The organism is Cupriavidus sp. DB3 (assembly GCF_020418465.1).
Lineage (GTDB): Bacteria > Pseudomonadota > Gammaproteobacteria > Burkholderiales > Burkholderiaceae > Cupriavidus > Cupriavidus cauae.
Genome location: NZ_JAIZPL010000004.1, coordinates 284,153 through 396,786, shown reverse-complemented (window position 1 = coordinate 396,786; position 112,634 = coordinate 284,153). Strand labels below are relative to the sequence as shown.

Annotated in this window: 101 protein-coding genes and 2 pseudogenes (2 of these 103 running past the window's edge); 54 read left to right on the top strand and 49 right to left on the bottom strand. The window is 68.6% G+C overall.

Going from position 1 to position 112,634, the window contains the following annotated elements; all coding sequences use genetic code 11:
- On the top strand, positions 1 to 457 hold the final stretch of the coding sequence (locus tag K7G19_RS15260) for a CHASE3 domain-containing protein (RefSeq protein WP_150082718.1). It extends 1,184 nt beyond the left edge of the window; the window shows 457 of its 1,641 coding nt (coding positions 1,185-1,641); its start codon lies off the left edge, out of view; its stop codon occupies positions 455 to 457.
- A gap of 51 nt (positions 458 to 508) precedes the next feature.
- Here K7G19_RS15260 and K7G19_RS15255 read toward each other — a convergent pair whose 3' ends face one another.
- The 3 genes from K7G19_RS15255 to K7G19_RS15245 all read right to left on the bottom strand — a co-directional run bounded on the left by K7G19_RS15255 (position 509) and on the right by K7G19_RS15245 (position 1,927).
- Positions 509 to 652 (bottom strand): entericidin A/B family lipoprotein, encoded by a 144-nt coding sequence (locus K7G19_RS15255; RefSeq protein WP_149317310.1) that lies wholly within the window; start codon positions 650 to 652, stop codon positions 509 to 511.
- A gap of 137 nt (positions 653 to 789) precedes the next feature.
- Positions 790 to 1,197: a response regulator gene (locus K7G19_RS15250; protein WP_023263511.1), complete on the bottom strand. Its 408-nt coding sequence runs from the start codon at positions 1,195 to 1,197 to the stop codon at positions 790 to 792.
- 97 nt (positions 1,198 to 1,294) lie between these two features.
- Positions 1,295 to 1,927: a response regulator transcription factor gene (locus K7G19_RS15245; RefSeq protein ID WP_006579377.1), complete on the bottom strand. Its 633-nt coding sequence runs from the start codon at positions 1,925 to 1,927 to the stop codon at positions 1,295 to 1,297.
- Between the two features lie 117 nt (positions 1,928 to 2,044).
- Here K7G19_RS15245 and K7G19_RS15240 point away from each other — a divergent pair, with 117 nt between their 5' ends.
- Positions 2,045 to 2,452, top strand: coding sequence for a hypothetical protein (locus K7G19_RS15240; RefSeq protein WP_226107968.1), 408 nt, complete (start codon positions 2,045 to 2,047; stop codon positions 2,450 to 2,452).
- Between the two features lie 115 nt (positions 2,453 to 2,567).
- Here the strand turns inward: K7G19_RS15240 and K7G19_RS15235 are convergent, their stop codons facing one another.
- The 3 genes from K7G19_RS15235 to K7G19_RS15225 form a co-directional block, all read right to left on the bottom strand.
- A complete protein-coding gene (locus K7G19_RS15235) occupies positions 2,568 to 3,071 on the bottom strand; it encodes a hypothetical protein (protein WP_149317312.1) in 504 nt (167 codons plus the stop codon).
- Between the two features lie 251 nt (positions 3,072 to 3,322).
- Complete coding sequence (metH, locus tag K7G19_RS15230; protein ID WP_226107966.1) at positions 3,323 to 6,070, bottom strand: methionine synthase; 2,748 nt, start codon at positions 6,068 to 6,070, stop codon at positions 3,323 to 3,325.
- Between the two features lie 103 nt (positions 6,071 to 6,173).
- Complete coding sequence (locus K7G19_RS15225; protein WP_226107963.1) at positions 6,174 to 7,322, bottom strand: homocysteine S-methyltransferase family protein; 1,149 nt, start codon at positions 7,320 to 7,322, stop codon at positions 6,174 to 6,176.
- A gap of 126 nt (positions 7,323 to 7,448) precedes the next feature.
- On the opposite strand from K7G19_RS15225, the gene K7G19_RS15220 reads away from it, so the two are divergent.
- Positions 7,449 to 7,841, top strand: a complete 393-nt coding sequence (locus K7G19_RS15220; protein ID WP_149317314.1) for a rhodanese-like domain-containing protein — start codon at positions 7,449 to 7,451, stop codon at positions 7,839 to 7,841.
- 51 nt (positions 7,842 to 7,892) lie between these two features.
- Here the strand turns inward: K7G19_RS15220 and K7G19_RS15215 are convergent, their stop codons facing one another.
- The 4 genes from K7G19_RS15215 to K7G19_RS15200 all read right to left on the bottom strand — a co-directional run bounded on the left by K7G19_RS15215 (position 7,893) and on the right by K7G19_RS15200 (position 11,312).
- Positions 7,893 to 8,150 carry a DUF3567 domain-containing protein gene (locus K7G19_RS15215; RefSeq protein ID WP_149317315.1) on the bottom strand — a complete coding sequence of 86 codons (258 nt, stop codon included), beginning with the start codon at positions 8,148 to 8,150 and terminating at the stop codon, positions 7,893 to 7,895.
- Between the two features lie 275 nt (positions 8,151 to 8,425).
- Positions 8,426 to 9,232 carry a 3-oxoadipate enol-lactonase gene (gene pcaD, locus K7G19_RS15210; RefSeq protein ID WP_226108180.1) on the bottom strand — a complete coding sequence of 269 codons (807 nt, stop codon included), beginning with the start codon at positions 9,230 to 9,232 and terminating at the stop codon, positions 8,426 to 8,428.
- 201 nt (positions 9,233 to 9,433) lie between these two features.
- On the bottom strand, positions 9,434 to 10,519 hold the full coding sequence (locus K7G19_RS15205; RefSeq protein WP_322784901.1) for a DUF3108 domain-containing protein: 1,086 nt from the start codon (positions 10,517 to 10,519) through the stop codon (positions 9,434 to 9,436).
- Positions 10,479 to 11,312 (bottom strand): IclR family transcriptional regulator, encoded by an 834-nt coding sequence (locus tag K7G19_RS15200; RefSeq protein ID WP_149317317.1) that lies wholly within the window; start codon positions 11,310 to 11,312, stop codon positions 10,479 to 10,481. Before K7G19_RS15200 ends, K7G19_RS15205 begins: the two co-directional genes overlap by 41 nt.
- A gap of 372 nt (positions 11,313 to 11,684) precedes the next feature.
- On the opposite strand from K7G19_RS15200, the gene K7G19_RS15195 reads away from it, so the two are divergent.
- From K7G19_RS15195 to rfaE2, 7 genes are all read left to right on the top strand, one after another.
- Entirely contained in the window at positions 11,685 to 12,725 is a 1,041-nt protein-coding gene (locus tag K7G19_RS15195) for a tripartite tricarboxylate transporter substrate binding protein (protein WP_226107961.1), read from the top strand.
- 90 nt (positions 12,726 to 12,815) lie between these two features.
- Positions 12,816 to 13,799: a fumarylacetoacetate hydrolase family protein gene (locus K7G19_RS15190; RefSeq protein ID WP_149317319.1), complete on the top strand. Its 984-nt coding sequence runs from the start codon at positions 12,816 to 12,818 to the stop codon at positions 13,797 to 13,799.
- A 306-nt stretch (positions 13,800 to 14,105) separates the two neighbouring features.
- Positions 14,106 to 14,981 carry an enoyl-CoA hydratase/isomerase family protein gene (locus K7G19_RS15185; RefSeq protein ID WP_226107959.1) on the top strand — a complete coding sequence of 292 codons (876 nt, stop codon included), beginning with the start codon at positions 14,106 to 14,108 and terminating at the stop codon, positions 14,979 to 14,981.
- 189 nt (positions 14,982 to 15,170) lie between these two features.
- Positions 15,171 to 16,289 (top strand): PhaM family polyhydroxyalkanoate granule multifunctional regulatory protein, encoded by a 1,119-nt coding sequence (locus K7G19_RS15180; protein ID WP_370639551.1) that lies wholly within the window; start codon positions 15,171 to 15,173, stop codon positions 16,287 to 16,289.
- A 46-nt stretch (positions 16,290 to 16,335) separates the two neighbouring features.
- The gene (locus K7G19_RS15175; RefSeq protein ID WP_226108178.1) at positions 16,336 to 17,538 is read left to right on the top strand and encodes a patatin-like phospholipase family protein; all 1,203 of its coding nucleotides are present in this window, start codon (positions 16,336 to 16,338) and stop codon (positions 17,536 to 17,538) included.
- Between the two features lie 174 nt (positions 17,539 to 17,712).
- Positions 17,713 to 18,576, top strand: coding sequence for an acyl-ACP desaturase (locus K7G19_RS15170; RefSeq protein WP_149317322.1), 864 nt, complete (start codon positions 17,713 to 17,715; stop codon positions 18,574 to 18,576).
- 25 nt (positions 18,577 to 18,601) lie between these two features.
- Entirely contained in the window at positions 18,602 to 19,096 is a 495-nt protein-coding gene (gene rfaE2 / locus K7G19_RS15165; protein ID WP_149317603.1) for a D-glycero-beta-D-manno-heptose 1-phosphate adenylyltransferase, read from the top strand.
- 91 nt (positions 19,097 to 19,187) lie between these two features.
- Here the strand turns inward: rfaE2 and K7G19_RS15160 are convergent, their stop codons facing one another.
- Both K7G19_RS15160 and K7G19_RS15155 read right to left on the bottom strand, forming a co-directional pair.
- Positions 19,188 to 20,135 (bottom strand): type III pantothenate kinase, encoded by a 948-nt coding sequence (locus K7G19_RS15160; RefSeq protein ID WP_226108177.1) that lies wholly within the window; start codon positions 20,133 to 20,135, stop codon positions 19,188 to 19,190.
- Positions 20,136 to 20,335: 200 nt separating this feature from the next.
- Complete coding sequence (locus tag K7G19_RS15155) at positions 20,336 to 21,211, bottom strand: biotin--[acetyl-CoA-carboxylase] ligase (protein WP_226108176.1); 876 nt, start codon at positions 21,209 to 21,211, stop codon at positions 20,336 to 20,338.
- 131 nt (positions 21,212 to 21,342) lie between these two features.
- Between K7G19_RS15155 and K7G19_RS15150 the strand changes: the two genes are divergently transcribed.
- The 5 genes from K7G19_RS15150 to K7G19_RS15130 are packed head-to-tail and all read left to right on the top strand — an operon-like array spanning position 21,343 to position 26,320.
- Complete coding sequence (locus K7G19_RS15150) at positions 21,343 to 22,467, top strand: ABC transporter permease (protein ID WP_150083253.1); 1,125 nt, start codon at positions 21,343 to 21,345, stop codon at positions 22,465 to 22,467.
- The gene (locus K7G19_RS15145; RefSeq protein WP_226107955.1) at positions 22,464 to 23,363 is read left to right on the top strand and encodes an ABC transporter ATP-binding protein; all 900 of its coding nucleotides are present in this window, start codon (positions 22,464 to 22,466) and stop codon (positions 23,361 to 23,363) included. Before K7G19_RS15150 ends, K7G19_RS15145 begins: the two co-directional genes overlap by 4 nt.
- A complete protein-coding gene (locus K7G19_RS15140) occupies positions 23,363 to 24,322 on the top strand; it encodes an MlaD family protein (RefSeq protein WP_187829131.1) in 960 nt (319 codons plus the stop codon). The genes K7G19_RS15145 and K7G19_RS15140 overlap by 1 nt, the downstream gene beginning before the upstream one ends.
- Before the next feature lie 29 nt (positions 24,323 to 24,351).
- Positions 24,352 to 25,029, top strand: a complete 678-nt coding sequence (locus tag K7G19_RS15135) for an ABC-type transport auxiliary lipoprotein family protein (RefSeq protein WP_370639550.1) — start codon at positions 24,352 to 24,354, stop codon at positions 25,027 to 25,029.
- Between the two features lie 25 nt (positions 25,030 to 25,054).
- On the top strand, positions 25,055 to 26,320 hold the full coding sequence (locus tag K7G19_RS15130; RefSeq protein ID WP_226107953.1) for a VanZ family protein: 1,266 nt from the start codon (positions 25,055 to 25,057) through the stop codon (positions 26,318 to 26,320).
- Here K7G19_RS15130 and pxpA read toward each other — a convergent pair.
- The 4 genes and pseudogenes from pxpA to K7G19_RS15105 all read right to left on the bottom strand — a co-directional run.
- Positions 26,317 to 27,051, bottom strand: coding sequence for a 5-oxoprolinase subunit PxpA (pxpA, locus tag K7G19_RS15125; RefSeq protein ID WP_149317328.1), 735 nt, complete (start codon positions 27,049 to 27,051; stop codon positions 26,317 to 26,319). The genes K7G19_RS15130 and pxpA overlap by 4 nt on opposite strands.
- A gap of 283 nt (positions 27,052 to 27,334) precedes the next feature.
- Complete coding sequence (locus tag K7G19_RS15120) at positions 27,335 to 28,555, bottom strand: biotin-dependent carboxyltransferase family protein (protein ID WP_226107951.1); 1,221 nt, start codon at positions 28,553 to 28,555, stop codon at positions 27,335 to 27,337.
- 221 nt (positions 28,556 to 28,776) lie between these two features.
- Positions 28,777 to 29,172, bottom strand: a pseudogene (gene pxpB / locus K7G19_RS15115) (5-oxoprolinase subunit PxpB); the annotation flags it as partial.
- A gap of 213 nt (positions 29,173 to 29,385) precedes the next feature.
- Positions 29,386 to 29,628 (bottom strand): annotated as a pseudogene (locus tag K7G19_RS15105) (carboxyltransferase domain-containing protein); the annotation flags it as partial.
- A 305-nt stretch (positions 29,629 to 29,933) separates the two neighbouring features.
- Between K7G19_RS15105 and K7G19_RS15100 the strand changes: the two are divergent.
- Both K7G19_RS15100 and K7G19_RS15095 read left to right on the top strand, forming a co-directional pair.
- Entirely contained in the window at positions 29,934 to 30,932 is a 999-nt protein-coding gene (locus K7G19_RS15100; protein ID WP_226107949.1) for a tripartite tricarboxylate transporter substrate-binding protein, read from the top strand.
- 36 nt (positions 30,933 to 30,968) lie between these two features.
- Complete coding sequence (locus tag K7G19_RS15095; protein ID WP_226107947.1) at positions 30,969 to 32,615, top strand: alkaline phosphatase family protein; 1,647 nt, start codon at positions 30,969 to 30,971, stop codon at positions 32,613 to 32,615.
- 95 nt (positions 32,616 to 32,710) lie between these two features.
- Here K7G19_RS15095 and K7G19_RS15090 read toward each other — a convergent pair whose 3' ends face one another.
- The 4 genes from K7G19_RS15090 to K7G19_RS15075 form a co-directional block, all read right to left on the bottom strand.
- A complete protein-coding gene (locus tag K7G19_RS15090) occupies positions 32,711 to 33,397 on the bottom strand; it encodes a MarR family winged helix-turn-helix transcriptional regulator (protein ID WP_226107946.1) in 687 nt (228 codons plus the stop codon).
- Between the two features lie 37 nt (positions 33,398 to 33,434).
- The gene (gene lipA, locus K7G19_RS15085) at positions 33,435 to 34,433 is read right to left on the bottom strand and encodes a lipoyl synthase (RefSeq protein WP_006577815.1); all 999 of its coding nucleotides are present in this window, start codon (positions 34,431 to 34,433) and stop codon (positions 33,435 to 33,437) included.
- Between the two features lie 36 nt (positions 34,434 to 34,469).
- Positions 34,470 to 35,273, bottom strand: coding sequence for a lipoyl(octanoyl) transferase LipB (gene lipB, locus K7G19_RS15080; RefSeq protein WP_149317333.1), 804 nt, complete (start codon positions 35,271 to 35,273; stop codon positions 34,470 to 34,472).
- Between the two features lie 189 nt (positions 35,274 to 35,462).
- Positions 35,463 to 35,825, bottom strand: coding sequence for a DUF2917 domain-containing protein (locus tag K7G19_RS15075; RefSeq protein WP_226107945.1), 363 nt, complete (start codon positions 35,823 to 35,825; stop codon positions 35,463 to 35,465).
- 219 nt (positions 35,826 to 36,044) lie between these two features.
- On the opposite strand from K7G19_RS15075, the gene K7G19_RS15070 reads away from it, so the two are divergent.
- On the top strand, positions 36,045 to 36,998 hold the full coding sequence (locus tag K7G19_RS15070) for a transcriptional regulator GcvA (RefSeq protein WP_149317335.1): 954 nt from the start codon (positions 36,045 to 36,047) through the stop codon (positions 36,996 to 36,998).
- A gap of 52 nt (positions 36,999 to 37,050) precedes the next feature.
- Here K7G19_RS15070 and K7G19_RS15065 read toward each other — a convergent pair whose 3' ends face one another.
- The 6 genes from K7G19_RS15065 to gatC form a co-directional block, all read right to left on the bottom strand.
- Positions 37,051 to 38,142: a tyrosine recombinase XerC gene (locus tag K7G19_RS15065; protein ID WP_226107944.1), complete on the bottom strand. Its 1,092-nt coding sequence runs from the start codon at positions 38,140 to 38,142 to the stop codon at positions 37,051 to 37,053.
- 23 nt (positions 38,143 to 38,165) lie between these two features.
- Positions 38,166 to 38,936, bottom strand: a complete 771-nt coding sequence (locus tag K7G19_RS15060) for a DUF484 family protein (RefSeq protein WP_226107943.1) — start codon at positions 38,934 to 38,936, stop codon at positions 38,166 to 38,168.
- 256 nt (positions 38,937 to 39,192) lie between these two features.
- The gene (gatB, locus tag K7G19_RS15055; protein ID WP_226107942.1) at positions 39,193 to 40,650 is read right to left on the bottom strand and encodes an Asp-tRNA(Asn)/Glu-tRNA(Gln) amidotransferase subunit GatB; all 1,458 of its coding nucleotides are present in this window, start codon (positions 40,648 to 40,650) and stop codon (positions 39,193 to 39,195) included.
- A gap of 149 nt (positions 40,651 to 40,799) precedes the next feature.
- Entirely contained in the window at positions 40,800 to 41,300 is a 501-nt protein-coding gene (locus tag K7G19_RS15050) for a hypothetical protein (protein ID WP_370639549.1), read from the bottom strand.
- Between the two features lie 2 nt (positions 41,301 to 41,302).
- Positions 41,303 to 42,826 carry an Asp-tRNA(Asn)/Glu-tRNA(Gln) amidotransferase subunit GatA gene (gatA, locus tag K7G19_RS15045; protein WP_226107940.1) on the bottom strand — a complete coding sequence of 508 codons (1,524 nt, stop codon included), beginning with the start codon at positions 42,824 to 42,826 and terminating at the stop codon, positions 41,303 to 41,305.
- Positions 42,827 to 43,011: 185 nt separating this feature from the next.
- Complete coding sequence (gene gatC / locus K7G19_RS15040; protein ID WP_149317339.1) at positions 43,012 to 43,311, bottom strand: Asp-tRNA(Asn)/Glu-tRNA(Gln) amidotransferase subunit GatC; 300 nt, start codon at positions 43,309 to 43,311, stop codon at positions 43,012 to 43,014.
- Positions 43,312 to 44,044: 733 nt separating this feature from the next.
- On the opposite strand from gatC, the gene K7G19_RS15035 reads away from it, so the two are divergent.
- The 5 genes from K7G19_RS15035 (at position 44,045) to rodA (ending at position 50,506) form a co-directional block, all read left to right on the top strand.
- Positions 44,045 to 45,088: a rod shape-determining protein gene (locus tag K7G19_RS15035; protein WP_023264573.1), complete on the top strand. Its 1,044-nt coding sequence runs from the start codon at positions 44,045 to 44,047 to the stop codon at positions 45,086 to 45,088.
- A 215-nt stretch (positions 45,089 to 45,303) separates the two neighbouring features.
- On the top strand, positions 45,304 to 46,368 hold the full coding sequence (gene mreC / locus K7G19_RS15030) for a rod shape-determining protein MreC (RefSeq protein WP_226107938.1): 1,065 nt from the start codon (positions 45,304 to 45,306) through the stop codon (positions 46,366 to 46,368).
- Positions 46,365 to 46,877, top strand: a complete 513-nt coding sequence (gene mreD / locus K7G19_RS15025; protein ID WP_006579990.1) for a rod shape-determining protein MreD — start codon at positions 46,365 to 46,367, stop codon at positions 46,875 to 46,877. The genes mreC and mreD overlap by 4 nt, the downstream gene beginning before the upstream one ends.
- Positions 46,878 to 46,937: 60 nt before the next feature.
- Positions 46,938 to 49,352: a penicillin-binding protein 2 gene (gene mrdA / locus K7G19_RS15020; protein ID WP_226107936.1), complete on the top strand. Its 2,415-nt coding sequence runs from the start codon at positions 46,938 to 46,940 to the stop codon at positions 49,350 to 49,352.
- A gap of 11 nt (positions 49,353 to 49,363) precedes the next feature.
- Complete coding sequence (gene rodA / locus K7G19_RS15015; protein ID WP_226107934.1) at positions 49,364 to 50,506, top strand: rod shape-determining protein RodA; 1,143 nt, start codon at positions 49,364 to 49,366, stop codon at positions 50,504 to 50,506.
- A 33-nt stretch (positions 50,507 to 50,539) separates the two neighbouring features.
- On the opposite strand, the gene K7G19_RS15010 is transcribed toward rodA, so the two are convergent.
- Positions 50,540 to 51,169 (bottom strand): tetratricopeptide repeat protein, encoded by a 630-nt coding sequence (locus K7G19_RS15010; protein ID WP_223819604.1) that lies wholly within the window; start codon positions 51,167 to 51,169, stop codon positions 50,540 to 50,542.
- Between the two features lie 400 nt (positions 51,170 to 51,569).
- On the opposite strand from K7G19_RS15010, the gene K7G19_RS15005 reads away from it, so the two are divergent.
- From K7G19_RS15005 to K7G19_RS14995, 3 genes are all read left to right on the top strand, one after another.
- A complete protein-coding gene (locus tag K7G19_RS15005; RefSeq protein WP_226107933.1) occupies positions 51,570 to 52,556 on the top strand; it encodes a LysR family transcriptional regulator in 987 nt (328 codons plus the stop codon).
- A 231-nt stretch (positions 52,557 to 52,787) separates the two neighbouring features.
- Entirely contained in the window at positions 52,788 to 53,783 is a 996-nt protein-coding gene (locus K7G19_RS15000) for a tripartite tricarboxylate transporter substrate binding protein (RefSeq protein ID WP_226107932.1), read from the top strand.
- Positions 53,784 to 53,793: 10 nt separating this feature from the next.
- On the top strand, positions 53,794 to 54,765 hold the full coding sequence (locus K7G19_RS14995) for a M14 family metallopeptidase (protein WP_226107931.1): 972 nt from the start codon (positions 53,794 to 53,796) through the stop codon (positions 54,763 to 54,765).
- A gap of 42 nt (positions 54,766 to 54,807) precedes the next feature.
- On the opposite strand, the gene K7G19_RS14990 is transcribed toward K7G19_RS14995, so the two are convergent.
- The gene (locus tag K7G19_RS14990) at positions 54,808 to 55,731 is read right to left on the bottom strand and encodes an Rpn family recombination-promoting nuclease/putative transposase (protein WP_370639561.1); all 924 of its coding nucleotides are present in this window, start codon (positions 55,729 to 55,731) and stop codon (positions 54,808 to 54,810) included.
- A 384-nt stretch (positions 55,732 to 56,115) separates the two neighbouring features.
- Between K7G19_RS14990 and K7G19_RS14985 the strand changes: the two genes are divergently transcribed.
- Positions 56,116 to 58,119, top strand: coding sequence for a methyl-accepting chemotaxis protein (locus K7G19_RS14985; protein WP_226107930.1), 2,004 nt, complete (start codon positions 56,116 to 56,118; stop codon positions 58,117 to 58,119).
- A gap of 84 nt (positions 58,120 to 58,203) precedes the next feature.
- Here K7G19_RS14985 and K7G19_RS14980 read toward each other — a convergent pair whose 3' ends face one another.
- On the bottom strand, positions 58,204 to 58,845 hold the full coding sequence (locus K7G19_RS14980; RefSeq protein WP_226107929.1) for an Sbal_3080 family lipoprotein: 642 nt from the start codon (positions 58,843 to 58,845) through the stop codon (positions 58,204 to 58,206).
- Between the two features lie 360 nt (positions 58,846 to 59,205).
- Between K7G19_RS14980 and K7G19_RS14975 the strand changes: the two genes are divergently transcribed.
- The 9 genes from K7G19_RS14975 to K7G19_RS14935 all read left to right on the top strand — a co-directional run bounded on the left by K7G19_RS14975 (position 59,206) and on the right by K7G19_RS14935 (position 72,306).
- Positions 59,206 to 62,562, top strand: coding sequence for a carboxyl transferase domain-containing protein (locus K7G19_RS14975; protein WP_226107928.1), 3,357 nt, complete (start codon positions 59,206 to 59,208; stop codon positions 62,560 to 62,562).
- A 58-nt stretch (positions 62,563 to 62,620) separates the two neighbouring features.
- Positions 62,621 to 64,402: an AMP-binding protein gene (locus K7G19_RS14970; protein ID WP_226107926.1), complete on the top strand. Its 1,782-nt coding sequence runs from the start codon at positions 62,621 to 62,623 to the stop codon at positions 64,400 to 64,402.
- A 118-nt stretch (positions 64,403 to 64,520) separates the two neighbouring features.
- A complete protein-coding gene (locus K7G19_RS14965) occupies positions 64,521 to 65,534 on the top strand; it encodes a tripartite tricarboxylate transporter substrate binding protein (RefSeq protein ID WP_226107924.1) in 1,014 nt (337 codons plus the stop codon).
- A gap of 83 nt (positions 65,535 to 65,617) precedes the next feature.
- Entirely contained in the window at positions 65,618 to 66,451 is an 834-nt protein-coding gene (locus K7G19_RS14960; RefSeq protein ID WP_226107922.1) for an IclR family transcriptional regulator, read from the top strand.
- Positions 66,452 to 66,601: 150 nt separating this feature from the next.
- Positions 66,602 to 68,209, top strand: coding sequence for an ABC transporter substrate-binding protein (locus K7G19_RS14955; RefSeq protein ID WP_226107920.1), 1,608 nt, complete (start codon positions 66,602 to 66,604; stop codon positions 68,207 to 68,209).
- A gap of 90 nt (positions 68,210 to 68,299) precedes the next feature.
- The gene (locus K7G19_RS14950) at positions 68,300 to 69,211 is read left to right on the top strand and encodes an ABC transporter permease (protein WP_226107918.1); all 912 of its coding nucleotides are present in this window, start codon (positions 68,300 to 68,302) and stop codon (positions 69,209 to 69,211) included.
- Positions 69,204 to 70,115, top strand: coding sequence for an ABC transporter permease (locus K7G19_RS14945; protein WP_223819588.1), 912 nt, complete (start codon positions 69,204 to 69,206; stop codon positions 70,113 to 70,115). Before K7G19_RS14950 ends, K7G19_RS14945 begins: the two co-directional genes overlap by 8 nt.
- Positions 70,112 to 71,137 carry an ABC transporter ATP-binding protein gene (locus K7G19_RS14940; RefSeq protein WP_226107916.1) on the top strand — a complete coding sequence of 342 codons (1,026 nt, stop codon included), beginning with the start codon at positions 70,112 to 70,114 and terminating at the stop codon, positions 71,135 to 71,137. Before K7G19_RS14945 ends, K7G19_RS14940 begins: the two co-directional genes overlap by 4 nt.
- Positions 71,138 to 71,274: 137 nt before the next feature.
- Positions 71,275 to 72,306, top strand: a complete 1,032-nt coding sequence (locus K7G19_RS14935; protein ID WP_226107914.1) for an ABC transporter ATP-binding protein — start codon at positions 71,275 to 71,277, stop codon at positions 72,304 to 72,306.
- A 301-nt stretch (positions 72,307 to 72,607) separates the two neighbouring features.
- On the opposite strand, the gene K7G19_RS14930 is transcribed toward K7G19_RS14935, so the two are convergent.
- The 3 genes from K7G19_RS14930 to gcvA all read right to left on the bottom strand — a co-directional run bounded on the left by K7G19_RS14930 (position 72,608) and on the right by gcvA (position 74,762).
- Positions 72,608 to 72,892, bottom strand: coding sequence for a hypothetical protein (locus tag K7G19_RS14930; protein WP_226107912.1), 285 nt, complete (start codon positions 72,890 to 72,892; stop codon positions 72,608 to 72,610).
- 169 nt (positions 72,893 to 73,061) lie between these two features.
- The gene (locus K7G19_RS14925) at positions 73,062 to 73,775 is read right to left on the bottom strand and encodes an MgtC/SapB family protein (RefSeq protein WP_226107910.1); all 714 of its coding nucleotides are present in this window, start codon (positions 73,773 to 73,775) and stop codon (positions 73,062 to 73,064) included.
- Between the two features lie 87 nt (positions 73,776 to 73,862).
- Positions 73,863 to 74,762 (bottom strand): transcriptional regulator GcvA, encoded by a 900-nt coding sequence (gcvA, locus tag K7G19_RS14920; RefSeq protein ID WP_150083229.1) that lies wholly within the window; start codon positions 74,760 to 74,762, stop codon positions 73,863 to 73,865.
- Positions 74,763 to 74,923: 161 nt separating this feature from the next.
- Here gcvA and K7G19_RS14915 point away from each other — a divergent pair, with 161 nt between their 5' ends.
- A complete protein-coding gene (locus tag K7G19_RS14915) occupies positions 74,924 to 76,333 on the top strand; it encodes an amidase (RefSeq protein ID WP_150083228.1) in 1,410 nt (469 codons plus the stop codon).
- A 1-nt stretch (position 76,334) separates the two neighbouring features.
- The gene (locus K7G19_RS14910; RefSeq protein WP_226107908.1) at positions 76,335 to 77,579 is read left to right on the top strand and encodes an MFS transporter; all 1,245 of its coding nucleotides are present in this window, start codon (positions 76,335 to 76,337) and stop codon (positions 77,577 to 77,579) included.
- 82 nt (positions 77,580 to 77,661) lie between these two features.
- Here the strand turns inward: K7G19_RS14910 and mnmE are convergent, their stop codons facing one another.
- The 6 genes from mnmE to rpmH all read right to left on the bottom strand — a co-directional run bounded on the left by mnmE (position 77,662) and on the right by rpmH (position 83,052).
- Positions 77,662 to 79,095, bottom strand: a complete 1,434-nt coding sequence (gene mnmE, locus K7G19_RS14905) for a tRNA uridine-5-carboxymethylaminomethyl(34) synthesis GTPase MnmE (protein WP_149317362.1) — start codon at positions 79,093 to 79,095, stop codon at positions 77,662 to 77,664.
- A gap of 19 nt (positions 79,096 to 79,114) precedes the next feature.
- Positions 79,115 to 80,200: a CHAD domain-containing protein gene (locus K7G19_RS14900; protein ID WP_226107906.1), complete on the bottom strand. Its 1,086-nt coding sequence runs from the start codon at positions 80,198 to 80,200 to the stop codon at positions 79,115 to 79,117.
- Between the two features lie 182 nt (positions 80,201 to 80,382).
- On the bottom strand, positions 80,383 to 82,044 hold the full coding sequence (yidC, locus tag K7G19_RS14895; RefSeq protein ID WP_149317363.1) for a membrane protein insertase YidC: 1,662 nt from the start codon (positions 82,042 to 82,044) through the stop codon (positions 80,383 to 80,385).
- 20 nt (positions 82,045 to 82,064) lie between these two features.
- On the bottom strand, positions 82,065 to 82,325 hold the full coding sequence (yidD, locus tag K7G19_RS14890; protein ID WP_149317364.1) for a membrane protein insertion efficiency factor YidD: 261 nt from the start codon (positions 82,323 to 82,325) through the stop codon (positions 82,065 to 82,067).
- A gap of 14 nt (positions 82,326 to 82,339) precedes the next feature.
- The gene (rnpA, locus tag K7G19_RS14885; protein WP_149317610.1) at positions 82,340 to 82,753 is read right to left on the bottom strand and encodes a ribonuclease P protein component; all 414 of its coding nucleotides are present in this window, start codon (positions 82,751 to 82,753) and stop codon (positions 82,340 to 82,342) included.
- Positions 82,754 to 82,917: 164 nt separating this feature from the next.
- Positions 82,918 to 83,052, bottom strand: a complete 135-nt coding sequence (gene rpmH, locus K7G19_RS14880; RefSeq protein ID WP_006578231.1) for a 50S ribosomal protein L34 — start codon at positions 83,050 to 83,052, stop codon at positions 82,918 to 82,920.
- Positions 83,053 to 83,865: 813 nt separating this feature from the next.
- On the opposite strand from rpmH, the gene dnaA reads away from it, so the two are divergent.
- The 3 genes from dnaA (at position 83,866) to gyrB (ending at position 89,762) form a co-directional block, all read left to right on the top strand.
- Positions 83,866 to 85,575: a chromosomal replication initiator protein DnaA gene (gene dnaA / locus K7G19_RS14875; RefSeq protein ID WP_226107904.1), complete on the top strand. Its 1,710-nt coding sequence runs from the start codon at positions 83,866 to 83,868 to the stop codon at positions 85,573 to 85,575.
- Positions 85,576 to 85,896: 321 nt separating this feature from the next.
- Positions 85,897 to 87,012, top strand: coding sequence for a DNA polymerase III subunit beta (gene dnaN / locus K7G19_RS14870; RefSeq protein ID WP_023264426.1), 1,116 nt, complete (start codon positions 85,897 to 85,899; stop codon positions 87,010 to 87,012).
- Positions 87,013 to 87,236: 224 nt separating this feature from the next.
- The gene (gene gyrB, locus K7G19_RS14865; RefSeq protein ID WP_149317366.1) at positions 87,237 to 89,762 is read left to right on the top strand and encodes a DNA topoisomerase (ATP-hydrolyzing) subunit B; all 2,526 of its coding nucleotides are present in this window, start codon (positions 87,237 to 87,239) and stop codon (positions 89,760 to 89,762) included.
- 122 nt (positions 89,763 to 89,884) lie between these two features.
- Here gyrB and K7G19_RS14860 read toward each other — a convergent pair whose 3' ends face one another.
- Both K7G19_RS14860 and K7G19_RS14855 read right to left on the bottom strand, forming a co-directional pair.
- Entirely contained in the window at positions 89,885 to 90,421 is a 537-nt protein-coding gene (locus tag K7G19_RS14860) for a dihydrofolate reductase family protein (protein ID WP_226107902.1), read from the bottom strand.
- Between the two features lie 127 nt (positions 90,422 to 90,548).
- Positions 90,549 to 91,532 (bottom strand): GlxA family transcriptional regulator, encoded by a 984-nt coding sequence (locus K7G19_RS14855; RefSeq protein ID WP_226108170.1) that lies wholly within the window; start codon positions 91,530 to 91,532, stop codon positions 90,549 to 90,551.
- A 242-nt stretch (positions 91,533 to 91,774) separates the two neighbouring features.
- Here K7G19_RS14855 and K7G19_RS14850 point away from each other — a divergent pair, with 242 nt between their 5' ends.
- Positions 91,775 to 92,536, top strand: coding sequence for an SDR family oxidoreductase (locus tag K7G19_RS14850; protein WP_226107900.1), 762 nt, complete (start codon positions 91,775 to 91,777; stop codon positions 92,534 to 92,536).
- 52 nt (positions 92,537 to 92,588) lie between these two features.
- Here the strand turns inward: K7G19_RS14850 and K7G19_RS14845 are convergent, their stop codons facing one another.
- Together K7G19_RS14845 and K7G19_RS14840 are read right to left on the bottom strand one after the other, a co-directional pair.
- Positions 92,589 to 94,235 carry a saccharopine dehydrogenase NADP-binding domain-containing protein gene (locus K7G19_RS14845; RefSeq protein WP_226107898.1) on the bottom strand — a complete coding sequence of 549 codons (1,647 nt, stop codon included), beginning with the start codon at positions 94,233 to 94,235 and terminating at the stop codon, positions 92,589 to 92,591.
- Between the two features lie 109 nt (positions 94,236 to 94,344).
- Positions 94,345 to 95,268 (bottom strand): NAD(P)-dependent oxidoreductase, encoded by a 924-nt coding sequence (locus K7G19_RS14840; protein WP_226108168.1) that lies wholly within the window; start codon positions 95,266 to 95,268, stop codon positions 94,345 to 94,347.
- Between the two features lie 83 nt (positions 95,269 to 95,351).
- Here K7G19_RS14840 and K7G19_RS14835 point away from each other — a divergent pair, with 83 nt between their 5' ends.
- Both K7G19_RS14835 and aac(3)-IVb read left to right on the top strand, forming a co-directional pair.
- A complete protein-coding gene (locus K7G19_RS14835; RefSeq protein WP_149317371.1) occupies positions 95,352 to 95,672 on the top strand; it encodes a helix-turn-helix domain-containing protein in 321 nt (106 codons plus the stop codon).
- Positions 95,656 to 96,453, top strand: coding sequence for an aminoglycoside N-acetyltransferase AAC(3)-IVb (gene aac(3)-IVb, locus K7G19_RS14830; protein WP_226107897.1), 798 nt, complete (start codon positions 95,656 to 95,658; stop codon positions 96,451 to 96,453). Before K7G19_RS14835 ends, aac(3)-IVb begins: the two co-directional genes overlap by 17 nt.
- Positions 96,454 to 96,503: 50 nt before the next feature.
- On the opposite strand, the gene K7G19_RS14825 is transcribed toward aac(3)-IVb, so the two are convergent.
- From K7G19_RS14825 to K7G19_RS14810, 4 genes are all read right to left on the bottom strand, one after another.
- Positions 96,504 to 96,941 (bottom strand): FKBP-type peptidyl-prolyl cis-trans isomerase, encoded by a 438-nt coding sequence (locus K7G19_RS14825; protein WP_226107895.1) that lies wholly within the window; start codon positions 96,939 to 96,941, stop codon positions 96,504 to 96,506.
- A 184-nt stretch (positions 96,942 to 97,125) separates the two neighbouring features.
- Entirely contained in the window at positions 97,126 to 98,634 is a 1,509-nt protein-coding gene (locus K7G19_RS14820; RefSeq protein ID WP_149317374.1) for a class I adenylate-forming enzyme family protein, read from the bottom strand.
- A 105-nt stretch (positions 98,635 to 98,739) separates the two neighbouring features.
- Positions 98,740 to 100,419, bottom strand: a complete 1,680-nt coding sequence (locus tag K7G19_RS14815; RefSeq protein ID WP_226107893.1) for an acyl-CoA dehydrogenase family protein — start codon at positions 100,417 to 100,419, stop codon at positions 98,740 to 98,742.
- Positions 100,412 to 101,056, bottom strand: a complete 645-nt coding sequence (locus K7G19_RS14810) for a TetR/AcrR family transcriptional regulator (RefSeq protein WP_149317376.1) — start codon at positions 101,054 to 101,056, stop codon at positions 100,412 to 100,414. Before K7G19_RS14810 ends, K7G19_RS14815 begins: the two co-directional genes overlap by 8 nt.
- Before the next feature lie 158 nt (positions 101,057 to 101,214).
- Between K7G19_RS14810 and K7G19_RS25110 the strand changes: the two genes are divergently transcribed.
- The 3 genes from K7G19_RS25110 (at position 101,215) to K7G19_RS14800 (ending at position 102,529) form a co-directional block, all read left to right on the top strand.
- Positions 101,215 to 101,610: an acyl-CoA thioesterase domain-containing protein gene (locus K7G19_RS25110; RefSeq protein WP_370639548.1), complete on the top strand. Its 396-nt coding sequence runs from the start codon at positions 101,215 to 101,217 to the stop codon at positions 101,608 to 101,610.
- Positions 101,611 to 101,634: 24 nt separating this feature from the next.
- A complete protein-coding gene (locus K7G19_RS25105) occupies positions 101,635 to 102,018 on the top strand; it encodes a hypothetical protein (protein WP_370639547.1) in 384 nt (127 codons plus the stop codon).
- A gap of 91 nt (positions 102,019 to 102,109) precedes the next feature.
- A complete protein-coding gene (locus tag K7G19_RS14800; protein WP_226107891.1) occupies positions 102,110 to 102,529 on the top strand; it encodes a GNAT family acetyltransferase in 420 nt (139 codons plus the stop codon).
- 36 nt (positions 102,530 to 102,565) lie between these two features.
- Here the strand turns inward: K7G19_RS14800 and K7G19_RS14795 are convergent, their stop codons facing one another.
- Complete coding sequence (locus K7G19_RS14795; RefSeq protein ID WP_226107889.1) at positions 102,566 to 103,642, bottom strand: Ldh family oxidoreductase; 1,077 nt, start codon at positions 103,640 to 103,642, stop codon at positions 102,566 to 102,568.
- A 335-nt stretch (positions 103,643 to 103,977) separates the two neighbouring features.
- Between K7G19_RS14795 and K7G19_RS14790 the strand changes: the two genes are divergently transcribed.
- The 4 genes from K7G19_RS14790 to K7G19_RS14775 all read left to right on the top strand — a co-directional run bounded on the left by K7G19_RS14790 (position 103,978) and on the right by K7G19_RS14775 (position 108,640).
- Positions 103,978 to 105,078 (top strand): malate/lactate/ureidoglycolate dehydrogenase, encoded by a 1,101-nt coding sequence (locus tag K7G19_RS14790; RefSeq protein WP_226107887.1) that lies wholly within the window; start codon positions 103,978 to 103,980, stop codon positions 105,076 to 105,078.
- Between the two features lie 187 nt (positions 105,079 to 105,265).
- On the top strand, positions 105,266 to 106,192 hold the full coding sequence (locus K7G19_RS14785; protein ID WP_150083212.1) for a 2-hydroxy-3-oxopropionate reductase: 927 nt from the start codon (positions 105,266 to 105,268) through the stop codon (positions 106,190 to 106,192).
- Positions 106,193 to 106,662: 470 nt separating this feature from the next.
- Positions 106,663 to 107,124, top strand: coding sequence for a tripartite tricarboxylate transporter TctB family protein (locus K7G19_RS14780; RefSeq protein ID WP_149317382.1), 462 nt, complete (start codon positions 106,663 to 106,665; stop codon positions 107,122 to 107,124).
- Between the two features lie 13 nt (positions 107,125 to 107,137).
- Positions 107,138 to 108,640 (top strand): tripartite tricarboxylate transporter permease, encoded by a 1,503-nt coding sequence (locus K7G19_RS14775; RefSeq protein ID WP_150083211.1) that lies wholly within the window; start codon positions 107,138 to 107,140, stop codon positions 108,638 to 108,640.
- 159 nt (positions 108,641 to 108,799) lie between these two features.
- On the opposite strand, the gene K7G19_RS14770 is transcribed toward K7G19_RS14775, so the two are convergent.
- Positions 108,800 to 109,636, bottom strand: a complete 837-nt coding sequence (locus K7G19_RS14770) for an alpha/beta fold hydrolase (RefSeq protein ID WP_370639560.1) — start codon at positions 109,634 to 109,636, stop codon at positions 108,800 to 108,802.
- A 551-nt stretch (positions 109,637 to 110,187) separates the two neighbouring features.
- On the opposite strand from K7G19_RS14770, the gene K7G19_RS14765 reads away from it, so the two are divergent.
- Both K7G19_RS14765 and K7G19_RS14760 read left to right on the top strand, forming a co-directional pair.
- The gene (locus K7G19_RS14765) at positions 110,188 to 110,457 is read left to right on the top strand and encodes a hypothetical protein (protein WP_223129674.1); all 270 of its coding nucleotides are present in this window, start codon (positions 110,188 to 110,190) and stop codon (positions 110,455 to 110,457) included.
- Between the two features lie 44 nt (positions 110,458 to 110,501).
- Positions 110,502 to 110,798: a type II toxin-antitoxin system RelE/ParE family toxin gene (locus K7G19_RS14760; RefSeq protein WP_149317385.1), complete on the top strand. Its 297-nt coding sequence runs from the start codon at positions 110,502 to 110,504 to the stop codon at positions 110,796 to 110,798.
- A 30-nt stretch (positions 110,799 to 110,828) separates the two neighbouring features.
- Here K7G19_RS14760 and K7G19_RS14755 read toward each other — a convergent pair whose 3' ends face one another.
- Positions 110,829 to 111,800 (bottom strand): magnesium and cobalt transport protein CorA, encoded by a 972-nt coding sequence (locus tag K7G19_RS14755; protein ID WP_149317386.1) that lies wholly within the window; start codon positions 111,798 to 111,800, stop codon positions 110,829 to 110,831.
- 209 nt (positions 111,801 to 112,009) lie between these two features.
- Here K7G19_RS14755 and minC point away from each other — a divergent pair, with 209 nt between their 5' ends.
- A protein-coding gene (gene minC / locus K7G19_RS14750) for a septum site-determining protein MinC (protein WP_226107882.1) crosses the window boundary here: on the top strand, positions 112,010 to 112,634 show its 5' portion. Its footprint extends 140 nt past the window's final position; the window shows 625 of its 765 coding nt (coding positions 1-625); its start codon is at positions 112,010 to 112,012; the stop codon falls past the right edge of the window.

The following is a 112,634-nucleotide window of genomic DNA, read 5'->3' as shown; positions in this document are numbered from 1 at the left end:
CGACAACGGGCGCGGCCTGCCGGCCGATATCGAAACGCGCCGCACCTCCGGCCACCATGGGCTGCTGGGCATGGAGCAGCGCGTGATCGCGCTGGGCGGCACGCTGCAGATCGATTCGACGCCGGGCGCCGGCGTCACGGTCCGCGTCGAGGTGCCGCTGACCGATGCCGTGGTGGCGCCGCCGCCGTCGCTGGACGAGGCCGACGAGCCGCTGCCGCATGAGCTGCCGATCGCTGGCCCCGGGCAGACGGGATCTGCGCAGACCGGACCTGCGCAGACGGGGCCCGGGCTGACGGCGTCGACGCGGACAGAGCCGACGCAGACCGAGCCCACGCAGACGGAGCCGGCGCGGCCGGAGCCGACACCGGCGCGGCCGGCCGCGGGCGCGGACACGGGCACCGAGCCTTCGCCGGCCACCGGCCCCGCGGGGACATCCCAGCACGGGCAAGGGGCATAAAAAAAGGAGCCTGCGAAGGCTCCTTTTTTCTGCTGGCTGCGTCGCGGCGCATTACATCTTGCGTTTGGTTTCCTCCGCCGCTCCCTGCACCTTCTCGCCGCCCCTTTCGACGTCCTTGCCGGCGCCGGCGATGGTGTTGCAACCCGTAATCAGCGTGACACCGGCAAGAGCGAACAGCGCGATCAGCTTTTTCATGACGATCTCCTTTGCTTAGCGAGGGGGTGCGGCGCGTTGCCGCGACGGGAAAAACAGTTGCTGCCCAAGGATCGGTCGATGGAGCTCAGCACGAGTCGTCGTCGCTGGCCGCCAGCCACAAGCCGTTCGTTTCGAACTCAGGACGGTGCCTGGGCGTATTCCTCGATCACGCGGAATACCTGTTCAAGCTCGAGCGACTTGTCGAAAAAATAGTCGGCTCCCGCCTCGGCGCACTGACGCCGGTAGGTGGGCACCTGCGCATGATTGGTGTAGACGATCCGGATGCCCGGCGCCTGCGCCTTCTGGATCGCCCGCAGCACGTTGATACCGTTGCCCTGACGCAATTGCAGGTCGACGATGACGACCTCATACCTGCCGCTTTCGAACAGGCGGATGGCGGTGCTTTCGGTATCCGCCCAATCGACGGTCTCGACGAAGGAGAATGCGTTCAAGTACTCCAGCAACATGCTCCGCAGGACCGCCGAGTCCTCGATCAGTAAGACCCGCAGCGTACGGTAGGGAGTTGCCGCGGCTTGATCCAACATGGTTCGATGGTAGCAATGGGGCCAGGGGCCAGGTATCCGGGTCCGTCCTACAGCACCGCCGCCGGCCCCGTCCATGCCGGGACGAACGGCGTGCCGCCTACTCGACCAGGCCGTTCTTGATCGCGTAATAGGTCAGATCGGCGTTGGTCTTCATGCCCATCTTTTCCAGGATGCGCGAGCGGTAGGTGCTGACCGTCTTGACGCTGAGGAACAGCTCGTCGGCGATCACCGAAACGGACTGTCCGCGCGAGAGCTTGCAGAAGATCTGGAATTCGCGTTTCGACAGGGTCTGGTGCAGCGGCTGGTCGGTCGGCTTCTCCAGCCCGCCGATCAGCAGCTCGGCCACGGTCGGGCTGACATAGCGCCGCCCCTGGGCCACGGTGCGGATCGCCTTGACCAGATCGTCGGGCGCGCTTTCCTTGGTCAGGTAGCCGGAGGCGCCGGCACGGATCAGATTGATCGCGTACTGGTCCTCGGGATAGGTGGACAGGATCAGCACCGGCAGGTCGGGATGACGCTGGCGGATCAGCTTCAGTACGTCGATGCCGTTGCGGTCGGGCATCGAGATGTCGAGCACCACCACGTCGAACTCGGTTTCGCGCAGGCGCGCCATCACTTCGTCGCCGCTGGCCGCTTCGCCCTCGACGCGAATATCCGGTTCGTCGGAAATGAACTGGCGCAGACCGGCACGGACGATCTGGTGATCGTCGGCGATCAGGACGCGAATCATCAAAGTTTCCCCCCTGCGATGGTATTGCCCGGACGCCGGGGCCAGGCTGTATTTGGCCTGTTGCATTGTAGTCATTACAAAGCACCGGGAATGTCGGTGTCAGGCTGACAATGTGGCGTGCCCGACGATCAGGACGTCCAGCCGACGCCCGCCCATCTCGAGGCGCTGCTCGACACCATGCCGAGCGGCCGCGGCGATCCCGCATGCCAGTCGTATTTCCTGTGGTGCCTTGCCGCCGTGCTGGCCCGGCTGTCCTCGCAGGCGTTCTTCGGCACGCACAATGATGGTCCGTTTGCGCTGAGACGCTATGCGGCGGCGTTGGGCAATGCGGCCATCCGCCTGCAGGACGACCAGCAGTCCCCCTGGCGTGCCGGCTATGTCAAGCAGCTTCTTTCGAAGTACTGCACCGACGAGCTGACGAAGAAGCAGATGTATCCCGACCTGGCCGCCGAGGCGAGGAGGAATGACGGCTTCCGCTCGATACTCGCTACGGTGTGGCCACCGAACTGGGGCCACCTTCTGTGAGCAGTGGGCCAATAGCGGGCCGACAACGGAAAAGGGGCGGAGATCCCGGATCGCCGCCCCTGGCTTGCGCGGCGGCTCGCCGCCGCGCATCGATGCGCCCCTGCGGGCGATCGGCTTACTGGACCTTCGCCGACGCACCCGCGCCGACGGTGGCCGAGGTGCCGCCAGTCGCGCCACCGACCAGGCCGCCCACCTTGCCCGCGGTACCGCTGACCGTGTCGCCGACGGCGCCGACCGTCTTGTCGGCGGTGCCTTCGACCGCGCCGACGGTGTCCTTGGCCTTGCTCCTGGTCTTGCCATGCGCGTCGTGGGCCTTCGACTTCGCCTTGCCGCCGGCGGTGGCGGCACGATCCTTGGCGCTCTTGCGGGTGTCGTCGATTTCGCCGGCCTTGTCGTTCAGGCCGGCCTTGACGCCGGTATCCATGTTCGCGCGGCTTCCTGCCACTTCAGCGCCCGCATTCACACCGGCATTGGCGCCGGCCGACGGCGCCGTCGCCGTCGGGGCGGTCAGCGAGCCGGCGGCGCCGCCGGTCGCACCGGCTTGCGTACCTTGCGCCATGGCCAGCGACGAGGCGGCGGCGATCGACAGGGCGGACAGCGAGATCAGCAGTTTCTTCATGGAGTACTCCTTTCGAATGACTGTGCGGCGAGGCTTTCGCCGCGGGTTGTCGCCTGGAGAGCGAGTCCTCAGTCTAGGGAGCACCCCACTGCGATGCTGTGAGGAGATGTAATGCGCTGTAAGGAGTCGTGAGCCGGCGCAAAGGCCGTCAAACTCGCGGCCGCGGCGACTTTCGCCAGTCCCGTCAACGACTTGCGGCGGCGCGCCGCCGGTTGAAGGCCGCGGCGGCGGCGGCGCGGCTTCGCAACACGTTACAGGTTCGGCGCCAGCGCCCGCTCCATCGCCGCGCGGTCCTCGTGCCGGCGCGCGATCATGTCGTCGAGCTGGTCCTTGCCGATCTTGCCGACCGAGAAGTAGGTCGCCTCGGGATGCGCCAGATAGAAGCCGCTGACCGAGGCCGCCGGCGTCATCGCCAGCGCATCGGTCAGGCCCATGCCGATCTCGCCGGCATCGAGCACCTGGAACATCGGGCCCTTGACGGTGTGCTCGGGGCAGGCGGGATAACCGGGCGCGGGCCGGATGCCGCGATAGGCTTCCGCGATCAACTGCTCGTTGTCGAGCGATTCGTCGGCGGCGTAGCCCCACAGGTCCCGCCGCACGCGCGCGTGCAGGCATTCCGCGAAGGCCTCGGCGAGGCGGTCCGCCAGCGCCTTCAGCATGATCGCGCTGTAGTCGTCGTGGTCGGCCTCGAACTGGGCCTCCTTCTTGTCGACGCCGATGCCGGCGGTCACCGCGAACAGGCCGATATAGTCGGCGATGCCGCTCTCCTTCGGCGCGACGAAGTCGGCCAGGCACCGGTTCGGCCGGCGCACGCCGTCGACCACCGGGCGTTCGCTCTGCTGGCGCAGGTTGTGCCAGGTCAGCGCGACCTGGCTGCGGCTCTCGTCGGTGTAGACCTCGATGTCGTCGTCGTTGACGGTATTGGCCGGCAGCAGCGCGATCACGCCGTTGGCGGTCAGCCAGCGGCCCTGGATCAGCCGCGCCAGCATCGCCTTGCCGTCGGAGAACACGCGGCGCGCCGACTCGCCGACGATCTCGTCGTTCAGGATCGCCGGGAATTTGCCGGCCAGGTCCCAGGTCTGGAAGAACGGCGCCCAGTCGATGTAGTTGGCGAGCTCGGCCAGGTCGTAGTTGCGGAACACGCGGCGGCCGATGAATTTCGGTTTCGGCGGCACGTAGCCGCTCCAGTCGATCGGCGTCTTGTTCTTGCGGGCCTCGGCCAGCGTCACCATCGGCACGGCCTTCTTGTTGGCATGCTGGGTGCGGATGCGCTCGTAGTCGGCGCGCAGCTCGTCCAGGTAGCGCGTGGCGCCCTCGTCGGACAGCAGGCTCGAGGCCACGCTGACCGAGCGCGAGGCGTCGGGCACGTAGACCACCGGTCCTTCGTAGTTCGGCGCGATCTTGACCGCGGTGTGCACGCGCGAGGTGGTCGCGCCGCCGATCAGCAGCGGAATCTTCTTGACGCGGAAATAGTCGTCGCGCTGCATCTCGGAGGCGACGTAGGCCATCTCCTCGAGCGACGGCGTGATCAGGCCGGACAGGCCGATGATGTCGGCGCCCTCGACCTTGGCCTTGGCCAGGATCTCGTTGCACGGGACCATCACGCCCATGTTGACGACCTCGAAGTTGTTGCACTGGAGCACCACCGACACGATGTTCTTGCCGATGTCGTGCACGTCGCCCTTGACCGTGGCGATCACGATCTTGCCGCGCGCGCGCACGTCGCCGCCGGCCTCGGCCAGCAGGCGCTTTTCCTCCTCGATGAAGGGCAGCAGATGCGCCACCGCCTGCTTCATCACGCGCGCGCTCTTGACCACCTGCGGCAGGAACATCTTGCCGGCGCCGAACAGGTCGCCGACGATGTTCATGCCGTCCATCAGCGGGCCCTCGATGACCTCGATCGGGCGGCCGCCGCGCGCGGCGATCTGCTGGCGCGCTTCCTCGGTGTCCTCGACGATGAAGGTGGTGATGCCGTGGACCAGCGCATGCGCGAGGCGGTCGGCCACCGGCACCGGCTTCTCCGGCGTGCCGCGCCATTCGAGGTTCTCCTCGCGCTTCGCGCCGCCGCCCTTGTAGCGGTCGGCGATCTCCAGCAGGCGGTCGGTCGCGTCGGCACGGCGGTTCAGCACCACGTCCTCGACCCGCTCGCGCAGCTCGGCGTCGAGCTGATCGTAGACGCCGAGCTGGCCGGCATTGACGATCCCCATGTCCATGCCGGCGGCGATCGCGTGGTACAGGAACACCGTGTGGATCGCCTCGCGCACCACGTCGTTGCCGCGGAACGAGAACGAGACGTTGGACACCCCGCCGCTGACCTTGGCGTAGGGCAGGTTCTGCTTGATCCAGCGGGTCGCCTCGATGAAGTCGACCGCGTAATTGTTGTGTTCCTCGATGCCGGTCGCGACCGCGAAGATGTTCGGATCGAAGATGATGTCCTCGGGCGGAAAGCCGACCTCGTTGACCAGGATGTCGTAGCTGCGCTTGCAGATCTGCGTCTTGCGCGCGAACGTGTCGGCCTGGCCCTGCTCGTCGAAGGCCATCACCACGGCCGCCGCGCCGTAGCGGCGGATCAGCGTGGCGTGGTGGCGGAACTGCTCCTCGCCTTCCTTCAGCGAGATCGAGTTGACCACGGCCTTGCCCTGCACGCATTGCAGGCCGGCCTCGATCACCTCCCACTTCGACGAATCGATCATGATCGGCACGCGCGCGATATCGGGCTCGGACGCGATCAGATTCAGGAAGCGCACCATCGCCGCCTTGGAGTCGAGCATCGCCTCGTCCATGTTGACGTCGATGATCTGCGCGCCGTTCTCGACCTGCTGGCGCGCGACCGCCAGCGCCTCGTCGAACTGGCCGTTCAGGATCATCCGGGCGAAGGCCTTGGAGCCGGTGACGTTGGTGCGCTCCCCGACGTTGACGAACAGGCTGCCCTCGCCAAGCGTGAACGGCTCCAGGCCGGACAGGCGCATCGGACGAGCGGGACGGGTATCGGTAGACATGGCGGACTCAGGTTCGGGATCGGATGCACGGCGCGCCGGGGACGGATTCGTGCGGCTGCGCGCCGGTGATGCGTGGCGTGGGCGTGGGCGGCGGGGCGGCCGGTCAGGCCGCGTCCGCTTCGTCGCGATACTGGCCGGGCCAGGCGCGCGGCTTGCGGTTGGCGACGCGCTGCGCGATCGCGGCGATATGCTCGGGCGTGGTGCCGCAGCAGCCGCCGACCAGGTTGACCAGCCCGGACGCGGCGAACTCGTCCACCAGCGACGAGGTGACATCCGGCGTCTCGTCGAAGCCGGTGTCGCTCATCGGGTTCGGCAGGCCCGCGTTCGGATAGCACGAGATCGCGGTATCGCACAGCTTGGCCAGCTCGGCGATATAGGGCCGCATCAGCGTCGCGCCCAGCGCGCAGTTCAGGCCGAACGTGATCGGGCGCGCGTGGCGCAGGCTGTTCCAGAAGGCCTCGACGGTCTGGCCCGACAGGATGCGGCCGGAGGCGTCGGTGACGGTGCCCGAGATCATCACCGGCAGGCGTTCGCCGGTGTCCTCGAACAGCTGGTCGATGGCGAACAGCGCGGCCTTGGCGTTGAGCGTGTCGAAAATGGTCTCGACCAGGAACACGTCGGCGCCGCCTTCCAGCAGGCCCTTGCCCTGCTCGTAGTACGAATCGCGCAGCTCCTCGAAGCTGACGTTGCGCGCGCCCGGATCGTTGACGTCCGGCGAGATGCTGGCGGTCTTCGGCGTCGGACCGAAGGCGCCGGCGACGAAGCGCGGCCGCTCGGGCGTGCTGTAGCGATCGCAGGCCTCGCGCGCCAGGCGGGCGGCGGCCACGTTCATCTCGTAGGCCAGGTCCGCCATCTTGTAGTCCTCCTGCGCGACGCGCGTCGCACCGAAGGTGTTGGTCTCGATGATGTCGGCGCCGGCCGCCAGGTATTGCTCGTGGATTTCGCGGATTACCGCCGGGCGGGTCAGCAGCAGCAGCTCGTTGTTGCCCTTGACGTCGACCGGATGCGCGGCGAAACGCTCGCCGCGATATTCGGCCTCGCCCAGCTTGTAGCGCTGGATCATGGTGCCCATCGCGCCGTCCAGGATCAGGATGCGCTCGCGCAGCAGCCGCGGCAGTTGCGCGGCGCGGGTGTACGGCCGGGCCGGGGGACCGGCCTGCGGGCCCGCGTGCGCGCCTGCCTGCAGACCTGCCTTTGCGCCCGGTGCGATGGCGGACGCCGTGCCGGACGATTCGATGGATGCAGCGCTCATGGCTTCACTGGCCTCGGTGATGCTGGAAAAGTGGTCGATTTTATCAGTTACGGCACCTTGCCGCCCCGGCTTGCCCGGGCCTACACTCGGGCAGATCGCCCCCCTACCCGACCCCGACGACACCGCATGCAACATCTTGCCCCGCGCGAGGCCCAGGCCCTGCTGGCCGAGCACCCCGACGCTCTGTTCATCGACTGCCGCAGCGAGATGGAATACCTGTTCGTCGGCCACCCGACCGGCGCCCTCAACGTGCCGTGGAACGACGGCCCGGACTGGGAGGTCAATCCGCACTTCGTGCAGGCGGTCAAGAAGCTGGCCGGGCAGGCGTCGGCGCGGCCGGTACTGCTGATCTGCCGCAGCGGCAACCGCTCGACCGCGGCCGCGCAGGCGCTCGAAGGCGCCGGCTTTACCACCGTCTACAACGTGCTGCACGGCTTCGAGGGCGATCTCGACGCGCAGCGGCACCGCAATACCGTCAACGGCTGGCGCTTCGAAGGGCTGCCGTGGGAGCAGTACTGAGGCAAAAAAACCCGCGCCATGGCGCGGGCTTTCTGCGGCGGCGGTGCGTCGTCAGTGCATCGCCAGCGAGTGCGTCATCACCGTATCGAACTTGCCAAGAAATTCGTCCACCTCTTCCACGGACGGTTCGGTCTCGATCAGACGTTGCACATCGGCGCGGAAATGCTCGGCCAGCTGGCCGCCAAGGAAGATCTCGCGCTTCATGTTCTTGTCGACGATCTCGTAACCGCCGGAGGCAAGAGGGGCATGCTCGACGTCGGCACCGAACTCCACGATGCAGTAGTTGTCGCTGTTATAAATCATTTGCATGGCGCACCTCCGGGCTATGGGACGGACGGAAGGTTTGTTGATTCTTGCGTCAGCCGGTGGGAGCGCCGGCTTCCTTCCGCGATTTCACCTCCAAGCTGAGGGCATGAAGACGCTTTTCAAGCGCATGCCTCGCTGGGCGCTGGCGTGGTGCCCGATGCCGTAGCGCCCGCTCATCAGGTTGGAGCCGCCCCCAAGGCGGCAAGTTCGGTTTCCCCAACGAAAAGAGGGTTTGTCCTACGAAGCGCTTGCCGATCGCCTACGCGGGCCGGCCTGGCTCAAGGGGTATCGCACTGCGCCCCGCAGGCCGCCTTGACCAGGAAAGCGTCGAGAAGCGCATGAAACCGCTCCGGCTGCTCGATCGGGGACAGATGGGCGGCGTCCGGCAGCACCTCGAACTGGGCGGCCGGAATGCCGTCCGCAATGGCCCTGGACTCGGCGACCGGACAGCCCTGGTCCTGGTCGCCGACCACCACCAGCGTCGGGCAATGGATGCGCGCCAGCGCATCGGCCTGGTCGAAGCCGAGGATCGCCAGGCAGGCGCCGACATAGCCGCGGACGGGCGTGGCCAGCACCATCTGGCGGATCCGTTCGACCTGTTGCGCATGCGCGGCACGGTACGGCGCGGTCAGCCAGCGCTGAAGCGTCGCATCAAGCACTCCGGCCATCCCGTGCGCCTCCACCTGCCCGATGCGCTCATGCCACATCGGATGGGCCTGGCGCGGGGTGCGGCAGACGGTGTCGACCAGCGTCAGCGAGTGCAGCCGCTCGGGATAGCGCACCGCAAACGTCTGGCCGATCATGCCGCCTAGCGAAAGTCCGATGAAGTGCGCCTGCGGCACGTCCAGGCCGTCCATCAGGGCGACCACGTCGTCGGCCATGCGCAGGATCGAATACGGCCCCACGGGCGCGTCGCTGCGGCCGTGGCCGCGCAGGTCGAAGCGCAACACCCGATAGCGCGGCGCCAGATGGGCCGCGGTGGCGTCCCACAGCGTGTGATCGCAGGCCAGCCCGTGGCACAGCACGACCCATGGGCCTTCGGTGCCGTCGATGCGGGCCTGCAGCGTCACGTCGCCGACGATCACGCGGTGTGTCTCGGAGGCGGGCGGCTGGGCGGCTGGACTGGAAGCGGGCGCCGCCCCCTGGGCGTGGGCTGGCGCGGTGGCAGGCGTGGCGGTGGGCGGCAAGGTGTCGGTCATCGTGTCCTCCTGTCGGGGTCGGTGGGCGGCGACGCATCGCACGGGAGCGTCGCGGCGGCCACGCCGCTCGGCTCCGATCCTTCCAGACTAGGGCTCGGCGCCGCGCAGTACCAGATCGATCTGCGTGCCGTCGGGCTCGGTCTGCCGCAGTTTGACCGGCATCCAGCCCACCGATTCCGCCAGCCAGACCTCGACGCGGCGGCGGTCGTCGGCCCGGCGCGGCAGGCGGATGAAATGCTTGGCGCGCACGAAGCCCGCGCCGGTCTCGATGTCCTCCTCGCCGACATACTGGACGCGCATCGGCTCGAGATCGCTGGTGTCGGCGACCTGGAACGTCTCGGTGGCGCCCGGCGCGGCATAGCGCTGCGGGTTGCCGCGCACCAGGCCGACCAGTTGCAGGAAGACGCTGAAGCGGTCCTGCGCGCCCTCGGGCAGCGGCGCCTGGCCGCCGCGCGACTCGAACACGACGGCGCCGGTCGCGCGGTCGAAGCGCGTCACCTGGCTGCGCTTGCGGCGTTCCTCGACGTAGCGCTCTGGCGCCAGCCCCTGCTCGCCCAGCGCCCCGGTACTGTGGAAGGCGAACCGGAACCACAGCATGCGGGTTTCGACCGACAGCTGATAGCGCCCGCCCCCGTGCTGCCAGCGGATGGTGCCGTCGGGGTTCTCGACCCCGTTGACGAAACTGGCGTAGCGCAGCGTTGCCGACGGCGGCGGCGCGTAGCGCAGCGCATCGGCCGGCGCCGGCGCCGGTGCGGAACCCGGACCGGTACCCGTGCCGCCCGCGCCGCCGCCCGCCGCGACGCTGCCGGTGCCGCCCGGCGAGGTCGCCAGCGGGGAGCCCTCGGCCGGCGCCGGCGGCCCTGGCGCGGGCTCGGCAGCCGGCTCAGGTTCCGGCGTGGCGGCCGGGGCGGGAGCGGGTTTTGGGGGAGGACGGCGCGGACGTGGCGGCGGAGTCGGGGCGACGGCGACCGGCTTGGGCGGCAGCAGGATCGCCTCGAGCGCCGGCGTGTCGACCGCGTCGAGCGGAATCAGCGGACCGGGCATCCGCACCAGCCCGATCAGCACCAGCGCATGCGCGACCAGTACGACCGCCAGCGCGACCGCCCAGCGCAGGCGGCGCGCACGTTTCGCATCAGGCGTGACCGGCGTCTCCGGTCGGCGGGGTCCCGCCAAGATATCCAAGCTCCGTCGAGATCCGATGTGCGATCTCGCGCACCTGGCGGTCGATCGCTCCGCCCCATTCTGCATCGAATACGGTCTGGGCGCCCAGCACGATCAGCGCCATCGAGACGTGGCCGCTGGCATCGAACACCGGAAACGAGATCGCGTTGATGCCGGGCAGCACCCCGCCCAGCGTGCGTGCCGCGCCGTGGGCGCGCACGTCGGCGCACACCGCGTCGTAGTCGGCCAGCGAGCGCGGCAGGTCCGGCAGATTGTCGTCGCGGCGCTCGTTCAGTTCACGCTCGATCAGCGGCAGCGTCTGCTGGCGCGGCAGATAGGCGCCGAACAGGCGGCCTGTGGCCGAATTGAGCATCGGCATCACGTCGCCCAGGCGCAGGCTGACGGTGACCGGGTGGCTCGACTCCTCCCAGTGCACCACGGTCGGCCCGTGGTTGCCCCAGACCGCGATGCCGACGGTCTGGTCGATGTCGTCGCGCAGCTGGGACAGGATCGGGCGCGCCTTCTTGACCGGATCGAGCCGGTTCAGCCCCGCCAGGCCCAGCTGCAGCGCGAATGGCCCCAGGTCGTAGCGGCCGCTGACCGGGTCCTGCGCGACCATGCCCAGCCGCTGGAAGCTGACCAGATAGCGATGCGCCTTGGCCGGATTCATGTCGGCCGCGGCGGCCAGGTCCCGCAGCATCATCGCGCGCGGCGAGGCGGCCAGCGCCTTCAGCAGCTGGAAGCCCACCTCGATGGACTGGATGCCGGTGCGCAGCTTGGCGTCGTCTTCTTCTAGTTCGGTCATGCGTCGATATGGAGCGGGCGGGTCGGTACCCGGGATTGGGCTACGGGGGATACGGAATGGCAGCGCCCGGGCCGGCGAGCCGCGGGCCAGCGCGGCAATATAGTTCGATTCCGTCACGTCGCGCTACGCCCCGATCCGTAAATTTACTATAGCGAAATCGATTTACCAGTTTTTAATCCGTCGCTAGACTGCGCAAGGGTGCCGACCGTGCCGAAAAGCGTCGAAATGCATCCAGGGACGTCCGCAAGCCCAAAACCCAAGAGCCCGAAGGCCAGGACGCCCGGGCCGCCCGGACGGCGGACGCCCGGCGCCCGAACACCCGAAAACCCGAACACGGCACCACGCCCGCACAACAACATCCCGGAGACCCGCATGCCAGCCCCGCTTGCCGCTGCGCCCACCGCGCGCCCTTCCCTGCCGATCCTGCGTCGCCTGCTGAATGCCGCCGTGCTGAGCGCCGGCGCGCTGGCCGCCATTGCCGCAGCCCTGCCCCGCCCGGCCGCGGCGCAGGCGGCCTGGCCCAGCCAGCCGGTCCGCTGGGTGGTCCCCTATCCGGCCGGCGGCGGCACCGACGTGGTGGCGCGCACGCTGGCCCAGGCGATCTCGCCCGCGCTCGGCAAGCAGGTGGTGATCGACAACCGGCCCGGCGCGGCGACGATCGTCGGCGCCGACACCGTCGCGCACAGCAAGCCGGACGGCTACACGATCCTGACCGCCGACACCGCGACGCTGGCCGCCAACCCCTCGCTGTACCGCAAGCTGCCGTACGACCCGGCCAGGGACTTCGTCCACGTCGGCATGATCGCCCGCTTCCCGCTGATCCTGGTCGCCACCCCGAACTTCCCCGCGCGCACGCTGAAGGAGGCGGTCGACTACGCGCGCAAGAACCCGGACAAGGTCAATTTCGCCTCGCCCGGCGCCGGCAGCCCGCACCATCTGGCGATGGAGCTGTTCATGGAGCAGACCGGCATCAGGATGACCCACGTGCCGTACAAGGGCGCGGCGCCCGCGGTGCAGGACCTGCTGGCGGGCCAGGTCGACGTGATGTTCCTCGATCTGGCGGCTGGCCAGCAGAACGTGCTCGGCGGCAAGCTGCGCGCGCTCGGCAGCGCCACGCCCAAGCGGCTGACCGCGCTGCCGCAGGTTCCGACGGTGGCCGAGGGCGGCGTCGCCGGCTTCGAGGCCTACGCCTGGCAGGGCGTGGTCGCCCCGGCCGGCACGCCGCAGCCGGTGGTGACCCGGCTGAACGCCGAGCTGGTCAAGGCGCTGAAGCAGCCCGAGGTGCAGAAGCGCTTCGAGGGCATCGGCGTCGAGCCGGTCTCCAGCACGCCGGACGAGTTCGCGCAGTACGCCCGCACCGAGGCCGAGCGCTGGGGCAAATTGATCAAGGCCAAGGGCATCACGGTAGACTGACGCCCTCGCGGCGGCCGGCACAGCCGGCGCCATCTCGCCATCCGCACGCCGGCTCGATGCCGGCGTCGTTCTTGATATGCAGGAATCCCGATGAAACTGGCCACCCTGAAGGACGGCTCGCGCGACGGACAGCTCGTGGTCGTGTCGCGCGACCTGAAGACCGCGCACTATGCCACCGACATCGCCGGCAAGCTGCAGACCGCGCTGGACGACTGGCACTTCCTCGCGCCCCAGCTGCAGGACCTGTACGACGCGCTGAACGCCGGCCGCGCGCGCCATCCCTTCGCGTTCGATCCGCGCCAGTGCATGGCGCCGCTGCCGCGCGCCTACCAGTGGGCCGACGGCTCGGCCTACGTCAACCACGTCGAGCTGGTGCGCCGCGCACGGGGCGCCGAGATGCCGCCGGAGTTCTGGACCGATCCGCTGATGTACCAGGGCGGCTCGGACGACCTGCTCGGGCCCTGCGACGACATCGTCTGCGCCAGCGAGGCCTGGGGCATCGACTTCGAGGCCGAGGTCGCGGTGATCACCGGCGACGTGCGCATGGGCGCGACGCCCGAGCAGGCGGCCGAGGGCATCCGGCTGCTGGTGCTGGCCAACGACGTGTCGCTGCGCAACCTGATCCCGGCCGAACTGGCCAAGGGCTTCGGCTTCTTCCAGAGCAAGCCGGCCACGGCCTTCTCGCCGGTGGCGGTCACGCCCGACGAGCTCGGCGAGGCCTGGCGCGAGCGCAAGGTCCATCTGCCGCTGACCGTCTGGTGGAACAGCAAGAAGGTCGGCTCGCCCGACTGCGGCACCGACATGGTGTTCGACTTCGGCCAGCTGATCGCCCACATCTGCAAGACGCGCAATGTGCGGGCCGGCAGCATCGTCGGCTCGGGCACGATCTCCAACGTCGACCGCAGCAAGGGCTACTGCTGCATCGCCGAGAAGCGCACGCTCGAGACGATCGAGAGCGGCGCGCCGGTGACGCCGTTCATGCAGTACGGCGACGCGGTCAAGATCGAGATGTTCGACGCGCAGGGCCGCTCGATCTTCGGCGCGATCGATCAGGTGGTGGCGGCGCCGGCCTGAAGCGGCCCGAAGCAGCCTGAATGGCCTGAGCGGCCTGAGCGGCCCGAAGCGGCCTGAATGGCCTGAATGGCCTGAGCGGCGTGACGCGGCCGGAAGCGGCCGGAAGCGGCCTGACCCGCCGGATTGCGGCGGAGTCTGGGACCGGCGCGGCGTGATGCGGACCGCGGCAGCGATGCGCCTATAATTTCCCGACCGTCCGGTTGGGGAATTCCGGCGCCCCCGTTTCGGGCGGCCGATCGTTCCCCTGCCGGCGCAGCCGCGGCCGCCCGCCGCGCCTCCCACCCACGCCAGGAGTCCGCGCCCGCCATGACCACCACCCCCGCCGCCACCTCAGCCGCCACCTCAGCCGCCACCGTCGGCAACAACGGCACCACGCCTTCCGAACGCTACGCCCGCTATCAGGCGCTGACCCTGCGCCAGCACGGCCCCATCCTCGAGATCGTGATGGGCGCACAGCAATCGGCCAACCGCAAGCTGGCCACCGCCGACGCCAACATGCATCGCGAACTGGCCGAGATCTGGCGCGACGTGTCGGCCGACCCGGAGATCCGCGTCGCGCTGATCCGCGGCGAAGGCAAGGGCTTCTCGGCCGGCGGCGACCTCGCGCTGGTCGAGGACATGGCCAACGATTTCGAGACCCGCGCGCGCGTCTGGCACGAGGCGCGCGACCTCGTCTACAACGTGATCAACTGCGACAAGCCGGTGGTGTCGGCGATGCATGGTCCCGCCGTCGGCGCCGGGCTGGTGGCCGGGCTGCTGGCCGATATCTCGATCGCCGCGCGCACCGCGCGCATCGTCGACGGGCATACGCGGCTCGGCGTCGCCGCCGGCGACCACGCCGCGATCGTCTGGCCGCTGCTGTGCGGCATGGCGAAGGCCAAGTACTATCTGATGCTGTGCGAGTCGGTCAGCGGCGAGGAAGCCGAGCGCATCGGGCTGGTCTCGCTGGCGGTCGACGAGAGCGAGCTGGTGGCCAAGGCCTTCGAGATCGCCAACCGGCTCGCCGAAGGTTCGCAGAGCGCGATCCGCTGGACCAAGTACGCGCTGAACAACTGGCTGCGCATGGCCGGGCCCGCCTTCGATACCTCGCTGGCGCTCGAATTCATGGGCTTTGCCGGACCCGATGTCCGCGAAGGCGTGGCCAGCCTGCGCGAGAAACGGCCGCCGCGTTTCGGCGCTTGAGCCGACGGTTCGGTCGCCTTTGTGCGTCGGCCACGGGTCAGCGTTCAAGTCGGCCTTTGAGTCGGCGTTTGAATCAGCGCTTGAGTCGGCGTTTGAATCAGCGCTTGAGTTGGCGCTTGAGCCCGCGCGCGGGACGCCCCGGACAGCGCGCATTTCCAATGACGATGGCCCCACCGCGGAGCACAGACCATGTTTGGACAGATACCCGATTTCAATGACGGCTTCGAATTTCTGCGCAAGATGTGGGGCAACGCGGCGGGCATGCCGACCGGGCTGATGCCCGGCCTGCAGGCGATGACGCCGCCGATGGATCTGGACGAGGTCGACAAGCGCATCCATGACCTGAAGGCGGTCGAAAGCTGGCTGCAGCTGAACGCCAACCTGCTGCGCACCACGATCCAGGGGCTCGAGGTCCAGCGCGCGACGCTGGTCGCGCTGAAGACGGTCGGCGAGGCGCTGTCGCCCGAGGCGCTGCAGAGCGCGATGGAAAACGTCGCCCGCGCGGCCAACGCGCCGAGCGCGACGCCGCCGCGGCGTCCGGCTTCACCGCCGCCGGCACAGCCCGCCGCCGGCGCGGAAGGCATCGACCCGAGCGATCTGGCCGACATGGCCGAGATGGAGGCCACGCCCGATTACGACGAGGACGAGGACGAGGGCCCGGACAGCCCGGACCAGGAAGCGCCGCCCGAACGCCGAGGGGAACAAGCGGAACAGCCGGGGCAACGCGCTGGACAAGAGGCCGGACAGCGGGCCGGGCAGCAAGCTGGCGCATCGCAGTCCGGCCGCGCCTCGCCGCCCCCGCAGGCCAATCTGTGGTGGGACATGCTGCAGCAGCAATTCAATCAGATCGCGAGCAGCGCGGCCGCCGCGAGCCTGGCCTCGCTGAACAATCTGGGCGCCTTCGGCGCCGGCCAGCCGGGAACCGGGGCGGCGGCCCAGGGCAGCGGCCAGGCGGGGGCCGCTGGCGCGAGCGAACCGGAACAGCCGGCGCCGTCCGGCAAGGGCAGCGCGAAGCCGACGGCCAAAGGCCGCTCCAAACCGGCGGCGAAGGCGGCAGGCAGCAGGGCGACACGCGCGGCAAATGACGGCCCCCCCGACGGCACCCCCGGCGGGACCCGCGGAGGCGGCGCGAAGGCGGGTGCAAAAGCGGGGGCAAAAGCGGGCACGAAGGCCGGCACGAACGGCACCTCCCATGGCACCTCGAATGGCGCCTCGAGTGGCCCCTCGCATGGCCCCTCGAATGGCGCCGCGCCCGCCGGCAAGACCGCGAAGCCCGTGCGCCGCCGCAAGGCCAACAACGGACACTGACAGCGGAGGCGCCTTGGCAGCGAGCAAGACCACCGCGGTGATCCTGATGGGCGGCGGCGCGCGCGCCGCCTACCAGGCCGGCGTGCTGCGCGGCATCGCCCGCATCGCCGCCCGCCATGGCGTGGGCACGCGCAATCCCTTCGAGATCATCTGCGGCACCTCGGCCGGCGCGATCAACGGCGCCGGCCTGGCGATCGACGCCGGCGACTTCGATCGCGCCACCGAAACGCTGGCCGCGCTGTGGTCCAGCATCCATGCCGAGGACGTCTATCGCACCGACGTGCTGCGCGTCGGCATCTCGGGGGCCCGCTGGCTCTCCGCGCTGGCGGTCGGCTGGGCGCTGCAGCACGCGCCGCGCGCGCTGTTCGACAACAAGCCGCTGGACAGCCTGCTGAGCGAGCTGTTCGATCCCGACCGTGTGCAGGGCAGCCTCGATGCCGGCCATCTGCAGGCGCTGGCCATCACCGCGCTGTCGTATTCGACCGGCCGGCACGTGACCTTCTACCAGTCGCACCGCCGCATCCAGCCCTGGCGGCGCAGCCAGCGCATCGCGGTGGAGGCGCGCATCGGCGTCGATCATCTGCTGGCCTCGTCGTCGATCCCCTTCCTGTTTCCCGCCACGCCGCTGGAACTGGACGGCCACCACGAGTGGTTCGGCGACGGCACCATGCGGCAGATGTCGCCGCTGTCGCCGGCCATCCACCTCGGCGCCTCGCGCATCCTGGCGATCGGCGCGGCCTCGGCGCCGCGCGCCGGCGGCTACGACACCGTGCCGGCGGGCGGCTACCCGTCGCTGGCGCAGGTCGGCGGCCAGGCGCTGGCCAGCATCTTCCTGGACGGCCTGTCGGCCGATCTCGAGCGGCTGCAGCACATCAACACGCTGCTGACCCGCATGCCGGAGATCGCCAACGATCGCGAAGGCTGGCGCCCGGTGCAAGTGATGACGATCTCGCCGAGCGAGCCGATCGAGTCGCTGGCGATCGAACACGTCAAGCGGCTGCCCCGCACCGTGCGCGCGCTGCTGGCCCCGCTCGGCGGCACCGAAGCCAAAGGCGCGGCATTTGCTAGCTACCTGCTGTTCGAGCCCGAGTTCACGCAGGCGCTGATCGCGCTGGGCGAGCGCGATGCGCAGGCGCAGGGCGACGAACTGGCCGCTTTCCTCTACGGTGTGATCCCCGGCACGCCGGCCGCGAGCCGCGCGCCGGCGACCAGCGAGGCAGGCTCTCCGCCCGCTTCGGCGCTGGCCTGACGCTGTTTTGCGGATTTTCACAGTCCCGACAGCTTGCTGTGGCAGGCTGCCGCCGGGTCCGCCCTTGGCAAGCGGCATCGAACCGTTCGCGCGGCAACTTGCGGACGGCCAGCAAAAGGTCTATAGGAATGATTCGCATCTGGTAGAATCTGCCCGTAATTTCAAAGGCTTACCATGCTCTACCCCGAACTGTTCAAATCGCTGGAAGCGGTCCGCTGGCATATGGACAAGGACATCCCCTGGGATTCCTTCGACGCCAGTCTGCTGACGGACGATCAGGCGAAAACCATCCGCATGAACGCGATCACCGAGTGGTCCGCCCTGCCGGCCACCGAAATGTTCCTGCGCGACAACCGCCACGACTCCGACTTTTCGGCGTTCATGAGCGTGTGGTTCTTTGAGGAGCAGAAGCATTCGCTGGTGCTGATGGAGTACCTGCGCCGCTTCCGCCCGGATATGGTCCCGACCGAGGAAGAACTGCACGCGGTGCGCTTCGAATTCGATCCGGCGCCGCCGCTCGAAACGCTGATGCTGCATTTCTGCGGCGAGATCCGCCTGAACCACTGGTATCGCCGTGCCGCCGAATGGCACACCGAGCCGGTGATCAAGCATATCTACCGCACGCTGTCGCAGGACGAGGCTCGCCACGGCGGCGCCTACCTGCGCTACATGAAGAAGTACCTGAACCAGTTCGGCGACAACGCGCGCTCGGCCTTCGCCAAGATCGGCGTGCTGATGGCGTCGGCGCGCCGCACCGAGAAGCCGCTGCACCCGACCAACCTGCACGTCAACAAGGCCCTGTTCCCGAACGACACCGTGCAGTCTCGCCTGCCCGATCCGGACTGGCTCGAGCACTGGCTGGACAAGCAGATCCGCTTCGACGAAGGCTGGGAGAAGAAGGTCATCGACCGCATCCTGCACAACATGTCGCTGCTGTTCGAGCGCACCTTCGAGACCGTGCAGGACCTGAACCGCTATCGCAAGGAACTGAACGCGCGGCTGCAGGCCAATGGCGGCGCCAAGCCCGCCGAAGCCTGATGCCGGCGCCGTCCTTGCGATGACGCTGTCTCCCCCGGCCTTCGAGGCCAAGCTCGCTTCGACCGACGATCCCCAGGCGCTGCAACGGCGCCTGGCGGCCCTGCCGCGCCCGATGGTGTTTACCAACGGCGTGTTCGACATCCTGCATCGCGGCCATGCCACCTACCTGGCGCAGGCGCGCCAGCTGGGCGCCTGCCTGGTGGTCGGCGTCAACAGCGACGCCTCGGTACGGATGCTGGGCAAGGGTGACGATCGCCCGCTCAATGGCGAGGCCGACCGCATGGCGCTGCTGGCCGCGCTCGAATCGGTCGATCTGGTGCTGATGTTCGGCGAAAAGACGCCGGTCGAGCTGATCCGGCTGGTCCGCCCCGACATCTACGTCAAGGGCGGCGACTACGAGATCGATACGCTGGAAGAGACCCGGCTGGTGCGCAGTTGGGGCGGCCAGGCTTACGCGATCCCCTTCCTGCACGACCGCTCGACCACCAAGCTGCTGCACAAGGTCAGGCAGGGCGGCTGAACCTGCGGGCCGGGCCCTGCGGACCGCGGCCGTGGTTCCGCGTTGAACGGTGCCCGCATTCGGCCCTGTTCGGGCCGCGTTCAACCCGCGTTCAGCGCCCTCGCTGCTGCGCCGCCATCACCGACAAACCCAGCAACACCAGATTCTCGTGCCGCTCGAACGGCAGCGTCAGCGCGCCGGCCAGCGCCTCGCGCGCGCCGCCCGACAGCAGGCAGCGGGCCGGACCGCGCCGGGTCAGCGCGTCCCAGGCGCGTTCGATCGCGCCGGCCTGGGCCGCCAGGCAGCCGGCGGCGATCGCATCGCGGGTGTTGTCGGCCCAGGCCGCCGCGGCATGGGCCTCGCCGATCTCGACCGCCGGCAGCTGCGCGGTATTGCGCGCCAGCGATCCCATCATCAGCGCGAGTCCGGGCAGGATCATGCCGCCGGCGAAGCGAGAGCGCGCCGGCGTGCCGCTGCTGGCGTTGCTGGCGTCGCTGCCGCCACTGCGGTTGCTGGCGCTGCCGCCGATGCGCTGTTCATTGCCGTCACTACCGTCGCCGCGGTCCGGCGCCAGCACCACGTCGATCGTGGTCGCGGTGCCCGCCGTGACGATCATCAGATTGCCCTCGGGCAGATGGTGGCGCGCACCGATGCCGCCGACCCAGCGGTCGACGCCGAGCTGGCTCGGCTCGCGATAGCCGTTGTCCAGCGTGCCGTGCGACGCGGTGGCGCGGGCCCAGTGCACCGCCGGCGGACCGCCGAAGGCATCGGCCAGCAAGGCATCGACCTCGGCCGCGATGACAGGGCCGGCCACATTGCTGATCCACACGCCGCGTGGTGCGCCCTCGGCATCGGCCAGCGCGCGCCAATCGCCGGCCAGCGTGGCCAGCGCTTCATGCCCGCAGGCGCCGCCGGTGCGCCACGGCACCGGCAGCGCGCCGGTGGCCGGGGCGCCGAGCGAGGCCGCGTCGCACCAGGCCCACTTCAAGCGGGTATTGCCGATATCGATCAGCAGCACGGTGGCGTTCGCGGTGGTATCTGCGGCAGCGGCCGCGGCGATGTCCGCGGCAGCGTCAGCGGCAGCGCCCGCGGTGGTGTCCGCAGAGGCGGTCGCATTGGCGTCGGCGGTGGTGTCAGCAGTCGCGCTCGCATTGGCGTTCGCATTGGCGTTCGCATTGGCGTTCGCATTGGCGCGCGCAGTGCCGCTCGCATTGGCGCGCGCAGTGCCGCCCGCAATGGTGTCCGCATCCTGGTTCGCGCTCATCGCGCCCCCTCGCCGGCGGGCCGCATCGACAGCTCGCCCGAGGCGATCCGCTGCAGCCCGTTTGCGGTTTCCAGCAGCAAATGGCCCTCGTCGTCGACGCCGCGCGCCATGCCCTCGGCCTGTACCGCGCCGTCGTGCAGCAGCCGCACCGGCTGGTCGCGATACGCATCGCGCGCCGACCAGCGCCGCGCCATCGGCGCAAAGCCGTCGGCAAGGAAGGCGGTGCGCATCGCCGCCAGCCGGTTCAGCACCGCGGCCAGCAGGTCGGTCGGGCCATGCTGCGGGTGGAATCGATCCATGCATTCGGTGACGCCGGCCAGCGAGCGGCCGAGCGCGGCCTCCATCGCGGCGTCGCGCACCAGGTTCAGGCCGATGCCGACCACCGCCCAGACCCGCTGCGGCCCCGCCGGCACCGATTCGATCAGGATGCCCGCCAGCTTGCGCCCGTCGATCTGCAGATCGTTCGGCCATTTGAGGCAGACCGCCTTGCCCAGCCGTGCGTCGACGTCGTTCAGCGCGTCCGCAAGCGCCAGCCCGACCGCGAGGCTCAGCCCCGCCAGCCGCGCCGGGGGCAACGCGAGCGGCATCGCCACCGAGAACGTCATGCCGGCCTGCCCCTGCCATGGCCGCCCCTGGCGTCCGCGGCCGGCGGTCTGCCGGTAGGCGAGCCTGAGCATGCCGGCCTCGCCCCACTGGGCCCGACGGCAGGCCTGGACCAGATCGGCATTGGTCGAGCCGGTTTCCTCGACGATCTCGAGCTGCCACTGCCGGGCCTCTTCGGCCAGCGCGGCCCGCAGGCGGACCGGATCGATACGCCAGGCAGGCGGCAAGGAGGACGAAGACGCGGGGGAATCGATCGGGGCGGCGGTCATGCGGGCGGAGGGAAGCTGGAATTCGGCGGCGGCCCGTGGATATCGGGCCATGCGCATTGTAGCCGCGTCCACTTTGGCGCCTGCCGGCGCGTGGCTTAAAATCGGCTTTCGCACCTTACATCGGTCAGCCATTGGAACGCTATACGAAGCCGGACATCGCTGTCACGCAACAGGACGGCACCGCCGCCGTGCAGTTGCAGGGAGACTGGACCGCGCTGTCGCTGGCGCAGGAGCGCTGCGCCCATGACCTGCGCCGGCAGCTGCAGGCACTCGTTCCCGGCACGGCGCGCTGGCAGCTGAGCGGCATCGGCCGGCTCGACCATATCGGCGCGCAGCTGTTGTGGCAGGCCTGGGGCGAGCGCTTTCCGGCCCATCTCGAGGCCACGGACGGCCAGCGCCGCGCCTTCGAGCGGATCGCCGCGGTACGGCGGCACGGCTGGAAAAAACGGATGGTCGACCGCTTCAACCCGGTCACGCTGCTCGGCGCGTCGATGCTGTCGCTGTTCTCGCAACTCGGTAACGGCATCGCGATGCTGGGCCAGCTGTCGCTGGACCTGCTGCGCTTCGCCGCCGCGCCGCGGCGCGGCCCGTGGCGGGAGATCTCGGCCAACGTCTACAGCATCGGCTACAAGGCGCTGGGCATCACCGCGCTGGTGGGTTTCCTGATCGGCGTGGTGCTGGCCTATCTGCTGGCGAACCAGCTGCGTACCTACGGCGCCAGCGTCTTCATCGTCAATATCCTCGGCCTGTCGGTGATCCGCGAGCTCGGTCCCGTGCTGGCCGCAATCCTGGTGGCGGGCCGCTCGGGTTCGGCGATCACCGCGCAGATCGGCGTGATGCGCGTGACCGAGGAGCTCGACGCGATGCGCGTGATGGGCATCTCGCACAGCTTCCGGCTGATCATGCCGCGCGCGATCGCGCTGGCCGTGGCGATGCCGCTGCTGGTCGCCTGGACCGCGCTGCTCGCGCTGATCGGCGGCATGGTGGCGTCGAACATGCAGCTGGGCCTGAGCCCGGTCTTCTTCCTGCGCGAGCTGCCCAACGCGGTGCCGGTGGCCAACCTGTGGCTGGGCCTGGGCAAGGGCGTGGCCTTCGGCATGCTGATCGCGCTGACCGCGTGCCACTTCGGCCTGCGCATCAAGCCCAATACGCAGAGCCTGGGCGAGGGAACGACCGCGTCGGTGGTCACCGCCATCACCGTGGTGATCGTGGCCGATGCGATCTTCGCGATCCTGTTCAAGGATGTCGGCATATGACGGCGAGCATCGATACGCGGGCCGGCACCGTCGGCGGCACCGGCGGCGGAACCCCGCCTGGCGCACGCACCCCGATCATCGAGGTACGCGGCCTGGTCAAGCGCTTCGGCGACACCGTCGTGCATGACGGCCTGGATCTCGAGGTCTACCGCGACGAGGTGCTGTCGATCGTCGGCGGCTCGGGCACCGGCAAGACCGTGCTGCTGCGGCAGATCGTCGGCCTGGAGCGGCCCACCGCCGGCACCATCCGCCTGTTCGGCGAGGACCTCGCCGGCCTCGATCCGGCGCGGCTGCAATGGATGCGCAACCGCTGGGGCATGCAGTTCCAGCGCGGCGCGCTGTTCTCGTCGCTGTCGGTGATCGACAATATCGCGCTGCCGCTGCGTGAACTTCGCTGCCTTCCCGACAATCTGATCTGCGAGGCGTCGCTGCTCAAGCTCGAACTGGTCGGCCTGTCGGCGCGCGACGCCGACAAGATGCCGGCCGACCTGTCCGGCGGCATGATCAAGCGCGTGGCGCTGGCTCGCGCGCTGGCCCTCGAGCCGGAACTGGTGTTCCTGGACGAGCCCACCGCCGGCCTGGACCCGATGGCGTCCGACGACTATGTCGCGCTGATCCGCGAACTGCGGCGCGAACTGAAGTTGACGGTGGTGATGGTCACGCACGATCTGGACACGCTGGTGGCGCTGTCCGACCGCGTTGCAGTGCTGGCGGACCGCAAGGTGCTGGCGGCGCTGCCGATCCCGCAGCTGGTGAAGATCGACCATCCCTTCATCCGCGAGTATTTTCTCGGCGAACGCGGCCAGCGTGCGCTCAGCGCGCTGAGCACGCAGAGCGCCGGCGCCAACCCTGCATCGGACGTGGCGGCCGTGGCGCGCCACGCTGGAGAGTCGTGATGGAAAACAAGTCGAACGCCTTTCTCGCCGGCGTGTTCACCATCGGCCTGGCCGTGCTGGTGCTGTTCGCGCTGTTCTGGTTCGGCACCGACCATACCGAGCGCGTGCCCTACGACCTGGTCACGCGCTCGACCGTGACCGGGCTCGGACCGCAGGCCGACGTCAAGTACCGAGGGCTGACGGTGGGCCGGGTCGAGTCGATCCGCTTCGATGCGTCCGTGCCGGGCCAGATCATCGTGCGCATCAGCGTCGACAAGGAGGCGCCGATCACGCGCACGACCTATGCGACGCTGGGCCTGCAGGGCGTCACCGGCATCGCCTATGTGCAGCTGGACGACACCGCGGCGCAGGAAGGCAGCACCGCGCCGTCGCCGCCGCTGGAGACCTCGCCGCGCGCGGTCGCCCGCATCCAGATGCGGCCGGGCTTCTTCGAGGAACTGGAGCGGCGCGGCGATTCGCTGCTGACGCAGGTCGAATCGCTGATGGCCTCGCTCAACGACATGTTCCAGGGCGAGAACCGGCGCGAGCTGATGACGACGATCCGCTCGATCAAGGAAGGCGTCGACGACTATGCCCGCGTCGCGCGCGCGCTCGAACCGGCCGCGCGGCAACTGCCGCAGGTCACCGCGAACCTGAACGCCACGCTGAAGTCGACGCAGCAACTGACCCGCGAGCTCGGCAGCCCCGACGGCACGCTGATGCGCACCGTCGACGGCGTCGGCCAGCAGTTGCGCGCGGCGGCCGGGTCGGTCGAGCACGCGGCCAACAATCTGAACGACCAGACCCTGCCGCAGCTCAACGGCCTCGCGCGCGACGCGCGGCAGACGGTGCGCAGCCTGGACCGCGCCGCCGGCCAGTTCAACGAGCGGCCGCAAAGCGTGCTGTTCGGCGGCTCGGCGACCCCGCCCGGTCCCGGCGAGGACGGCTTCAGCGCGCCATCGGCGGGGACCGCACCGTGAATCCAACCCTGTACCGGGAACCGATGCCCATGACCGACGCTGCCCCGCTCCGCCTCGCCCGCTTTTCCGCCAGGCTTCGTCTCGGCGCCGGCGCGATGCTGCCCGCCCCCCTGCTGGCCGCCACCCCGTTGGCCGTTACCTTGTTGGCCGCCGCGCTGCTGACCGGCTGTTCGCTGCTGCCGGATACGCCGCAGAGCACGACGTACGATCTCGGCCCGCCCACCGCAGCACCGTCGGCCGCAGCGGGCAAGACGCTGCCGCGGCTGCGCGTGCTGTCCACCGATGGTCCGTCCTGGCTAGACGGCAACGCGATCCACTACCGGCTGCGCTATGCCCAGGCCGAACGCCTGCAGCCCTATGCGACGCAGCGCTGGATCATGTCGCCGGTGCGGCTGTTCGACGAGCGGCTGCGCGAAGCGGTATCGGCCCGCGGCGAACTGAGCTGGGGCGGCGACACGCAGGCGCCCGCGCTGAAGGTCGATATCGTCGACTTCGAGCAGGTGTTCGACAGCGCCGACAGCAGCCGCGGCGTGGTGCAGGTGCGCGCGACCGTGATGCGCAACGGCATGATCGGCCAGAAGACCTTCACCGCCGAGCAGCCCGCCCCCAGCGCCGACGGCGCGGGCGGCGTACGCGCGCTGGCCGGCAGCACCGATGCCGTGATCGCGGCGATCATCGACTGGGTGGCGACGCTGCCGGTACGCTGAATCGGTACGCCATCACAGCGGCACCATGAAACAGGCCGATCTGCCTCCGTCCTCCACGCCGCCGGATCCGCGCTTGGCCGCGATCCCGCCCGAGAGCGCCAGCACGCTGCGGCATTCGCCGCTGGCGCGCTTCGGCCTGCTGTGCATGACGCTGCTGATGATCTACGTCAGCCTGTATCCGTTCACCGGCTGGACCGACAACGGCATCTCGCCGTGGGCCTTCCTCAATGCGCCCAAGCCGCGCTACATCACCGACTTCGATCTGCTGACCAATGTGCTCGGCTATTGCCCGTTCGGCGCGCTGGTGGTGCTGTCGCTGCATCCCCGCGTGACCGGGGCGCGCGCGGCGCTGCTGGCCTTCGCGGCCGGCATCGTGCTGTCCGGCGCGATGGAGGCGCTGCAGACCTGGCTGCCCAACCGCATTCCGTCGAACATCGACCTGATGACCAATGCGCTGGGCGCGCTGCTGGGCGGCACGATGATGGCGCCGTTCGCCAGCGCGATGATCGACCGCGGCACGCTGCGGCGCCTGCGCATCGCCTGGTTCGAGTCGCACGCCAGCTTCGCCATCATCCTGATCCTGCTGTGGCCGTTCGCGCAGATCTTCCCGCAGGAGCATCTGTTCGGCATGGGCGGCCTGGTGCGGCAATGGCTGACCAATCCCGAGTCGTGGCCGATGCAGCTGGTGCAGTGGGTGTTCCCCGGCTTCCTGCGGCTGCAGGAGGACATCGGCCTGCGCCCCGACGACATGCAGCAGCACCAGTTGCTCGAATCGCTGGTGACCGGCTGCGCGTGGGTCGGCACCGGCCTGTTCGCCTCGGTGGCAATGCGCCGGCAGGCGCCCACGCTGCGCATCCTCGCCGGCCTGCTGGCCGCCACGCTGCTGCTCAAGGGGCTCGCAGCCGAACTGCAGTTCCCGGCGGACAACGCCTTCAATTGGCTGTCCGAGGGCGGGCGCTACGCGCTGGTGACCGGCACGCTCGCGCTGGTGCTGCTGGTGCGTCTGCCGCGCCCGCTGCGCGGCATCCTGGCGATGAGCGCGCTGCTGACGCTGGTGATCCTGACCAACGTGCTGCCGCCCAATCCCTACGCCTGGGTCTCCGAACAGGGCTGGCGCCTCGGCCGCTTCGTCCATTTCAACGGCCTGGCCCAATGGCTCGGCTGGCTGTGGCCGTTCCTGGCCTTCTGCTATCTCGCCTGGCGCGTCGAGCAGTTCGGACTGACCCGGCGAAGGGAACGGCGCAGCCGTGGGGCGCGGCGAAACGCACCGAACACCGGCGACGCGGCCTAAGCCCGCACCGCAATCCCCTCTTCCCGCAGGCGGTCCCTTATCCGTTGCGCAAAGGCCAGCGCGTGGGGGCCGTCGCCGTGCAGGCAGACGGTGTCGGCCTGAATCGGTATCCATTGCCCGTCGATGGCGCGGACCTTGTGGTCGCGGACCATCGACAACGTTTGGGACAGCACGGCCTCGTCGTCGTCGAGCAGCGCGCCGGGCGTGCCGCGGCGGACCAGCGAGCCGTCGGGGTTGTAGCCGCGGTCGGCGAAGACCTCTTCCTTGACCGTCAGCCCGGCCTCGCGCGCGACCTCGATCATCACGCTGCCGGCCAGGCCGAAGAAGGTCAGCCGCGGATCGAAGTCGCGCACCGCGTCGACGATCGCCTGTGCCTGCGCGCGGTTGCGTGCGGCCTGGTTGTAGAGCGCGCCATGCGCCTTGACGTGGGCGAGGCGGCCGCCCTGAGCCCTGACGATCGCCGCGAGCGCGCCGATCTGGTACAGCACGTCGGCATAGATGTCGCGCGGGTCGCGCTGCATCTCGGTACGCCCGAAATTCTCGCGATCGGGGTAGCTCGGATGCGCGCCGATGGCGACGCCTTTGGCCAGCGCCCACTGCACCGTCTGCAGCATGGTCGACGCGTCGCCGGCATGCCAGCCGCAGGCGATATTGGCCGAGCTGATCAACGCCAGCAGCGCTTCGTCGCTGCCGCAGCCTTCGCCGAGGTCGGCGTTCAGATCGATCTGCATGACGGGTCTCCAGGATGGTTCGGTCGGTTCGTTGCGTTCGTGGGTTCGTCGGGTTCGTCGGGTTCGTCGGGTTCGTCGCGCTCGGTGCGCTCGGTGCGCTCGGTGCGCTGGGTGCGCTCGGTGCGCTCGGTGCGCTCGGCGCGGTCGGTGCGCTTGGGTGCGCTTGGTGCGCTTGGTGCGCTTGGTGCGCTTGGTTCGTTCGTCGCGTTCGTTCCGTTCGGTTCGGTGCGTCGGTGGGTCGGTGCGCTCGGTCCGTTCGTCGCGTTCGGTGGGTCCGCTCGCGTCACGGCAGCGTGGCGTCGGCCGGTGACAGCCGGCGCGTCATCGCGCGCCGCCGCGCGGCCGGCGCCTGCGCCCCGGTCCTCGCTTCCGACTGCCACGCCACCGCCTGCGCGATCTGGCGCAGATAGGTCTGCACCTGCATGCGCGCGGCCTCGGCTTCCTCGAGGCCGACGCGGTGGAAGCGCACGGCGGCGCCGAGCGGCGCCTGCGCGAGGCGCCACAGATCGGCGTCGATGACGACGCCGATCTTCGGATAGCCGCCGGTGGTCTGGGCATCGGCCATCAGCACGATCGGCTGACCGCCCGGCGGCACCTGCATGACGCCCGGCACCACGCCATGGGACAGCAGTTCCGGCGCGCCGGGCCGCCGCGCCAGCGCGGGACCTTCGAGCCGGAAGCCCATGCGGTTGCTGTTCGGCGTGACGGTCCAGTCGGCCTGCCACAGCGCCTGCTGGGCATCGGCCTCGAACTGATCGTACTCCAGCCCGGGCAGCATGCGGATCGGCAGCGCGCGGCCGTCGGCGGATGCTGGCGACGGCGACGACTGCGGCGTCCGCAGTGACTGCGGTGACCGCGGTGAATGAGACCGCTGTGGCGACTGCCACGACTGCAGCGACTGCGACGGCGACGACTGCAGCGACTGCGGCGACGACGACGACTGCGGCGACTGCGACGAGGGCGACGATGGAGACGGCAACGGCAACGCCCACGCGGGCGCCAGCACGCCGATCGGCGGCAATGGCGCCGGACCGAAGCCGGGCCGCAGCGCCGCCAGCCGATCGCCCCGCCGCAGCGCGCGGCCCTGGTGTCCGCCGAAGCCGGCCCTCAGGTCGGTGCTGCGCGAGCCCATCGCCAGCGGCACGTCGATGCCGCCGGCCACGCACAGATAGGTACGGGTGCCGCCACGGGGCGCGGGCAGCGTCAGCGTGCTGCCCGCGCGCACGTCGAACGCATGCCAGCACCAGACCGGCTCGCCGTCGAGATCGGCGCGGCATTCGGCACCGGTCAGCGCGATGCGCAGGTCGGCATGGAAGCGGACCGTGGCGCGGCCCAGCGTGAATTCGATGGCGGCCGCGCCGGGCTCATTGCCCAGCAGCAGATTGCCGACCCGCAGCGCGAGGCTGTCGAGCGCGCCGGTGCCGCCGACGCCGAACCGCCGCATGCCGTTGCGGCCGAGGTCCTGGATCGACGCCAGCGCGCCGGGGCGAAGGATCTCGATCATGGGCGCACCGATTTGGCGACCGGTTTGGCGACCGGTTTGGCGACCGGTTTGGCGTCCGATTTGGCGTCGGATTTGGCGTCGGATTTGGCGTCGGATTTGGCGTCCGGTCGCGCTCCCGCCTTGGGATCCGATCCGGCATCCGACCTTGCATCCGACCTTGCATCCGACCTTGCGTCCGAGCCGGCGTCCGATTTGGCGTCCGGCGTGGCGACCGGTCCGGCCACCGATGCCACCACGAAGCGCACGGTGTCGCCCGGCGCCAGCAGCGAAGGCGGATCGCGCTCGGGCAGGAACAGCGGCAATTCGGTACGTCCGATCAATTGCCAGCCGCCGGGCGCGGCCGCGGGATAGACGCCGGTCTGCTCGCCGCCGATGCCGACCGCGCCGGCCGGCACCGCGAGCCGCGGCTCTGTTCGGCGCGGCGTCGCCAGCGCGGGGTCGAGTCCGCCGAGATAGGCGAAGCCGGGCTGGAAGCCGAGGAAGTAGACGGTATAGGTACCGGCGCTGTGCCGCCGCACCACTTCCTCGGGCGTCAGGCCGGTATGAGCGGCGACGTCGGCCAGATCGGGACCGTCGTCGCCACCGTAGCGGACGGGAATCTCGACGACGCGGCCGGCGACCTCGGGGCCGGCGTTGGAGCCGGCGTTGGAGCCGGCGTTGGAGCCGGCGTTGGAGCCGGCGTTAGGGCCGGCGTTGGAGCCGGCGTTAGGGCCGGCGTTGAAGCCGGCGTTGGGGCCGGCGTTGGGGCCGGCGTTGGGGCTGACGTTGGGGCTGACGTTGGGGCTGACGTTGGCGTGGGCGTGGACCTCGCCGCTGACCTTGCCGCCGACGTTACCGCCCTCCCCGCGCGCCCACGCCTGCGCCAGCGCGGCTTCGAGCTGGTCCGGGTCGGCCCCGTCGTCGAACAGCACCGTCAGGCTGTTCATGCCGGGATAGGCGTCCACCACGCCGGGCCATGCGCCGGCCAGATCGGCCATCGCCCAGAAGCGGCGTTGCACGTCGAGCGACGCGGGAGGCGGCACGCTGCACAGCAGCGCGCGCTCGGCAAGGCGGTGGATCGTGCAGGTGACCATGATGGTGATCGGTGCGGAATCCAGGTTGCGTGGCGGGTCCGGAATGCGTTCGGGAATGCGTTGGGAGATGCGTTCGGCAATGCGCCCGGAATGCTGTCCGGAATGCTGTCCGGAAAAGCGCGGTGGAGCCCGCCATGCGTCTTATCGGCAATTTATCGAGAAAGTGAGTTTTGCGAAACCTGTGGCGCCATGCCGGCGCCTAGGGTTTTCCATAGCGGCGCGCGCCAATAGTTGATTAGATCAATCGTCGATGTCCCGCTTAAATTTGCCCGCGACCTCGCAGAAAGGAACCTCACGGAGACGCCATGACATTCGCAGAATTGACCCGCAAGGCCCGCCATGCGGCCGTGGCCGTTGCGCTGCTGGCGGCCGGCGCCGCCGGCGCGCCCGCCGCGCTGGCACAGAAAATCGAGAAGATCGACGGACCGCTGCGCTTCGTCGTCGGCTACGCGCCGGGCGGCGCCTCGGACCGCGCCGCGCGCATCGTCGGCCAGGCGCTGCAGGCCAAGTACGGCGTCACCGTGGTGGTCGAGAACAAGGCCGGCGCCGGCGGCCGGCTGGCCGCGCAGCAGGTCAGGCACGCCGGTCCCACGGACAACGTGCTGATGCTCGGCAATCCCGCCGTGATGACGGTCGCGCCGCTGGTGTTCAAGGACACCAGCTACGATCCGGACACCGATTTCGTGCCGGTGTCGCAGGTCTCGTCCTACGACTTCGCCGTGATCACCGGCCCGCAGGTGCCGGTCCGCGAGATGTCGCATCTGGTGGCCTGGCTCAAGGCCAATCCCGGCAAGGCCTTCTTCGGCGTGCCGGCCACCGGCAGCCTGCCCCACTTCTTCGCGCTGATGCTGGCCGAGCGCGCCGGCGTCAAGGGCGACGTGGTCGGCTACAAGGGCTCGGCGCCGCTGGCCACCGACATGCTGGGCGGCCAGGTGCCGGTCGGCGTCGACACGCTCGACGCGGTGCTGTCGCTGCATCAGAGCGGCAAGCTGAAGATCCTGGCGGTCTCCGGCAAGACGCGCTCGTCGTTCGCCAAGGACATCCCCACGCTGAAGGAGGCCGGCATCGACCTGGCCGCCGACGGCTGGAACGCGTTCTTCGCGCCGAAGTCGATGCCGCCCGAGAAGGTCAAGGCGCTGTCCGCGGCGATCCACAGCGTGATGTCGGACCCGGCGGTGCAGCAGCGCTTCGTCGCCGCCAACATGCAGCCGGTGGCCAGCACGCAACAGCAGACCGCGGACATGCTCAAGGCCTACAACGCCCAGTGGCAGCCGGTGGTCAAGCGCAGCGGCTTCCAGCAATAACGTCCGGCCGGACTGGATCAGCAAGGAGCGACGGCGATGGCCCGCAATATCCTTTTCATCATGTGCGACCAGCTGCGGTGGGACTACCTGTCCTGCACCGGGCATCCGACCATCCGCACGCCGAATATCGACGCGCTGGCCGCGCGCGGGGTGCGCTTCTCGCGCGCCTATGCGCAATCGACGATCTGCGGCTCGTCGCGGATGAGCTTCTACACCGGCCGCTATGTCGATTCGCACGGCGCCGCCTGGAACAACTTCCCGCTGAAGGTCGGCGAGATGACGCTGGGCGACTATCTGCGCCCGCTCGGGCGGCAGACGGTGCTGGTCGGCAAGACCCATATGGCGGCCGACACCGAGGGCATGGCGCGGCTGGGCATCGACCCCAATTCGCTGATCGGCACGCGCGTGGCCGAGTGCGGCTTCGATCCGTACGAGCGCGACGACGGGCTGCACGGCAGCGGCCCGGCCGGCCGCTACGATCCGAAGCCGGTGCGCTACAACGACTACCTGCGCGAGCTTGGCTATGCGGGCGACGACGGCTGGGACGACTGGGCCAACGCCGGCGAGGACGAGAACGGCAATCTGCTGTCGGGCTGGCTGCTGCGCAATTCGACCCGGCCCGCGCGCGTGGCGGAAGAGCATTCCGAAACGCCGTACATGACGCGGCGGGCGATGGAATTCATCGAGCAGGCGGGCGAGGCACCGTGGTGCCTGCATCTGTCCTATATCAAGCCGCATTGGCCCTGCATCGCGCCGGCGCCCTATCACGCGATGTACGGCCCCGCCGACGTGCCGTCGCCCGTGCGCAGCGAGGCCGAGCGCGCGCAGCCGCATCCGATCTACCAGGCCTTCCTCAATTCGCGCGTCAGCCGGGCCTTCTCCCGCGGCGAGGTGCGCGAGGCGGTGATTCCCGCCTATATGGGCCTGATCACGCAGATCGACGACCAGATCGGCGTGCTGATGCGCTTCCTCGAGAGCCAGGGCCGGCTCGACGACACCATGATCGTGTTCACCTCCGATCATGGCGACTACCTGGGCGACCACTGGATGGGCGAGAAGGACCTGTTCCACGAGCCGTCGGTGCGGCTGCCGCTGATCGTCGTCGATCCCTCGCCGGCGGCGGACGCGACGCGCGGCTCGGTATGCGATGCGCTGGTCGAGGCGATCGATCTGGTGCCGACCTTCGTCGAAGCCTGCGGCGGCACGCCCCAGCCGCACCGGCTGGAAGGACGCCCGCTGCAGCCCTGGCTGCATGGGCAGGCGCCGGCCAGCTGGCGCCGCCATGCGATCAGCGAATACGACTACTCGGCCACCGGTGCCGCGATATCGCTGGGCGTCGCGCCGCTCGATGCGCGGCTGTTCATGGTGGTCGACGAGCGCTGGAAGTACATCCACGCGCCGGGCTTCCGGCCGATGCTGTTCGATCTCGCCGAGGACCCGCACGAGCTGCACGACCTCGGCGCCGATCCGGCCCACCAGGCGCAATGCGAGCGGATGTATCTTGCGCTCGCGCAATGGGGACTGCGGCAGTCGCAGCGCACCGCGATCAGCGACGAGCGCATCGCCGCGATGCGGGGCGCATCGGTCCGCAAGGGGATCCTGCTCGGGTTCTGGGACGAGAGCGAACTGCCGGAGGAGCTGCTGCACGAGAAATGGCGCGGCGCCCGGGAGGCGCTGCGATAACGGTCAGCGCCGCGCTGGCGGTCGGCACTGCGCCAGCGGGCGCTGACGTTGGGGCTGCGCTGACGCTCGGCGCTGGGCTGACGATCGGCGCCGCGCTAGCGGTCGGCGCGGTCCTGGCCGGAGATGGCCTGCGTTTGCGGTCCGTTCTCCGATGCCTCGTCCAACGCATCGTCAGACGCATCCTCGGGCGCCGACCACTGGCGCCGCGCACCGCCGCCCCGCCAGCGGTTGGTGCTGACCGTGGTGGCGACCTGCCGCTTGACGCGTACCGCCTGCTCGGTCAGCGCGGTCAACAGCGTGTCGAGCACCGCCAGTTCGCCATCCGATAGCGTCTCGACCAGCTGCCGGTTGATCGCCGCCACCTCGTCGAACAATTGCCGATAGAGCGCCTGCCCCGCTGGCGTCAGCGCGACGCTGGCGCGCCGGCGGTCCCCGTCCAGCGTCTGCCGCCGGATCAAACCCTTGGCGGTCAGCCGCGTGATCGCGCGCGACACGCGCGTCCGGTCCAGATGGCATTGGCCCGCGATCTCCGACGGCGCCTGCGCGCCGCGCACGGCCAGCAGCCCAAGCAGCGCCCATTCGCGGCGCGACACACCGTACTGGCCCTCGCACAGGCGGATCACGGCCGCGCCGCTGGCGCCAACCAGCGCCGCGAGACGGAAATTGAGCAGATCGGTGATATCGCGCGGCGTGCGCAGGCGGCTGGTGCCCGCATCAAGAGCAGGGGCGGCCGCGGAAACTGCGGCCGCCGGAGGGGCGGCCGCGCAATCGTTGTCGGGCAAGGCGGATGCCGGCGCCGCGGAAGGGCGCCGGGCGGGATCAGGCGAAGCCGGCCTGGTGCGCCTGCTGGTCGGCATGGTAGGAACTGCGCACCATCGCACCGACCGCGGCGTGGGTGAAGCCCATCTTGTAGGCCTCTTCCTCGAACATCTTGAAGGTGTCGGGATGGACGTAGCGCAGCACCGGCAGATGGTGATTCGACGGCGCCAGGTACTGGCCGATGGTCAGCATGTCGATGTCGTGCGCGCGCATGTCGCGCATGACCTCCAGGATTTCCTCGTCGGTCTCGCCCAGGCCCACCATCAGGCCGGACTTGGTCGGCACGTCCGGATTGCGGCGCTTGAACTCCTGCAGCAGCTTCAGCGAGTGCGCGTAGTCGGCGCCCGGACGCGCCTGCTTGTAGAGGCGCGGCACCGTTTCGAGGTTGTGGTTCATCACGTCGGGCGGGCAGGCCTGCAGGATGTCCAGCGCCTTGTCCAGGCGGCCGCGGAAGTCCGGCACCAGCACCTCGATGCGGGTGATCGGCGACAGCTCGCGGGTCTTGCTGATGCAATCCACATAGTGCTGGGCGCCGCCGTCGCGCAGGTCGTCGCGATCGACGCTGGTGATCACCACATAGTTCAGCTTCAGCTGGGCGATGGTCTTGGCCAGGTTCAGCGGCTCGTTGACATCGAGCGGATCCGGGCGGCCGTGGCCGACGTCGCAGAACGGGCAGCGGCGCGTGCACTTGTCGCCCATGATCATGAACGTCGCGGTGCCCTTGCCGAAGCATTCGCCGATGTTCGGGCAGCTCGCTTCCTCGCACACCGTCACCAGGTTGTTGGCGCGCAGGATGTCCTTGATCTCGTAGAAACGCGAATTGCCGGTGGCCGCCTTCACGCGGATCCAGTCCGGCTTCTTCAGCTTCTCGGCGGGGACGATCTTGATCGGAATGCGGGCGGTCTTGTCGGCCGACTTCTGCTTGCGGGTCGGGTCGTAGGCCGCGCCTTGGGCGGCATCGCCTTGGGGATTCGAGGTGGCGATCAGGGCGTCGCTCATGGTGTTCTCCGCGCGCTCCCCGCGCGCATAGGTCGGCTAGGCCGTGGTCAGGGGTGTCAGTTGGCCGGGGGCCGTGGCGGCTGGCTCGTTCTCTCGCTGGTTCGCCGGTTCGTTCGCTTCGTCGTTCACTACCGGCTCGCCGCCCGCCGCGCGCAGTTGCGCCGCCGCCAGTACCTCGCACAATGCCGCCGCCAGGCGACGCGCGATCTCGGGCTGGTGCCGGGCGTCGACCGCTTCCCGGCGCACGCCGCCGTCGGCATCGGCCGCCGGCACCGTCGCGCCGGCGCGGGCCATGTCGACCGTCTCGAGGCCGGCATAACCGCACGGGTTGATACGCAGGAACGGGTCCAGATCCATCCGCACGTTCAGGCTGACGCCGTGATAGCTGCAGCCGTTGCGGATCTTCAGGCCCAGCGCGGCGATCTTGGCGCCGCGGTGCGGACCGTCGGACAGATAGATGCCGGGCGCGCCAGGCTTGCGTTCGGCGGGCAGATTATACGCCGCGAGCGTGTCCAGCACCGCCTGCTCGATCGCATGGACCAGCTCGCGCACCATCAGGCGGCGGCGGCGCAGGTCCAGCAACAGGTAGGCGACGACCTGGCCCGGTCCGTGATAAGTGATTTGGCCGCCACGATCGATCCGCACCAAAGGGATCGCCGGATCGGGCGACAGCAGATGCGAGGGGTCGCCCGCCTGGCCCAGCGTGTAGACCGGCGGATGCTCGACGAGCCAGATCTGGTCGGGAGATTCGGCGGTGCGCGCGGCGGTGTAGGCGCGCATCGCGTCGAAACAGGGCGCGTAGTCCTCCCGGCCCCGTTCGATGACTTCGATTGCTTGCATGCCGAGAGTGTAGCGAAAAGGGCCGGTTCGCACCGGCCCTTGGTTCGCTGGCGGCTGTCACCCTGGCGCCGTCAGGGTTGTCCGCGGCTGGGCCGACCTTCGTCCGGGATCGGACGCGCCGGCGGCCGGCTGTAGACCAGCCGCAGATGGCGCCGGCCTGCCGCTTCCGTTTTCGCCTCCCCGTTCCGTTCAGGAGGCGGCGACGACGTCCTGGCCAGGCGACCATTGCGTGCCTCGAACCAGGCGCCTCACGATGCGGTTCACCAGATGCGGCAGGTTGGTGGCCGCCGGGCGGCGCGCCTCGGCGATCAGCGCCAGCCGTACCGGGCGCTCGGCGCGCGGATCGACGCTGAGCACCACTTCGTCGCCGCGGTTCAGCTGCAGGCTGGCGCCGCAGCGCAGCCAGTAATCTTCCGAATCGCCGTCGCGGGTGACCCACAGGTTCAGGCCGGCGGCATCTTCCACATAAAGCCGTTGCGCGGTATGCACCGACAGCGGCGCGACCTCGCCCGGGTTCAGGCTGAAGACGGTCGTTGTGAGCAGGGTTTCCATTTTGGACTTCCTTCACTAAGGTGACGGTACCGTCCGGCACGCAAATCTCGCGTGGCTGGCGTCCCGCTTTACCGTGTCTGGCCTGGGTTGGCCTGGCGCGCTCGCTGTTGCGGTCCCGATGCACTGCATTCTAGTGATTGCCCGGCCACCCCCAAAACGATATATATTGATTTCCCTTGTTAGCCAATCTCACATAACGAACCCCCGACGAACGCTGCAATGACCCTCAAGCGCAACCCCGCCGAACTGCCGCGCGCCTGGCATCGGGAACTGCCACGGCTGCCGGCGCTGACCGCGCTGCGCGCCTTCGAGGCCGCCGCCCGGCACGAAAGCTTCTCGCGCGCGGCCACCGAGCTGTTCGTCACCCATGGGGCGGTCAGCCATCAGGTACGGGCACTGGAAGAGGAGCTGGGCCAGCCGCTGTTCGCCCGCAACGGCAAGCGGGTCAGCCTGACGCCGGCCGGACGCGTCTACGCCGAGCGCGTGCGCGACGCGCTGCTGCAGATCGCCGAGGCGACGCGGGCGCTGCAGTCCGGCACGCGCGACAAGCGGCTGACCATCAGCACCATGCCGTCGTTCGCGGCGCGCTGGCTGACGCCGCGCATCGGCAGCTTCATCGAGCGGCATCCCGAGCTGGACGTCGAGCTGATGTCGTCGAACACGCTGGTCGACTTCACCCGCGACGAGGTCGACGTGGCGCTGCGCATGGGCAGCGGCGACTATCCGGGGCTCTATGTCGAACGGCTGCTCGACGATGTGTTCTTCCCGGTCTGCAGCCCGAACTTCCTGGGCGGCAAGCTGCCGGCGCGTCCCGAGGACATGCAGGGGCTGACGCTGCTGCGCGGAGAAGGCGATCCGTGGCGGCCCTGGTTCGAGGCGGCCGGACTGGACTGGCCCGAGCCGCGCAAGGGGCTGATGTTCGAGGATTCGTCGCTGCTGCTGCAGGCCGCGGCCGAGGGCCAGGGTATCGCGCTGATCCGCTCGTCGCTGGCCTATAACGATCTGCTGTCGGGGCGGGTGGTGCGGCTGTTCGACGTCAGCATCCCGTGTCCGTGGCTGCTGTACTTCGTCTGCACGCCGGCGATGCTCGATACGCCGAAGGTGCAGGCGTTCCGGACCTGGCTGCTGCCGGAGATCGCGGCGTTCCGGCAGGTGCTGTCGCAGTGGGCCTAGGGTTGGGCTTGGGCTTGGGCTTGGGCTTGGGCTTGAGCGGAAGCCAGGAGCCTCAGGCCGGTTCGTCGTCGCCCGGCATCGATGACTTCGAGGGCGTGGATGCCTTCGAGGGCGTCGAGGGCGTCGAGGGCGTCGCCGCCGTGTCACGCTCGGCCAGCCGTGCGCGCGGATGGGCCTGGTCGTAGACCTTTGCCAGGTGCTGGAAGTCGAGCGCCGTGTAGATCTGCGTGGTGGCCACGCTGGCGTGGCCCAGCATCTCCTGCACCGCGCGCAGGTCGCCCGACGACTGCAGCACGTGGCTGGCGAACGAGTGCCGCAGCATGTGCGGATGCACGTCGGCCGGCACGCCGGCGCGGATGGCCTGCTGCTTGATGCGGGTGCGCACGGTGCGGTCCGACAGGCGCTCGCCGCGCCGCGACAGGAACAGCGCGTGCCGATGGCCAGCTTCGGCCGTCGCCCGTACCCACTCGTCGCGCACCGCCAGCCAGGCCCGCAGTGCCTGCACGGCCTTGCTGCCGACCGGCACGCTGCGGCGGCGCGAACCCTTGCCGAGCACCGTGACCTCGCCCGCGGCCAGGTCGACCCAACCAGACGAGCGGTAGCCGTCCTCTTCCACGTAGCGCAGATCGAGCTGCACCAGCTCGGACACGCGCAGGCCGCTCGAATAGCCGAGCTCGAACACGGCCTGGTCGCGCAGCCCTTCGGCGCCCTCGCCGGCCGGCTGGCCGACCAGCGCCACCGCATGCTCGACCGACAGCGCCTTGGGCAGCGGCCGTCCGGCCTTGGGGGCGCGCACGCCGTCTACCGGATTGGCCTCGACGCCGTGGCCGTGCCGCGCGGCCCACAGATAGAAGCCGCGCCAGGCCGACAGCGCCCGCGCAATGCTGGTGGAAGCAAGGCCACTGCCGCGCAGACGCGCGGCGAAGCTGCGGATCTGGTCGGTACGCAGCGCGGTCAGCGCGGTACCGGGGGCGAATTTGGCGGCCTGCGCCTGCAATACCGACAGGTCGCGCCGGTAGCCGACCAGCGTGTGCTCGGCCAGCTTGCGGCTGCTGGCCAGCCAGTCGAGGTAGGTGCGCAGCAGCGGATCGAGAGCGGGAGGGGGCGCGTCCGCCGCGGCGGCGGGTTCGGGGGAGCGGGCCATCTGTTGCCGCCCGGGTCCTCGCCTCAGGCGCGCAGCCGCGCCAGCGCCGCGCCGGCCAGTTCGCCGATGCGGCTCAGATAGGCGGTGCCCATGCCTTCGTGGAAGCGGCGCGGGTCGGGCGAGCCAAGCACCAGCAGGCCGAAGGTCGGACCGGTTTCGGCGTCCTCGCCGGCGGGGGCGCGCAGCGCGACCATCGCGAGCGATGCGATGTCGTCGCGCTCGAGCCAGTCGACCGCCTGCCTGCCGCCTTCGCCAAGCGTATCGGCCGCGGCCGCAGACGCGGGTGCGGGTGCAGGCGGGGCGCCCTCTTCGGCGACGGCCGGTTCGATGGCCCACGGATTGCCGCCGCAATACGGCGTCTGCAGACCCTCGGCAAAGCGGCGCGCGGCTTCGGTCGCGGCGGCCGCGTCGCCGCGCAGCAGATCAAGCGGGGCGTGCGTTTCGGCCAGCTGCCACAGCCGCAGCGCGACGGCCGGCACATCGAACACCTGCTGCAGGCCCTGGCTGACCGCCATCGGCAGCGCCAGCGCATCGGCTTCGCCGAGCAGCCGCAGCTGCCACGCGTGCATGCGGTTCTGCGTGCGGTCGTTGTCGTGGCCGTGGCGCATCAGATTGGCCAGCTTCAGTTCGAGGCCCTTGTTCTTCTCGCGCAGGATTTCCATCTGGCGTTGCTGCAGCGACACCGCGCGATGGCTGTGCGGGCTCGTCAGCTGCACGGAGGCGAGCAGCTCGGCGTGGTCCTCGAAGAACTGGGGATGACTTTGCAGATAGGCGGCGACGTCTTGCGGATTCATTGGCGGGTCATCGAACGATTTGCGCTGGAGTGTAGCAAACGCAGTTGGTGAGGAGCGGGCAGCCCTCTCCCCAGGCTCTCTCCCGCAGGCGGGAGAGAGGGGGAAAAACGCTGTCGGTGTTCTCCCTCTCCCGCCTGCGGGAGAGGGCCGGGGAGAGGGGCCGGGCGATCGATCGACCGGCATGGCCCCAAACCCGCCGCGCCATGAAAAAACCCGCGCTTGAGCGCGGGTTCGTCATCTGCCTGCACCGCGCCTGTCAGCCGAGCTTCTTGCGCAGCAGTTCGTTGACCTGGGCCGGATTGGCCTTGCCCTTGGTCGCCTTCATCGCCTGGCCGACCAGCGCGTTGAACGCCTTCTCCTTGCCGGCGCGGAACTCCTCGACCGACTTGGCGTTGGCGGCCAGCACCTCGTCGATGATGGCCTCGAGCGCGCCGGTGTCCGACATCTGCTTCAGGCCCTTGGCCGCGATGATCGCATCGGCGTCGCCCTCGCACTCTCCGGCCCACATCGCCGGGAACACGTCCTTCTTGGCGGTGTTGTTCGACACCGTGCCGTCGGCGATGCGCTTGAGCAGCAGCGCGAGCTGCGCGGGGCGGATCGGCGCGCCGTCGATTTCGATGCCCTCGCGGTTCAGCTGCGAGGCGACATCGCCCATCAGCCAGTTGGCCGCGGGCTTGGCGTTGGCCGCGCCGGCTTCGGCGACGACCTGCTCGAACCAGTTGGCCAGCGCCTTCGACGAGGTCAGCACGCTGGCATCGTAGGCGGGCAGGCCATATTGCGAGACGAAGCGCGCCTGCATCGCGGCCGGCAGTTCCGGCATCGCGGCGCGCACGCGCTCGACCCAGGCCGGCTCGATCTCGAGCGGCAGCAGGTCCGGATCGGGGAAGTAGCGGTAGTCGTGCGCGTCTTCCTTGGTCCGCATCGCGCGCGTCTCCCCGGTGTCCGGATCGAACAGCACGGTGGCCTGCTGGATCTCGCGGCCGTCCTCGATCTCGGCGATCTGCCAGCGCACCTCGTATTCGATGGCCTGTTGCAGGAAACGGAACGAGTTCAGGTTCTTGATCTCCCGGCGCGTGCCGAGCTTGTCGCTGCCGACCGGCCGCACCGACACGTTGGCGTCGCAGCGGAAGCTGCCTTCCTGCATGTTGCCGTCGCAGATGCCCAGCCACACCACCAGCGAATGCAGCGCGCGCGCATAGGCGACCGCCTCGGCGGCGCTGCGCATGTCGGGCTCGGTGACGATCTCGAGCAGCGGCGTGCCGGCGCGGTTCAGGTCGATGCCGGTCATGCCGGCGAAGTCCTCGTGCAGCGACTTGCCCGCGTCCTCCTCGAGGTGGGCGCGGGTCAGCTGCACGGTCTTCTCGTAGAACTCGCCCTTGCGGCCCTCCACCTGGAAGGTCAGGCTGCCGCCCTGCACCACCGGGATCTCGTACTGGCTGATCTGGTAGCCCTTGGGCAGGTCCGGGTAGAAGTAATTCTTGCGGGCGAACACGCTATGCGGCGCGACATGGGCGCCGATCGCCAGGCCGAACTGGATCGCACGTTCGACCGCGGCCTTGTTCAGCACCGGCAGCGTGCCGGGCAGCGCCAGATCGACCGGGCAGGCCTGGGTATTGGGCGCCGCGCCGAACGCGGTGGAGGCGCCGGAAAAAATCTTCGAGGCCGTCGATAGCTGCGTATGCGTTTCGAGGCCGATCACCACTTCCCATTGCATGGCGGTATTCCTGTTGGTTCCTTGCGGCGGCGCCGGCATGGGCCGCGCCGCCGTTTGCTTTCGCGTTCTGCGTTTTGCGTTCCGCGTTCTGCGTTGTGCGCTGTGCGTTTCGTCGCTGTGCGTTTCGTCGCTGCGGGTTCTGCCGCGCGTTATTGCGTGCGCGCGCAGGTGCCGGTGCCCGGTTCGAACATGACCGGCCACGCCTCTTCGTAGATGCCCGGCGTGCAGCGGCTCTGGCAATTGGCATGCGCCAGCGTGACGCGGCGCGGGTCCTGCCAGACCAGCAGCTTGCACGCGCTGCCGTCGCGCGCGGCCAGTTCGATATGCGGCTTGCGGCGGGTCTGGCGGAACTCGGCCAGGTCGAAGCTGCACGAGCCGCGCTTGCCGACCCACAGCTTCCACGACAGCTGCTGCACGTTGTTGTCCGACACGCGCAGCTGCGCGTCCTCGCGGAACCCGTCCTCCTCGGTGCGGCGGCAGTCGCCCGCCAGGTCGATATCGCGATCGGCGATCGGCGTCGGACCGCCGATGCGCGGCAGCGGAATGCAGCCGGCCAGCGCGGCCAGCAGCACGGCGGTCAAGGCCAGGCGGCCGGCCGAAAGACCGGCGGACGGACGGCGGGACGGGCGGGTCGAAAGCAGCGCGTTCATGGTCATGCCTGCGAAGGCTGGCGCAGATGCCAGTCGGTAGCCTGCTGGAAGGCGTGCGCGGTCTGCAGCAGCTGCGCCTCGCCGAAGTAGTTGCCGATCATCTGCAGGCCAACCGGCATGCCGCCCTCGCCGAAACCGCAGGGCACGCTCATGCCGGGCAGGCCGGCCAGGCTGGTCGACAGCGTGAAGATGTCGGCCAGGTACATCTGCACCGGATCGGCGCTCTTCTCGCCGAGCTTCCACGCCACCGTCGGCGCGACCGGTCCCATGATCACGTCGCATTCGCCGAAGGCGCGCTGGAAGTCGTCCGCGATGATGCGGCGGATCTTCTGCGCCTGCAGGTAGTAGGCGTCGTAGTAGCCGTGCGACAGCACATAGGTGCCGACCAGGATGCGGCGCTTGACCTCCCAGCCGAAGCCCTCGGCGCGGGTCTTCTTGTACATGTCGAGCAGGTCGCGGTACTCGGCGGCGCGGTGGCCGTAGCGCGCGCCATCGAAGCGCGACAGGTTCGACGACGCCTCGGCCGGCGCGATCACGTAGTAGACCGGGATCGACAGTTCGGTCTTCGGCAGCGACACCTCGACCAGCGTCGCGCCGAGCTTCTCGTATTCGCGCAGCGCGGCGCGCACCGCGGCCTCGACATCGGCCGACAGTCCGGCGCCGAAGTACTCGCGCGGCAGGCCGATGCGCAGGCCGGCCAGCGGCTGGCTGGCGCTGGCCCCGCCGCGCGGCTGGCCCAGCAGCCGCGTGAAGTCCTCGTCCACGCCGCCCTGGGCCGGCGTCAGCGAGGTCGAATCGCGCTCGTCGAACCCGGCCATCGCATTGAGCAGCAGCGCGCAGTCCTCGGCGCTGCGCGCCATCGGGCCGGCCTGGTCCAGCGACGAGGCGAACGCGATCATGCCGAAGCGCGACACGCGGCCGTAGGTCGGCTTGATGCCGGTGATGCCCGAAAACGCGGCCGGCTGGCGGATCGAGCCGCCGGTGTCGGTGCCGGTGGCGGCCGGCGCGAGGCCCGCGGCGACCGCCGCGGCCGAGCCGCCCGACGAGCCGCCGGGCACGCGCGACGCGTCCCACGGGTTGCGCACCGGGCCGAAGTGCGAGTTCTCGTTGGACGAGCCCATCGCGAATTCGTCCATATTGGTCTTGCCCAGCGTCACCATGCCGGCGGCGGCCAGCCGCTCGACCACGGTGGCGTCGAACGGGCTCTCGTAGTCCGCCAGCATGCGCGAGCCGGCGGTCGAGCGCCAGCCGCGCGTGACGAACACGTCCTTGTGGGCGATCGGCACGCCGGTCAGCGGACCGGCCTCGCCGCGCGCGCGGCGTTCGTCGGCGGCGCGGGCCTGGGCCAGCGTCATCTCGGCGTCGACATGGACATAGGCGTTCAGCGCGCCGGCCTGCTCGATGCGGGCCAGGTAGTCGCGCGCCAGCTCTTCGGCCGACACCGCGCCGGCGGCGAGCGCGTCGGCGATCTGGCGCAGCGAGGTCACGGTCGAGCCGACCGGGAAGGAGGAAGCGGAAGAAGACATGGAGTGTCGGAAAAGCTTCGGAGAACGGCCGGCGGGGCATGGGCGCCGCCGGCGGATCGATTCGGGAGATGCCACCTTGGCGTATCGGTACGTCGATACGGAAATTTCGGGCGACGTCGGCGGGCCGGGTGCGGGACCGTTATCGGGACCTTATCGGGACCTTATCGGGGCCGTTATCGGGAACGTTATTCGATCACCTTCGGCACCAGATACAGGCCGGCCTCGGTGGCCGGCGCGGGACGCTGGTAGTCATCGCGCCGGTTCGGCTCGGTGACGACGTCGTCGCGCAGGCGCTGCTGCATCTCGCGGACCGCCGACAGCGGATGCGCCAGCGGCGCGACGCCGCTGGTGTCCACCGCCTGCATCTGCTCGACCAGCGAGAAGAATTGATTCAGTTGCCCGAGCGTCTGGCCGGCTTCTTCATCGCTGATGTCGATGCGGGCAAGATGGGCGATGCGCTTGACGTCGGTTAGCTCGAGTGCCATGGCGTGGGTGCGAGGAATTCCAGAGGGCCCGGCAGTCCGGCGCAAGGCCGGAACGAAACCGGGAGAAGGACGACCGTGCGGACAGCGTCGGGAGCGCCGGACCGGGCCAGGCGGGCGTGCCCTGGGCGGCGCCGCGTCCGGACCGCTGTCGGGCAGTTGCCGGGCCATTGCCGGGCCGTTGCCGCGTCGACATCGGCCTGGGGAAAGTGCCGCGCGCGACGCCCCACAATCGTCAGAATTACAGGTTTTTTCAGGGCAATTTGCCGCCGAAACACGCGGAATTATAAGGTATCATTCCGTTTTGCCGCCGCCCCTGGCGGCGCCTTCGCCGCTTGGACCCAGCGTCCGGCCGCTGAAGGACGCCGGACCCGACTGCCCGCGGGGCCCGGACCAGGATCCTCCGATTAGACCGACTCGCCGCTGCCCCCGTGTGGGTGCCGGGTCTGTGGCGCCCGGACCGCCGTCCGGCCATCCGCCAAATGAAGTTTGGCGAACTTTCTGGCGCCGTCTAATCAAAGGTTCCCGTGGGAATGCGTTCCGCCGGCCCGGCGGGCGAAATCCCTCAGGACTGTCGCGGTTCGCCTGGCGCACCGCAACGGCATGGGCGGGACCGTGGATGCGCGGAAGGACGCGCGCCGTTTCCATCGAAGACATATGAATATCGCGGCCGGCGCCAAGGACTGGCGCCGGCCGCTTCGCATACCTGCGAACCCACCAGAAAACAGGACTCCTGATGTTCGGATTTCTCCGCAGCTACTTTTCCAACGATCTCGCGATCGACCTCGGCACCGCCAACACGCTGATCTACATGCGTGACAAGGGCATCGTGCTGGACGAACCGTCGGTGGTCGCGATCCACCTGGGCGGCGGCCCGAACGCCAAGAAGACCATTCAGGCAGTCGGCAAGGAAGCCAAGCAGATGCTGGGCAAGGTGCCGGGCAACATCGAGGCGATCCGCCCGATGAAGGACGGCGTGATCGCCGACTTCACCGTCACCGAGCAGATGCTCAAGCAGTTCATCAAGATGGTGCACGACAGCAAGCTGCTGCGTCCGTCGCCGCGCATCATCATCTGCGTGCCGTGCGGTTCGACCCAGGTCGAGCGCCGCGCGATCCGCGAGTCGGCGCTGGGCGCCGGCGCCTCGCAGGTCTACCTGATCGAGGAACCGATGGCCGCCGCGATCGGCGCCGGCCTGCCGGTGTCGGAGCCGTCGGGCTCGATGGTCGTCGATATCGGCGGCGGCACCACCGAGGTCGGCATCATCTCGCTGGGCGGCATGGTCTACAAGGGCTCGGTGCGCGTCGGCGGCGACAAGTTCGACGAGGCCATCGTCAACTACATCCGCCGCAACTACGGCATGCTGATCGGCGAGCAGACCGCCGAAGCGATCAAGAAGGAAATCGGCTCGGCCTTCCCGGGTTCGGAAGTGCGCGAGATGGAGGTCAAGGGCCGCAACCTGTCCGAGGGCATCCCGCGCGCGTTCACGGTCTCGTCCAACGAGATCCTGGAAGCGCTGACCGATCCGCTGAACCAGATCGTCTCCACCGTGAAGATCGGCCTGGAGCAGACCCCGCCGGAACTGGGCGCCGACATCGCCGAGCGCGGCATCACGCTGACCGGCGGCGGCGCGCTGCTGCGCGACCTGGACCGCCTGCTGGCCGAGGAAACCGGCCTGCCGGTGCTGGTGGCCGAGGATCCGTTGACCTGCGTGGTGCGCGGCTCGGGCATGGCCCTGGAGCGCATGGACAAGCTCGGCAGCATCTTCGCCTACGAGTAAGCCGGTCCGGCAAAAGGATCGTTCCCGTGGCGAAGCGCGCCCTGCCCGCACCGCTGGCCCAGGCCGGCCACGGGCAGGTCCGCCGCCGCGCCACCCTGGCCAAGCCGGCCGCCGCCTGCCGGCGGCCCGCGCGACTCCGCCAATTCCGGTCCGCCCCCGGACGCCCGAGCGCGGCGTGCCGGCGATGCGGACCGCCACCGCCTGCGTACGGCTAAATGGATTACACGCCGCCACCGCTATTCAAGCAGGGCACGTCCGCGTTCGCGCGCCTGGTCATCTTCGTGACGATGGCGCTGGTGCTGCTGGTCGTCGACGCCCGCTTCGATGCGCTGTCCACGGTCCGGCAGGTCGCCGCCACCGTGCTGATGCCGGTCGAGCGCGCCGTGCTGGTGCCGCGCGACATGGCGCGCGCCGCGTTCGACTATCTGCAGTCGTCCGCCGCGCTGGCCAGCGAGAACCGCGAGCTGCGGCGGCGCGCGGTGGCGCAGGCCGACGACGCGCTGCGCCAGGCCCAGCTCGAGGCCGAGAACCGCCAGCTGCGCAAGCTGCTGGACCTGAAGGAGCAATCGGCCACGCCGGTCACGGCGGCCGAGGTGCTGTACGACGCGCGCGATCCGTACAGCCAGCGCATCGTGATCGACCGCGGCAGCCAGCACGACGTGCGGGCCGGCTATCCGGTGATCGACGATCGCGGCGTGGTCGGCCAGGTCACGCGCGTGACGCCGTTCCAGTCCGAAGTCACGCTGCTGACAGACAAGGACCAGGCGATCCCGGTGCAGGTGGTACGCAACGGCCTGCGCAGCATTGCCTTCGGCGGCGGCAAGGCCGGCATGCTGGACCTGCGCTTCATGGCGGCGTCGGCCGATCTGCAGCAGGGCGACCTGCTGGTGACCTCGGGCCTGGACGGGGTCTATCCGGCCGGGCTGCCGGTCGCGCGCATCGTGCAGATCGAACGCAAGGCCGATACCGCGTTCTCGCGCGTCTACTGCGAGCCGGTCGCGGGCGTGCGTTCGCACCGCCAGCTGCTGGTGGTGCGCTACGAGGCCGAGAAGCCCTCGCGCGACCTGCCGGCCGGCGACGACGGCAAGAACGCGGGCAAGGCAGGCAAGACGGACAAGGCCGGCAAGGCCTCGAAAGCCGACAAGCCCGAGAAAGCCGACAAGGCGGAAAAAACCGAGAAGGGGCCCAAGCCCAAGGCGAACGCCGCGGCTACGGCCGCCACAGTTGCTACGGTCGCCGCGGCGCCCGCGGCCGCGCCGAGCCAGGAGCAGAAGCGGTGACCCATCCCCAATACCTGCTGCGGCCGGTCAACCCGGCCTTCATCGCGCTGACCTTCGTGCTGGCGTTCCTGTTCAACCTGCTGCCGTGGGGCGACATCCTGTGGGTGCCGGACATGGTGGCGCTGGTGCTGGTGTTCTGGAACATCCACCAGCCGCGCAAGGTCGGCATGGGCGTGGCCTTCGTGCTGGGCCTGCTGATGGACGTGCACGATGCCCGCCTGCTCGGCGAGCACGCGATGGCCTACACGCTGCTGGCCTACTTCGCCATCACGATCCACCGCCGCGTGTTGTGGTTCAGCGTCTATACGCAGGCACTGCACGTGCTGCCGCTGCTGTTCATCGCGCATGCGGTACCGGTGGTGATCCGGCTGCTGATGGGCGCGCCGCTGCCCGGCTGGCCGTTGCTGGTCGCGCCCGGCATCGAGGCGCTGCTGTGGCCGCTGGCCACCGGCCTGCTGCTGGCGCCGCAGCGCCGCTCCATCGACGTCGACGAAACCCGGCCGATCTGACGGCATGGCACTCCGCTCGCAGCCTCTCTCCGTGCCCCGACCGCCCGTCCCCGCAGCACCATGACCGAAATCCGCAACGTCGAACTCGAGCTCGGCCGCTTCCGCCTTCGCGTGGCGGCCGCGGCGCTGTTCGCCGTGATCCTGTTCGGGCTGCTGTTCCTGCGCTTCTTCTGGCTGCAGTGGTACAAGCACGACCAGTATTCGGCCAAGGCCGAGGACAACCGCATCTCGGTGGCGCCGATCGAGCCGAACCGCGGCATCATCATGGACCGCAACGGCATCGTGCTGGCGCGCAACTATTCGGCCTACACGCTGGAAATCACGCCGTCCAAGCTGACGCAGTCGCTGGACGACACCATCGATGAACTGTCCGAACTGATCGACATCCAGCCGCGCGACCGCCGCCGCTTCCGCCGGCTGATGGAGGAGTCGCGCAGCTTCGAGAGCCTGCCGATCCGCAGCCAGCTTAGCGACGAGGAGGTGGCGCGCTTCTCCGCGCAGCGCTTCCGCTTCCCCGGCGTCGACGTGCGCGCGCGGCTGTTCCGCCAGTATCCGATGGGCGAATCGGCCTCGCACGTGGTCGGCTACATCGGCCGCATCTCGCAGCGCGACCAGCAGCGCATCGAGGCGATGGACGTGGCCAACGACGCCAATCCGGCCAAGTACGACCCGCGCAAGGATGCCGACAACTACAAGGGCACCAACTACATCGGCAAGATCGGCATCGAGCAGAGCTACGAGACCGAGCTGCACGGGCTGACCGGCATCGAGGAAGTCGAGGTCAGCGCCGGCGGGCGGCCGATCCGCACGCTGTCGACCGCGCCGGCGACGCCGGGCAACAACCTGATCCTGTCCCTCGACATCCGGCTGCAGCAGCTGGCCGAGGCGCTGTTCGGCGACCGCCGCGGCGCGCTGGTGGCGATCGAGCCGGCCACCGGCGACATCCTGGCCTTCGTCTCCAAGCCGACCTTCGACCCGAACCTGTTCGTCGAGGGCATCGACACCGCGACCTGGAACGAGCTGAACAATTCGCCGGACAAGCCGCTGCTGAACCGCCCGCTGCGCGGCACCTATCCGCCGGGCTCGACCTACAAGCCGTTCATGGCGCTGGCGGCGCTGGCGACCGGCAAGCGCACCGCCAACTGGGGCATGCACGATCCCGGCTTCTTCACGCTGGGCAACCATACCTTCCGCGACGACAAGCCGGGCGGCCACGGCTGGGTCGACATGTACAGCTCGATCGTGGCCTCGTGCGACACCTACTACTACGCGCTGGCGCGCGACATGGGCGTCAACGCGATCCACGACTTCATGAAGCCGCTCGGCTTCGGCCAGCTGACCGGCATCGACATCGAGGGCGAGAGCCGCGGCATCCTGCCGTCGACCGACTGGAAGCGGCGCGCCTACCGCAAGCCCGAGCAGCAGCGTTGGTATGACGGCGAAACGATCTCGCTGGGGATCGGCCAGGGCTACAACAGCTTCACGATCCTGCAGCTGGCGCACGCGACCTCGATCCTGGTCAACAACGGCGTCGTGATGAAGCCCCACCTGGTCAAGGCGGTCGAGGACGCGGTCACCCGGCAGCGCCGCCTGACGGTGCCGAAGGAAAGCTATCGCCTGCCGTTCAAGCAGTCCGATATCGACGTGATCAAGCGCGCGATGGTCGGCGTCACGCATTCGGGCACCGCGGCGCGCGTGTTCGCCGGCGCCGCCTACGAGTCAGCCGGCAAGACCGGCACCGCGCAGACCTTCTCGCTGAGCAAGGGCGAGAAGTACAACCACCACGCGCTGGCCGAGCACAAGCGCGACCATGCGCTGTACACCGCGTTCGCGCCGGCCGACAAGCCGAAGATCGCGCTGGCGCTGATCGTCGAGAACGCCGGCTTCGGCGCGCAGCACGCCGCGCCGATCGCGCGCAAGGTGATGGACTACTACCTGCTGGGCAAATGGCCCGCCGAGCTGGCCGAGATCGCGCCGCCGGCCGCCGAGCGCGCGCACGGGCTGCCGCCGGTCGATACGCCAAGCGTCTTTACCACCGGCCATACCGCCAGCATCGCCAGCGCGACCGCGATGGGCAACACGCTGGCCAACGAGGACGCGCAAGGCGAGCCGGGCGGCAAGGACGAAGGCGCCAAGGGCACCAGGAATGGCGGCGGCGGCAACGGCAGCCAGGCCGGAGCCTCTGCGGTAGCCGCCGCGCCGACCATCGATCCGCAGGCGATCGCGCCCGCCTCGGCGCCGCTGACGCTGGGGGACCGCATGCGCCAGGCGCTCGGCCACAGCAAGCCGCCGCATGACGGCGCGCCCGCGGCTCCGTCCTCGCCATCCGCCCCGGCCGCCCCGGCCGCACCGGGTGCACCGGGCGAGCGCAAGACGCGCCCAGCCACGCCGCCCGCCGCGCCGGGCCCCGCACCGTCTCCCGCATCCCGCACCCGGCAGGCCGCCGCGGCGCCGGGCGCCAACGTCACGCATTGAAGGAGGCGCAGATGGATCGCAGACGCGCCCTGTCCCTGATCAAGACCGCGCTGACCGGCTTCGACAAGCCGCTCGCGCTGATCGTCTTCCTGTTGTTCGCCACCGGCATCGTGGCGCTGTACTCGGCGTCGATCGACGTGCCGGGCCGCGTCGAGGACCAGCTGCGCAATATCCTGCTGTCCTACGCGGTGATGTGGGTGATCGCCTATCTGCCCACGCAGACGCTGATGCGGGTCGCGGTGCCGCTCTATACGGTCGGCGTCGCACTGCTGATCGCGGTGGCGATGTTCGGGCTGATCCGCAAGGGCGCGCGCCGCTGGCTCAATGTCGGCATCGTGATCCAGCCCTCCGAGCTGATGAAGATCGCGATGCCGCTGATGCTGGCCTGGTACTTCCAGAAGCGCGAAAGCGCGTTGCGCTGGTTCGACTTCATCGTCGCCGGCCTGCTGCTGGCGGTGCCGGTGGGCCTGATCGCCAAGCAGCCCGACCTGGGCACCGCGCTGCTGGTGCTGGCCGCCGGCATGTACGTGATCTACTTCGCCGGCCTGTCGTGGAAGCTGATCCTGCCGGCACTGGCGATCCTGGTCACGCTGATTTCCGGGCTGCTGTTCTTCGAGCACGACATGTGCGCGCCGGGCGTCAACTGGCCGGTGCTGCACGACTACCAGCAGCACCGGGTCTGCACGCTGCTCGATCCGACCACCGATCCGCTCGGCAAGGGCTTCCACACCATCCAGTCGATCATCGCGATCGGCTCGGGCGGCCTGATGGGCAAGGGCTGGCTCAAGGGCACGCAGACCCACCTCGAGTTCATTCCGGAGAAGCACACCGACTTCATCTTCGCGGTCTACTCCGAGGAATTCGGCCTGATCGGCAATGCGGTGCTGCTGGTGCTGTACCTGCTGCTGATCTTCCGCGGGCTCTATATCGCCGCCAATGCGCCGACGCACTTCTCGCGGCTGCTGGCCGGCGCGGTGACGCTGATCTTCTTCACCTATGCCTTCGTCAACATGGGCATGGTCAGCGGCATCCTGCCGATCGTCGGCGTGCCGCTGCCGCTGATCAGCTACGGCGGCACCGCGCTGGTCACGCTCGGCATGGGGATCGGCATCCTGATGAACATCTCGCGGCAGAAGCGGCTGATTCAGACTTGAAGCACGCCGCGCGCTTGCCGGCTCGCCTGTCCGCTACATCGTCGGCGTGCGCGATCTGACGGTCTGCTCCAGCAGCGAGCGCAGCTTGGCCAGCGCGCCGGGGTCGCCGCGCGCCGCGGCGCGGGCGTACCAGATCTTGGCCTGCTCGATATCGCGCTCCACCACCCCCGGCTCGCCGCGCTCGTAGAAGCTGGCGACAATGTACTGCGCCCCGCCGTCGCCCGCGGTCGCGGCCCGCGTGTACCACTCGAAGGCCTTGGCGTAATCGCGCGGCACCCCGCGGCCGATGAAGTAATTGGTCGCCAGCGCGACCTGCGCCTGGATATGGCCGCCCTGGCTGGCGCGCTGATACCAGCGGTTGGCCTCTTCCAGCGACTTGGGCACCAGGTCGCCGCGCTCATGCAATTCGCCCCAGGTGAATTGGGCATGCGTCATCTCGTTGTCCGCCGCCTTCTTCAGCCAGACCAGCGCCTCCTGGGGCTTGGACGCCGTGCCGTCGCCGCGCAGCAGCATCATCGCGTAATTGAACTGCGCCAGCCGGTTGCCCCGCCGCGCCGCCTCCGCGAAGTCGCGCAGCGCGCTCTCGAAAGCGCCCGCCTCGTAGGCGGCCACCGCCTGCCGGGTCAACGTCTCCGCGGGCTGCGGCGGCCGGGGTGCCGCCATCGCGGTCTGCCAACCGCCCAGCAGGATCAGGATGCAGGCGGCGTGGCGGACGAGGCGGCGAACGGTCGGCATGGCGGACTCCCAGCGAGGTCGGGCTTTCCAGCCAGTGTAGGAGTCGGTGCGAAGGGGCGATAGGCTGCGGCGCGGCAGGCGCGAGGCCGGATTGTCGAGTGAATCGGGCGCTCCGGGGCCGCACCGGACTATTCCGCGGACAAATATGGAGCGATGCTTATCCAACGCCTCCATTCGTCGATGGGATGGTTTGCCCGCCCCTGCCGGCGTCGCCGCATCGGGGCCGCAAACCGTGCATGCCGCTTCGGACGCTCTAGAATGACGCGGCCGCGCACGTTGCGCGCAGCCGCCTGACGCGTCCCGACACGAACCCATCGCCCGCCTCCCCATGCATATCCGTTGGCTCGAAGACTTTGTATGCCTGGCCGAGGCCGGCAGCCTCGCCCGCGCCGCCGAACTGCGCAATGTCACCCCGCCCGCGTTCGGCCGCCGCATGCAGGCGGTCGAGGTGTGGGCCGGCGCGCCGCTGATCGATCGCAGCGTGTTCCCGGTCCGGCTGACCGCCGAGGGCCGGCAGTTTCTGGAGGCGGCGCAGTCGGCGCTGCACACGCTCGAGGAAACGCGGCTGGCGCTGCGGGCGGCCCACCGCGTCGACGCCAGCACCGTGGTGATCGCCACCGGCAAGACGCTGTCGCGCTCGCTGGTGCCGGCCTGGCTGGCGGGGCTGCGCCAGGCGCTGCGGCACGATCCGGTGGCCGCGGGCTTTCGCACCCGGCTGTCGACCTTCGCCATGCACGACGCGCTGGCGATGTTCACCGAGGGCGATGCCGATTTCCTGCTGTGCTACAGCCCACCGGACCTGCCGGTGCGGCTGGACGAGGCGCGCTATCAGTTCCATCCGGTCGGGGTCGAGCGGCTGGTCTGCGTCGCCGCCGCCGATGCCGCGGGCGGGCCGTGCTTCCGCCTGCCGGGGCGTGGCAAGAGCGGCGCGCCGGTGCCGACCATCGCCTATGCGGAAACCCTGACGATGGGCCGCATGGTCAATCAGGAGATCGCCCGGCGCAAACTGGCCGGCCGCCTGGACGTGGTGGCGGTCTGCGACTTCGCCGAATCGGTGCACGAGATGGTGCGCCAGCGCATGGGCCTGGCCTGGCTGCCTGCCCGGCTGATCGCCGACGACCTGCACGCGGGCCGGCTGGTGCGCGCCGATATCGGCAGCGTGGCGGAGGCCGGGACGGAGGGTGGCCAACAGGGCGGCCAGCACGGCGGCCAGCCGGGCGGCAATCGCGATCTGGTGCTGCAGATCCGGCTCTACCGTCCGCGCGCGCCGATGCGTCCGCTGGCCGAGGCGTTCTGGCGCGCCGCGACGGCGTGATGCCGCTGGCGGCGGAGGCGATGCCGCGCCGCCTTGCCGAGCCGCTTGCCTGCCCTTCGCCTGCCCTTCGCCTGCCCCTTGCCTGCCCCTGCCGGGTCCGTGATAGGCCCCTTGCCACACGCCTTGCCGATCCGGCAATCGCCATTGCCAAACCCGCATGCGCGGACACGGCGCCGCTCCCTAACATCGCGCCATACCACATCGATAACAGATAGACACGGGAGCGTTGCCATGAAGATCTCGCTGCGGACTGCCACCGCCGCCACCTTGCTGTTTTCCGCCGCCTCGGCGATGTCGCTGCTGCCTGCCGGCGCCGCGCGCGCCAGCGAATGGCCCGCCAAGCCGATCACGCTGGTGGTCGGCTACACGGCCGGCGGCAGCGTCGACCTGGTGGCGCGCACCATCGCGCCCGAGCTCGGCAAGCGGCTGGGCCAGAGCGTGGTGATCGAGAACCTCGGCGGTGCCGGCGGCACCATCGGCGCGGCGCGCGTGGTCAAGGCCGAGGCCGATGGCTACTCGCTGCTGATGGGCTCGGGCAGCGAGGTGTCGATCGCGCGCCTGACCAATCCGGCGGTCCGCTACGACGGCGAGAAGGATTTGGCGCCGATCACCTTCGTCGGCACGCAGCCGATGGTGCTGGTCGGCAAGCCGACGCTGCCGGCGCGCAATGCCGCCGAACTGATCGCGCTGGCCAAGGGGCAGCCAGACAAGCTGGCCTATGCCTCGTCGGGCGTCGGCACGCCGCTGAACCTGGCCGGCGAGCTGATCAAGCAGCAGGGCAAGGTCGGTATCACGCACGTGCCGTACAAGGGCGCTTCCGCGATGGCGACGGACCTGCTGGGCGGCCAGATCGATCTGGCGGTAATGGTGCTGTCGTCCGCGCTGCCGCATATCCAGGCCGGACGGGTCAAGGCCTATGGCGTGACCGAAGCCAAGCGCGCCGCGGTGGCACCGGAAGTGCCGGCGCTGGCGGAGACGCCCGCGCTGAAGGGCGTCGACATGGGCGTCTGGTTCGGCCTGATGGCACCGAAGGCCACGCCGCGCGCTGTGGTGGATCGGCTCAACAACGAGATGCAGGCCGTGCTGGCGATGCCGGAGGTCCGCAAGAAGCTGGCCGAGGCCGGCGTCGAGGTCGCGCCCGCCAATCCGGCGCAGTTCGCCGCCTTCGTCAAGCGCGAGACCGCCAAATACCGCACCATCGTGCAGGCGGCCGGCATCCAGCAATAACAGGGACGTTATGAACACGATGACCACGCTCGACGCCTATCCGGTCGAAGTCGCATTTCCCGATATCCGCCCGTATGCCGACGGCAATACCGGCGTCGCCTATGTCCATCATTTCGACAGCGGCGTGCCGGGCCCGCACGTGATGATCAACGCGCTGACCCATGGCAACGAGGTCTGCGGCGCGATCGTCGTCAAGGAGCTGCTGGACCTCGGGCTCAAGCCGCGCAGCGGGCAGCTGACGCTGGCGTTCGCCAACGTCGACGCCTATCACCGTTTCGATCCGGCAAAGCCCGACGCCTCGCGCTTCGTCGACCAGGACTTCAACCGAGTCTGGACCGCCGCGGTGCTCGACGACGCGTCGCGCGACTCGTCCGAACTGCGGCGCGCGCGCGAGATGCGCCCGCTGATCGATCGCATCGACCTGCTGCTGGACCTGCATTCGATGCACGAGAAGAGCCTGCCGCTGATCGTGTCGGGCCCGCTCGACAAGGGCGTGGCGCTGGCGCGCGCGCTCGGCGCTCCGGCGCATGTGATCGTCGACGAAGGCCATCCGGAAGGCCGTCGCATGCGCGACTACGCCGGCTTTGGCGATCAGGACAGCCCGAAGAATGCGCTGCTGATCGAATGTGGCCAGCATTGGGAGGCATCGTCGGTCGCGGTGGCGCGCGACAGCACGGCGCGCTTCCTGCTGACCGCCGGCATCGTCGACAGCGGCGACCTGCCTGCCGGCTGGCTGTCGGCGCCGGTCGCGCCGCAGCGCGTGGTGCGCGTCACCGAGCCGGTAGTGGCCACCAGCATGAATTTCCGCTTCGCCGGCCCCTATACCGGCCTGGAGACCTTCTCCGAGCCCGGCACCGTGATCGGGTGGAACGACGGCGCGCCGGTGGTGACGCCGTATCCCGACTGCGTGCTGGTGATGCCGTCGCTGCGCCAGCTGCGTCCTGGCGTGACGGTGGTTCGGCTGGGACAGCTGCTGGCTTGATCCTGCGCGGCAAAGATGCCCCCGAAGAGCATCGCCGCGCCCTTATCGTGTCTTGAAGACGGCGTCGAGCGATTCCGCCGTCAGCAGCCGCCCGCTCCATCGCCGGATGTCGGCGGCCTGCGCCGCGTTCAGCTTGGCAACGATATCGGCCGGCAGCGGCCCGAAGCGGCGGGCCAGCAGTTGCTGGAGAACTCGCGCGGCGCCTTCCTGCCGGCCCTTTGCGAGTCCTCGCTTCTCCCCCTTTTTCTCCCCTTTTTTCTCCCCCTTCTGCATGCCCCTCTGCTCGTGCTGGGCTGCCCACTCGTCCATACGTTGTGCCAGTGACATTTCGAGTTCCTCCAGATCGCAGACCCGTGGCAGCGCGAGCTTGCCCTTGCGCTGCCTCAACAATACGCTACGCATCCACATCGCCAAAGTTCGCCTGAGTTCCTTGCGCCCATCGATCCAGCGACGGACCTCTCGAATCACGCGGACAAGACTCCGCTCACTCTTTAGCCGATTGAAACGCATCACGGCGGCCACCAAATTTCGCCGCCGCGAAAGCTGGGCTTCCGTGTACTGGCTCTCGTCGATCAGGTGATAGCGAAAACGCGGAACCGGCAAGTCCGCATCGTGAACGATCAGCCTTTCGACATCCACTGGCGCTCGCCATTTCGTTTCGCCGTTGTACAGCACGATCGGCAACACCGGCGGCAGCAAGCGGCCGGGCAAACATTCCTTGCGCCGGATCAGGTCCTGATACAGAAGCATTAGATAACTCAACACGCGGACCGCCATGAAGGTGTCGACGGTACTCTGGAACTCGATCAGGATGTACAGGTACATCCAATCCTGGCCGGTTCGCACGCGCCAAACCACGTCATCGGCGCGCTCGCGGAAGTCATCGGTCACGTAGCTGCAAGGCATGCGCTCCAGGGTCTGGAAATTGACCTTCCGCCACCATTGCTTCGGCACAAAGTCCTTCAGCAGGTCCCTGACGAAATTCGGGACAGGAGTACAACAGTTTGTACGATACGTCGTCGTGCTTGGCCATCATGCCGTCGTGCGAAGGCGCAATGCGCCGAGGCCGTCAGCATGCCGACACAGTCCCTGTGAAGCTGTCGTAAAAGTTGCCGCCCTATGAGTTACTGATTTGTTGCCGGGCGACGGTAATCCCCTCGTAGAAATCGGTGAACACCCTCATCAAGCCCCGGCCAGTTCCGACCGTAAACCAACCCATGACGACGTGACGGAGATCATGCGTCCGCCGTGCGCCATGTGGTGCCGGCAACTTCCCTTTCGCAGGAAACGGACGTGCGCCCCCTTGCCCCCGCCCCCCTTGCTTCGTCGGCTGCCGGCCTTGCCGGTGCCTTGGCTTCCTCCCCTACCGATACCTCGTCCACCAGCCAGCCGTCGCGCCGCTGGCGCCCTGGCGCCGCGCGGATCGGCACGCGGCTCGCGCTGATCGTGCTGGCCGTGCAGGTGCTGGTATTCGGCCTGTTCGCCTGGGTGCTGTCGGACAGCAGCATGCGCCAGCTCGAGGCGCAGCAGCGCGCGGCGATGAGCGCGCAGAACGAGACGCTGCGCGATCTGCTCGGCCAGTTCGACGACACCATGCTGCAGGAGGCGGACCGCTTCCTGCTGAGCTTCGCCGCGGTGGTGCCCGGCCCGTACGCGGTCGATCCCGCCCAGACCATCGAGGTCGCCGGCCAGCCGACGCCACAGTTCAGCAGCGGCGAGGTCGTGCTGAACAACAACTTCGCGCTGCCGGACCGCTTCTTCTCGACCACCGCCGGCACCATCGCCACGGTGTTCGCGCGCCGCGGCGACGACTTCGTGCGCGTGACCACCTCGCTGAAGAAGCAGAACGGCGAGCGCGCGGTCGGCACGCTGCTCGACCGCGCCGGCGGCGCCTATGCCGCGGTGCGGGCCGGGCGTTCGTACCGCGCGCTGACGTGGCTGTTCGGCAAGCCGTACATGAGCAAGTACGAGCCGGTGCGCGATGCCGCCGGCAAGATCGTCGGCGCGCTCTATGTCGGCGTCGATGTCAGCGCCGAGCTGGCGATGCTGAAAAACCGCATCCGGCGCAAATCGATCGGCACCGACGGCCATTTCCTGGTGGTCGACGCCAGGCCCGGTCCCGACCAGGGCAAGCTGCTGGTCGGCCGCCGCCAGGAGGGTACGGTGCAGCTGGACGCCCGCGACGAGGACGGCAAGAGCTGGTTGCGCGAGATGATTGCCGCGCGCCAGGGCAGCCTGACGCATCGGATCGCCTTCGACGGCAGCGCCCCGGCGTTGCGGCTGACGGCGTTCGAGACCTATCCCGAATGGCAATGGCTGATCGTCGGCTCGGTGCCGGTCGACAGCCTGCGCGCCGAACTGATCGCGAATCGCAATCGCTTCCTCGCGGCCGGCCTGGCGCTGGCGCTGCTGGTGTCGGCGGGATTCTGGTGGATGCTGCGCCGGATGGTCAGCGCGCCGCTGGCCGATGCGGCAGCGGCCGCGCGCAGCCTGGCCGCCGGGGACCTGACCGCGCGGCTGGACAGCCCGCGCCGCGACGAGATCGGCGAACTGATGCGCGCGATCGACGGCGTCGGCCAGGGCCTGTCCGGCATCGTCGGCACCGTGCGGGCCAGCGCCGATGCGATCGTCGCCAGCACCGGCGAGATCGCCAGCGGCAACGCCGATCTGTCGGCACGCACCGCGAGCCAGGCCAGCAGCCTGGAGCGCACCGCCGCCAGCATCGAGCAGCTGAGCGCGACGGTGCGGCAGAACGCCGATGCCGCCGTGGACGCCGACGCCACCGTGCGCAGCGCCGCCGATGCAGCCCGGCACGGCGGCGGCACCGTCGAGCGCGTGGTGCAGACCATGGACGGCGTGCATCGCAACGCGCAGCAGGTGGTCGACATCATCGGCATGATCGACGGCATCGCCTTCCAGACCAATATCCTGGCGCTGAACGCGGCGGTCGAAGCCGCCCGGGCCGGCGAGCACGGGCGCGGTTTCGCGGTGGTGGCCGGCGAGGTGCGCAGCCTCGCGCAGCGCAGCGCCACGGCGGCAGGCGAGATCAAGGCGCTGATCGAGCGGACGGTCTCCGATCTGCGCGACGGCCACGCAGCGGTGCAGCAGGCCGGCAACGCGATGGAAGACATCGTGCGCCAGGTCGAAGGCATCGCCACGCGCATGGCGGAAATCAGCGCGTCCTCGCGCGAGCAGGCGCAAGGCATCGCGCAGGTCAGCGACGCGCTGGCCGAGATGGACGGCGTCACGCAGCAGAACGCGGCGCTGGTGGAAGAGGCCGCTGCGGCGGCCGAAAGCCTCGATCAGCGCGCGCAGCAGCTGCGCGAGGCGGTGCAGGCGTTCAGGCTGGCGTAGCGGCGGGGCCGCGGTCGGCGCTGGAGCGCGCCCCGCTGTTCGGACCGGACAGCGGGGCGTCGCGAACCTGCAGGCGGCCCGGGTTCAGGCTGGCGTAGCGGGGCTTGGGCTCGTCCCGCTGTTCGGCTCGGACAGCGGAGGATTGCGATCCCGCGCCTCCGGATGCGGCAGTCGGCCCGGGAACAGCTGGTCGACCAGCTCGTCGATCTTCTGCGCCGGGTCGATCAGGTGGCTCAGGTTGACGCCGCCCTGGCTGCGCCGCGCATCGTAGACCGCCTTGCCGACGCGCTCGCCCCGGCGATAGACGGTGATGTCGGCGGTCGCCAGGAAGGTGCGCCAGTACGACTGCGAGGTGGCCGCATAGGTCGCCGTCAGCGTACAGGCTGCCACCGACGATCCCGGCGGCAGCAGCCTGGCTTCGAAGCCACGGCGCTGCAGCGATTGCAGCAGCGTCGCCGCGAACGGCGCGCGTCCGGCGGGGCTGTCGATCACGCAGAACGATGCGCCCAGGTCCGGATCGATGCGGACCATCGCCGCGATCGGGTCGGCCGGCGGTGCCGCTTCGGCCGGGCTGACCGACTGGTAGGTCGCGCAACCTGTGGTCAGCGCCGTCAACGCGGACAGCATCAGCACGCCGGCACGGGCGAACGAAACGGGAGCGAACGAAACGGGGCTGGACGAAACGGCGAACGCGGCGCGGCCGCGGCGTGGCAGGGCGGAAGTCATGGCGGTTCCCCTCAGGGTCCGGTTGGTGCGATGGCGCGATGGCAGGCTTTCTCCCGCCGGCATCGCGGCGCGCGCATGGCGGGGTCTCTGCCGGTTAACGGCGACCCGGTGCGAGATCTGTAGAGGCAATCTGGTCCAGGCTCCATGGGGCGCACGCACACGATGGTGCGCGATTTTGGGCGGGAATTCCGCATAGCAGAATTTCGCGGTGGCCGATTATCGCCAACCTCTTTTCCGGGTCCCTCGTTTACGCCCTTGTCCCGCGCGTCGCTCGGCCTGTAGATTCTGCTTTGCAGAATCACATGCCACAAAAAACAATGCGCCCCGCCCGCGCGGCGGCGACATCGAGAGGGGACACTTGTGAAGAAGCTGTTGATCGCCAATCGCGGCGAGATCGCGCTGCGCGTGCAACGCGCGGCCCGCGATCTGGGCATCGCCACCGTCGCCGTCTACGCACGCGACGACGCCAATAGCCGCCACCGCCTGCTGGCCGACGAGGCGGTCGCGCTCGACGGCGAAGGCCCCGCCGCCTACCTCGACATCCCCGCCATCCTTGCCGCCGCACGCCGCACCGGCTGCGACGCGGTCCATCCCGGCTACGGCTTTCTCAGCGAACGCGCCGACTTTGCGCAGGCCTGCGCCGAGGCCGACCTGGTCTTCGTCGGCCCCACGGTCGACCAGCTTGCGCTGTTCGGCGACAAGGGCCGCGCGCTGGCGCTGGCGCGCGAATGCGGCGTGCCGGTGATGCCGGCCACCGAGGGCGGCGCCACGCTCGAAGCGGTCACCGCCTTCTTCGACGAACAGCACGGCGCCGGCATCGTGCTGAAGGCGGTCGGCGGCGGCGGCGGTCGCGGCATGCGCGTGGTGCGCGAGCGCGACGCGCTGGCCGAGGCCTATGCGCGCTGCCGTTCCGAGGCGCGCTCGGCCTTCGGCATCGACGCGGTCTATGCCGAGCGGCTGGTCGTGCGCGCGCGCCATATCGAAGTGCAGATCGCCGGCGATGGCACCGACGTGATCGCCCTCGGCGAGCGCGACTGCACGCTGCAGCGGCGCTTTCAGAAGCTGGTCGAGATCGCGCCGAGCCCGGCGCTGGACCCGGGGCTGCGCGAACGCATCGTCGAGGCGGCCCGTACGCTGGCACGCCGCAGCGGCTACCGCAGCCTCGGCACCTTCGAATTTCTGGTGGAGGAAGCCGAGCCCGACGGCGCGGACGCTCGCGATGTCGCACGCCAGCCCTTCGTCTTCATCGAGGCCAACCCGCGCCTGCAGGTCGAGCACACCATCACCGAGCAGGTCACCGGCGTCGATCTGGTGGCGCTGCAACTGGGCCTCGCGCAAGGCCAATCCTTGCGCGACCTCGGCCTCGATCCGCAACGGCCGCCCGCGGCGCGCGGCTTTGCGATCCAGGCCCGCATCAACGCCGAATCGATCGATGCGCAGGGGCTCGGCCGCCCGGCGCAGGGCCGGCTGGAGCGCTTCGATCCGCCGACCGGCCCGGACGTTCGCGTCGACACGCACGGCTATACCGGCTACGCGCCGTCGCCGCAATACGACACGCTGCTGGCCAAGCTGATCGTGACCTCCGGCAGCGCACGCTTCGCCGACGCGGTGCGGCGGCTGCAGCGGGCGCTGGGCGAATTCACCATCCGCGGCATCGCCACCAATCTCGACCTGCTGCGCGCGCTGGCCGAGCGCGAGGACTTCGCCAGCCAGCGGATCCATACCCGGCATGTCGAGGCAGTGCTGCCCGAACTGCTGAGCCGCGCCGCGCAGCTCGAAGCGCAGAGCCGCGTGCTGCAGGCGGTGCAGGACGGCGCCGGGTGTGCCAGTGGCGCCATTCCCGCGGTCGCCGCCACGCCGGTCGGCGCCAGCAGCTTCGACGAGCAGCTCGGCGAGGGCCTGCACGCGGTGCGCGCGCCGATGGCCGGCCGCCTGGTCGAGGTCAGCGTCGCGGTGGACCAGCTGGTGCAGGCCGGCCAGACCGTCGCGGTGCTCGACGCGATGAAGATGGAACACGCGATCGTCGCCGAGCAGCCGGGCCGCGTGATCGACCTGCGTGCCGAGGCCGGCGAGCAGGCGGCCGAAGGCCAGGTGCTGCTGGTGCTCGAACCGGCCGAGGCTGGCGCGCACACCGGCGGTGACGCCGAGCAGGCCGACCCCAACGCGATCCGCGCGGATCTGCAGCGCGTGATCGATCGCCATGCCTTCCTGTACGACGAGGCGCGCCCCGACGCCGTAGCCCGGCGCCGCGCGCGCGGCCAGCGCACCGCGCGCGAGAACGTCGCCGACCTGTGCGATGCCGGCACCTTCGTCGAATACGGGGCGCTCGCGGTGGCCGCGCAGGCGAGCCGCCGCAGCGAGGCGGACCTGATCGCCAATACGCCGGCCGACGGCCTGATCACCGGCATCGGCGGCATCAACGGCGCGCTGTTTCCGGCCGAGCGCTCGCGCTGCGCGGTGCTTGCCTACGACGCCACCGTGCTGGCCGGCACGCAGGGCAAACGCAATCACACCAAGACCGACCGCATCCTGCAGGTCGCATTGCAGAACCGGCTGCCGACCGTGATCTTTGCCGAGGGCGGCGGCGGCCGGCCCGGCGACGTCGACTTCCCGACCGTGGCCGGCCTGTTCCAGCCGTCGTTCGCCGCCTTCGCCGCGCTCAGCGGCGAGGTGCCGGTGATCGGCATCGCCTCGGGCCGCTGCTTCGCCGGCAACGCGGCGCTGCTCGGCTGCTGCGACCTGATCGTCGCCACGCGCAACGCCAATATCGGCATGGCCGGACCCGCGATGATCGAGGGCGGCGGGCTCGGCGTATTCCGGCCCGAGGACATCGGCCCGGCCGCCGTGCAGCACCACAATGGCGTGGTCGATCTGCTGGTCGACGACGAGGCCGCCGCGGTGGCCGCGGCCAAGCACTATCTGTCGATGTTCCAGGGTGCCGTCGCCGAATGGCAGGCGCCCGATCCGCTGGCGCTGCGGCGCGTGGTGCCGGAGAACCGGCTGCGCGTCTACGACACGCGCGCGGCCATCGCCGGCATCGCCGACGTCGGCAGCGTGCTGGAGCTGCGCAGCGGCTTCGGCACCGGCATCCATACCGCGCTGGCCCGCATCGAAGGCCGTCCGGTCGGCATCCTCGCCAACAATCCTCGCCACCTGGGCGGCGCGATCGATGCCGATGCCGCCGACAAGGCCGCGCGCTTCATGCAGATCTGCAATGCGCACGGCCTGCCGATCGTCTCGCTGATCGACACGCCGGGCTTCATGGTCGGCCCCGAGGTCGAGGCGCGCGCGCAGGTGCGCCACGTCTCGCGGATGTTCGTGATCGGCGCCAAGCTGCGCGTGCCCTTCCTCGCGGTGGTGCTGCGCAAGGGCTATGGCCTGGGCGCGATGGCAATGGCCGCGGGGGGCTTTCGCGCGCCGACCTTCACGCTCTCGTGGCCGACCGGCGAGTTCGGCGGCATGGGCCTCGAGGGCGCGGTGCGGCTGGGCTTTCGCAAGGAGCTCGAGGCGCTGCCCGAAGGACCGGAACGCGACGCGCTGTACCAGAAGCTGGTCGCGCAGATGTACGAACGCGGCCATGCGATCAACGCCGCCGCGGCGCTCGAACTCGATGCGGTGATCGATCCGGCCGCGACGCGGCAGTGGCTGGTGACCGGGCTCGATGCGGGCGCATCGCACCCCAACCGGCCGCTGCGGCAGTACGTCGACGCCTGGTAAGAAGACGTCCCCGCAGCTCTTCCATCGACCCGAACAAGAACGCAACAGGAGACAGCAGATGGACCGCGAGCAGTCGAACCCACCAGCATTGCCCGACGCTTCCGTCGAAGAGGCGCAGTTCTTCGAAGACCTGGAAGCGCGCCACCGCAGGATCTGGCCCGCCGGCCTGCCCACCGCGCCGGTCTATCCGCACGGCGAGGTCGCGCTCGGTGACTACCTGCGCGCGTGGGCGCGCCGGCGCCCCGCGCATCCGGCGCTGATCTACTACGGCACCGAGGTCGGCTACGCCGAGCTCGACGACCTCAGCGAGCGCTGCGCGGCGCTGCTGGCCTCGCACGGCATCGGTGCCGGCGACCGTGTCGCGGTGATGATCGGCAACTGCCCGCAATTCCATGTGGTGTTCTACGGCATCCTGAAACTCGGCGCCGTCTACGTGCCGGTCAACCCGCTGTTCAAGGAAGAAGAGCTGCGCTACGAGCTGAACGACTCGGGCGCCACCGCGATCGTCGTGCTGGACCAACTGGCGGGCATGCTGATGGCGGTGAAAAGCCAGACCCGCATCCGCACCGTCTTCACCACCAGCCAGGGCGAGATGCTGCCGGCGCAGCCCACGGTGCCGCTGCCGCCGGGGCTCGACGCGCCGCCACGGCGCATCGACGGCGCGACCGACCTGATGCCGGCAATCCGCGCCACCGCCCCGATCGCGCTGCCGCGTGTCGATCTCGACGCGCTGGCCGCGCTGAACTACACCGGCGGCACCACCGGCATGCCCAAGGGCTGCATGCACACGCAGCGCGACATGGTCTACACGGCCGCCGCCTCGTACGCGCTGACCGGCGGGGTGGACGCCGCGCGCATGGCCGAGGGCTCCGACGACGTGATGCTGAACTTCCTGCCGATGTTCTGGATCGCCGGCGAGAACCTGGGGCTGATCTATCCGATCTTCAGCGGGGCCACCGTGGTCGTGCTCGCGCGCTGGGACCCGGTCGCCGTGATGGCGGCGATCGACCGCTACCGCGTCAACCGCACCTTCGTCGTGGTCGACAACGCCGTCGAGCTGATGAACCACCCCGAGCTGCCGCGCTACGACCTTCGCTCGCTGCGGCATACGCGCGCGGCCTCGTTCATCCGCAAGATCACGCCAGACATCCGCCGGCGCTGGTTCGAGCTGACCGGCAGCGTGCTGGCCGAGGGCGCCTGGGGCATGACCGAGACGCACACCAGCGACACCTTCACCACGGGCATGCAGGACGACGACATGGACCTGCGCGGGCGTCCCGTGTTCGTCGGCCTGCCGGTGCCCGGCACGCGCATCAAGATCTGCGATTTCGAGACCGGCGCGCTGCTGCCGATCGGCGCGGAAGGCGAGATCGTCGTCAGCACGCCGTCGCTGCTCAAGGGCTACTGGGGACGGCCGGATGTCGACGCCGAGGTGTTTCGCGACGGCTGGTTCCGCACCGGCGATATCGGCGCCTACGACGAGCACGGCTATCTGCACTTCCTCGGCCGCCGCAAGGAGATGCTGAAGGTGCGCGGCATGAGCGTGTTCCCGTCGGAACTGGAGGTGCTGCTGTCGCGCCATCCCGCGGTGCTGGGCTCGGCCGTGGTGAGCCGGCCCGACCCCGACAAGGGACAGATGCCGGTGGCCTTCATCCGGCTGCGGCCGGAACACGCCGCGACGGTGGACGCCGACACGCTGCACGCCTGGTGCCGCGAGCAGATGGCGGTCTACAAGGTGCCGGAGATCCGCATCGTCGACGAGCTGCCGCTGACCGCGACCGGCAAGGTGCGCAAGGTCGAGCTGCAGGCGCAACTGGAGGCGGAGCAGGGACAGCAATAAGGCGGCACCGGGCCCGCACCAAGCGCAGGAAGACCACGGGCGCGACGCCGCGCAGGCCTTGCGCGCATAGCGATCGAAAGGGCGCCGCACGAGCGCCCCACGACAACAGGAGACAAACATGAACCCGTCCCGCCGCAAGCTGCTGCAGACGTCGGCCGCGCTCGCCGGCAGCCTGGCCTTGCCCCGCCTGGCCGGTGCGCAGGCGCTCACTACGACTGCTGCTGCCACCGCCGCCAGCGCCACCATCGACGGCCCGATCCGCATCGTGCTGCCCTACCCGCCCGGCGGCTCGACCGATGCGATCACGCGCTTCATCGCCGACCGGCTTGGCGCGGCGCTGAAGCAGACCGTGATCGTCGAGAACCGCCCCGGCGCGGCAGGCATGATCGGCGCCGCGCAGGTGGCCAAGTCGCCCGCCGACGGCCGCACGCTGCTGTTTACCAATACCGCGCTGATCCAGAGCCCGCTGATCCAGCCCAAGCCGCTCTACGACCCGATGACGGACTTCGATCCGCTGTCGCTGGTCGCCGACGCCGCGCAGGTGTTCGTGGCCAATGCCGATCTGCCCGTCAAGTCGCTGCGCGACTACGCGGCCTGGGCCAAGGCGCATCCGGGCTCGGCCTACGGCAGCCTGGGCGTCGGCTCGACCGGGCATCTGTACGGCGAGCTGTTCAAGCGGCGCGCGCAGGTCGAGATCGTGCACGCCGCCTACAAGGGCGATGCGCCGGCGATCGCCGATCTGCTGGCCAAGCAACTGCCGGCCGGCTTCGTCTCCACGGTGGTGGCGCGCACCTATGGCGAGGCGGGCCGCATCAAGGTGCTGGCGACGCTCGGCACCACTCGCGTGCCATCGATGCCCGATGTGCCGACCTTCGCGGAATCGGGGTACCAGGGCTTCGAGGCGATCGGCTGGATCGGCATGCTGGCGCCGCATGGCTGCGCGCGGCCCGTGATCGACCGGCTGTCGGCGGAAATCGCGCGCATCGTGCGTTCGCCCGACGGCTCGCGGATGCTGACCGAGGCCGGCATGCTGCCGCGCGGCACCAGCGCCGACGAGTTCGCGGCGCTGCTCAAGCGCGACCAGAAGGTGTGGCAGGCGCTGGTGCAGCAGACCGGCATCCGCGTCGGATGAGCGCGGCACCGGCAGCGCCGAACGCAGCGACGCCAGGAGCCGGCGGGCGACCCGGCGAGCAGTCCAACAGGAGTCCATTGCCCATGCGCGAGACCTCGACCTCGACGTCGTCCTCCTCCTCGACCTCGTCCCCGATCACCAGCCGGGCCGAATCGAAGGAAGACCGGCATTTCGTCACGGCGCTCGCGCGCGGGCTCGAAGTGCTGGCGTGCTTCCGCTCCAGCGACCGTGCCCTCGGCAATCAGGAGATCGCGCAGCGCTGCCGCCTGCCGAAATCGACGGTGTCGCGCCTGACCGCGACGCTGATCCGACTCGGCTATCTGACCCATTACGAAGGCACCCACAAGTACGCGCTCGGCACCGCCTGCCTGGGGCTGGGCAGCGCGATGCTGTCGCGGCTCGACATCCGCAAGGTGGCGCGGCCGTTGATGCAGGAACTGGCCGACTTCTCCGGCGGCACCGTGTCGCTGGGCGCGCGCGACCGGTTGTCGATGATCTATGTCGAGCACTGCCGCAGCTCGGCGGCGATCTCGCTGACGCTCGATATCGGCTCGCGCATTCCGGTCTCGACCTCGGCGATCGGACGAGCGTGGCTCGCGGTGGCACCCGATGCAGAACGTGAGGCGCTGCTCGAACAGATACGCGAGCTCGACGACGTGGCATGGCCGCGCATCCGCCAGGGCATCGAACAGGGGCTGCAGGACCACGGCACGCTGGGCGTGGCCTGCTCGTTCGGCGACTGGCAGAAGGACGTCAACGGCATCGGCCGCGGCTTCGACCCGGGCAACGGCATGGCGAGGATGGCGCTGAACGTCGGCGGCCCGTCGTACAGCCTGTCGCCCGAATTCCTGCTCAACGAAGTGCGGCCGCGCCTGCTGGAAGTGGTGCGGCAGCTGGAGTCGACCTTCCCGAAATAGCACCGACATGGCATCGCCGTAGCACCGCAATCGCACCGCAATCGCATCGGCATGGCACCGGCAAGGCAGCGGAATCGCAACCGGCTATCGCACGGTCCCGTTCTTCAACAAGAAACGCGCCGTCCCGCTCGGCGCAACAGGAGGCGCAATATGCAACAGCACCCGGCATCGGCTCGCTCGAAGCTGACGATCACGATCGGCGCCCTGGCGCTCGGCGCGTTGACGGCCCTGGGGGGCACCGCCCAGGCGGCCCCGGCGACCGGCAGCCTGACGGTGGCCTTCGGCGCGGAGTCGACCACGCTCGATCCCGTGCGCATTTCCGCGGGCGTGGATCATTATTTCGTCGGCCAGATCTTCGAGATGCTGGTGCGCCGCAACGCCTCGCTGCAGGACGAGAACTGGCTGGCCGAAAGCTGGAAGCTCGAGACCGGCAAGGACGGCAAGCCGGTGCTCGACGTGCGGCTGCGCAAGGGCGTCAAGTTCCACAACGGCGATCCGCTGACGGCCGAGGACATGGAGTTTTCCTGGCAACGGCAGCGCGATCCGAAGGGCAGCTTCTTCTCGCACTACGTGTCGTCGGTCGAGCGCTTCGAGATCGTCGACGCGCATCGCTTCAAGCTGCATTTCAAGGAGCCCGACGCGCAGTTCCTGGTCGGCAATCTGCAGCTGTGGGCGATGCCGAAGAAGTACATCCAGAAGGTCGGTGAAGAGGAGTTCGCCAGGAAGCCGGTCGGCACCGGCCCGTGGAAGTTCGTCTCGCGCACCGTCAAGGACGAATTGAAGCTCGAGGCCTTCGACGACTACTGGAACAAGAACAAGCGCCCCGGCGTGAAGACGCTGACGATCAAGGTCATTCCCGAGGACCTGACCCGCGTGGCGGCGTTCAAGACCGGCAAGGTCGACTGGATCGACAACGTACCGCCGTCGATGATCGAGGAGTTCAGGAAGATGCCGGGCGTCAAGACGGCAACGCTGGTCAGCGGCAACAACCTGTTCCTGAACTTCAACACGCAGATGCCGAAGTCGCCGTTCAACGACGTGCGCGTGCGGCAGGCCGCGGCGCATGCGATCGACGTCGACGCGATCATCAAGCGCGTGCTGTTCGGTCAGGGCGAGCGCTATGCGCAGGTCGGCAAGGGCTCGAACGGCTACGATCCGGCGCTCAAGCCGTATGCCTACGATCCGAAGCGCGCGCGCGAACTGCTGAAGCAGGCCGGCTATCCGAACGGCTTCGACACGCCGTGCTACAACCTGACCACGCCGCGCGAACCGGGCGTCAAGGAGGTCGGCGAGGCGATGTACGCGTATCTGAGCTCGGTGGGCATCCGCTGCCAGGTCCGCAATCTCGAGTATGGCGCGTGGATCAGCCTGGGCAAGCGCGGCCGCAGCGGTCCGCCGGAGATGGATGGCGTGCTGAGCTGGATGTGGTCGCAGGGCCTGCCCGGCGATCCGGGGCTGGCCTGGTCCGGCCATCTGCACAGCTATCAGCCCGGCGGCTGGGGCACGTACTCGTACACCAACGATGCCGAGGTCGATGCGCTGATCGAGAAGCAGCGCCAGACCATGGATCCCGCGGCACGTACCGAGCTGCTCAAGCAGATCGCGCGGCTCAAGCACGAGCGCGTGCTCGGCGGCCTGCCGACCTATCGGCCGCTGGTGACCTTCGCCTGGCGCGAGGACAAGGTGCATTACGTGCCGTGGCCGATCCGGGATTACTGGCGAGCGTTCCAGGAGGTGAGCCTGAAGCAGGCGCAGTGATGCGTCGACGCGAGCCGTCATTCGGGCCGATGCGCGAATGACGGCAATTCGGTTCGTCGGTCCCCACCCCGGTCTCTTACGGAGGCTCGCATGTCCATCGCAAAACGGCTGCTGCACGGCCTGGTCAGCATCCTGGGCGCCAGCGTCATCATCTTCCTGATCTCGCGGCTGTCGGGCGATCCGCTGGCGTTGCTGCTGCCCGCGGACGCGCCGCCCGACGTCATCGAGCAGACGCGCCAGCATCTCGGCCTCGATCAGCCGCTGGTCGCGCAATACCTGAAGTTCCTCGGCCATGCGCTGACCGGCGACTTCGGCAACTCCTACCGCTGGCAGGAGCCGGCGCTCGGCCTGATCCTCGACCGCCTGCCGGCGACCGTCGAACTCGCGCTGGCGGCCCTCGCCTTCTCGATTGCGATGGCGGTACCGTTCGGCGTGCTGTCCGCCGTTCATCGCGGCAGCTGGTTCGATCGCTTCGCCAAGGTCTTCGCGATGGTCGGGCAGGCCATGCCGAACTTCTGGGTGGGGCTGCTGCTGATCCTGTTCTTCGCGGTGCAGCTGAACTGGCTGCCTGCCTTCGGGCGCGAGTCCTGGTCGAGCCTGGTGCTGCCGGCGATCGCGCTGGGCTGGTACCCGGTCGCGGCACAAACCCGCATCGTGCGCTCGGCAATGCTCGATGTGCTCGACAGCGACTACATCCGCATGGGGCGCGCGATGGGCCTGCCAGAACGCGTGCTGGTGTGGAAGTACGCGCTGCGCAATGCGGCCATTCCGCTGGTCACCATCCTCGGCGTCTACTTCGCCGCGATGCTCGGCGGCGCCTTCGTGGTCGAGGTCATCTTCGCCTGGCCCGGCGTCGGCCGCACCGTGGTCGAGGCCGTGTTCGCCCGCGATTTTCCGGTGGTGCAGGCCGGCGTGATGCTGACTTCCGTGCTGTTCGTGCTGTCCAACCTGCTGGTCGACCTGAGCTACAGCCTGATCGACCCGAGGATTCGCCATGGCTGATCTGACTGCTGCGAAAACGGCTTCGGCGGCCGACAGCGCCATCGCCGGCGCGCCCCTGCGCCGGCGCGGCGCGATCGCCTGGGGCACGCTGCCCTGGTTCGCGCTGCTGGTCTTCCCCGTACTGGTCGTCTGCGCACTCGGCGGCGAACTGCTGCTGCCGCACGATCCCAATGCGCTGGACCTGGGCATCGCCTTCCTGCCGCCCGCCTGGCTCGATGGGGGCAACTGGGCCTATCCGCTGGGCACCGACAACATGGGCCGCGACCTGCTGACGCGCATCATGGCGGGCACCCGGATCTCGCTGGTGGTGGCGCTGTACGCGATCCTGATCTCGGGCGGCATCGGCACGGCGGCCGGCATGCTGGCCGGATACTTCGGCGGCCGGCTCGATGCGCTGATCATGCGGCTGGTCGATATCCAGATGTCGATTCCCTCGCTGGCGCTCGCGCTGGTGCTGGCCGCGGTGCTCGGCCCGGGCTTCGAGACCGTGGTGCTGGTGATCGTGATCACCTACTGGACCTGGTATGCGCGCATCGTGCGCGGCGAGGTGATGTCGCTGAAGCAGCGCGATTACGTCGCGCTGGCGCGGGTGGCCGGCTGCGGCACGCCGACCATCTTCCGCCGCCACCTGCTGCCGAACCTGCTGAACACGCTGCTGGTGCTCGCCACGCTGCAGGTCGGGCAGGTGATCATCTTCGAGGCCTCGCTGAGCTTTCTCGGCCTCGGCATCCAGCAGCCCGACGTGTCGTGGGGCCTGATGCTGGCCGACGCGCGCAACTACATCACCAACGCCTGGTGGGCGATCACGATGCCGGGGCTCGCCATCATGGCGACCTGCCTTGCCTCGAACCTGCTGGGCGACTGGCTGCGCGACCGCTTCGATCCCAAGAGGAGGCAGCTATGAGCCATGCCGACATCGCCACCGCGCGTGCTTCGACGGACGCCGTAAGGGGCGCGCCGATGCTTGACGTGCGCAATCTGACCACGCACCTGACGCTGCGCCGCGGGGTGGTACGCGCCGTCGACGGCGTCGACCTGCATGTGCACGAAGGCGAGACGCTTGGCGTGGTCGGCGAGTCGGGCTCCGGCAAGTCGATGACGATCCTGTCGATCCTGCGGCTGCTGCCGCGGCAGACCGGCGCACGCATCGGCGGCAGCATCGTGCTGGACGGCCAGGACCTGCTGCAGGTCTCCGAGAAGACCATGAGCGAGGTCTATCGCGGCCGCAAGATCGCGATGATCTCGCAGGACCCGCTGACCTCGCTCAATCCGGTCTTCACCATCGGCGACCAGGTCGGCGCGCCGCTGCGCCACCACGGCATCGCCCGCGGCGAGGCGGCGCGGCGGCGCGTGGTCGAGGTGCTCGACAGCGTGCGCATCCCGTCCCCCGACGCGCGGCTGAACGACTATCCGCACCAGTTCAGCGGCGGCATGCGGCAGCGTGTGGTGACCGGCATGGCGATCGCCAGTGCGCCGCGGCTGCTGGTGGCCGACGAGCCGACCTCGGCGCTCGACGTGACCATCCAGGTCCAGATGATGGCGCTGTTTCGCAAGATCCAGGCGCAGACCGGCGTCGGCATCATCCTGATCACGCACGACCTCGGCGTGGCCGCCAGCATCTGCCACCGTGTCGCGGTGATGTACGCGGGCCGCATCGTCGAGACCGCCGATGTGCGCACGCTGTACAAGCGGCCCGCGCATCCGTACACGCAGGCGCTGCTGAACTCGATTCCGCATTTCGGCCAGAAGAAGGAGCGGCTGTTCGCCATCCAGGGCAGCCCGCCGAGCCTGATCGATCCGCCGGCCGGCTGCCGCTTTGCCGCGCGCTGTCCGCATCGCAAGCCGCTGTGCGACGACGCGTATCCGCCCGAGGTCGAGCTCGAATCGGGCCATCGCGTCGCGTGCTGGCTGGCGAGCGGCACTTAAGGGTGACCGTCGAAGGTCGAACGCCGAACGTCCGAACGCAGAACGCCGAACGCAGAACGCAGAACGCAGAACGCCGAACGCCGAATGTCCGGACCGGACCTTGCTCCCGGAACATCGCAGCCAGCGCAGGAGTGCCCATGTTGCTCGAAGTGCAGGACCTGAAGAAACACTTCCCCGTGCGCGGCGGCGGCGCCGTGCGCGCCGTCGATGGGGTCAGCTTTGCCGTCGACGCCGGCCAGACCTTCGCGCTCGTCGGCGAGTCGGGCTGTGGCAAGACCACCATCGCGAAGCTGCTGCTCCTACTGGAAAAGCCCACCGGCGGCGCGATCCGCTTCGATGGCCGGGACGTGCTGACGCTAAACCGCAAGGCGGTGCAAGGCTATCGGCGGCAGGTGCAGGCGGTGTTCCAGGATCCGTCGTCGTCGCTCAATCCCCGCCTGAAGGTGCGGATGCTGCTGGCCGAGCCACTGCTGGCGCATGGCCTCGGCGGCGATCGCGCGGCGCTGCAGCGCCGGCTGCTCGAACTGCTGGAGATCGTCGGCCTGCCGCCCGGCGCGCTCGAACTCTATCCCCACGAGTTCAGCGGCGGCCAGCGCCAGCGCATCGCGGTGGCGCGCGCGCTGGCGCTGCAGCCCAGGCTGATCGTGCTCGATGAACCGACCTCCGCGCTGGACGTGTCGATCCGCGCCCAGATCGTCAACCTGCTGGCCGATATCCAGCGCAGCTTTGGCCTGGCCTATGTGGTGATCGCCCACGATCTCGCGCTGGTCGAGCACTTCAGCAGCGCGGTCGGCGTGATGTATCTCGGCGCGATGGCCGAGAGCGGCCCCAGCGAGGCGGTGTTCGGCGCGCCGCGCCATCCGTACACGCAGGCGCTGCTCGGTTCCGCGCCGCGTCCCGATCCGGATCATCAGCCGACCGAGGGTCTGATCGTCGGCGAGATCGGCTCGGCGCTGGCTCCGCCCTCCGGTTGCCGCTTCCATCCGCGCTGCCCGCATGCGATGCCGGTATGCACGCAGCAGGCGCCGGCGATGCGGGCGATGGGCGCGGTGGGTGCGGTGGGTGGCCGCGATGCGGGACTGGCCCATCTCGCCGCCTGTCATCTGCTCGACGGCGGCCGTGCAACGGTAAGCGCGGAGCTTGTGAACGGCGTCGCGACGATTCCGTGACTCCGTGACTCCGTGACTCCGTGACTCCGTGACTCCGTGATTCCGTGATTCCGTGATTCCGTGATTCCGTGATTCCGTGATTCCGTGATTCCGTGATTCCGTGGTGCCGTGGTGCCGTGGTGCCGTGGCCGGCGTAACGAGCCGGTCAAAAAAAAGCCAGCCGACAGGCTGGCCAAGAACCAAGGAGACACACAAACGCGCATAAACGTCGCGCGCAAAACGGAACAAGCACTACAAGGTACTGCGGAACTCGCTGCGGACTGGCGTCAAGGGCTGGTCCGCGTCGCCAACCGGATTGGCGTCAACCTACGAAGGCCTGGCGGCAGCGCAGCGCCATCACCTGCGCCTCGAAGGCGCGTGCCGCGAGTTCGGCAAGGTGGGCGGTGCGGCGGCGCCGCGGAGGCGTGTCGGACTGCGCGGCGTTGGTGGCCTTTGCGGCCTTCCTGCTGTTGGCGGTGTTCGCGGTGTTCGTGGTCTTGCTGCTTTCCGCGTCCTCGTTCAAGTGCCAGGCGGCGCGGGTGACGGACAGAATCCGGGCAAATGCCCGGGCATGCTCGACAGGCATGCCGACAAGGGCCGGGGCCATGATTGCTTACCTCTGAGTTGTTCGGTACGGCGTGACAAATCAATATCAACCGTAACTGAACGATACACAGGGGTCCGGCTGCTCCTTATCAAGCGTGCGCCGAAAGCAATGTGGGTCTAGTCCTACAAAAAACGTGGCCCGGAAATTTGGCGGAAAACCACCCTCGCAATCAGGTCGTACTTGGGCTCCAGAACGCCTGCCGCACCGCCGGCAGCGCCGCCAGCCGCTGCACCAGACGGTCCAGCGCATCGCCATCGAAGGAGCTCGCCACCAGCGTCGCCTCGATCTCGACCTCGTCGTGCCCGAACGGCTGGATGTCGAGATCGTGTACCGGGTAACCGCCGCGCTCCAGCGCCTCCTCCAGCTGCGCCATCACCGCCTTCTGCTGGCCGCGCTCGGCGATCACGTGGACCGTGCCGGTGACCTCGACCGATTCCACGTCGAGCGGCTTGCGATTGATCGCATCGACGATGGGCCGCAGCAGCGTGTTGGCCGCCAGCACGAACACCGTCGCCAGCATCGCCTCGAGAATCAGATCGGCGCCGGCCGCCGCACCGACGCCGGCCGAGCCCCACAGCGTCGCCGCGGTATTGAGCCCGCGCACATTGCCCTCCTCCCGCATGATCACGCCCGCGCCGAGAAAGCCGACGCCGGACACGACATAAGCCATCACATGCACCGCGCCATCGTGCCCGTGCAGCCGGTTGGCGACGTCGACAAACACCGCGGCGCCGACCGCGACCAGCACATTGGTCCGCAGCCCCGCGGTGCGCTGCCGGTACTGCCGCTCGAAGCCGATCGCGCCGCCGAAGACGAATGCGGCCGTCAGGCTGACCAGCGTATCCAGCAGCGAGGAGAGATTGACGTTGTGGAAGGCTTCCATGCGGGCTCCTGACGCGATGTGACCGCCAGCGCAGGGCGCCATCTTGCGATCGCCATGCGCACCGATATCGAGGAGAGGATGCGTCGGTTACGAAGAGCCGGCGCGGCCCGCCTCGCCCAGAATCCATTCGCGAAACGCGGCAATCTTCGCGCGTGCGTGGCTTTCCTCGGGGTAGACCAGGTAATACGCAAAGGCATCGAGCAGCGTGACGTCGGCGAGCCGGACCAGCGAGCCGTCGGCCAGTTCGCGCGACACCATCGCGGCCGGCAGCAGGCCGGCGCCCTGCCCGGCCATCACCGCCTTCCACAGCAGGCTCGAATCGTCGAACGACGGTCCGCGCGGGCGCTCGATCTCGTCGATGCCCTGCGCCTGGAACCACAGATGCCAGCCCTTGCGCTCGGTGTCGTGGACCTGCGGCCAACGCAGCAGATCGGCGGGCGTGGCCGGCATGCCGAGCTTGCGCACCAGCGCCGGCGCGGCCACCGGCACGATCTCCACGGCGAGGATCCGCTCGCTGTGCAGGCCGGGATATTGGCCCAGACCGTGCCGGACCGCGACGTGCACGCCGTCGCGGGTGAAGTCGGCCAGCGCGGTGGTGGTGATCACGTGCAGGTCGATGTCCGGATGCGCCTGCTGGAACGACTGCAGGCGCGGCACCAGCCACGCGGCCGCAAAAAAAGGCGTGACGCTGACGTTCAGCAGGCCGGTGTCGGCGGGCGCCGCGATGCGGCCCGTCGCCTCCTTGATCTGCCGGAAGGCGTTGCGCACCGGCGGCAGATAGGCCCGCCCCGCTTCGGTCAGGTAGATGCCGCGGTTCACGCGCTGGAACAGCTTGACGCCCAGGTGCGACTCCAATGCCTTGACCATCTGGCTGACCGCGCCGGCCGTCACGCACAGCTCCTCGGCGGCGTGCTTGACCGACAGATGCCGGGCCGCGGCCTCGAAGGCCCGCAAGGCATTGAGCGGCGGCAGCTTGTGGTTTGACATTAGATTTTCTAAGGCAAAAAGCGTACGAATTCTGGTTTGCGGGCGTGCAGCAGAAAAGTTAAGTTTGGGTCGTTATCTGGCCACGTCAGCGCAGCATCGGGTACGGTCTGGCGCAGGGCCGGTTCAATTTTACTTAACCTTCGATGGCGTCCGATAAAAACATGGCGACCGCCTGGCATCTGCTTTCCATCGCCGAACTTGCCCCACAAATCCGGCGGCGCGAGGTCTCGCCGACCACCGTGGTCCGCGTCCAGCTCGATCGGATCGCTGCGCTCGACGGCGCGCTGCACAGCTACGCACTGGTGATGGCCGACGCGGCGATGGCGCAGGCGGAAGCCGCCGAGGCCGAGATTGCCGCGGGCCGGTATCGCGGCCCGCTGCATGGCGTGCCGATCGGTATCAAGGACCTGTGCTGGACCGAGGGCGTGCCGACCGCCGCCGGCATGGCGATCCATCGCGACTTCCGCCCCGACCGGGATGCCACCGTGGTCCGCCGGCTCAGGGACGCGGGCGCGGTGCTGCTGGGGAAGCTGCAACTGACCGAAGGCGCGTATTCGGACCATCACCCCTCGGTGACCGCGCCGGTGAACCCCTGGCACGCCGACTACTGGCCCGGCATCTCGTCCAGCGGCGCCGGCGTGGCCACGGCGGCCGGCCTTTGCCATGGCGCCATCGCGTCGGACACCGGCGGCTCGATCCGCTGGCCATCTGCCGCCAATGGCGTGACGGGGCTGAAGCCGACCTGGGGCCGGGTCAGCCGGCATGGCGTGTTCGCACTGGCGCCGTCGCTGGATCATGTCGGCACCATGGCGCGCAGCGCGGCGGATGCCGGTCTGCTGCTGCAGGCCATCGCCGGCGTGGATCCGGAGGACCCGACCGCGCTGCACGACCCGGTGCCCGACTGCCTCGGCGGGATCGCGACGGACCTGCGCGGCGTCCGCATCGGCATCGATGCGGACTGGAACGGCGACGGGGTCGATGCCGAAGTCGGGGCCGTCGTCGGCGCGGCCGCCGAGGTATTGCAAGCGCTCGGCGCGTCCCTGGTCGATGTCCGCGTTCCCGACGCGGTGCGCGCCGGCAGCGGACTGACCGACGACTGGGCCGCCAACTGCGCGGTCGAGGCGGCCGTCGCGCATGCCGCCACCTACCCCGCGCGCCGGGATGAATACGGGGCGGTGCTGGCCTCGGTCATCGAAGCCGGACGCGCGCTGTCCGGCATCGACTATCAACGGATCCTGCTGCGCCGTGCGCAATTGCGCGGCCGCATGGTCGCGCTGCTGCGAACCGTCGACCTGCTGCTGACGCCGGTGCATCCGTATGCGCCGCTGTCGCTGGCCGCGGTACGCACGCTTGGCGAACAGCCGGCGCTGATCGCCGGGCTGCAACGGTACACTTGTCCCTTCAACCTGACCGGCCATCCGACCCTGACGCTGCCAGGCGGTTTGTCGCGGCAAGGGCTGCCGATCGGCTTTCAACTCGTCGCCCCGCATCTGGGCGAAGCGATGCTGGTGCGCGCGGGCGCCGCCTTCCAGGGCGCCACCGGCTGGCATCGCCAACATCCGGTGAACTGACATGACGACACTGGTGTTCAAGCAGCGCGTGTTCTACGGCTGGTGGGTGGTGGCGGCCGCGTTCGCGGTGACCTTCGTCGGCTTCGGCAGCGCCTATACCTTCAGCGCGTTCATCGAGCCCTTGCAGCGCGAGTTCGGCGCGTCGCGCGGCGCGGTGTCGCTGGTGTTCTCGCTGGCGGGCTTCCTGTATTTCGCGCTGGGCATCGTCAGCGGGCCGCTGGCCGATCACTGGGGTGCGCGCCGCCTTTGCATCGCGGGGATGCTGCTGGTCGGCGCGGGCCTGGCGCTGGCGAGCGTCGCGCGCAATATCGTCGAGGTCTATGCGGCCTATGGGCTCGGCGTGGGACTGGGCGTCGGTCTGGCGTATGTGCCGGCGGTGGGCGCGGTGCAGCGCTGGTTCGTCAAGCGCCGCGGCCTCGCTTCGGGGCTCGCGGTCAGCGGCATCGGCGTCGGCACGCTGGCGATGCCCCCGCTGGCCGCGCTGCTGATCGACGGCATGGGCTGGCGCGGCGCCTATCTGACGCTGGGCGTGCTGGCCGCGGTGCTGGGCGTGGGCGCCTCGCTGCTGCTGGAGAACGATCCGCGCGAGCGTGGCCTGGCAGCGGACGGCGAGCCGTTGCCGGCCCATGCCCACGCCGCGCCGCCGTCGGGTGATCTATCGGTGCGCGACGCGGTACGGACGCGCCAGTTCATCAGCCTCTATGCGGCCTGCCTGATCGCCTCTTTCGGCGTGTTCGTGCCCTTCGTCCATCTGGTGCCGCACGCGCAGGACCTCGGCATTGCACAGGGCTCGGCGGTGCTGCTGCTGGGCGTGATCGGCATCGGCAGCACGGCCGGGCGCTTCTTCCTCGGCAGCCTGGCCGACCGCATGGGCCGCCAGCGCTTCCTGCTGTGCACGGTGATCGCGCTGGCGTTCACGCTGGTGATCTGGGCCGTCGCCACCGGCTTCTGGATGCTGGCCCTGTTCGCCTTCCTGTTCGGCGCCTGCTACGGCGGCTGGGTCGCGGTGCTGCCGGCGGTGGTGATGGACCTGTTCGGCGGCCGCAATGTCGGCGGCATCATCGGCGTGCTGTACACCAGCGTGGCCTTCGGCACGCTGATCGGCCCGAGCGCGGCCGGTTATGCGTTCGACGCCAGCCGCAGCTATACGTTGCCGATTCTGGCGGCGGTGGCGGCGAATCTGATTGCGGGGGCAATTCTGATGGTGGCGGCGCGGGGGACGAAGCGGGGCTCGGCACAGGGCTGATGCCAAACCATCAGCCTACCCATCGTCAGCCTACCCATCGTCAGCCCACCAACGCGTCAGTCCACCAACCCAAGGGGCTGCGCTATTTGCCGATGCAGAACCGCGTGAAGATCGTCCCCAGCAGATCGTCGCTGGTGAACTCGCCGGTGATGCTGTTCAGGTGTTCCTGCGCCAGCCGCAACTCCTCGGCGAACAGGTCCAGCGCCTTGTCCTGCTGATCGGCGCGTTCGGCGGCAAGGTCCAGATGCGACTGGGCGCTGCGCAGCGCGTTCAGATGGCGCTCGCGCGCGAGGAAGGCGCCCTCGTTGCCGGCCTGCCAGCCGATCACGCGCAGCAGCTCGTGGCGAAGCAGGTCGATGCCGGCGCCGGTGCGCGCCGAGATCCAGATTTCGGTGGGGTTGGGGCCGTTGGCGACCACCACGTGGGGACGGTTGCCGCCGAAGGTGATGGCGCCGACCGCAGGCGCGAGGTCGATCTTGTTGACGACGCGCAGGATCGGCGCGCCGGGCGGCAGATGGCCCGACAGGCGGTCGTCGATCGCGTCGTCGATCTCGGACAGGCCGTGCTGCAGATAGTCGGTGGCGTCGATCAGATGCAGCACCACGTCCGCGCGGCCGATCGCTTCCCAGGTGCGCTCGATGCCGATGCGTTCGACCTCGTCGACCGCATCCTCGCGCAGGCCTGCGGTATCGATGATATGCAGCGGGATCCCTTCGATCTGGATGGTCTCGCGCACGCGATCGCGCGTGGTGCCGGCGATCGGCGTGACGATGGCGAGCTCCGCGCCGGCCAGCGCGTTGAGCAGCGAGGACTTGCCGACGTTGGGCTGGCCCGCCAGCACCACCGACAGGCCCTCCCGCAGCAGCGAACCCTGCCGCGCCTGCGCCAGCACGCCGCCCAGCGCGGTACGAATGGTATCGAGCTGGCCGCGCGCATCGGAGGCCTCGAGGAAGTCGATCTCTTCCTCCGGGAAGTCCAGCGTGGCCTCGACCAGCATGCGCAGATGGATCACCTGCTCGACCAGCGCGCGAATCGCATCGGAAAACGCGCCTTCCATCGAGCGCGCCGCCGAGCGCGCGGCCGCCTCGGTGCTGGCCTCGATCAGGTCGGCGACGGCCTCGGCCTGGGCCAGATCGAGCTTGTCGTTCAGGAAGGCGCGGCGGGTGAATTCGCCGGGTTCGGCCAGGCGCAGGCCGACTTCGCGGCCGGCCTGCAGGCAACGCGTCAGCAGCATCTGCATCACCACCGGACCGCCGTGGCCCTGCAGCTCGAGCACGTCCTCGCCGGTGTACGAATGCGGGCCGGGGAAGAACAGCGCGATGCCGTGGTCGATCACCTCGCCCTTGCCGTCGAGGAAGGGCAAATAGGTCGCGCGGCGCGGCGTCAGCGACTGTCCGCAGATCGCGCGCGCGATGGTGCCGGCTTCGGGTCCGGACACGCGGACCACGCCGATGCCGCCCCGTCCGGGCGCGGTGGCGATGGCGGCGATCGTGTCGATGCTGGGCTGGGCGGTCATAGGGCGGTATTGTCGCAGATCAACGCGGCGCCGGCGTCACTGGTTGGGCGGGCTTCGATTGGGCGGGTTTCGGTTGGGCGGGCTTCGGGCGGGCGGGCTTCGGTTGGGCCGCCTTCGGTTGGGCCGCCTTCGGTTGGGCGATCTTCGGTTGGGCGATCTTCGGTTGGGCGATCTTCGGTTGGGCGATCTTCGGTTGGGCGATCTTCCGTCGGGCCACCGGTTGAGGGGCCATCGGTTGGGTGGCGATCGGTGGCGAGCCGGTTCGTGTCATCCCCATCTCGGCCGGCTCGAACGAATCCTCCGCGCGCGGGCCGGACAGCAGCGCAGACAGCAGGCTGCGGGCGCTGGCGGCATCCGTCTGCGCGCCGAGCCTGGCCTGACGGGCGACCAGCTTGCGATGAACGCGTCCGGTGTAGCGCCCGGGCAGCACCGGGCCGACCGCCTCGATCGCGTAGCGCAGGCGCTTGCCGGCGACGCGCAGCGCGTGCAGGACGTCGGCGGCCGGCGCGAGCGTCAAGTCCGCTTCGGTGCCGAGATCCCGCCAGCGCGCCTTCAACGCCCGCACGCTGCGCCGCGCCTTGCGCACGCGCCGGCGCGCCAGCCGGCCCAGCGGCGCATTGGCCTTGCCCGGGATGCCGTCGACGGCCCGGTGCCGCAGCGCGGCCAGGTCGTCGTCGAGCACCGGCAAGGTCTGGCTGCGCTGCGCATGCAGCACCGACAGCAGCGTCGCGCGCGCCGCCTCGCGCCGGGACTGCGCGGTGTCCAGCAGCGCCAGCAGCACCGGATCGCCCGGTTGGCGCGACAGCGCGGGCTGCAGCGTGTCGGCGATCAACACATCCCAGTCGCGTACGGGCCCGGTGGCCCGCATCAGGTCCCGCAGCACGATGCGCCAGCGCGCCGCCAGCGCGCCCGGCAGCGCGGGGGCAAAGACCCAGCGCACGGCACGCAGGTGGCGCACCGCCACGCGCAAGGCATGCAGGTCGTCGGGCCGGTCGCGCCGGTCCATGGCGCGCAGCGCGTCGGCGATCCGCTGCAGATCGGCGGCGGCCAACGCGGCAAAGGCGTCGAGCGCGCGCATCCGGCGTTTCAGTGTGAGAGTGCCCATGTCGCCCTGTCGCGGTCGGGGCCGGCAGCCCGCGCCGGCCCGCTATCAATGCACCTGGCTACAGTGTAGGAAACGACCTTGCCCGATGCGGCGCATGGTCGTCTTTCGCCCTGGCGGCCGCCCAAAGAAAAAGCCCGACGCTTTTGCGTCGGGCTTCTCGTGTGGCGAGGTGCCGGTCGGGCTCAGCCCTTGGCCGGCGCCGGAGTCTTGCCCTTGCCCAGCATCCGGTTGATCTGCCATTGCTGCGCGATCGACAGGATGTTGTTGACCACCCAGTACAGCACCAGGCCGGCCGGGAAGAAGAAGAACATCACCGAGAACACCAGCGGCATGATCATCATGACCTTGGCCTGGATCGGGTCCGGCGGCGTCGGGTTCAGCTTGGTCTGCACGAACATCGACACGGCCATCACGATCGGCAGGATGTAGAACGGGTCGGGCACCGACAGGTCCTTGATCCAGCCCAGCCACGGCGCGCCGCGCATCTCGACCGAAGACAGCAGCACCCAGTACAGCGCGATGAACACCGGGATCTGGATCAGGATCGGCAGGCAGCCGCCGAGCGGATTGACCTTCTCGGTGCGGTACAGGCCCATCATCTCCTGGTTCATCTTCTGCGGGTCGTTCTTGTAACGCTCGCGGATCGCCGTCATGCGCGGCTGCAGGTCCTTCATCTTGCCCATCGACTTGTAGCTTGCCGCGGACAGCGGGAAGAACACCAGCTTGATCAGCACGGTCAGCGCGATGATCGACCAGCCCCAGTTGCCCAGGATGCCGTGCAGCTTCTCCAGCAGCCAGAACAGCGGCTTGGCGAGGATGGTCAGCCAGCCGTAGTCCTTGACCAGCTCCAGGCCCGGCGCGATCTGCTCGAGCATGTGCTCTTCCTGCGGGCCGGCGAACAGGCGTGCGTCGGTCGACACCGTCGCGCCCGGCGCGATCTCGCCCAGCGGCTGCTGCACGCCAACGCGATACAGGTTCGGGTCGATCTGCTCGACGTAGAAGCTGTGCTGCTTGCCGGTCTGCGGCAGCCAGGCCGAGGCGAAGTAGTGCTGCACCATCGCGACCCAGCCGTTGTCCGACGGAGCGGGCAGCGTGACCTTGCCCTTGGCGATGTCCTCGAAGCTGATCTTGTGGTACTTGTCCGCGTCGGTGTAGACGGCCGGACCGGTGAAGGTGCTGTAGAACTGCGACTGCTCGACGTGGGTACCGTCGCGCGCCAGTTCCATGTACAGCGTCGGCGAGACCGGCTGGGCGCGGTTGTTCGTCACGTCGAAATGCGTCGCGACGACATAGCTGCCCTTCTGGAAACGGTAGGTCTTGGCGAAGCGCACGCCGTCCTTCTCGGCGGTCAGCACGACGTCGAGCGAACCGGCGTTGCCCAGGTCGCGCGGACCCGGCGCGGCGGTGAACACCGTCGTGTGGTTCGGCAGGTCGCCGTTGATCAGGCCCGAGCGCGCCATATAGGTATGCGCGGCGCTGCGCTGGAACAGCACGACCGGATTGCCGGCCTCGTCCTTGTGGCGCAGCAGTTCGAGACGAGACAGGATGCCGCCCGCGGTATCGATCTCGGCACGGACCACGTCGGTCGTGATGACGATCTTCTCGCCGGCCGGCGCAGGCGCCTGCGGCGCGGCTGCCGGGGTGCCGGTCGGGGACGCGCCGCCCACCGCCTTGGGCACGTCGCTGCGCGCCTGCGGGGCGCTCGCCGGCGTGCCGGTCGCGGCGGGTTGCGAGGCGCTCGGGAAGAACATCGAGGCGTGGCCGTTGGCGCGCTGCCAATTGTCGTAGAGCAGCACGAGGGACATCGAGAAGATGACCCAGAGGATGGTGCGTTTGATATCCATGTCTCGCTGTATCTGGGAATTCAGGGTCTGGGCAGCCGGACGCTGACCGTCGGACGGCCGGCGTCGCGCGAAGGCGGCACCGGATCATACCCGCCTTGCGCGAAGGGATGGCAGCGGCACAGCCGGCGGGCGGCCAGCCAGCTGCCGCGCGCGGCGCCATGAGCGACGATGGCTTCGCGGGCGTAATCGGAGCAGGTCGGCAGGAAGCGGCACTGCGAGCCCAGGTACGGACTCAGCGCGATCTTGTAGAAGCGCAGCAGGGCAAGCAGGATAGGCTTCATGTCGGTGCCCTCGATCAGGCGCCGGAAGGCGAGGTGAGCGCAGCGGGCGGAGCGGACGGCAGGGGCCGGGCGGCGACTTCCATCAGCTCGGCCAGTTCGGCCTGGCAGGCCAGCCGGACTGCACGGCGGCTGGGGAATTCGGTGCGCGGGAACTTGGCCTGCAATCGCAGCAACACGTCGCGGCCGACCAATTGGTCCTGCCGCTGGCGGAACAGTTCCCGCACCATGCGCTTCACCAGATTACGCTCGGCGGCGCGCGGCGCAAACTTCTTGCCGACCACGATGCCGAGCCGCGCCTGCGGCTGGCCGTTGGCGCGGACGTAAAGCACGAAATGGGCGCTGCGCCGCCGCGGGCGCAAAGCAAAAACGGATGAAAACTCATCCGTCTTTGTGAGCCTCGCGGCTTTGGGGAAGGCATGGGTCGGCACGCTGGTCAGACTGGCTGGCACGCGTTGCCGGGCCGTCCTGGGGGCAAGGCAAGAAGGGACAGCGGCAAGGGCGGCGGCCGGGACACGACCGCGCCGCGTCCCGCCATCATGCGCCGGCGGTTGCCGGCTGCATCGATGCGGGCCGCCGTCCCGTCACCCGGCCCTTAGACTGCCAGGCGCTTGCGGCCCTTGGCGCGGCGCGCGTTGATCACGGCGCGGCCGCCACGGGTCTTCATGCGCACGCGGAAGCCATGGGTACGCTTGCGGCGGGTAACGGAAGGTTGGTAGGTACGTTTCATGTTGCACTCTCTGGTTGATCTGGGCACGCCCGGCCGGCCAGGGGCCTTGGCTGCCGCGTATGGTTCGCATGGGGGCCGCCGCGGATGCGGTACTGCCGACGCTTGTGATTGTCCTGAAGCTGACCTGACGCCGGCCTTGGGTGTCGCGATACAGGTCTCGCGACGCAGGCTGGGCGGGATGACCGCGCGGCTGGCGCGGGCGACCCGAGCTCAGGTCCGCCGCCGCTCAAGAAATGAAGCGGGTCAGACCCGGCGATGCGCATACGTGATCCCCTGCCGCATCGCAGAACCCGCCATTTAACGGATTTTCTGCGCGCCTGTCAAGGCTGCTGTGGGAGGATGCCGCTGTGCGGGTGCACGCATGGCCGATGACGGCGGATTTCTTGTCCACAGTGGTGCGAAGCACATTTTAGAGTGGCCTAAACACCGCTTTTTTTGCGTGATGCGAAGGACAATCCCCTTTTAAATCAAGCGATTGGCCTCTATAAGTGCCGGCTGCGGGGCTGCAAGGTTGCAGGTTGTGCACAGTCATCCACCGAATTTTCACAAGTTGTCCACAGACTTATCCTTTGTGGATAACTTGGGCCGGGGGGTACAATCCCGGTCCAAACACAACACGGCCTGCGTGGCGCACGCACAACCCGAGGTGTGCAGGACATGACGGTTAGGCGGCTTGGCGGGCGGGGGATCCGACAAGCCGGCTGCGGTAGCGGTCATGCCGGCACTCGGGAGACAGCGGCGCCCTTTTTTATTGGGACTCGAAAGACTGCTGACGTGACGCCAGGCAGCCGTGGCACTACCCAACAACAACCGATGCAAGATTTCTGGCAGGCGGCAGCCGCGCAGCTCGAGCGCGAACTGACGCCTCAACAGTTCAAAACCTGGATCAAGCCGCTCGCGCCGGTCGCGTTCGATGAGAACGCCCTGTCGCTGCGCATTGCCGCGCCCAACCGCTTCAAGCTCGACTGGGTCAAGAGCCAGTTCTCCGGGCGCATCACCGCGCTGGCCTGCGAGTACTGGGAAGCGCAGGTGAGCGTCCACTTCGTCCTCGACCCTACGGCGTCGGGGCGTGCGGCAGCGAACGGCTATCAGGCCCCCGGCAATCCGGGCGGCCCGTACGGTCCTGCCCAGGATCCGGCCGCCCCGGGCGGCGTGGGTCCGGCCGCCCATCTGGCGCCGGCCTACGGCGCGGGCCAGGCGATGGGCCAGCCGCCGGCGCACGGCGGCCAGGGGCCCGGTCCGGGCGCGCTGATGTACGGCGCACCGGAGCAGCCCGGTGCCGGCGTTGCCGCGCCGGCGGGCCATGGCGGCATCCACGGCGGCATCGGCGCCGGCATGGGCAACCCGCAGGCCGCTCCCTACCCCGGTGGCGGCCAGCCGATCGGCGCCGACGTGGTCGATGTCGACGTGCCGCAACTGGACCCGGCCGAGGCCGCGGCGCGTTCGTATCGCGTCGCGCAGCAACCGATGCCCGGCCAGCAGCCGGCCGACACGGTCCACGAGCGCTCGCGGCTCAACCCGATCCTGACCTTCGACAATTTCGTCACCGGCAAGGCGAACCAGCTGGCGCGCGCCGCGGCGATCCAGGTCGCCAACAATCCGGGCAAGTCGTACAACCCGCTCTATCTGTATGGCGGCGTCGGGCTGGGCAAGACCCACCTGATCCACGCGATCGGCAACTTCATGCTGATGGAGAACCCGCGCGCCCGGATCCGCTATATCCATGCCGAGCAGTACGTCTCCGATGTCGTCAAGGCGTATCAGCGCAAGGCGTTCGACGAGTTCAAGCGCTATTACCACTCGCTCGACCTGTTGCTGATCGACGACATCCAGTTCTTCTCCGGCAAGAACCGCACGCAGGAAGAATTCTTCTACGCGTTCGAGGCGCTGATCGCCAATCGTGCCCAGGTCATCATCACCAGCGATACCTATCCGAAGGAAATCACCGGCATCGATGATCGGCTGATCTCGCGCTTCGACTCGGGCCTGACCGTCGCCATCGAGCCGCCCGAGCTGGAAATGCGCGTCGCGATCCTGATGAAGAAGGCCGCCGCGGAAAACGTTTCGGTGCCGGAGGAAGTGGCCTTCTTCGTCGCCAAGCATGTGCGCTCGAACGTGCGCGAACTGGAAGGCGCGCTGCGCAAGATCCTCGCGTTCTCGAACTTCCACGGCAAGGACATCACGATCGAGGTCACCCGCGAAGCGCTGAAGGACTTGCTGACCGTACAGAACCGGCAGATTTCGGTAGAAAACATTCAGAAGACCTGCGCCGACTTCTACAACATCAAGGTCGCCGACATGTATTCCAAAAAGCGGCCTGCCAATATCGCGCGGCCGCGGCAGATCGCGATGTATCTGGCCAAGGAACTGACGCAGAAGAGCCTGCCCGAGATCGGCGAGCTGTTCGGGGGGCGCGACCACACCACCGTGCTGCACGCGGTACGCAAGATCGCCGACGAGCGCAGCAAGGATGCCCAGCTCAATCACGAACTGCACGTTCTGGAACAGACCCTGAAGGGTTGAAAACCCGGCGCCGGGGATTTTGCGGGACGGCCTGCGCGGGCTGGCATACTGTGGTCTGCGCGCCGCGCGCTGCCGCGGGACGCGGAAAAGCCCGGTGGCGACCCGCAAACCCGCGCGGGACAAGGCTTTGCGGGCCGCCGGCAATATTGGGGGATCGTGGCTTTTCATGCACAATATGCAGACCAGCCACACATCGTCCGGCTTTGCCGAGCCGCCCGATCCGAGGTAAAATGCGACATTAACTCCTTGATTCCTAAGTGATTTTGGAGTTGTCCAAGACACCCGGCGGACGCTGACTATAAACGACGAAGGACATATTCAATGCAATTGGTCAAAACCTCGCGAGACAATCTGCTGCGTCCGCTGCAAATCGTGAGCGGCATCGTGGAGCGCCGCCACACCCTCCCGATCCTGGCCAACCTGCTGATCCGCAAGTCCGGCGCCAACGTCTCCTTCCTGTCCACCGATATCGAAATCCAGATCACCACGCACGCCGAATGCGGCGTCGGCAGCGACGACGTGGCCACCACCGTGGCCGCGCGCAAGCTGCTCGATATCCTGCGTGCGATGCCCGACGGCGATGTCGCGCTGTCGCTGTCGGACAAGCGGATGACGGTGCAATCGGGCAAGAGCCGTTTCGCGCTGCAGACGCTGGCCGCCGAGGAATTCCCGACGGTGGCCGAAGCCACCGAATTCAACGCCAGCGTCACGCTGCCGCAGAAGACCTTCAAGCATCTGCTGGCGATGGTGCATTTCGCCATGGCCCAGCAGGACATCCGCTACTACCTGAACGGCATGCTGCTGGTGGTCGACGGCAAGAAGCTGATGGCGGTCGCCACCGACGGCCACCGCCTCGCCTATTGCGCGGTCGAGCTCGAACAGGAAGCGGCGGGCGCCGGCGCGCGCCAGGAAGTCATCATCCCGCGCAAGACCATCCTGGAACTGCAACGCCTGCTCGAGGACAACGACGACCCGGTGCAGGTGCAGCTGGCCGCGAACCAGATCAAGTTCACCTTCGCCAATGTCGAACTGATCTCGAAGCTGGTGGAAGGCAAGTTCCCCGATTTCCAGCGCGTGATTCCGAAGGGCTACAAGAACGCCTTCGCGATCGATCGCATCAAGCTGCAGCAGGCGCTGCAACGCACCGCGATCCTGACCACCGACAAGTTCAAGGGCGTGCGCTGCATTCTCGATACGCATACCCTGAAAATCAGCTCGACCAACGCCGATCAGGAAGAGGCGCAGGAAGAGCTCGAACTCGATTATTCGGGCGATGCGCTCGATATCGGCTTCAACGTGACCTATCTGCTCGACGTGCTGGGCAACCTCAAGAGCGAGCAGGTCCAGGTCAGCCTCGGCGACTCGAATTCGAGCGCGCTGATCACCGTGCCGGAAGACGACAACTTCAAGTACGTCGTCATGCCGATGCGCATCTGATGTTCCGGTAAAGGATCGCAAGATACGCAGAATCCGGAGCATCGAACGGCAGGCTACGGCTCTCGCAGCGGGCAAACAGCCCGCGCGACCGACCCGCAGTAGCAGGGGCAGGATCATGGCGATCCGCCCCTTTGCCGTTTTTATGTAACCGCCATGCGGAGGGCCGATGGCCGCGTCGTAACCCGGCGCGCCGCGCTCCCCGCATTTGCCGTGAGTAGGAAAACATGACCCAACAGCAGAACCCGCAACAGGAAAACAGCTACGGCGCCTCCTCGATCCAGATCCTGGAAGGCCTGGAGGCGGTACGCAAGCGGCCGGGCATGTATATCGGCGACACCTCGGACGGCACCGGCCTGCATCACCTCGTGTTCGAGGTGCTGGACAACTCCATCGACGAAGCGCTGGCCGGCTACTGCACGGAAATCCAGGTCACGATCCACACCGACAACTCGATCTCGATCATCGACAACGGCCGCGGCATTCCGTCCGGCATCAAGTTCGACGACAAGCACGAGCCCAAGCGCAGCGCCGCGGAAATCGCGATGACCGAGCTGCATGCTGGCGGCAAGTTCAACCAGAACAGCTACAAGGTCTCGGGCGGCCTGCACGGCGTCGGCGTGTCCTGCGTCAACGCGCTGTCGAAATGGCTGCGCCTGACGGTGCGCCGCGACGGCCAGGCGCATTTCATCGAATTTGCCCAGGGCGCGGTGCAGAACCGCATCGTCGAAACGGTCAACGGCCCGGACGGACAGCCGGTCGAAGTCTCGCCGATGAAGGTGCTCGGCCCGACCGACAAGCGCGGCACCGAGGTCCACTTCCTCGCCGACCAGGAAATCTTCACCAACGTCGAGTTCCACTACGAGATCCTGTCCAAGCGCATCCGCGAACTGTCGTTCCTGAATAACGGCGTGCATATTCGCCTGACCGACCAGCGCACCGGCAAGGAAGAGGATTTCGCCTTCTCCGGCGGCGTGAAGGGTTTCGTCGAATACATCAATCGCGCCAAGTCGGTGCTGCATCCGAATATCTTCTACGCGAATGCCGAGAAGGAAGGCATTACCGTCGAAGTGGCGATGCAGTGGAATGACGGCTTCAACGAGCAGGTGCTCTGCTTCACCAACAATATTCCGCAGCGCGATGGCGGTACCCACCTGACCGGCCTGCGCGCGGCGATGACGCGCGTCATCAACAAGTACATCGAAGAAAACGAGATCGCCAAGAAGGCCAAGGTCGAGACCACCGGCGACGACATGCGTGAAGGCCTGTCGTGCGTGCTGTCGGTCAAGGTGCCCGAGCCCAAGTTCAGCTCGCAGACCAAGGACAAGCTGGTGTCGTCCGAAGTGCGGCTGCCGGTCGAGGAACTGGTATCGAAGGCGCTGGGCGACTTCCTGCTGGAAACGCCGAACGACGCCAAGATCATCTGCGGCAAGATCGTCGACGCCGCGCGCGCGCGCGAGGCCGCGCGCAAGGCCCGCGAAATGACCCGCCGCAAGGGCGCGTTCGACGGCATGGGCCTGCCCGGCAAGCTCGCCGACTGCCAGGAACGCGATCCGGCGCTGTCCGAACTGTTCCTGGTCGAGGGCGACTCCGCAGGCGGCTCCGCCAAGCAGGGCCGCGACCGCAAGTTCCAGGCGATCCTGCCGCTCAAGGGCAAGATCCTGAACGTCGAGCGCGCGCGCTTCGACAAGATGCTGTCGAGCCAGGAAGTGCTGACGCTGATCACCGCGCTGGGCACCGGCATCGGCAAGGACGACTACAACCTCGACAAGCTGCGTTATCACCGCATCATCATCATGACCGATGCGGACGTCGACGGCTCGCACATCCGCACGCTGCTGCTGACCTTCTTCTACCGGCAGATGCCCGACATCATCGAGCGCGGCTATGTCTATATCGCGCAGCCGCCGCTGTACAAGGTCAAGCACGGCAAGGACGAGCGCTATATCAAGGACGACAACGAGCTGAACGCGTACATGCTGCGCCTGGCGATGGAAAAGGCCAGCCTGCTGCGCCCGGACGGCAGCGAGATCACCGGCGAAGCGCTGACCGAACTGGCGCGCCAGTACCAGCTGGCCGAAGCGGTGATCGGCCGCCTGTCGCGCGTGGTCGACAGCGACGCGCTGCGCGCGATCGCCGACGGCGTCGAACTGAACCTGGACTCCGCCGAAGCCGCCGAGGCCTCGGCCCGCGCGCTGAAGGCCAAGCTGTCGGAAATGCACGCCAAGCGCCTGAACGGCGCCGCGGTCAATGACGACGGCACCGCCGACGTCTACGCGCAGTTCGACGAGAAGAACGAGAAGCACCGCCTGATGGTGGCCCGCCGCCATCACGGCAACGTGCGCCTGTCGCACATCGATTCCGACTTCGTCCATGGCGCCGACTACGCCGCGCTGGCGCTCGCCGCCAAGACCTTCCAGGGCCTGATTCCGGTCGGCACCAAGGTTCGCCGCGGCGAAGGCGAGAAGATGCGCGAGCAGACCGTCAACGACTTCCACGGCGCGATGCAGTGGCTGCTGTCGGAAGCCGAGCGCGGCGTGTCCCGCCAGCGCTACAAGGGCCTGGGCGAGATGAACCCCGAGCAGCTGTTCGAAACGACGCTGGACGTCACGCAGCGCCGCCTGCTGAAGGTGCAGATCGAGGACGCGATCGCGGCCGACCAGATCTTCACGACGCTGATGGGCGACGAGGTAGAGCCGCGCCGCAACTTCATCGAGTCGAATGCGTTGGTGGCACGCAATATCGATGTGTGATCGCGCAGCGCCGTAGCATGGCGGCCTGTTCAAGCCGAGGCAAGACGCCCGACCGTTCAACGGCCGGGCGTTTTTTTATGGCCGGCTCAGAAGATTCAGAAGACTCGGGGCATTCAGGACATTCAAGGCATCACCCGATAAGTCGACTGCACCAGCCCCGAAGGAAAGCTGCGGCTCGATACCAGCGCAAGGTCGATGTCGTGCGGCAGTGCGCCGAACAACGGCCTGCCGGAGCCGATCAGCACCGGCACCGTGGTGATCACCATGTCCGCGATCAGGCCGTCGCGCAGGAACGACTGCACCAGCTGCCCGCCGTCGACATAGACGCGACGCACGTTCTCGCGCGCCAGTGCCTCCATTGCATCCGTCGGCGTCCAGTTGGCAAAGCGGACCTTGCCCTTCAGCGCCTCGGGCACCGGCGTGTCCGCCAATTGCCTGGACAGCACGAGCACGGGCCGGTCGTAAGGCCATGGATCGAACCTCAGCACCTTCTCATAGCTGCCGCGTCCCATCACGATCAGGTCCTTGTCCGCGATGAATTCCGTGTAGCCATGGTCCTCGTCGGGATCGTCGCGCTGCAGCAGCCAGCCGATATCGCCGTCGGGGCGGGCGATGAAGCCATCGAGGCTGGTGGCGATGAAGACGTGTGCGGTGGTCACTGGTTTGCCTCCTTGTGTGCGGACCGTATTGTTGTCCGCGTATGCCCGTGGCACAAGACTCGCCACGGCACTGTTGCAGGTCGGTCGGCTGCCAGGCCGCGCACTATGCCGCGCACTATGCCGCGCACTATGCCGCGCGCAATGCCCCTGCGCCCGCAAAGCCGTCGCCGCCGCGGCGCGCCCGCGCTTCCCGTACCAGCGCCTGCGGCGGCCTGCCGAGCGAGCGCAGGAAGGCCCGCCGCATCCGTTCCTCGTCGCCGAATCCCGTTTGCGACGCGACTCTGCCGATCGAGGTCTCTCCTGCCTCGATCAGCGCATGGGCCGCCTCGAGCCGGAGCTTCTCGATCGCCTTTGCCGGCGACATGCCCGTCTGCGCCTGGAACGCCCGGCTGAAATGCCGCTTGCTCCAATGCACGTGCTCGGCAAGCTGTTCGACCGATAACGGCTCGTGCAGATGTTCGCGCGTGAAGTCGAGCGCGAGCCGGATGCGATCGGACTTGGGCTCGAGCGCAGCCAGCGTGGAGAACTGCGATTGCCCGCCCGTACGGCGGTAATGCACCACCATCATCCGCGAGATGGATTTGGCCAGCGCATCGCCGAGGTCCGCCATCACCAGGGCCAGCGCGAGGTCGATGCAGGCCGTCATGCCCGCCGACGTCCACACCGGCCCGTCGTTGACGAAGATCTTGTCCTCATCGACCTGCACCGCGGGAAAACGCTGCTGCAGTTCGCGCGCCAGCGCCCAGTGCGTTGTGGCCCGGCGTCCGTCCAGCAGTCCCGCCTCCGCCACGATGAAGGCACCGGTGCAGATGCTGGCGATGCGCCTGGCGCGTGGCGCCGCTCGTCGCAACTGCGCGATCAGCGCGGGCTCGGTGGGGGCCTGCGTCGTGGTGCCGGCGACCAGCAAGGTGTCGTAGTGCCGCCGGCCGATTGCCTGCGTCTCGATCTTGACGCGCGACGATCCGGCCACCATGCCGCCGTCGGCGGACACCACCGCAATCTCGTAGCGCGGTTGCGACGACAGCTCGTTCGCCAGCTCGAAGACGGTCAGTGCCGCCATGTCGAGGATCTGAAAGCCGGGATAGACGACCAGGGCAATGCGCGCGCTCATGATGTCCCCTTTGGAGGGTTCCGCCAATTGGATGCCGGCCATTGTAGCGGCAGGGCCGCCAATCGGCCGGCCTTTCTCCGTGTCCCTTATTGCGGTTTTCTGGTCATTTGAGCCATCTCCGGTTTCCACCAGAATGAGCTCGGACGGCAACGCATCGGGCACCGGCGGCACGGCAGGGCCAATGGGCTCCAGTGCGAGCTGCCGAATCCCCTTTGACCGATACAGCGATACAGGACATCGACATGCAACTCACCGACAACACCATCTTCATCACCGGCGGCACCTCCGGCATCGGCCGCGCCCTGGCGGAAGCGTTCCACAAGCTCGGCAACCAGGTCATCATCGGCGGCCGCCGCAAGCATCTGCTGGACGAAGTGACCAAGGCCAACCCGGGCATCGACGCGGTGGAGCTGGATATCGCCGACCCCGCAAGCATCGCGCGCGCGGCAAGCGAGCTGACTGCCCGCTATCCCGGGCTCAACGTGCTGATCAACAACGCCGGCATCATGCCCTTCGATCAGGCCGACGCCGCGATCGACGAGGCGACCATGCAGGCCACCGTGACCACCAACCTGCTTGGCCCGATCCGCATGACCTCGGCGCTGATCGAACACCTGAAGCGCCAGCCGCGCTCGGTGGTGATCCACAACACGTCGGTGCTGGCCTACGTGCCGCTTGCCAACACCGCGGTGTACTCGGCGACCAAGGCCGCGCTGCATTCCTACGCGCTGTCCCAGCGCTTCATGTTGCGCCACACCTCGGTGCGCGTGCAGGAAATCGCGCCGCCCTGGGTCAACACGGACCTGATCCAGAAGAGCGACGACCCGCGCGCGATGCCGCTCGATGCCTTCATCGAGCAAACCATGGCGGCCCTGGCGACCGATGCGGAAGAAGTGCTGGTCGAAGCGGCACGTCCGTTGCGCGACAACCCCGGCGCCGCAGAGCATGCGTTCGTCAATGGCTTCAACGAGAGCATCGCGGCCACGCCGATCCCGGTGGGCTGAGACGGTCCGGCGGCGAGCGGCGAGCTGACGATCCGCAGCCGGGCCGCCGTCGCTAGTCCAGCAGGAAGTCCGCGATCACCAGGGACCTCGCCCCCGGCTTCGGCTGCCAGTCCGTGACATGCCCGCCCAGCGGCGCCCACCAGGGCGCTGCGTCGGCGAGTACGGAACGGAAGTCCACCGCTTCGGACTCCACCACGCCGCGCCGCTGGTTCGCCAGCACCCAGCGCATTCCGGCCACCAGGCTGGAGGCGACCTGCAGACTCGTCGCCGAGTTGTAAGGTACCAGCGTGCGCGCTCGCTCGATGCCGAGGTGCGAGCCGTACCAGATGCCGCCGTATCGGCCGCTGAGCAGCAGCACGCCGAGTTCGTCCTCGCCGCTGACAATTTCGTCGCGCAGGATGCGTGCGCCGCGTACGCGCGTGGCGGTCCGGTCGTCGAGCCACTGCATCGAGGCGAGCGTGGCGGCGGTGGGGCGGTAGGCGTAGTAGACGGTGGGACGATACGGGGGCCGGCCGGCTGCATCGGCTGCATCGGCCGCACCGGCGCCCTGGGCACCATCGTCGGTAAGGTAGGCCGCGATCGAGATCGATTCGTTGTGCGTGATCAGGTAGGCGTCGAACGGTCCGTGCGCCGGCGACCATGAGCGAACGCGCGTGCGATGTCCCGGCCGATTGATCGCGATCGCCGCACCGCAGCCGTCACTGTGGCGGTAGCCGCCGGGGGGCAGCGCGGGCTCATGCGTTCCCCATCCGAGTTCCGCGTCCTGCAGGCATTCGGTGATGAAGCCCTCCGCGGACCAGGTGTTGGCGAATTCGCCATCGCGCGGGAAGCCCGGCGCTTGCTGGCTATCGTATTCGCTGATCTGGATGACCCGTAGATCGAGACGGCGTGCGAGCGCGGCCCAGCCGGCGCGATGCCGCGGTTCGACCGCCTCCAGCCCGGCATGGCCCGCCAGCTCCATCAAGGCCGCCTTGACCAGCACCGACACCATGCCCGGGTTGGCGCCATGCGCCACCAGCGCAGTCGGCAGCGTCTCGCGGCCGCGGGCGAATGCCAGCATCCGTTCGCGCAACGCGTAGTTGCTCAGCTGCGAGGCGGGGGCGTTGCCGGCATAGTCCCAAGGCTCGATGCCGGCGTCGATGTAGAAGGCACCGCGGTGCTGCGTCAGTGCGATCAGGTCGCGGCTGCAGACGGAAGGCGCCAAACTCACCAGAAAGGTCCCCGGGCGCAGCAGCGGGCCAAGGACGGGCGCGAAATTGTCCGCGGTAATGCCGGCCTCCACCGCGCGCAGATCGTGCGCCGCCACGACCTGCCGACGGCGATCGTCCAGCGAGCGATCCACCACGGTGATGGCCGCCCGTGGCCAGGTTCGCTGCAGCAGCGGCAGCACGGCCTGCCCGATACAGCCAAAGCCGACGATGACGATTTGCTCGATCACGTTGAACTCTTCCGCTCGACAACGGCGATGCCGGTCATCTCGCGCGCCAAGACCGCGCCGCAGCGGACCGAATCGGGGATACCGATCGATTCGATTCCTTATATCCAGACTGGCGAAGGCAATGGTATCGCCGCGTGCGGCCACTGCCAACGGGCATCGATTTCGCAGTGCGCGCCGGCAACCCAGCTGCCGGCCGCCATTCCGCCGGGTGATGCGTAATATGCCGGACGCATCATTGTTGCCCCGCTTCAGGTCCGGCAAGATCAGTCTCCAAGCCGGAATCGCCCGGGCTGGCGCGCCATGCACACGAGGCGGCGCGCCACGCCCGCAGCCTTGCCACAAAGAATGGAGACAGCTTGACGTGAGCGGCTCAACCGACGGACGTCGGTGCCGCCGCGCCCCTCAAGATCTTCGTCACGGCCGCGAACTCTTCGTTCGCATGTCCCGCTTCTTCCGCGTCGCGCAGCAGCTGCGCAATCAGCGCGGGCAATTCGCTCCGTAGGCCCTGACGACGCATCGCCTCTTCGATGCGCCGGGTGGCATCGACCGAGATCGACAAGGGACTCTGCGAGATCGCGAAATCGCCCTTCTCGATGACATTGCCCTCATGACGCAGGAATGCGCCGAACGAGGGAGACATCGCCTCGACGATGCCACCATAGACACCGACGTCGAGCCCCTCGGCCTGCGCCAGCGCGGCGCCCTGGAAGAAGCCCATCGACGCACCATAGACGTACGACAGCGTCGCCAGATCCATGGTGGCCGCGGCGGCAGCGTCTTCGCCGAGGTAGACGATATTGCCGCCGAGCGCCGCCAGCAGATCGCGCGCATCGGCATGTGCCGCACGGCTTCCGGAAACGAGGATGGTCGTATCGGGCTGGCCCATCTGCTCGGGCGCGACCTGGATGGCGCCGTCCAGGTAGCCGGCACCCACCTCGCGCGCCACGGCCGCCAACTCCTTCGCGTCCTGCGGGCTTCCGGTGGTCAGCTGCAACACCAGCTTGCCCTTCAGCGCCTCCTTGACCCCGTCTGCCGACAGGATGGCGTGCGTGACCGCGTAGTCGTGCACGCAGATGACGACGGCTTCGGCTGCAGCCGCCGCCTGTGCGGCCGTATCCGCGACGATGGCACCATGGCTCGCCAACGATGCGGCCTTGTCCGGCGTGCGGTTCCACACATGCACTTCCATGCCCGCCTGCAACAGCAGGCTGGCGAGTTTCGTTCCCATCTGGCCGAGGCCGATCACGGCTACCGTTTTCATCTGCGCACTCCATTCGTGTAAGCGTTGGCGCAGTATGCGAATGTACGGTTTTGATGGTCAAGTACGCACTAAAATGACAGGTACTATCCAATTGGTAAGTATTGGAGATGAATAGAATGAAACGCAGCCAGCCTTACAACTGCGGCATCGGCCCTGCTTTCGAAGTGATCGGCGGCAAATGGAAGGCGCTGATCCTGTACGAGCTGCATGCCAAGCCCTTGCGGACCGGAGAGCTTCGCCGACTGCTCGATGGCATCACCGAGAAGATGCTGATCCAGCAATTGCGCGAGATGGAGGCGGACGGCATCGTGCGCCGCGAGGTGTTTCACGAGGTACCGCCGCGTGTGGAATACTCGCTGACGCCGGCCGGCCGGGCATTGAATCGGGCGTTGGGGCCGGTCGCCGAATGGGGACAAAAATATGCGGCATCCCGATGATCCGCGCGCGTGGCAACAGGCCGAGTTGGTGACCCAGTTGCGCGCGCTCGGCGTGCCTCCGGGCGCCGTGCTGCTGGTCCACGCGTCGTTCCGCTCGATCAGGCCCGTGCAACGGGGCCCACAAGGATTGATCGAGGCGCTGCGCGAAGCGGTCGGCCCCGCCGGCACGCTGGTGATGCCGTCGTGGGGCGATGACGACGACGCGCCCTTCGACCCGGCCGCCACGCCGGCATCGGCGGACCTTGGCGCGGTCGCCGATGCCTTCTGGCGACTGCCCGACGTGGTTCGCAGCCACCACCCGTTTGCCTTCGCGGCGGCGGGACCGCAGGCGCATCGAATCACCGCGGATCCCTTGCCGTTGCCGCCCCATATTCCGGCCAGCCCGGTCGGCCGCGTGCACGAGCTCGATGGACAGGTGCTGCTGCTCGGCGTGGGCCATGACGCCAACACCACGATCCATCTGGCCGAACTGATGGCCGGCGTGCCTTACGGCGTGCCGCATCACTGCACGGTGCTGCGGGACGGCAAGCCGGCTCGCATCGACTATCTCGAAAACGACCACTGCTGCCAGCGCTTCGATCTGGTGGACGGATGGCTCAAGGAAAAGGGCCTTCAACGTGAAGGCCCCGTTGGCAATGCCGGCGCCCGCTTGATGCGGGCGCGGGACATCGTCGATGTCGTGCGGCAGCAGTTGGCTCGCGATCCGCTCGTCTTCCTGCATCCGCCTCAGGTTGGCTGCGAGGAGTGCGATGCCGCGCGGCGGTCGGTCAGCACCAAGTAGCGACCGACGTAGCGAATGACGTAGCGGGAGATGTTGCCGGAATGGCGCGTTCAACCGCCAATGCCGAGCAGCTCCACCTCGAAATTCAGCGTCGCATTCGGCGGGATCGTCCCCGGCACGCCGCGCGAGCCATAGGCGGTGCTGCCCGGGCACACCAGCCTGGCCTTGCCGCCGACCTGCATCTTCTGCACGCCCTCGGTCCAGCACGGGATCACGCGATTGAGCGGGAACGAGATCGGCTGCCCGCGCTTGTACGAGCTGTCGAATTCGGTGCCGTCGGTCAACGTGCCGCGGTAATGCACCTTGACGGTATCAGTGGCCTTGGGCGAGGCGCCGTTGCCCTTGGTCAGGTGCTGGATCGAGACGCCGGAAGGCAGGGTCTGGGCCGGTTCGGCGGCATGAGCGGCGAAGGCCAGCGCGCCGAAGGAAAGCAGCGAAGCGAGGGAAGCAAACGAAGCGAAGGAAGCAAGGATGGGGAGTCGGGTCATTGCGGTAATCCGTTGAGTCAGGGGAAGGCACAAGGATAAACCGATTGAAGCGCGGGACGGTCCGCGGTGCCGTGCGGTGCCATGCGGCGCCATGCAGCGCCTCGCTGCACGCACCACGGCAAGCACTGCCGCAGGCACCGGCAGACCGCCCAACTTCACCCGCTCCCCCCTCAAACTCGCGCGTTCAACCCGTCCGCAAGCGCTCGCGCAACTGGTACTTCATCACCTTGCCAGTCGGCGTGCGCGGCATCGCCTCGACGACGCGCACCTGCCGCGGCACCTTGTACTTCGCCAGCCGTTCGGCGCAGTATGCCTGGATATCTTCGACGTCGACGCTGGCATCGGCCTTGGCCACCACCACGGCCGCCACGCTCTCGCCCCACTCGGGATGCGGCATGCCGACCACCGCCACCTCGGAAATCGCCGGATGGCCCGCCAGCACGTCTTCGACCTCCTTCGAATAGACGTTCTCGCCACCGGTGACGATCATGTCCTTGACGCGGTCGACGATGAACAGATAGCCGTCCTCGTCGATCCGCACCAGGTCGCCGGTGCGATACCAGCCATCGTGAAACGCCGCCGCGGTCGCGGCGGGATCGCGGTAGTAGCCCTGCATCATCGACTGGCAGCGCATCCAGATTTCGCCGACCTCGCCGGGCCCGGCCTCGTGCTGCTCGTCGCGCATGACCTTGATGGTGCAGCCGCTGACCGCGTGGCGTCCGATCGAGCCCGCCTTGACGACCTGCTCCTCCGGCAACAGCGCGGTACCGGTGGGGCCGGTTTCGGTCATGCCGAAGACCTGATAGAAGCGCTCGGAGCGGTAGCGTTCGGCGAGCACGCGGGCGGTGCCGGCATCGATCGGGCCGCCGCCGTACAGCCAGGCGCGCACGCTGGACAGATCGTAGCTGGCGAAATCCGGTGCCATCTTCATCGCCATCAGGTACGCGATCGGCGCGCCGAAGAACAGCGTGCATCGCTCCTGCTGCACCGTCTCGAGAAACCGCACGGGATGATATTCGGGCAGCAGCACCACGGTGGCGCCGACGAACAGGCTGCCGACCAGCAGGTTGTTCAGCGGAAAGCTGTGCCAGATCGGCATCGCCAGCAGTACGCGATCGGAAGGACCCAGCCCATAGACGAGGCTCGATCCCGTGCCGGCGAGAATCACGTTGGCGTGCGAGTGCATGCAGCCCTTCGGCCTGCCGGTGGTGCCCGAGGTGTACAGCAGTTCGGCGAGATCGTCGGCTTCGACTCCGACTGGCCGATAGGGGTGCGCCCCGCCCTCCGGAGCCATCAGGGGCAGCCCCGCCTCATTGCCGGCGGGCGACAGCGCAAACGCCGGCGGCGCGCCGTCCAGCTGCCGATGCAGGTCGGCATCGACCAGCCACAGCCGGCTTTCGCTGTGTTCGAGGATATAGGCGGTTTCGGGCGCGGCGAGCTTGTGGTTGACCGGTACGGCGACGGCACCGATATCGAGGATCGCGTAGTAGGCGATCACCCATGCGGCCGAATTGCGGCCGTGCAGCGCGACCTTGTCGCCCTTGCCGATACCTTGCGCCTGCAGCCACGCGGCGGTGTGCTTGACGCGCCGTCGCAGTTCGTCGTAGCGGATACGCTGCGCGCCATCGACGATGGCGATATCCGACTTGCGCTGCCGGGCGACGCTGTCCAGCGCCTCATTGATCGTCCACATGGTGTCTCCTCCTTGAGGCCGTTCCTGGTTCGGCCGTTTCGTCTTCCGTCGTCTACCGTATGGCTTGCCGCTTCCTCCCCGGTGATTCCATTCAGGCCGATGCCATCAGGCGTGCGGTCGCGCCGTTCCCATCGCCAGCGCATCGACCGCGGCGGCGATGTCGCTGCCACCGGTTGCGGACAACATCGCCGACACCGTCGCCGGCACCAGTCCGTCGGCGCAGAACAGTTCGGCCGCGGCCAGCCCTGCCGCATCGCGCTTGACCCGCAGGCGCCATTCCGCCGCCTCGCCCAGCAGCACCGCCTGGTACGTGCGCGCCATGCCCCATGCCAGGCGCCGGCCTTGCGCTTCCTCCGGCGCGTTGATCATCGGAATCAGCGTGTCCAGCGCATTCTCGATCCGCTGGCGCAGGCCGCGCGTCGCATCGAGCGACAGCCCGCGCAGCCGCCGCACCACGTCCTCGATCCAGGCCTCGCCATGTTCGGAGGCGCGCAGCGCGCGCAGGACGTCGTGCGCCAGCACGGAGGTCGTGCCCTCCCAGATGCAATGCACATGCAGATTGCGGAACAGCCGCGGCAGGCCGGTGTCCTCGATATAGCCCGCGCCGCCGAAGCTCTCGAGCAGCTCGCTGCCGGCCCAGACCGCCTGGCGCGCGCAGGCCAGCTTGGTCAGAGGCGCCATCAGGCGCGACAGCGTGCCGTCGGCCCCGTGCTCGGCCGCACCGATCAGCGCCGCGGTCTGGAAATTGAGCGCGAGCATCGCCTCGTATTCGGCGGCGATGCGCGCCAGCCAGGCGCGATGCATCGGCTGCTGCGCCAGCGGCTTGCCGAAGACCTCGCGCTTGCCCGCGTAGTCGCGCGCCAGATCCAGCAGATGGCCGACCCCCGCCGGGCCGCCCCACGAGGCCCACAGTCGCGCGATATTGAGCAGGCCCGCCATCTTGCCGACGCCCTGTCCGATCTCGCCGACCGGCACCGCGACGGTGTCCTTCAGGTCCAGCTCGGCGGTGGGCAGCGCGCGCGTGCCCAGCTTGTCCTTCAGCCGCCGGACCTCGATGCCGTTCCAGCTGCCGTCCGGGCGGCGCTGCTCGACCAGGAACAGCGACAGGCCGCGGCTGCCGTCCTGCGCGCCCTCGGGCCGCGCCAGCGCCAGCGCCACCTGCCCGGTGGTGGCCGAGGTGAACCACTTGGTGCCGTTCAGCAACCACCTGCCGTCGCTCGACCGCCGCGCCGTGGTCGAGCTGCGGCCCACGTCCGAGCCACCCTCCTTCTCGGTCATCCATTGGCCCGAGGTCCACGCCTCGTGCCGGGCGGTCAGCTTCGGCACATAGCGCCGCGCCAGTTGCGGGTCGTGCTGCAGCAGCAGCCGCGCGGCGCCGTCGGTCATCACCAGCGGGCAGTCGGCCACCGCGCAGGCGGGGTCGTACAGGTTGACCAGCCCGGCCTGCACCACGCGGGAATGCTCGCCGTAGGGCGTTTCATAGGGCAAGGCGACCAGCCCTTCCTCCTGGCCGATCTGCACCAGTCGCAGCCACGCCGGATCGACGCGCAGCTCGTCGACGCGCCGGCCCCACGGGTTGTAGGGCACGTGCTGCGGCGGATTGCGTTCGGCCTGCTCGGCCAGCGGCAGCAGTTCGGTGACCGCGCGCTCGCCGAGGCGATCCAGCGAGGGGCTGGCCTCGGCGAACACCTCCACCGGAAGCAGCCGCTCCAGCGTCAGCCGCAGCGTCGGATCGGTACGAAAGCGGTTGCCGGGCTTCGGCGCGGCCTGATGGAAGTCACTCATGCCGTCTTCTCCTTGACGGGTTGGCAGCAGTGGGCTGCGGTCCAAGGGATTGCACGCAGAAGGCGACGAGGCTCGCCACCAGGTCGACGTCTTCCTCGTCCGGATGCGGCGCGCTGAGCGGCCCCACCAGCGTTTCCGCGATGGCGCCGACGATGGCGGTGCCGACCAGGTGCGGATGCTGCGGCGCGATCTCGCCCGCCTCGATGCCCTGCTGGACCAGCCTGGCGAAGATCGCGCGGTAGGGCTCGCGGAACTGCATCCGTGCCACGTCGATCGGCGGATCGACCGGCTCGGCCAGCAGCGCCCAGGCCAGCTGGCGCCCGCGCAGGGCACGCCGCGCAAAGGTCTCGACCACCCGCGCCAGCCGCTCGCGCACGGTGCCTGCGGTGTCGAACGCGGCTGCGCAGGCGTCGATCTCGGTCTGCGCGGCGCGCTTGAACACCTCGTTGAACAGATCCGCCTTGGTGGCGAAGTAGCGGTAAATCAGGCCGGCCGAGATATCGACCTCGGCGGCGATGGCCGGAATGTTGGCGGCGGCGTAGCCGCCACGCGCGACCAGCTTGAGCGCGGCCTTGATGATGCGCTCGCGGGTTTCCGCCAGGCGGGCTTCGACTTTGGGGGTTCGACGGTAGGGCATGAAAGAAGTATCTATGCTTTCATTTCTTCGTGCAAGGTTGAGATTCTGGTTGTAGACTCGGAAAAAATTCGACGGAAAGAACGAATGCACGCGCATTCGGTTCCGCGGCTGGGCACGCCAGTTGGCCGTCGAAACCGTACCGATCCGGGAGGTGGCCTGTGGCGTCGCAGAATGAGCTGGATCCGCACAGCGTATTCGCCTATGTCGGCAATCGCATCCTGCCGACGGCGCTGGCGCGTGGGCCGTGGAGTCCGGATGCGCAGCACGGCGGCGCGCCGGCCGGCCTGCTGGCTGCGATCGCCGAACGCGCGATGGCCGACGAGCCGGGATGGTCGATGGTGCGGCTGACGCTGGAATTGCTGCGGCCCGTACCGATCGCGCCGCTGCAGGCCACGCACGAAATCCAGCCGGGCGGCTCGGTGCGGCGCGTGGCCTTGAGCCTGATGCATGAGGACAAGCCGGTCGTGCGCGGCGTCGCGGTATTCATGCGCGAACGGGCGATCGACCTGAGCCCGGCCGCCGCCGCATGCCCGCTGCCGCTGCCGGACCAGTGAAGCGAGCCGATCCGCATCCCGGGCATGGTCGAGCAGACCTCGTTCCACTACACGGCAATGGAGAGCCGCGTGGCGAGCGGCAGCGTCGCCGAGCCCGGCCCGGCCGCCGCGTGGTTCCGCTTGGCAGTGCCGCTGATCGACGGCTGGCCCACGCCGCCCAGCGCGCGTGCGGTGGCCGCCGCGGACTTTGGCAACGGCATCAGCTGGGCACTGCCGCTCGATCGCTTCGTGTTCGCGAACGCGGACCTGAGCGTCTCGCTGCACCGGCCGCCGCAGGGCGAATGGGTCGGCGTGGATTCCGTCACGGTCGCGCAGCCGAGCGGCATCGGGCTGACCACCTCGACGCTGTACGACGAAGCCGGCGCGATCGGCGTGGCGCAGCAGAGCCTGCTGATCAAGCAGCGATAGATGGTTGCCGTGGCCGCCATGGTTGGGGGCCGCGCGCGAGCGGGCGAAGGGGACGCTACACTGGGCGTTTCCCGGCAACCGCTGAACGCCCATGCAAATACGCACCTACCGCGAGTCCGACGAAACCGAAGTGGTATCCCTGTGGAAGCACTGCGGCCTCACACGTCCATGGAACGATCCGCACCGCGACATCGCGCGCAAGCTCGCCGAACAGCCGGAGTTGTTCCTGGTGGGCGAAGTCGACGGCAGGCTGGTGGCGACCGCCATGGTCGGCTATGACGGCCATCGCGGCTGGATCTATTACCTCGCCGTGCATGGCGATTTCCAGGACCGCGGTCATGGCCGTCAGTTGATGGCCGAGGCGGAGAGGCTGCTGATGGAACGCGGCTGCCCGAAGCTGAACCTGCAGGTCCGCGCCGGCAACGAAGCCGTGCTCGCCTTCTATCGCCAGCTCGGCTATGCCGCCGATGCCACCGTCACCCTGGGCAAACGGTTGATCCCGGATCACTGAGTCCGCCGACCGAGCCCGACAACCGAGCGGCCGGGCTCAGCCCATCCGCTCCGGCATGTCGGTGCCGAACTTCCGCAGCCACGGCTCCAGCTGCGGCACGATGCTCGGGTTCAGCGCAACGCCTTCCTCCAGCTGCCTGGCCTTTCTGTCGAGCGCGGCCCAGCCCGGCAGCCGGACCTGTTCGACGCCTGGCCGCGGCGGGTTCTGCGCGCAGGCATCGGCGATCCAGCCCATCTGGTGTTCGAACGCGTCCTCCCCGGCGAATGCCTTCGGGTCGAGGATCTGCAGAAAGACCGTATTGCCCCAGCGCTGGCCCGGGTCGTCGCGGCCGTGCCCTGCCAGCCCCGCGGTCAGCGCCTCGACCATCAGCGACAGCGCGTAGCCCTTGTGTCCGACGTCCAGGCCGCCGAGCGGCAGGATCGAGCCCTTGTGCGGCGCCTGCAGGACGGCGGGGTCGTCGCTGGGCTCGCCGTTCTCGTCGATCAGCCAGGCGTGCGGCAAGCGCTTGCCTTCGCGATAGAGGCGCGTGGTCAGACCGACCGTGGTGATCGACGTGGAGACATCGATCAGCGCGGGCCCGCGCGGCGTCGGGATGCCGGCCGCCATCGGGCTCGGCGAGAACAGCGGCCGTGTGCCGCCGAACGGCGCGACCATCATCGCCGCCGGCGCCGACGAGTACAGCAGCATCATCAGGCCCTGCGAGGTCGCGCGCTCCAGATAGGCCGCCAGCGCGGCGATATGGTGGCTGCGGCGGATGGTCACGGTGCCGGTGCCGTACGCCTTCGCCTTCTCGATCGCGACATCGAGCGCGCGCAGGGTCAGCCACGGCCTTGGCAAGCGCTTGCCGTCCCAGGTGGCGACGGCCGCGCGCTCGGAAATCACCTCGTAGTCCCCCGCCACCTGCATGCTGCCGCTCTCGATCTCCGCCAGATAGACCGGCAGCAGCTGCAGGCCGTGGGTGTCGTGGCCCATCAGGTCGCCTTCGACCAGGATGTCGGCGACATCGCCGGCGCGATCGATCGGCATGCCGGCGCGCGTCAGCAGGGCGACAGCCATATCGCGCAGCGCGGCCGCGTGATAGCGGGCGCGAACTTCAGAAGATGCGTTGGTCATCGGGCTTTCCTCGTATCGGTCGTCGTCTATCGTCGTGTACCAGTCGTCTATCGGTCGTGTATCGGTCGTCTATTCGCCGCCTGTCAGGCTATCGATCTTCCATCGCTGGTCGCGTGCGCCGGGCGATGGCGCGCCGCTGACGCGGCCCGGAGCGCGCTTCTCCCGATGCATCGGGGACATGCCATACACGCCATTGTTGACCAGCACGACACGACAGCCAACCTCGAGTCCGAATGACGGACCGGTTGGCATGCGACGCCCGGATACCCCATCATTGACCGCTGAACTCGCGCGGGAGCCCACGGCTCTCTTCACCCACCTCGCATCCCGAACCCATGACCGAACATCACATTGCCCCTGCCTCCCTGCATCGATGGGTCGTCGACCTGTGGCGCGCCGCCGGCTCCGACGATCGCGAGGCGCAGCTGACCGCCGACCATCTGGTGACGGCGAACCTGACCGGCCACGATTCCCACGGCGTCGGCATGATCCCGAAGTACGTGCAGTCCTGGCTCGGCGACCAGCTGCAGCTGAACCGGCGCGTCAGCGTGCTGCAGGACACCGGCAGCATGCTGAGCCTGGACGGCAACCGCGGCATGGGACCGGCGGTGGCCGAGGAAGCGATGGCGCTCGCCATCGCGCGGGCCCGCGAGCACGGCGTGGCGGTGATGGGACTGCGCCAGTCGCACCATCTGGGACGGGTCGGCCATTGGGCGGAACAGGCGTCCTCCGCGGGCATGATTTCGATCCACTTCGTCAACGTGCTGTCCAAGCCGATCGTCGCGCCGCATGGCGGCTATCAGGCGCGCTATGGCACCAATCCGTTCACGATCGGCGTGCCGGTCGCCGGCAAGCCGCCGCTGGTGATGGACTTCGCCACCAGCGCGATCGCGCTGGGCAAGGTCCGCGTGGCCCACAACAAGGGCGTGGCGGTGCCGGCCGGCTGCCTGCTCGATGCCGACGGCGCCGCGACCGAGCTGGCCTCGGTGATGTATCCGCAGAACGGCGAGCCGCAAGGCGCGCTGCGGCCCTTCGCCGAGCACAAGGGCTATGCGCTGGCGGTGATGTGCGAGCTGCTGGGCGCGGCCGTGACCGGCGGCCATACGGTCCGGCCCGAGACCCTGACGCATCCGCATGCGATCTGGAACAACATGCTGGCGATCGTGTTCGATCCGGAGCGCCTCGCCGGCAGCACCAGCTTCGGCGCCGAGCTGGAAGCGTTCGTCGACTGGCTGAAGTCGTCGCCCTTGCAGCCGGGACACGATGCGATCCGCATGCCGGGCGATCCCGAGCGGGAACGCCAGCACGCGCGCGCCGACGGCATCCCGGTCGACGGCGGCACGCTGGCGCAGCTGGACGATGCCGCGGCGCAGGTGCAGGCCAGGTGCGGCGCATCGCCGGGGCCGCTGTCGCGGCTCGTGATGGATCCCGCTTGAGCGCCTGCAGGCGATGTCGCCGCGCCATGGCCCGGCAGCATCGGCCGGTGGCATCGCTGAAGGGTATCGCTCGGAAGTATCGCCCGGCGTATGGCCCACAGGGCGTATGCTGGCGCTGGTGCCGGACGCGCCAGCGTACGATGCTGGACGGAGCCGGCGGTTCCCGATCGATCGATGAGGCAGACAGATGAGCAATATCGGATTCATCGGCCTGGGCGTGATGGGCGCGCCGATGGCCCAGCATCTACTCGAAGGCGGACATACGCTGTACGTCCATAGCCGCAGCGGCCCACCCCAGGCGCTGCTCGATGCCGGCGCGCAATCCTGTGCGAACGCGGCCGAGGTCGCGCGGCAGGCGGAGATCGTCATTCTGATGCTGCCGGACACGCCCGACGTCGAACGCGTGCTGTTCGGCGACAACGGCGTCGCGGCGGGGCTGTCCGGCGGCAAGGTGGTGATCGACATGAGTTCGATCTCGCCGATCGAGACGCGCGAGTTCGCCGGACGCATCGAAGCGCTCGGCTGCGACTATGTCGATGCGCCGGTATCGGGCGGCGAGGTCGGCGCCAAGGCCGGCACGCTGTCGATCATGGCGGGCGGCAAGCAGGCCGCGTTCGATCGCGTGTTGCCGCTGCTGCAGCTGATGGGCAAGAACATCACGCTGGTCGGCGGCGTCGGCGACGGGCAGATCGCCAAGGTCGCGAACCAGGTCATCGTCGCGCTGACGATCGAGGCGGTCGGCGAGGCGCTGGTACTGGCCGCGAAGGCCGGGGCCGACCCGGCGCGCGTGCGGCAGGCGCTGATGGGCGGCTTTGCCAGCTCGCGCATCCTGGAGGTGCATGGCGAACGGATGATCCGCCGCACCTTCGATCCGGGCTTTCGGATCGCGCTGCATCAGAAGGACCTGAACCTCGCGCTGTCGACCGCCCGCAAGCTCGGCCTGAGCCTGCCCGGCACCGCGTCGTGCCAGCAGCTGTTCAATGTCTGCGAAGCGCTCGGCGGCGAGGCCTGGGACCACTCGGGGCTGGTCCGCGCGCTCGAACACATGGCCGACTTCGCCATCGGCGATACGCCCGCTTCCGCGAGCGGTGACAGCGCCGGGCGCGGCGCATAAGCAGCGGCAACAGCAGCAACGGCGGCGGCAACAACGCGGACCACGCCGGCCAGGGACGGCTCGCGCCGCCGCGCCTGGCCGACTGCGTGGATCGCGTGGATCGCGCCACCAATGCCCGCTGCAATCGGGCCAAACCCGCATGCATGCCCCCGCACCTGACCCGGCACCGGCACGGTGAATTTCTCGGGAATTACCCTTGTTTGCGTTCAAATACATCACGCCATGATGTATCTTTCGTAGCCATCGACGGTTCCGCACCGTCGTGAGGGCGCTGGTCCCGGTCCGTCACCGGGACTTCCGCCAGCCCTGACCTGCAGCCGCCCTCGCCACGACGAGGGTCGCCTGCCGTCGCCGCGCCGGCATATGGGCCCGCGCGCCGCGACATTCCCGAGTGCCATCGCGACAAGCCTGCGCCAAGACAGGCGGGGATGGCTGTTCCGTTCACCGTTTCGAATCCTGCGGGCGCCATCATGCGAATACGCAAACAAACCGATTTCTTCTCCGGCCTGATGTTCATCGCCGTCGGCCTCGGCTTTTCCCTGGTCGCGCGCGGCTACACCATGGGCACCGCGGCGCGCATGGGGCCCGGCTACTTTCCGTTCTGGCTCGGCATCGTGCTGGCGCTGTTGGGCGCGGTGGTGACGATCGGCGCCATGTCACCAAAGGGCGAGTCCGACCGGCTCGCACGCTGGGACCTGCGCACCGTGCTGTGGGTGCTCGGCTCGGTGGTGCTGTTCGGCCTGGTGCTCAAGCCGCTCGGCATGGTGCTGTCGGTGATCCTGCTGGTGCTGATCGCGTCGATGGCCAGCCACGAGTTCACCTGGCGCGGGGCGCTGCTCAATGCCGCGGTGCTGGTGGTCATCAGCCTGGTTGCCTTCGTCTACGGCATCAATCTGCAAATGCCGGTGTGGCCGGCTTTCCTGTCGGCTTGAGGAGGCCCGCGCTATGGAATTGCTCAACCATCTGGCGCTGGGGTTCTCCACCGCGCTGTCGCTGCAGAACCTGGCCTATGCGCTGCTGGGCTGCGTGTTGGGGACGCTGATCGGCGTGCTGCCGGGCCTGGGGCCGCTGGCGACGATCGCGATGCTGCTGCCGATCACCTACACGCTGCCGCCGGTGGCGGCGCTGATCATGCTGGCGGGCATCTACTACGGTGCGCAGTACGGCGGATCGACCACCGCCATCCTGGTCAACCTGCCCGGCGAGTCGTCGTCGGTGGTGACCACGCTGGACGGCTACCAGATGGCCCGCAAGGGCCGCGCGGGCGTAGCGCTGGCGACCGCGGGGCTGGGTTCGTTCTTTGCCGGCAGCGTCGCCACGCTGATCCTGGCCGCGTTCGCGACGCCGCTGTCGGAGCTGGCCTTCAAGTTCGGTCCCGCCGAGTATTTCTCGCTGATGGTGCTGGGCCTGATCGGCGCCGTGGTGCTGGCGTCGGGCTCGCTGGTCAAGGCCGTGGCGATGATCGTGCTCGGCCTGCTGATCGGCCTGATCGGCACCGACGTCAATTCGGGCGTGGCGCGCTTCTCGTTCGACGTCCCGGAGCTGACCGACGGCATCAACATCACCGGGCTGGCGATGGGCCTGTTCGGCTTTGCCGAGATCATCGTCAATCTGGAGCAGCGGGAGTCGCGCGAGACCTTTACCGACCGCGTGACCAACCTGTTTCCGACCAGGGAAGACTTCAGGCGCATGATTCCCGCCGTGCTGCGCGGCACCGCGCTCGGCTCGGCGCTGGGTGTGTTGCCGGGCGGCGGCGCGTCGCTGTCGTCGTTCGCGGCGTATTCGCTGGAAAAGAAGACCTCGAAGCATCCGCACGAATTCGGCAAGGGCGCGATCGAAGGCGTGGCCGGACCGGAATCGGCCAACAACGCGGCCGCGCAGACCTCGTTCATTCCGCTGCTGACGCTGGGCATTCCGTCCAATGCGGTGATGGCGCTGATGGTCGGCGCGATGACGATCCACAATATCCAGCCCGGCCCGCAGGTGATGACCAGCAACCCCTCGCTGTTCTGGGGCCTGATCGCTTCGATGTGGATCGGCAACCTGACGCTGGTGATCCTGAACCTGCCGCTGATCGGCATCTGGGTCAAGCTGCTGAAGGTGCCGTACCGCTTCCTCTATCCGGCGATCCTGACGTTCTGCTGCATCGGCGTCTATTCGGTCAACAACACCGTGTTCGACGTGTTCGTCGCTGCCGCCTGCGGGATGATCGGCTATGTCTTCATGAAGCTGCGCTGCGAGCCCGCGCCGCTGCTGCTCGGCTTCGTGCTGGGGCCGATGATGGAAGAGAACTTCCGCCGCACGCTGCTGCTCTCGCGGGGCGACTTCCATGTGTTCATCGAGCGGCCGCTGTCGCTGGGCCTGCTGGTCGCGGCCGCCGCGCTGGTGGCGGTGGTGGCGCTGCCCGCGGTCAAGGCCAAGCGGGAGGAGGCGTTCCAGGAGGAATAGCGAAGGGGCGGGGAGCGGAGAGCCGCGGCTTGTTTGCCGACGGCGTGGGCTTCATGCGGCCGTTTCCCTTTCCGCTTTCCTCTCCGCTTCTCTTCCTCCCTGCCCTCTCCCGCCAAACGGAGAGGGCACCCGCTCATCAGCTTGACGGAACGCACCCCACTACGCTGCGTTCCACACCCGCCCCAGGAAGTCCCGGATCAGCGGACATACCTGCGCGAAATGCGTCTCCAGCAGCCAATGCCCGCCGTCGGTCATATGCAGTTCCGCGCGCGGCAGATCGCGCAGATAGGCACGGCCCGCGGCCTCGGGCATATAGCCGTCATGCGGCCCCCAGAGAATCAGCGTGGGTGGCTGGTGTTCGCGCAGATAGGCCTGGTAGCGCGGGAACCAGTCGAGATTCGCCTTCAGCCCTTCCATCAGCCGCACGGCCACTTCGCGCCGGACCGGTGTGTCCATCAGGCGCCAATGCAGCGTCCATAGATCGGGCGACAGTCGCGGCACGTGTTCGGACCGGATTTCGCCGATGAACTCGTCGCGAAAGCCATGCTCGCTGGCGGCGGCTTCGAGCGGCGCGCGATTGGCCGGCGACGGGTCGTCCCAATAGCGCCGGATCGTCTCGTACTTGGGCCCGAGCGCGTCCTCGTAGATGTCGCCGTTCTGCACGATCAGCGCGGCGATCCGCTCGGGGGCGCGGATCGCGAGCCGCAGTCCGATCTGGGAACCGTAGTCGTGCAAGTAGAGCGCGTACCGCTTTAAGCCGAGCGCGTCGGCGAAGCGCTGCAGAAAGGCCGCGTAGGCGTCGAAGTCGTAGCCGAACTGCCCGAAGTCCGGCGTATCGCTGTAGCCGAATCCCGGGAAATCCGGCGCCACGGCGTGCCAGCGGTCGGCCAGCGCCGGCAGCAGACGGCGATATTGATAGGACGAGCACGGGTAGCCGTGCGGCAGCAGGATCGCGGGTGCGTCCTTCGGTCCGGCTTCGCGGTAGAAGACGCGCATGCCGTCGAGGTCCAGCGTCCGGTGTGCCACGGCGTCCTGGCGTCCGGCAATTTCCGCGGCCCCCGACGTGGCGGCCGCGGACAAATCGTGCGGATCGTTCATCGTCGCTCCTCCGAAAGATGGATTCGCACGAGGAGGCAAATTGCGTTCCGACGCCTGGCGCCGCGCGTTCGCCGCTTGTTCCCCCTTGTTGTCCCTTGTTCCCCGCTTGTTCCCCGCTTGTTCCAGGCCTGTTTGCCGCTCGTTTGCCGCTCGTTTGCCGTCTTTTCGCCGTCTTTTCGCCGTCTATGCGCTGCCCTGCCCTGCATCGCTGCCATCGCGAATGTGCAAAGCGCGCAGTTTTTGCGTGACGCGTGCGCCTCCGCGCGCCAAATGCAAAAGCCACGGGCCGTCCCCGAAAACGATCGAGCGCCGCGCTCGTAACATGCCCTTCCGTTGTTCACCACACGGGCAGCTTGCGCGGACCCGGCCACCACCATCGCAACGTCGCGCCCCGGCACCGGGGGTGGTGGCCGGTTTTTTTTCGGAGTACCTGGGTATCCCACCCAGCCATGTTCAGCCACGATATGAATTCAAGTACTGCACGACTCGGCGGCTTTATACTGCCCCGCATGAGCGACGCAAGTTCTCCCCTTCAGCCCAAATTCAAGAGTGCCGAAGAAGCAGCGGAATATGACCGCTGGTTCCGGACCGAGGTTGAAGCCGCCATTCGTGCGGCCGATTCGCCCGACGCCACCTTCATTCCGCACCGGGAAGCAATGGCGCACATCCGCACCCGCTTGCTCAAGATGGGTGCCGCCGGGTCCGACAAGCCCCAGTAACGGCCCGCCCCTTCCCTGTCACGATTACCAGTAGAAGCCAGGCAATGCCTCGGGTTCATTGGCTCGATTCCGCGCTTGCGGACCTCGATACCATCCTGTCCCATATCGCCGAGCACAATGCCCAGGCAGCATATTCGCTATACGAGGACATTGACCGGATGACGGCTGCCCTGCCGGATCGTCCGTATCTATATCGACGCGGCCGTGTCAGCGGCACCCGGGAGCTGGTTATCCATCCGAACTACTATGTGGTTTATCGGCTCGTCAACGCAGAGATACAGATACTTCGTGTCATGCACTCTCGCCAGCAGTATCCAAAGCGGGTGAAACGTTCGACCTGAGCGGGCAGCACTGCATAACAGCGACTTGGATCAAACCCACCCCGCCCGATGCAGCTTGCGCCAGAGCGCCGTGCAGGCCAGCGCGGTGCCGGCGACCACGGCCGGATAGGCGAAAGGCAGTTTCAGCTCCGGCATGAATTCGAAGTTCATGCCGTACAGGCTGAATACCACCGTCGGGATCGCGAGAATGGCACCCCAACCGGCGAGCCGCTTGACCACCTCGTTCTGTCCCACCGTGACCAGCGCCAGATTGACCTGCACCGCGGTCGTCAGCATTTCGCGCACGACATCGAGCGTTCTCAGCAGCCGGCTGGCGTGGTCCTCGACGTCGCGGAAATAGGCGCGCAGATCCTTGGGCACCAGTTCCTCGTGCAGGCGGATCAACTGCCCGCACATCTCCTCGATCGGATAGACCGCATTGCGCAGCCGCAGCACCTGCCGCTTGATGTGGTACAGGCGCTCGATCGCGTTCCGGTCGAACTGGTCGCGGAACAGGCCCTGCTCGAGCTGCTCGAAGGTGTCCTCGAGCCCGTTGACGATCGGCATGTAGTGATCGACCACGAAATCCATCAGCGCATACAGTACGTAGCCGGGCCCATTGGCGAGCGCGTGCGGCTCGTGCGCGCAGCGATCGCGCACGGGGGCGTAGGTGCTACTGGCCCCGTGGCGGACCGACACCACGTAGTTGGGGCCGACGAACAGATGCGTTTCGCCGATCTCGACGTTGTCGCCGACCAGCTGGGCAGTATTGAGAACGATGAAGACGCTGTCGCCGTAAGCCTCCAGCTTGGGGCGCTGATGGGCGTTCAGCGCGTCCTCGACCGCCAGGTCGTGCAGACCGAACTCGAGCTGCGCCTGGCGCAGCAGCGCGAGATCCGGTTCGTACAGGCCCAGCCAGACGAAGGTGTCCGGCGTCTTCAGTACCTCGCTGATGTCCTCCAACGAGACCTCGCCCAGCCGCTTGCCGCCGCGGTAGGCCACGCAATTGACGATCGCACCCATGAATGCTCCTCGGTCAGGATGCGCAATCGTAACAAGCGGCGGCGCCGGTGAAGAACGAAGGCCGGCCTTGCGGCGAATCCGTCGGTCCCCTGCGGCCCCTGCCGCCCCGCGCAGCAAAACATCGCGCCCTGCAGGTCACCTGATCGACAATTGTTACAGTTAGCCGGGAAGAGGCAGTTAGAATGCGATATTTCCACGCTTACCCGGCTATGTCCCAGAAGAAATCGCCACACTTCGAGCTGCGTAGTGGCAACGTCGACGCCCTCCTTCTTGCGCTCCATACCGCGGATACCTCGGCGCTGCGAGACGATCTGCTGTCGCGCTTCGAAGCGACCCCCGATTTCTTCTCGAACGATGTCATCGCGCTGGACCTGCGCTCTCTGGAAGACGGCCAGCGCCCGGAACTGGGCGCGGTAATCGACACGCTGTCCACGCTGAAGGCCCGCGCGATCGGTGTGGTGGCGCGCCAGGAGCAGCACGACTGGGCCCAGGCCTGCGGGCTGCCGATGCTGGACAGCCAGAGCCGCCGCGGCAATGGACGTACCGGCGCCGCGCGCGAGGCCGAGCCGGCCGCTGCCGCCAGCGAAGCCCCCGCTCCCGCACCGGCACCCGCACCGGCACCCGAGCCGCCGCGCGCCGCCACGACGCTGCTGATCGACAAGCCGCTACGCTCGGGCCAGCAGATCTACGCGCACGGCGACGTCGTCATCATGGACGTGGTCAGCTTCGGCGCCGAGGTCATTGCCGAAGGCAACATCCATATTTACGCCCCGCTGCGCGGCCGTGCGCTGGCGGGGGTCAAGGGCAATCCGGACGCGCGCATTTTCTGCACCT

What these genes read in the sequence shown, in the direction of transcription:
- K7G19_RS15190 (WP_149317319.1), top strand. Translation starts at nt 12,816, where the DNA reads ATGAAACTGGCCACCCTGAAGGACGGCTCGCGCGACGGACAGCTCGTG.
- K7G19_RS14970 (WP_226107926.1), top strand. Translation starts at nt 62,621, where the DNA reads ATGGACCGCGAGCAGTCGAACCCACCAGCATTGCCCGACGCTTCCGTC.
- K7G19_RS14930 (WP_226107912.1), bottom strand. Translation starts at nt 72,892, where the DNA reads ATGGCCCCGGCCCTTGTCGGCATGCCTGTCGAGCATGCCCGGGCATTT.
- K7G19_RS14820 (WP_149317374.1), bottom strand. Translation starts at nt 98,634, where the DNA reads ATGTGGACGATCAATGAGGCGCTGGACAGCGTCGCCCGGCAGCGCAAG.
- K7G19_RS14775 (WP_150083211.1), top strand. Translation starts at nt 107,138, where the DNA reads ATGGAATTGCTCAACCATCTGGCGCTGGGGTTCTCCACCGCGCTGTCG.
- K7G19_RS15000 (WP_226107932.1), top strand. Translation starts at nt 52,788, where the DNA reads ATGAAGATCTCGCTGCGGACTGCCACCGCCGCCACCTTGCTGTTTTCC.
- K7G19_RS15250 (WP_023263511.1), bottom strand. Translation starts at nt 1,197, where the DNA reads ATGTTGGATCAAGCCGCGGCAACTCCCTACCGTACGCTGCGGGTCTTA.
- K7G19_RS14815 (WP_226107893.1), bottom strand. Translation starts at nt 100,419, where the DNA reads ATGAGTGACTTCCATCAGGCCGCGCCGAAGCCCGGCAACCGCTTTCGT.
- rodA (WP_226107934.1), top strand. Translation starts at nt 49,364, where the DNA reads ATGGATCGCAGACGCGCCCTGTCCCTGATCAAGACCGCGCTGACCGGC.
- K7G19_RS15065 (WP_226107944.1), bottom strand. Translation starts at nt 38,142, where the DNA reads ATGGCCCGCTCCCCCGAACCCGCCGCCGCGGCGGACGCGCCCCCTCCC.
- rpmH (WP_006578231.1), bottom strand. Translation starts at nt 83,052, where the DNA reads ATGAAACGTACCTACCAACCTTCCGTTACCCGCCGCAAGCGTACCCAT.
- K7G19_RS14910 (WP_226107908.1), top strand. Translation starts at nt 76,335, where the DNA reads ATGACGACACTGGTGTTCAAGCAGCGCGTGTTCTACGGCTGGTGGGTG.
- K7G19_RS15225 (WP_226107963.1), bottom strand. Translation starts at nt 7,322, where the DNA reads ATGAGCGCTGCATCCATCGAATCGTCCGGCACGGCGTCCGCCATCGCA.
- gcvA (WP_150083229.1), bottom strand. Translation starts at nt 74,762, where the DNA reads ATGTCAAACCACAAGCTGCCGCCGCTCAATGCCTTGCGGGCCTTCGAG.
- metH (WP_226107966.1), bottom strand. Translation starts at nt 6,070, where the DNA reads ATGTCTACCGATACCCGTCCCGCTCGTCCGATGCGCCTGTCCGGCCTG.
- K7G19_RS15100 (WP_226107949.1), top strand. Translation starts at nt 29,934, where the DNA reads ATGACATTCGCAGAATTGACCCGCAAGGCCCGCCATGCGGCCGTGGCC.
- K7G19_RS15010 (WP_223819604.1), bottom strand. Translation starts at nt 51,169, where the DNA reads ATGGCGGCACCCCGGCCGCCGCAGCCCGCGGAGACGTTGACCCGGCAG.
- K7G19_RS14800 (WP_226107891.1), top strand. Translation starts at nt 102,110, where the DNA reads ATGCAAATACGCACCTACCGCGAGTCCGACGAAACCGAAGTGGTATCC.
- K7G19_RS14950 (WP_226107918.1), top strand. Translation starts at nt 68,300, where the DNA reads ATGTCCATCGCAAAACGGCTGCTGCACGGCCTGGTCAGCATCCTGGGC.
- K7G19_RS14785 (WP_150083212.1), top strand. Translation starts at nt 105,266, where the DNA reads ATGAGCAATATCGGATTCATCGGCCTGGGCGTGATGGGCGCGCCGATG.
- K7G19_RS14960 (WP_226107922.1), top strand. Translation starts at nt 65,618, where the DNA reads ATGCGCGAGACCTCGACCTCGACGTCGTCCTCCTCCTCGACCTCGTCC.
- gatC (WP_149317339.1), bottom strand. Translation starts at nt 43,311, where the DNA reads ATGGCACTCGAGCTAACCGACGTCAAGCGCATCGCCCATCTTGCCCGC.
- K7G19_RS15185 (WP_226107959.1), top strand. Translation starts at nt 14,106, where the DNA reads ATGACCACCACCCCCGCCGCCACCTCAGCCGCCACCTCAGCCGCCACC.
- K7G19_RS15245 (WP_006579377.1), bottom strand. Translation starts at nt 1,927, where the DNA reads ATGATTCGCGTCCTGATCGCCGACGATCACCAGATCGTCCGTGCCGGT.
- K7G19_RS15175 (WP_226108178.1), top strand. Translation starts at nt 16,336, where the DNA reads ATGGGCGGCGGCGCGCGCGCCGCCTACCAGGCCGGCGTGCTGCGCGGC.
- K7G19_RS14755 (WP_149317386.1), bottom strand. Translation starts at nt 111,800, where the DNA reads ATGGGTGCGATCGTCAATTGCGTGGCCTACCGCGGCGGCAAGCGGCTG.
- gatB (WP_226107942.1), bottom strand. Translation starts at nt 40,650, where the DNA reads ATGCAATGGGAAGTGGTGATCGGCCTCGAAACGCATACGCAGCTATCG.
- K7G19_RS15035 (WP_023264573.1), top strand. Translation starts at nt 44,045, where the DNA reads ATGTTCGGATTTCTCCGCAGCTACTTTTCCAACGATCTCGCGATCGAC.
- K7G19_RS14760 (WP_149317385.1), top strand. Translation starts at nt 110,502, where the DNA reads ATGCCTCGGGTTCATTGGCTCGATTCCGCGCTTGCGGACCTCGATACC.
- K7G19_RS15140 (WP_187829131.1), top strand. Translation starts at nt 23,363, where the DNA reads ATGGAAAACAAGTCGAACGCCTTTCTCGCCGGCGTGTTCACCATCGGC.
- K7G19_RS14795 (WP_226107889.1), bottom strand. Translation starts at nt 103,642, where the DNA reads ATGACCAACGCATCTTCTGAAGTTCGCGCCCGCTATCACGCGGCCGCG.
- K7G19_RS15195 (WP_226107961.1), top strand. Translation starts at nt 11,685, where the DNA reads ATGCCAGCCCCGCTTGCCGCTGCGCCCACCGCGCGCCCTTCCCTGCCG.
- K7G19_RS15135 (WP_370639550.1), top strand. Translation starts at nt 24,352, where the DNA reads ATGACCGACGCTGCCCCGCTCCGCCTCGCCCGCTTTTCCGCCAGGCTT.
- pxpA (WP_149317328.1), bottom strand. Translation starts at nt 27,051, where the DNA reads ATGCAGATCGATCTGAACGCCGACCTCGGCGAAGGCTGCGGCAGCGAC.
- K7G19_RS14940 (WP_226107916.1), top strand. Translation starts at nt 70,112, where the DNA reads ATGAGCCATGCCGACATCGCCACCGCGCGTGCTTCGACGGACGCCGTA.
- K7G19_RS15200 (WP_149317317.1), bottom strand. Translation starts at nt 11,312, where the DNA reads ATGACCGAACTAGAAGAAGACGACGCCAAGCTGCGCACCGGCATCCAG.
- K7G19_RS15170 (WP_149317322.1), top strand. Translation starts at nt 17,713, where the DNA reads ATGCTCTACCCCGAACTGTTCAAATCGCTGGAAGCGGTCCGCTGGCAT.
- K7G19_RS15075 (WP_226107945.1), bottom strand. Translation starts at nt 35,825, where the DNA reads ATGGAAACCCTGCTCACAACGACCGTCTTCAGCCTGAACCCGGGCGAG.
- K7G19_RS14825 (WP_226107895.1), bottom strand. Translation starts at nt 96,941, where the DNA reads ATGACCCGACTCCCCATCCTTGCTTCCTTCGCTTCGTTTGCTTCCCTC.
- lipA (WP_006577815.1), bottom strand. Translation starts at nt 34,433, where the DNA reads ATGAGCGACGCCCTGATCGCCACCTCGAATCCCCAAGGCGATGCCGCC.
- K7G19_RS15120 (WP_226107951.1), bottom strand. Translation starts at nt 28,555, where the DNA reads ATGATCGAGATCCTTCGCCCCGGCGCGCTGGCGTCGATCCAGGACCTC.
- K7G19_RS14945 (WP_223819588.1), top strand. Translation starts at nt 69,204, where the DNA reads ATGGCTGATCTGACTGCTGCGAAAACGGCTTCGGCGGCCGACAGCGCC.
- K7G19_RS14935 (WP_226107914.1), top strand. Translation starts at nt 71,275, where the DNA reads ATGTTGCTCGAAGTGCAGGACCTGAAGAAACACTTCCCCGTGCGCGGC.
- K7G19_RS14770 (WP_370639560.1), bottom strand. Translation starts at nt 109,636, where the DNA reads ATGCGCGTCTTCTACCGCGAAGCCGGACCGAAGGACGCACCCGCGATC.
- K7G19_RS14835 (WP_149317371.1), top strand. Translation starts at nt 95,352, where the DNA reads ATGAAACGCAGCCAGCCTTACAACTGCGGCATCGGCCCTGCTTTCGAA.
- K7G19_RS15235 (WP_149317312.1), bottom strand. Translation starts at nt 3,071, where the DNA reads ATGAAGAAACTGCTGATCTCGCTGTCCGCCCTGTCGATCGCCGCCGCC.
- K7G19_RS15130 (WP_226107953.1), top strand. Translation starts at nt 25,055, where the DNA reads ATGAAACAGGCCGATCTGCCTCCGTCCTCCACGCCGCCGGATCCGCGC.
- K7G19_RS15180 (WP_370639551.1), top strand. Translation starts at nt 15,171, where the DNA reads ATGTTTGGACAGATACCCGATTTCAATGACGGCTTCGAATTTCTGCGC.
- K7G19_RS15145 (WP_226107955.1), top strand. Translation starts at nt 22,464, where the DNA reads ATGACGGCGAGCATCGATACGCGGGCCGGCACCGTCGGCGGCACCGGC.
- K7G19_RS15095 (WP_226107947.1), top strand. Translation starts at nt 30,969, where the DNA reads ATGGCCCGCAATATCCTTTTCATCATGTGCGACCAGCTGCGGTGGGAC.
- K7G19_RS25105 (WP_370639547.1), top strand. Translation starts at nt 101,635, where the DNA reads ATGGTCGAGCAGACCTCGTTCCACTACACGGCAATGGAGAGCCGCGTG.
- K7G19_RS15220 (WP_149317314.1), top strand. Translation starts at nt 7,449, where the DNA reads ATGCAACATCTTGCCCCGCGCGAGGCCCAGGCCCTGCTGGCCGAGCAC.
- K7G19_RS15255 (WP_149317310.1), bottom strand. Translation starts at nt 652, where the DNA reads ATGAAAAAGCTGATCGCGCTGTTCGCTCTTGCCGGTGTCACGCTGATT.
- gatA (WP_226107940.1), bottom strand. Translation starts at nt 42,826, where the DNA reads ATGTCTTCTTCCGCTTCCTCCTTCCCGGTCGGCTCGACCGTGACCTCG.
- K7G19_RS14810 (WP_149317376.1), bottom strand. Translation starts at nt 101,056, where the DNA reads ATGCCCTACCGTCGAACCCCCAAAGTCGAAGCCCGCCTGGCGGAAACC.
- K7G19_RS14995 (WP_226107931.1), top strand. Translation starts at nt 53,794, where the DNA reads ATGAACACGATGACCACGCTCGACGCCTATCCGGTCGAAGTCGCATTT.
- K7G19_RS14925 (WP_226107910.1), bottom strand. Translation starts at nt 73,775, where the DNA reads ATGGAAGCCTTCCACAACGTCAATCTCTCCTCGCTGCTGGATACGCTG.
- mreC (WP_226107938.1), top strand. Translation starts at nt 45,304, where the DNA reads ATGGATTACACGCCGCCACCGCTATTCAAGCAGGGCACGTCCGCGTTC.
- K7G19_RS15215 (WP_149317315.1), bottom strand. Translation starts at nt 8,150, where the DNA reads ATGCAAATGATTTATAACAGCGACAACTACTGCATCGTGGAGTTCGGT.
- K7G19_RS15005 (WP_226107933.1), top strand. Translation starts at nt 51,570, where the DNA reads ATGCATATCCGTTGGCTCGAAGACTTTGTATGCCTGGCCGAGGCCGGC.
- mnmE (WP_149317362.1), bottom strand. Translation starts at nt 79,095, where the DNA reads ATGACCGCCCAGCCCAGCATCGACACGATCGCCGCCATCGCCACCGCG.
- K7G19_RS14790 (WP_226107887.1), top strand. Translation starts at nt 103,978, where the DNA reads ATGACCGAACATCACATTGCCCCTGCCTCCCTGCATCGATGGGTCGTC.
- dnaN (WP_023264426.1), top strand. Translation starts at nt 85,897, where the DNA reads ATGCAATTGGTCAAAACCTCGCGAGACAATCTGCTGCGTCCGCTGCAA.
- yidD (WP_149317364.1), bottom strand. Translation starts at nt 82,325, where the DNA reads ATGAAGCCTATCCTGCTTGCCCTGCTGCGCTTCTACAAGATCGCGCTG.
- K7G19_RS14900 (WP_226107906.1), bottom strand. Translation starts at nt 80,200, where the DNA reads ATGGGCACTCTCACACTGAAACGCCGGATGCGCGCGCTCGACGCCTTT.
- dnaA (WP_226107904.1), top strand. Translation starts at nt 83,866, where the DNA reads ATGCAAGATTTCTGGCAGGCGGCAGCCGCGCAGCTCGAGCGCGAACTG.
- K7G19_RS14855 (WP_226108170.1), bottom strand. Translation starts at nt 91,532, where the DNA reads ATGAGCGCGCGCATTGCCCTGGTCGTCTATCCCGGCTTTCAGATCCTC.
- K7G19_RS14915 (WP_150083228.1), top strand. Translation starts at nt 74,924, where the DNA reads ATGGCGACCGCCTGGCATCTGCTTTCCATCGCCGAACTTGCCCCACAA.
- K7G19_RS15060 (WP_226107943.1), bottom strand. Translation starts at nt 38,936, where the DNA reads ATGAATCCGCAAGACGTCGCCGCCTATCTGCAAAGTCATCCCCAGTTC.
- K7G19_RS14780 (WP_149317382.1), top strand. Translation starts at nt 106,663, where the DNA reads ATGCGAATACGCAAACAAACCGATTTCTTCTCCGGCCTGATGTTCATC.
- K7G19_RS14965 (WP_226107924.1), top strand. Translation starts at nt 64,521, where the DNA reads ATGAACCCGTCCCGCCGCAAGCTGCTGCAGACGTCGGCCGCGCTCGCC.
- lipB (WP_149317333.1), bottom strand. Translation starts at nt 35,273, where the DNA reads ATGCAAGCAATCGAAGTCATCGAACGGGGCCGGGAGGACTACGCGCCC.
- K7G19_RS15155 (WP_226108176.1), bottom strand. Translation starts at nt 21,211, where the DNA reads ATGACCGCCGCCCCGATCGATTCCCCCGCGTCTTCGTCCTCCTTGCCG.
- K7G19_RS14850 (WP_226107900.1), top strand. Translation starts at nt 91,775, where the DNA reads ATGCAACTCACCGACAACACCATCTTCATCACCGGCGGCACCTCCGGC.
- K7G19_RS15070 (WP_149317335.1), top strand. Translation starts at nt 36,045, where the DNA reads ATGACCCTCAAGCGCAACCCCGCCGAACTGCCGCGCGCCTGGCATCGG.
- K7G19_RS14765 (WP_223129674.1), top strand. Translation starts at nt 110,188, where the DNA reads ATGTTCAGCCACGATATGAATTCAAGTACTGCACGACTCGGCGGCTTT.
- yidC (WP_149317363.1), bottom strand. Translation starts at nt 82,044, where the DNA reads ATGGATATCAAACGCACCATCCTCTGGGTCATCTTCTCGATGTCCCTC.
- K7G19_RS14955 (WP_226107920.1), top strand. Translation starts at nt 66,602, where the DNA reads ATGCAACAGCACCCGGCATCGGCTCGCTCGAAGCTGACGATCACGATC.
- K7G19_RS14980 (WP_226107929.1), bottom strand. Translation starts at nt 58,845, where the DNA reads ATGACTTCCGCCCTGCCACGCCGCGGCCGCGCCGCGTTCGCCGTTTCG.
- mrdA (WP_226107936.1), top strand. Translation starts at nt 46,938, where the DNA reads ATGACCGAAATCCGCAACGTCGAACTCGAGCTCGGCCGCTTCCGCCTT.
- K7G19_RS15050 (WP_370639549.1), bottom strand. Translation starts at nt 41,300, where the DNA reads ATGAACGCGCTGCTTTCGACCCGCCCGTCCCGCCGTCCGTCCGCCGGT.
- gyrB (WP_149317366.1), top strand. Translation starts at nt 87,237, where the DNA reads ATGACCCAACAGCAGAACCCGCAACAGGAAAACAGCTACGGCGCCTCC.